We start from the raw sequence: 115343 nt of genomic DNA on the forward strand, positions 1-115343 counted from the left end.
ATATTTGAGAGGAGCTGACCCTAGTACGAGAGGACCGGGTTGGACGAACCGATGGTGTTCCAGTTGTCGCGCCAGCGGCATAGCTGGGTAGCCAAGTTCGGAAGGGATAACCGCTGAAAGCATCTAAGCGGGAAGCCCCCCTCAAGATGAGATATCCCTCTCAGTGGAGACACTGAGACTGAAGGCCCCTCGTAGACGACGAGGTTGATAGGTCGGGTGTGTAAGCGCAGCAATGCGTTGAGCTTACCGATACTAATCGGCCGAGCGGCTTGACCATAAGCTAATCTAAAACATTTCTTTTCACGTATGCAATTGTTGACAATACGTAAAGATTTTGAACTGAAAACAATGTTTCGGTGGCTATAGCAGAGAGGAAACACCCGTTCCCATCCCGAACACGGAAGTTAAGCTCTCTTGCGCCGATGGTACTGCACGGGGGACCGTGTGGGAGAGTAGGTCGCTGCCGAGACAATGCAATGACCCCCTTAAGTTTTGAGGGGGTTTTTTATTTTTGGAATATTCTGATTTCTGTGGTATATCTTTCGTAGCTTACTCTTACGAATTCAGCCATAATAAACAATGAATTCTGAAGGAGAAAGTTCATGTCTGGCCATTCCAAATGGAGTACAATAAAGAGAAAAAAAGGGACCCTTGACGCGAAAAGGGGAAAGATTTTTACAAAATTGATAAGAGAGATAACTCTCGCTGCTCGATTAGGTGGGGGTGATCCTGATGGTAATCCGAGATTACGTCAGGCTATAATGGCGGCCAAAGATGAAAATATGCCTAAGGAAAACATAGAAAGGGCAATAAAAAAGGCACTAGGAGAGGATGGAAGCAATATTAGTGCACTGGAAGAGATTACCTATGAAGGTTACGGTCCAGGAGGCGTGGCAATTTTAGTTGAAGTTATGACGGATAATAGGAATCGGACAGCTGCAGAGATCAGACACATATTTTCCAAGTACGGGGGTAATCTGGGTGAAACTGGTTGTGTGTCTTGGATGTTTGAAAAAAAGGGCACTATTCTCATTGATAAAAAAGAAATTTCTGAGGATGAGATTATGGAAATAGCCCTTGAGGCTGGAGCTGATGATGTTAAAGAAGGGGAAAACGAGTATGAGGTCATAACTTCTCCAGGTGCTTTTGAAACAGTAAGAAAAGTTATTGAAGATCGAAGAATAAAAATTCTTTCAGCGCGAATTGGCATGGTACCGCTTAACACGGTGAAGCTGACCGGGGAGAAAGCGATACAGATGTTAAAGATGATGGAAAAGTTCGAAGACAACGACGATGTTCAAAACGTTTATGCGAATTTTGATATCCCTGATGAGATAATTGAGAAAATGAGCTGATGGTTGTATTGGGAGTGGATCCGGGAAGTGTGGTGACAGGTTACGGCGTCATACGCAGCGAATCGAGCGATCTGATACCTGTCAGTTATGGTGAGTTCGTGGTTGGAAAAGGTGAAACTTTATCCTTTTTTTTGATGCGTTTATTTGAAAATTTGAAGAAGATTATAAACGAAACATGTCCCGATGTGATGGCTATCGAACAGATTTTTTTGGGGAAAAATGTAAAAAGTCTTATCAAGCAAGGGCATGTCCGAGGTGTAATCATTCTTGCAGGATCATCGTACGGTTTACCTGTGTATGAGTACAGTTCCTTGGAGGTGAAGAAAGCTGTAACTGGATATGGTCGGGCAGGGAAGAGTCAGGTACAAAGAATGGTTCAGAGGATACTCGGGATCACGGAAATCCCTGGAGAAGATGCAGCAGATGCGCTGGCTGTTGCCTTGTGTCATGTACAGCTGCAGGGCTTTTTAACGCGGATCAATATGGGTCAAATGAAAACTACATACGGAATGCCACGCAGGTTATAAAGGTGATTGCTCATATATGTGGGACATTAGTTCAAAAAAACCTTTCTCAAATTGTCGTTGATGTTCATGGTGTTGGATACTTAGTGCACATTTCTCTTAACACATATTATGAACTACCCAATGTTGGCGAAAAAGTAACTCTTTATATTCACACTTACCTCCGGGATCATACAATTACTCTTTACGGTTTTTTGAGAAACGAGGAGTGTGTTATTTTTCAACAGATGATTTCTGTTTCCGGCATTGGCCCGCGTTTGGCGATGAATATACTGTCGGGTATGCCTTCCGTGGGTGAATTGATAAAAGCTATTTGTGACCGAGATGTGAAGCGTTTGACTGCAATTCCAGGGGTTGGCCGTAAGATGGGAGAACGTTTGGTCCTTGAACTTAAAGAGAGGGTTGATAAATTATCGGAGTATTTAGCTGATGTGGGTGTTTATAGAGGAACGGACTATGAAAAGATTAAGGAAGACGTACTTTCCGCACTAATAAATTTAGGGTACAAAAAAAATCAAGCAAAGCTGGCTATTGAAGAAACTTTGGTGGAGCTAGACGATAAGCCCACGATGGAAGAGCTACTCAGGGGAACGCTTCGTAGATTGGCCAGTTAATTATTTGAAATGTCTACTAGAAGTTCAATAATGTGGAAGTGTGAGGATGAGGAGTTAAGAAACTACGAGAGAACTCTCCGTCCGAAGAGTTTAAAGGAGTTTGTGGGTCAGGAGAAAGTGAAAAATAACCTTTCTATTTTTATAGAGGCGGCAAAGAAGAGGGGGGAAGCCCTTGACCATGTGCTTTTATCAGGACCGCCAGGGTTGGGAAAAACAACCCTAGCATATATAATAGCTAGGGAATTAAATGTGGATATTAAGGTAACTTCGGGACCGGTAATTGAAAGACCCGGTGATCTAGCTGCTATTCTTACCAACCTCCAGGAAAATGACATACTTTTCATAGACGAAATCCATCGTTTGCCCCACATTGTTGAAGAGTTGCTCTATCCTGCGATGGAAGATTTCCATATCGATATTATAATCGGACAGGGCCCATCAGCGCGCTCCATGAAGTTGAAGATACCAAACTTTACTTTGATAGGAGCTACAACAAGGGCAGGACTTTTGACTTCACCTTTGAGGGATCGGTTTGGAATAAGTTTTCGGTTTGATTATTATTCGCCGGAGGAACTGAGTGTGATTCTTAAGAGATCGGCTCAAATACTTTCTGTGCCTATTGATGACGAAGGTGCAATTGAGCTGGCAAAGAGGTCTCGTGGGACGCCGCGGATTGCGAACAGACTCTTACGGAGAGTTCGAGATTATGCTCAGGTTCGGTGTGAGGGAGTAATTAATAGAAATGTGGTTATGGAAGCGCTAGACCTTTTTGAAGTGGATGATCGAGGTTTCGATGCTATGGATAGGTTGATATTACTCACACTCATAGATAAGTTCAACGGGGGGCCAGCAGGTATAGATAGTTTGTCAGCGGTAATTGGTGAGGAAAAGGCAACTCTTGAGGATGTGTATGAACCGTATTTGATTCAGGAGGGTTATCTCCAGAGGACAGCCCGTGGCCGAGTTGCAACTAGGCTTGCTTACGAGCATTTCGGTCGTGACTGGAAAGGAAACAATCAGGGTGGTCTTTAAAGCATAATGCACTCTGAAAAAACTATATTGCTGCACGTATGTTGTGGTCCCTGTACCATATACCCTTTGAAAAAACTTTCCTCGGAAGGCTATGAGGTTATTGGGTTTTTCTTTAATCCCAACATCCATCCCTACTCTGAATATATAAGGAGGAGGGATGCTCTTTTAGCTTTTGCGTATCAAAAAGGGTTAAAGGTTATTCAGGAAGACAGGTATTTGCCGGAATTGTACTTTAGGGGGGTTGCCTTTCGTGAAGACACTCGTTGCTTTTTCTGTTATGAAATGCGTCTTCGAGAAACGGCGCAAAAGGCGAAAGAAATGGGAATAGATTCATTTTCCACAACTATGCTTTACAGCCGATATCAGAAACACGGGAAAATAAAAGAATTAGGGGAAAAAATAGCTCAGGATGTAAAGCTATCTTTTGTATACAGAGATTTTCGGGTTGGTTGGAAAGAAGGTATCGAAGAGTCCAGATCAAAGGGTATGTATAGACAGCATTATTGTGGTTGCATTTATAGTGAACGTGAGCGTTATAAATTTTAAATGTGTCCATTTTGCAACACTGCGTTCGGTTGTATGTAGATAGTGGTTCCCAATCATTTCGAAAACATTGAGAAATTAAAGTATTAGTTTTTTATAGGTTATGGGTATGGTATTTGCTTTTGGTTCGGCAAAATTGGAAGTAGGGAGAAGAGTCTATCACAATGGTAGTTGGGGAACAGAAAACTGTAGGTGACGTGATAAACTGTCGTGGTATTGGTTTGCACACTGGTCGAAAAGTGGGAATGGTTATCAAGCCGGCGATGGTCGATCAGGGTATTGTTTTTGTAAGAAAGGATCTCCCGGATGAACCTTTCATAGTAGCTCGTGTTGATGTTGTGAGAGATACAACTCTGGCTACGACCATAGGTTTAGACGGTGTTACAGTTTCTACAATTGAACATCTAATGTCTGCACTTAATGGAATGGGTATTGATAATGCTATTGTAGAACTGGACTCTTATGAAGTTCCGATAATGGATGGGAGTGCGCTTCCTTTTGTCAATATGTTGAAAGAGGTGGGAGTGAAATTTTTGGGGAAACATAGGAAGGTGCTAGTTGTGAAAGAACCTGTTTCAGTTAGTGACGACAATGGTTCTGCAATGTTTTTGCCATCTAGCGATTTTAAGATAACCTATACTATAGATTTCGACCATCCTCTGATAGGTCGTCAAACCTATACTCTCACTATGTCTGAGTCGAATTATGTTAATGAAATATGTGCTGCGAGGACCTTTGGGTTCCTAAAGGATGTGGAGTACCTGCAAGCTGTTGGCCTTGCCCTCGGAGGATCGTTGAAGAATGCAGTTGTTTTAGATGAACGTCGTGTCATCAATAAAGAGGGTTTGCGGTTCCCCGATGAGTTCGTTCGGCATAAGATACTTGATGCTATTGGGGATTTATCACTTCTGGGTTGTCCGGTAAGGGGTCATTTCATTGCTTACAGATCCGGGCATCGTTTGAATAACATGCTTTTGAAAGAGCTCCTTCGGAGAAGGGAGGCATGGGTTCTCGTTGAGAGAGACAATGTTACGGTTAGAGCAGATTCCCTTCGCATCGAGGGAATTACTGCACGTTTATCAACCTCCTGATTTTCAGATATAAATACAATACCCTTGATTTTTCCCAGCTGTTTCCATACGATTAGTTGTTATGTTTATTCCGGTGGAGGGGAAAAAATCATTTAAGAGACGCAAGGGTATTGTTTCTATTTTTTTTGTCCTTATTTTCTGTCTTATACTCTTCTCTACGTCTGCTGCAGAAAAGGCAAGTATAGTCGATATAGCAGTTACACCCCAGAATGGGGTATTGCTGGTGTTTGCGCGTCTTATGGGTTGTTTTACGTCGGGAATGGAATCAGCTATTATGGCTGGGGTTCCTATAACTTTTACTTTTTATTTTCGGGTTTACAAAGAAAGGTCTTTTTGGTTCGATAATTGTATCGCCCAAACGGAAATCAAATACACTCTTAAGTACGACATTCTTAAGAAAGTTTTTTTCATTTATTCGTCAGTATCCTCTGAAAAAGTGGTTTTCTATGACTTGCAAAGTGCGGAAAAAGCAATGTCTGAGTTTACGGGCCGTATATCTCTTCAAGAGAATGTTGTTTCTGGCAATGATAACTATTATATACTGATGAAGGTAAAATTGGATAATGTTAAACTTCCCTTTCAGCTGGAAAAGATCTTGTTTTTCGTGTCGTTGTGGGACTTTGAGACGCCATGGTACAAGTATTATCTAAGGTTTTGAGGCGATATGAGTGACTACCTTGAACTGAAGGAGAAGAAAAGGCGGCGTCGCGAAAGAATATTAATTCCCGTTGTTTTCGCTGTCATCATAATCTTGACCTTTTTGGAGGTCAAGATTATGCGTCATGAAGTTCTGTTGCCCATTTCAGGTAATGTTTTAATTTTTGGTCTGATTAATATAAATCTTGTACTGATAATTCTTTTGATTTTTTTAATAACGAGGAATGTTGTAAAGCTATTTTTCGAGACGAGAAAGGGTATTCTTGGCTCGAGGCTTAGAACAAAACTTGTTGGCGCTTTTGTTCTACTTTCTTTGGTACCTACCTTTGCTCTCTTCATCGTTTCAATAAATTTTTTGTCGTACAGTGTGGAAAGCTGGTTTAATCTTAAAATAGGAGAAACACTGGATACTACGGTTGAATTAGCACAAAACGCTTATAATCAAACAGCAGATCATGCAAAGTTCTACGCGAGGCAAATAAGTAAAGACATAACCGAGAACCGTCTGTACGACCGAGACAGAGATATTTACCTGAAGACACTGATTTCTCAGAGGTTGGAGCGTTTTAACTTAAGTTATCTTGAAGTTTTTTTTGATAGTACAAGAGCGAAAGTTGTGGCTCAAAACCTCGCTACTGCTCCTATTGGATCAGTCGCAATAACTGCCAAAGAATTGGAAGATGTTTTTTCAGGCAAGGAGATATACACTGTAAATAGTTTTTCCACTGGTGATCTTGTTCTAGCTGTAGTGCCGGTTTATTCAGAACTTGCGGCTGACGAAATAGTAGGTGTGGTGATAGCGGGGCATTTCATACCAAAAGATATCGTTGATAAAATGGCGGCTATTACTAAAACATCTGAAGACTACAGACAAATTTTGCTCCTTAAACGTCCTATAAAGTTTAGTTATACTATAACATTGCTAGTAATTACGTTGCTTATAATTTTCTTGGCTACATGGTTTGGTATTGTGCTTGCGAGGGGTATCACCGAGCCAATACAGAGTCTTGCTGAAGCGACAAAGAGAATAGCTGCTGGTGACCTTGATTACCATATAAGTATCAAATCGGAGGATGAAATAGGCACTTTTGTAAACTCTTTCAACTACATGACAAGGGAGCTTAAAAAGAGCAAAGAATCTCTAGAGATGGCCAATCTTAATCTCGAAAAGAGAAAAGCATACATGGAAGCAGTTTTAAAGCACGTGTCCGCTGGTGTGATTTCTCTAGACAATCTGAATGTAATTTCCACGATTAATAAAGCCGCTGAGAATATGTTGAAAGTTAAGTCTGAGGAAGTTCTATATAGATTTTATGCGGATGTGTTTGGAACACAGATCAAATGCCTGATCGATGATCTTATTCAGGAGTTGAGTGAGAGTAGAGGTGAGGCAGTAGAGAAACAGATCGACATAGCCTCTGAAGATAGATCTATGTCGGTTCGGGCTACCGCCACAAGGATTTTGGATGATGAAGGTAACTCCCTGGGTGTGGTTATTCTTTTGGAAGACTTAACTCAGGTTCAAATAGCAGAGCGTGTTGCGGCATGGAGAGAGGTTGCCCGGAGGATGGCCCACGAAATTAAAAACCCCTTGACACCCATTCAGCTTTCCGCACAGAGGTTACAGAGAAAATACGGTGATTACTTAGGGGCGGAGGGATCTGTGCTTATGGAGTGTACTCAGACTATAATAAATCAGGTGGATGTGCTTAAGAATCTCGTTAACGCTTTCTCCCGTTATGCCCGTATGCCTGTAACGTCATTGTCTTTGAATGATTTGAACGCTGCAGTTTCAGAAGTTGTAGCGCTTTTTCAGGATGCTCACAGGGATATCGTCTTCACCTTATCACGGGATGAGCAGCTGCCCCTTGTAAATATTGATCCGGAGCAGATAAAGAGGGTGATGGTAAATTTATTAGACAATGCTGTTGATGCTATAAAAGGGCCAGGAGGGCGGATCGAAGTTCGGACGATATACGATAAGACGATGCGCAAAGCGATAGTTGAAGTTGCGGACAACGGTTGTGGTGTTCCGCCAAGCTATAAGGTTAAAATATTTGAACCTTACTTCTCTACAAAGAGGTCGGGTTCTGGTTTAGGCTTGGCAATTGTAAGCTCAATAATAGGCGATCATCGGGGACAGATAAGTATCCGAGATAATCATCCCGGAGGTACAGTTGTATCGTTCGAAATACCTGTGCTTTAGGTGGAGATTAAAGAGTAATTATGAGCAAAACAATACTGGTAGTTGATGATGAAGTAGCCATTTGCTCCTCATTGGGGGCTATACTTAGAGATGAGGGGTACGATGTGATTACCGCGACGAGTGGTGAAGAGGCTCTCAAGATAATAGATGAAGAACTACCCGATCTTGTCCTTTTGGATATATGGCTCCCTGGAATGGATGGGATTGAGACTTTGAAGGTCATAAGAGAGGAATACCCATCTATACGTGTGATAATGATGTCAGGTCACGGTACGATAGAGACAGCAGTGAAAGCAACCAAGCTGGGAGCGTTTGATTTTATAGAGAAACCTCTTCACCTGGATAAGGTTATCCTGCTCGTAAAGCACGCCCTGGATATGGTGCATTTGGAAGAGGAGAATGTATTTCTTAAATCAAAAATTTCCCAGGATTATGAAATAATTGGGAACAGTCCGGCTACGATGGAATTGAAAGAAGCTATAAGTATTATAGCACCGACAAATGCATGGGTGCTCATTATGGGCGAGAACGGAACGGGGAAGGAGTTGGTAGCCAGAGCGATTCATCGTATGAGCCGCCGCGCTTCCAAGCCGTTTATTGAGGTAAATTGTGCTGCCATTCCTGAGGAATTGATAGAGAGTGAACTTTTTGGTCATGAGAAAGGTGCTTTTACAGGTGCGACTCAAAAGAAGAGGGGAAAATTTGATTTGGCTCATGAAGGAACGATATTTCTTGACGAAGTTGCCGATATGTCCCTTAAGGCACAGGCAAAGATACTCCGTATTTTGCAAGAGAAGAGGTTTGAAAGGGTGGGTGGAACCAAGATGATTCATGTAGATGTACGGGTTATTGCAGCAACGAACAAAGAGCTTGAAAAGGAGATGGAAAGTGGAAGGTTCCGCCAGGATCTTTACTATAGATTGAATGTTATTCCCCTCCATATTGCACCCCTGAGGGAACGAAAAGAGGATATTCCCCCTCTTGTTCACCATTTTTTGAAAGAGTTTTCGGTTAAAGAAGGTTTGCCGGAAAAGACTATAACGAGTGAGGCCATGGAAATCTTGATGCAGCACTCATGGCCAGGCAACGTAAGGGAATTAAAAAATGTTATCGAGAGATTGGTAATAATGGTCCCCGGAGATGTGATACGGGGGAGAGATATTCCGTTTCTGTCGCGGGGTAACCATTATGAGTCTTTGGAGAATTTCCCTTATAATTACGGTACTCTGAGGGAGGCTAAGAGGGAGTTTGAGAAACAGTTTATACTTAGAAAGCTGAAGGAATTTGATGGTAACATTTCAAAAACGGCGGAAGCAATAGGTGTGGAGCGAAGTAATTTACACAGGAAGATACGAAGTTATGGTATTGAAATAAAGGAAGACTCATATTTTTCTTAATTCGGCAATTGAAATGCTGTTGGAAGGTAGAAAAGGTAATCCTAGAAGTACCGTGATCATTATTGAGATGAAATGGTAGATGATAGCAAATGAAAGAGCCAGATCCTTTTGTATGCCAAAGATGGAGAGTCCGAAAACACAAGCGTAGTGCCAATTTCCCAAATATCCAGGGGCAGTGGGTAGAGAAATCGCGGTTATCAGAATAATCATGACAGTTAGGGCGGCGATGAAAGAAATTTCCAGTCCAACAGCCTTGAGTGTGGAGTAGAGTGCAAGTGTATTAACGAGCCAGAATAACAAGGAAAAAACGAAAGATCCTAAGAGAATTCTAGGCATTACTAGGATTTTTGATCCTTCCACGATGGAAAGTAGAAAGTTCCTTACTCTAGATTGGAAATTCTCTGATTGTGATAATCTATTCACAAGGGATAGTGGGTCATTGTTCAGTTTTAAAGTGAGTATGACCAAGGTGGATACAACAGTTAAAACCAGAATGAATATTACTACACTTGATTGAATTATCGAGTTTGGGAGGGGTATACAGAATAAAACGAAAACGAGGAATAATAGTAATGTGAGAAAGTCCAGGATTCTTTCCACGATTATTGTTCCCAGTGCGGTACCTGTGGGGATGTTACTTTTTTTAGAAATGAGGTATGGGCGAACCAGCTCTCCTAGGCGTGCAGGGATGGCTATTATGAAAAGAAAGCCTACATTTGTGACACTGAAGAGAGTGAAAAAATTTACCTTTTGTAAAGGACTAAGGAGAATACCCCATCGGTACGATCTTATCACTTGCATAATAATCATGAGGCTGGAAGCGAGTAGAAGATACCGAAATTTGATGTTTTGAAAGCCGTTGAGTACTGAGTCAATGGGTATATCCCTGAAAGATAAATAAATGAGGAAAGAACTTATCACCGAGCCTACAATGAACTTCTTCATATTAGATCCTCTTCGGTTTGATGCGTAAAATCATAAACCATTGATGAAATCAATCAAGGCGCTTCTTAAAGCGTATTGTTGCCGCTGTGAGGAAGAATGTGCTCAGAACACCTAAGGCGAGAAACTGAGGCCACAGAATATCCATACCTATTCCCTTTAAGAATACACCTCTTATAATAACCAGTATGTAACGGAAAGGATTTATGTATGTGATCCACTGAACAACAATGGGCATGTTGGCGATGGGGAAGATGAATCCAGATAGCAACAGCGACGGTTGAATGAAAAAAAATGTGGTCATCATGGCCTGTTGTTGTGTTTCAGAAATAGTGGATATAAAAAGACCAATTCCGATGCTGCTCAGAAGGAAAAGGAAAACTCCAAGAAAGAGGGCGAAAATGCTTCCGCGCATGGGTAAGTCAAACCAGTAGATCGCGAATAAAGCAACAAATATCATCTGAAGCAGAGAAATAATTATGTATGGGATCGTCTTACCTATTATAATTTCGTAGGCCTTTATGGGAGTGACTATTAGTTGCTCCATGGTACCCTTTTCCTTTTCTTTTATGATGGCCATGGAAGTGAATAGAAGAGAAATGAGCATGACAACAAATGCTACAATACCTGGGACGAAGAAATTTCTGCTATAAATATTGGGGTTGTACCATGTCCGCAGACGGAAATCGATGTTTGGGAACAAAAGCTCATGGGGGTATATTTCTTTCAAAAACTGCTGGTTTAGTCTCTCGATAATTGCTGTGGCATATGCCACCCGAGTGGCTGCCATGTTGCTTACTGAGCCGTCAACCAGTATCTGTACCTGGGCTGTTTCACCTCGACGTATCTTTTCGCTGAAATTAGGGGGAAACTTGATCACCATGTCTGTCTTGCCTTTCAGGAGTAGTTTTTCGTGTTCTATGGGCCAGTCATTTTCGTGAACAACCTTGAAAATTTTATTTCCCGTAAATGCATCTTTGGTGATTCTGCTCTCCCGACTTTTAGACTGGTCGTGTATCGCCAGTCGAATGTACTTAAGGTCAAAGTTTATCACATAACCAAAAACTATAATTTGAACGATAGGAACCAGGATGAGGATATGTCTGACTCTTTTGTCCCTAAACAACTGGGTAAACTCTTTGCGAATCATCTCCCCTAATCTAGTGAAATTCACTCAAGCCCCTCCTTTCTCAATTGTGCCCATGTAAGAAATCCTAGAAGTGAGGCCATTAATAGAAGCACAATGATGTCTGTCCATATCATTGATAGAGGGAGATCTTTAAGGTAAACGCATTTGAGAACGTCGATGAAATACGTGGCGGGAACCACATATGAAATGGGTTGTATGGGTGCCGGCATGTTTGTTATTGGGAATATGAAGTCGGAGAGAAGCATTGATGGCAGAAAGGTTACAAGTGGGGCTATCTGATTTGCGATTAACTGGGATTTTGCCACAGTCGATATTAGTAAACCTAAACTTATGGCAACCCAAAGGTATAGCATAACGGTTAAAATTGTTACCCAGAAATTGCCCTTCATAACTATACCAAACAGGAGCTGACCCAGAAGAATGGCTATCAAGACGTCAACAAGTGTAATGAAAAAATAAGGAAGAGCTTTGCCAAAAAAGAATTCACCAGCACTTATGGGCAATGTTTTAATGGTTTCCATGGTTCCATTTTCATATTCTCTTGCAATGACAAGTGAGGTAATCATTGCGCCGGCTATCATAATTATAACCCCTATGATGCCAGGGACTATGAGGTTTCGACTTTCGAGATCTTCATTGAACCATATCCGAAATCTGGCTTCCAAAGGCGGTTTTAATAGTTCAATGCCCTGCCAGTTTAAAAATTCCATGAGGAGTTTTTTATTTTGTTTTTCAATAAATGCTGTAATGTAGGCTAGGGCAATGTTAGCAAAGTTTGGATCAGAACCGTCCAGTATAACCTGTATGGGAGCTTTACGGTTAGACTTTATATTTTCACTGAAATCATGAGGAATTGTTATAATTATCGCAACTTTACCAGCATCAAGGTAGTGCGATAATGTTTTATCGTTGTCAAAATGAGCGGTAACGTGAAAATAAGGCGAGGCTTCCAGGTGGCGTATAAAGTCGCGGCTGAGTAATGAACGGTCATAATCTAAAACGGCAATTTCTACGTTTTCCACATCAAGACTTAATGCGTATCCGAAAAGCAGGGTGAGTAGAATCGGGAGAAAAAAGGATAAGTAAAGTCCCCGGAAATCTCTTATGATATGGTAGATTTCTTTCCTGGAAAGGGCGTAAATTTTCCTCAGAAACCCATCAACATTAGACATGTCAAGTATTTGCAGCAATAATGTTTATAAACGCATCGTTCAAATCGGCGTTTTTTCTATGGGGACAAGCCTGTGCTATGATTTCTTCCGGCATACCTGTTGCAACTATACGTCCGGCGTTCATCATTGCAATTCTGTTGCAATTTCTCGCTTCGTCCATGTAATGCGTAGTTAGAAGAACCGTAACACCTTCATCAGTTATTTGCTCGATAAGTTTCCAGAATCGCTTCCTCGTTGCAGGGTCCACTCCTGATGTCGGCTCATCAAGAAATAGTATTGAGGGTTTATGAATTAACGCGCATCCTAGAGCGAGCCGTTGTCTCCACCCCTGAGGGAGTTCACCGGTAATCCTTTTGCGCATATCCCCTACATTTGTCATTTCGATAATCCAGTCTATCCTCTCTCGCCATAGCGTTTTTGGTACGGTGTAGATTCCGAGGTAAAAGCGGAGATTTTCCTCAAGTGTAAGATCTTCATAAAGAGAAAACTTCTGCGACATATAACCTATAGATTTCTTTATCTCCTCCGTTTGAGTGTAAATGTTGAAGCCGGCTACCCATCCCTCTCCCGCAGTCGGCGTGATGATGCCGCAGAGCATCCTGATAGTGGTTGTTTTACCCGAACCGTTCGCTCCTAAAAGTCCAAAAATTTCTCCCTTTTTTACAGAGAAACTGACTCCGTTAACGGCCGTAAAGTTGCCAAAGCGTTTAACAAGGTTGTTCACCACAATGGTTTCATTTTTTTCTTCCCTCTGCTGACCATTTGCCATCTTTTTCACCCAGTTTGATTTTGGGATGTTTTTTATCGGTCATGTGCCTCAATTCTGGCTATCATTGCTGATTCGAGATCAGGGAAGTTATTTTGGAAAGAAGAGGGAGTGTCAAAAGTTAGTATTTTGCCCCTGTGCATTAGCGCGAGGAAATCGCAATAATTGACCTCATCGATGTAAGTTGTAGAAATAATTATGGTAATTCCTCTGTCCCTCATTCTATCCAAGATTCTCCAAAATTCTCTCCGGGAAACAGGGTCTACGCCGCTCGTGGGTTCATCTAGAATGAGAAGCTTGGGTTCGTTGACAAGTACGCATGCCAAAGCGAGCTTCTGTTTCATTCCTCCGGAAAGCTCTCTTGTCAATCTATCGGTAAAGGGTAACAGATTGGAAAATTTAAGATATTTTTCTTTCAATTCTTCTCTTTTGTGTTTTGGAATGCCATATATATCCATAAAGAATTGTAAATTTTCTTGAACGGTGAGATCTAAGTATAGACCGAAACGCTGAGGCATATAGCCTATTAGGTTTTTAACTTTTTTCCTATTTTGGATTGGGTCTAGTCCGAAGATAGTAATCCGGCCAGAAGTGGGTGGGATCACCGTTGCGAGCATTTTGAGCATGGTGGATTTACCTGAACCATCTGAGCCAAACAGACCGGTGATCGTTCCTTCTTTTATTTCAAAACTCACGTTGTCGACGGCAACAATGGATGGGTGAAAGATACAGGACACACTTTCCACTTTAACACACATGGCTATCTTAACCAAGCGTCTGCAGGCATTCCTGTTTTCAGTTCTAGATGGGGATTGGGGATAGAGATCTTCACAAGGTAAACAAGTTTAACTCTTTCCTTTTTTGTCTGAATAATTTTAGGCGTGAATTCTCCCTCTGGAGATACAAATACAACCGTGCCCCTGTATACTTTATCCGGGAATGTATCCACTTTCACATCTACCGGTTGGCCAGGTTTTACCTTACCTATGTTGGTCTCTTCGACGAAGATCTTCAGTTCTACGTTTCGCAAGTCTGCAATTGTAAAGACTTCTCTTGAAGGATTAACTACTTCACCTGGTTCCACGTTACGGCTTGTGATAACTCCATCAAAGGGTGCTTTCAATTTTGCGTAACTTAGCTGAAGCTTGCATTGATCGACCATTGCCTTTGCCTGGTTTATCTGGGCCTTTGTAGCCTCAATCTCCTTTTTAGTTGCGTCGATCTTGCCCAGATTTCCCAGAGCGGTGTGCAAGATTGCTTCAGCTTCCATCCGGCGAGCGCTAGCTGTTTCGGCATGGAGACGCACAGCATCTCTGTCCTTCTCAGAGACAATCTGCTGAACAAACAGGCTTTCGTATCGATTTTTGTTCCGCAAAGCATCTTCTTCTGTTTTCTTTGCTGCTTCTAGTGCGGCAGTAGCCCTTGTGACTTCCGCTGGTAGTGTTGTTGAATAAATGCGAAGGAGCTGTTCCAGATACTGGTATGTTTTGGTTACCCTTTCCAGATTAGCTTTTGACTGATCGCACCACGTCTGTATTTCTGACGTGTCAATTTCTGCAAGGGTTTGATCCTTAGTTACAAACTCTCCCTCTTTTGCATGAACAAAGGTAACACGGCCGCTTATCTGAAATGCGATACGCGATTCTTTTGCTTCGATTGTGCCTGAGTAATAGTTCTCTGACTGCTTGATCTTCCACTGTCCCCAATAAACGAGCAACGCTACAGTAATGAGCAGCCCAATGAAAGAAAAAATTATAAACTTTTTCTTCAACGGTTACCTCTAACTCGCCAGAAGACCTGCAGCTCTAAGAACGTCCATCGTATCATCCACGAATATGAATTCCATATCCCTTTTTGTTTTAGCTGGTATATCTTCAAGATCTTTCTGATTCCATTTAGGAAGGATGACTGTTTTTACGCCTGCCCGGTGGGCGGCGAGAACCTTTTCTTTTATGCCTCCAACGGGAAGAACAAGCCCTCTGAGGGTGATTTCCCCTGTCATGGCAATATTTTTCTTTACGGTTTTATTCGTTAAGAGGGATGTGAGTGCTGTGAGAATGGTAACGCCAGCTGATGGGCCATCTTTCGGTATGGCACCGGATGGCACGTGTATGTGGATGTCCAGTTTATCGAAGAAGTTTTTATCTATACCGAGGGAATCTGCGTTTGATCTTATATAACTGAGTGCGGCGGTTGCCGATTCCTTCATGACATCTCCCAGTTGTCCCGTCATTGTGAGTCCTTTATTACCCGGCATAGCCGTCGCCTCAACGAACAACAATTCGCCACCTGTGGGTGTCCAGGCAAGTCCCATTACTACCCCGGGTTTTGAGGTTCTTATTGCTGTTTCTTGAAAAGTGCGGATTGGCCCGAGATATCGAGGCACATCCTTCTGACGGATAACTGTCTTCCCGGTGTAACCTTCAGCCACCGCACAGGCTACACCCCTGCAGATTGCCGCAATTTCCCGTTCCAGACCCCGCACACCGGCCTCTCTGGTATATCCTGATATTATTAGTTTGATAGCGCCGTTGGTAAAAGATATCCGTTCTTCCGTTAATCCATTTTCTCTTATCTGTCTTGGAATGAGGTATCTTCTTGCGATTTGCAGTTTCTCTTCGCTTGTGTAACTTGCTAGTTCAATGATTTCGAGGCGGTCTCTAAGTGCTGGAGGAATAGTGTCAAGAACGTTGGCTGTGGTAATGAACATTACGTGGGATAGATCAAATGGTAGATCAAGATAATGATCTACGAAAGAGTAGTTTTGGGCAGGATCGAGTACCTCAAGGAGCGCCGATGAGGGATCACCGCGAAAATCGCTCCCAACTTTATCTATCTCATCTAGCATGAAAACAGGGTTGTTACTCTCAGCCCTTCTGATGCCTTGGATGATTCTTCCTGGTAAGGCTCCAATATAAGTACGCCTGTGCCCTCTGATCTCTGCTTCATCCCTAACACCTCCAAGAGCTATTCTCACAAACTTACGGCCTAGTGCACGCGCTATGGATTGTCCGAGGGAGGTTTTCCCCGTTCCTGGCGGACCTACAAAGCACAAGATGGGTCCCTTAGTGTCCGGTTTCAATTTTCTCACCGCAAGGTATTCGATAATTCTTTTTTTCGGTTTTTCAAGGCCGTAGTGATCTTCATCAAGTACAAACCTTGCTTTTTTTATGTCCAGATTGTCTTCAGTATGTTCTCTCCAAGGTAGGGCGATAATCCAATCTAAATACGTGGACGAAACGGTATATTCCGCTGATGATGGATGCATCCTTTCTAGTCGGTTTAACTCCCTTTCAGCCTCTTTCCGCACCTCATCGGGTAGATCTTTCTCGGCAAGTCGTTTTCTGTACTCTTCAATATCTGGCCGTGCTTCCTCCGTTTCACCTAGCTCCTTTCGGATTGCGTTCAGTTGCTGCCTTAGGAAATACTCTCTCTGGCTTTTCTCCATGTCGCTTTTAACCTGGGATTGGATTTTATTGCCCAATTCCAGTATTTCTATCTGATGATTAACCAGACGCGTAACTTCTCGTAGTCTTTCTTTAACGTTCAGTATTTCCAGCACAGCCTGCTTTTCCTCTGTGGTTACATTGATTATAGAGGCAACGAGATCTGCTAAAACTCCCGGTTCCGTAATGTTTTTTGCCATGGCTGCGAATTCTTGAGGCATAAATGGAGTCAATTTGACCACCCGGTCAAAGAGGTTGGTCAGGTTGACCATTAGTGCTTCAACTTCGATATCTTTGATTTCCTGATCTTCCAGAGGTTCTATCCGAGCTTGAAGATAGGGCTGACCTTCGATGAATTCGATTATGCGGTACCTGCAAACTCCTTGCACCAGTAACTGCGCTCGCTTTTCAAATCCTTTTGCCATTTTCAAGATGATACCCACAGTTCCTATGCTGTAAAAGTCTTCAGGTCGGCAATTCATTTCTAGGGGTGGTTTCTTCGCAAGGATCAGTCCGATTAAACGGTCCTTTGCCATAGCTTCGTCAACTAACTGTAGGGATTGGTCACCGAAGACTTCCATAGGCATGAGCATTTTGGGGAAAACTAGAATATTGAACATAGGAAGTATGGGGATTATTTCAGGAATTTGAATCGTTCTTATGTCATCTGATGTTCTAGGGTTAATCATCTCATCCTCACATTTAAGGTTTGGTAATAGGAACTCTCTTTCGGACATCCTCTTCTTTTCTCTTGGGAATGTGAATTTCCAGTAAACCGTTACTGTATACAGCCTCTATGTTTTCAAGGTCGATGGGTTCTGAGAATGTTAATTGTCGCTCAAAGTATCCGTAGGGTATCTCCGCGAGATGGTAACGTATTGTTCCTGGTAGGAAATTGTGGTCACGTTTGCCATAGATTTTCACTTTTCGTTGACTTACCTCGAGGTGGATATCTTCTTTTCGCACGCCCGCGAGGTCGACAAGCATCAAAATCTCGTCAGGGGTTTCGTACATGTCTACGTGGGGACGCCATGTGTTGGTGCCCAAGGAAAAAAGGGAAGTGCTTGATACCAAGATTGTACCCTGGAGAAAATCAACCGTTTCCTCGTTCTCTGTTTGTTGTTCTTTATGAAATTTTATCTTTATGTAGCTCATATGAGTTACTCCCAAAAATTTTGAAATATCTTATCCGAGTATATGATGTTGTCAATCTAAAATATTGCTTGCTCCATTAGTCTGGAAAAAGAATGGTTGACCACTCGTTGTAAATTGGTTTAGTCTGTGAAAAAAGTCATTTTAAAAAGGTGATTGTGTTGTCCTGCCGAGTGTTCCTTGAAGCCTCGTGGCTCACCGATGTAGGATTAGTTAGGCCTATTAACGAAGATAGTTTGTACTGTGATGTTGAGAAGGGAATTTTCATCGTGGCTGATGGTTTGGGTGGACACAGAGCAGGTGAAGTTGCAAGTTCGCTTGCGGTCAAAATAATTGGAGATTTACTCCAGAATAGTGTTCTCGATGGGACAACAATAGTCGATATACAATCCATTTTATCGGATGCTATTCTCCGAGCCCATAAAGAGATCAAGTTGAAAGGTACATCTGATCCCCGGTTGCACGGTATGGGTACTACTATTAGTATTGCTGTTGTGCGGGAAAATGAGGCAATAATCGCCCACTGTGGTGATAGCAGGGTATACCATTATCGCGAGCGTCTTCGAAGAATCACCATTGATCACACAATGGGAACCTACCTTGTTAGGGAAAAAGGAATACCAGAAAATTTTGTCCCTAGTTTCTATTGGAATATTTTGACAAAGTCGCTTGGAGCCGATGATGATCCTTCACCGGACATGAATATCGTAGAGTTGGAGGATAATGATATCTTGCTTCTCTGTACTGACGGTCTGACCGGTATGATATCGGATGATGAAATCGAAAGGGAAATTAAAATATACTCGAGCAACCTCAGATTTTTGGCGGAAAGGTTGGTGTCGGAGGCCAAGATGAGGGGTGGCCATGATAATATCACAGTAATTGTAGTTAGATACATGTTGCGAAGCGGGCGTGATCTTTGGAGGAGGTAGTATTCCATGTGTAAGCCCGAAAATGAAATCTATCTTAAAGAGACGATTGTTCGTTTACGTGAGGCATTGGAGAAAGAACGTCAGTTAAGGGAAGATGCAGAAAATAGATTTGAAAGTATGAAGAATGAAGAAATAAGATATTTGCGGGAGACTATCCAAAAGATACGTGAAGAGATGGAACGCCTTTTATTAGAGAAGGAAAAGGAAAAACAGGAGGCAATGAGTACTGCAATGAATGAAGTTTACCAACTTAGAGGCATGGTTGAGTGCCTGAGACGGGCATTAGAAGAAGAAAAGGCTCGGCACGATTCACAATTGGCCGAAATGATCCGACTCCATAGGGAAGAGATAGGTCAATTGCAGGATACAATAAAAGTACTGCGAGGCATTTTGGAGAACAATGAAAAGAAATAGCCATCAATTAAGTAATTTTGCCAACACTGCAGATACGGCTGTGTTGGTGCGCCTACACGAAGCGGAATTGCTCTTGAGTATATCCAGAACACTGGCTACTTTTGAACAATTGGATGAGATGCTCAATTACCTTCTGAAGGTTACCACGAATGAAATAGGAGCAGACCGGGGAACGATTTTTCTCGAAGATACTGAAACGGGTGAGCTCTATTCCTATATTGCTCAAGGTGACTTAAGGTCTGAAATTCGCATACCTAGGGATTCAGGTATCGCTGGTTATGTTTTTACCTCAGGCAAAGCCGTGATTGTTTCAAATGCTTACAAAGACCCTCGTTTTAACAGAACGGTGGATGAGAAAACAGGTTATAAAACGAAGGATATTCTCTGTGTTCCCATACGAACGATGAAGGGCAAATTGCTTGGTGTTGCTCAGATGCTAAACAAAAAGGATGGTAAGTTTTCCAGAAAGGATATGCAGCTTCTTATGGCTATGACGTCTCAGGCGGCGATCGTGCTGGAAAGTTTCGATGTTATAGTCAGAATGCAAAAGGTTAGAAATCAGGAAATGGCTTTCTACGAGCTTGTATCCAGTATTACCGCGGAAATTGAGCTTGGAAACCTTCTCAAAAAAGTCATGTCTGAAGCCACAAAGATGCTAAATGCAGAACGTTCAACCCTTTTTCTGAACGATGAAAAAAGGGGTGAGTTGTTCTCAAAAATAGGTGAGGGTCTCGGGTCAATAGAGATACGATTTCCCAATAACATGGGTATCGCCGGTGCTGTGTTTACATCCGGTGAAACGATAAATATACCATATGCATACGCCGATTTACGTTTCAATCCAGCTTTTGATAAGCAAACAGGATTTTTTACCAGATCTATTCTGTGTATCCCTGTGGTGAATAAGGCTGGTAAGATAATAGGTGTTACCCAAGTCCTGAATAAAAGGGGTGGGCATTTCACTAAAGATGACGAGGCCCGTTTACGGGCCTTTACCGCTCAAATTGCTATAGCTCTGGAGAATGCTAAACTTTTCAATGATATCCAGAACATGAAAAACTACAGTGATAGTATGCTGGAAAGCATGTCCAATGGTGTTATAACGCTGGATGAGAACAGAAAAATAGTTACATGTAACCAGGCAGCTTTGAGCATGTTTGGTATTACGCCAGCGGACATTCTCAATAAGAGAGCAGATGAATTCTTTTCAGAGAGCAACCAGTGGATAATGGAGAGGGTGAGGTTTGTGGAAGAAACGCGAAAGACGGATTCACAGATAGATGTGGTTTTGCGTACGGAAAAGGCTACGATATCGGCAAACCTTACGATTTGCCCTCTCACAAGTGTAGAGGGTAAGCATCTGGGAACAATGATAGTAATCGATGATATCAGTGCTGAAAAGAGGATGAAAACAACCATGTCCCGATATATGGATCCTATTTTGGCTGGTCAAATACTGGAAAGTTCAGAGGATATTCTTGGTGGTAAAAACATGCTGGCTACCATTCTTTTTTCAGACATCCGTCAGTTCACTGCAATGAGTGAGGCACTAGGTCCACAGGGGACTGTATCACTTCTCAATGAATACTTCACTCTGATGGTAGAGTGTATCCAAAAGGAGGGGGGTATGCTGGATAAGTTCATCGGTGATGCTATTATGGCAGCTTTTGGTGTGCCAATTCCTCACGAAGACGATGAAGATAGGGCGGTGCGAGCGGCTATAGCAATGGTGAAAACCCTTGACGAATGGAACAAAGAGAGGATCAAAAGAGGAGAGAAACCTGTTCAGATAGGTATTGGATTGAATACAGATATAGTTGTTTCTGGAAATATTGGATCACCAAGACGCATGGATTATACCCTAATAGGTGATGGAGTTAATCTGGCCTCCCGATTAGAAGGATTGTGCAAAAAATACTACGCCCGCATCCTCTTGAGTGAGCATACATACAGGAGACTAAAGGGTACGTACAGAATCCGGGAGGTGGACAGGGTTGTGGTAAAGGGGAAAAGTGAAACAGTGGGGGTTTTCGAGGTTCTTGACTATCACACCGAAAACTCGTTTCCAAACATGATGAATGCAATTGCGTACTTTCATGATGGGTTAAAACTATACAGAAAAAAAGCTTGGGATAAGGCAATCGATGCCTTCGCGGAGGCATCTCACCTTGTACCAACAGATCAGCTGAGTCGGGTATACATAGACCGTTGTCTTTACTTCAAACAGCATCCTCCGGGTGAGGATTGGGACGGTATCTGGATTATGGATGATAAGTAACCTCTGCGGTTTGAGGAGTGGGCCTTTCTAGACATGCAGTTAGGAGCTGCAGATTACACCTCAGGTAGCTGCAGCTCCAATAACTTCACTGGAGCCGATGGGCGGATTCGAACCGCCGACCTAGTGATTACGAATCACTTGCTCTGCCGGCTGAGCTACATCGGCATTGCATTTGCATTTATCTCACGTGCTCAACCTTGTCAAGCCTATTATTATCAAACGTACGAAGATGAAGTTCAACCGCATCCCTGACGTTGACATATAGATTCTGCTGTTTTATTATAAAAATGTAAGTAGTATCTTTTCCGTTTTGGTGTTCCGATCTCTTCGGTAACTTTTATTACTGTCCTTTGTTTCAGAAAAGGAGGGGCAGTCAACATAAAGGACAGAAAATAACATTCCCCAAGATTGGAGAGCTGATTTTTAATACCTTTTGAACTGTTTTTGCGGCTATTGTTAATTGCTTTTCTTTGAATTTCCCTGTTTGTGGAGTGCACTATTGCATCGGTTATAATCTCATGAAAGTGATATGTATGAGGGGATTTATCTCTGAAGTTACGGAGGGGGTGATAAATGGTCCGTTGGGAGGATCGCTGATCAAAAAAATTACGGTTTAGATCATTTTTGTGTGGAAGAAATACGGGGTAGCTAAGAACGGGAAAGGAGGAAAATATAATGTATCTAATGATGATATGCACTTGGGATCCAAAGGATGAACGAGAGGTGAGGACTCGTCGGGCCACATGGGAGTGGCCTGAGGAGGTGGAAGTCATATCGGAATTTTATGATTTGCAGGGTTGTCGTACGATCTATGTGATTAAAACAGATGAAAAAGGGTTGATAGCCACGAGGGCGGCGTGGATTGATATTTTGAGATTTGAGATATTCCCTGTATATCCCATAGGAGCCACTAAGGAGGCTTTGATGGGAAAAAAGTAAAAGGAAAGGAGGGCAACTATGGCTGCCTTTGAATTGAACCAGGAAGAAGCACGCCAGCTCCTGGAGGTTTTAGAACGATACTACCCTTCACTGAAAATCGAGCTGGCCAATACTGATGACCGCGAACTACGTCGGGCATTAAAGGCCAGAGAAGTTTTCATGAGGGAAATGATTGTAAGGCTTAGAGAGAAGCTACGCTGAGGGACTCTGTGTGATTAATTATAAGACAGGGCAGAGGTTAATCTCTCTGCCCTTCTTTATTAAGTCTCGTAATTTGGGATAGTGTTCTCAGGTGTAATGTGTTTGGTGGCTCTATTTTGGTTTCGAAAGCGAAATTAGGAGAGAACCTTTCAGGGTTTATGGTCTGAGAGGTCTAACAAAAAATATTCTTTGCCTTGACATTGGTGTAACCTTAACTTAAGAACAGATTGTTTCAAAAATAACGCGCAGAGGTGTACGCCGTTTTAAGATTCATTTCCTTAAAAACGTGGTTGAAGGGAAAACTAGGGCAACTCACGAAGGTTTCACCCACAAAGATAACTGTTCTCATTATAATTATTGCCATCATTGCCTTTTTTATAGATCCACCGTTTATGAGATTTATGGAATTGAAATCCCTTGATTTGCGGCTAGTGTCCCGGGGTAGGCTACCCACAACTGATGTTGTTGTTATCGCAGCTATAGATGAAAAAAGTTTAGGTGAAATAGGACGCTGGCCCTGGTCGCGGAAGGTTATTGCGAAGTTGGTTGAAAAATTGAAGTCTGATGGGGCAAAGGCAATTGCATTTGATATAGTTTTTTCCGAACCGGAAGAGAATCCTTCTATGAAGGTACTACAGGGACTCTCGGAAGAGCTCGGAGGTTTGGATTATGCTCTGAAAGACCGTTTATATAAGGTAATAAAAGCGAAGCGTGATGACCTTAGTCCTGATAAGGTTTTGGCTAAAGCTATCGAGAGGACTGGAAATGTTACTTTGGGGTACTTTTTTTATACCACAGCGAGAGAAGTGGCCCATCTGAAACCCGAGGAGATTGATATGGCAAGGGAGCTCATCAGTAACTCTCGGTATCCCATGGTCCAATCCAAAGGACAGGTTGATGAAAGGAATTTGATCCACGCTTATGCGGCAGTGGCGAACATAAAGGAACTCTCAGAAGTCGCCGTTAACAGTGGCTACTTTAATGCATACCCTGATTCTGATGGTGTTATTAGATGGTCCCCTCTAGTGGTAAAGTTTGGTGATGGTTACTACTATTCCCTGGCAATGGCGGCGTTGTTGCAATTTGCTGGTATGCCTATTGCGGGTGTTCGTCTAGCGGAATTCGGGGTTGAATCCATAATAGTGGAGAATATCTCAATTCCTGTGGATGAATCGGGAAGGATACTCATAAACTACCGTGGACCGGCAAAGACGTTCCCCCATTACTCAATAACGGATATACTTCACAACCGTCTTCCGCCCGATACTTTAAGGGATAAGATTGTCATTGTAGGAGCGACAGCCACCGGTATTTATGATCTCCGGGTGACTCCTTATAGTAGCGTGTATCCCGGGGTGGAAATTCATGCAAACGTCATTGATAACATTCTGGTGGGCGATTTTCTGAAGCGTACCAATTTTACCATTTTTCTAGACATGTGCGCTATTATCGTTTTGGGGATGATTGTAGGCTTAACAATACCACGTTTAAAAGCAGTTTTGAGTGTTATTGTGACTTTGTCTTTTTTGATAACTTTTATCTTTGTGAACACACTTCTCCTCGCTAAGTATCGTATTTGGTTGAACATGGTTTACCCAGTTGCCACAATAATTGTTATTTACACATTCATCACAGTTTATCGTTACGTAACAGAGGAGATGGAAAAGAAAAGAATTCGCAGTGCATTCCAGTATTACCTTACGCCTGCTGTAATTAACGAGATACTCCAAGATCCCTCAAAGTTGAAGCTGGGAGGCGATAAAAAAGAACTTACTGTGATGTTTTCCGATGTGCGCGGATTTACAACTATCTCAGAAAGCCTATCTCCTGAGGATCTAGTCAGTCTTCTGAATGAATACCTTTCGGAAATGACCAGGATTGTCTTCAAATATGACGGTCTACTGGACAAGTATATTGGAGATGCCATAATGGCTGTGTTTGGTGCTCCCATTGACCAGCACGACCATGCTTTAAGAGCTTGTAAAACAGCTCTGGATATGATGGAAAAATTGAAGGCTCTTCAGGATAAGTGGGAGCAAGAGGGAAGACCCCGACTGGATATTGGAATTGGTATTAACTCCGGAGATATGGTGGTAGGTAATATGGGTTCTGATATCCGGTTTGACTACACTGTGATGGGGGATAACGTAAATCTTGCTTCTCGTTTGGAAGGTATCAATAAGGAATATGGAACGCATATCGTGATAAGTGAGTATACGTATGAGAGAGTAAAAGATCATATGTTCTGCCGGGAGCTGGATGCAGTGCGGGTTAAAGGCAAGAAAATGCCTGTAAAGATTTATGAGCTCCTGTGTGAGAGAGAAAATAAGGATGCACATGAAAAGTACGTTAAGGTTTTTGAGGAAGCTTTGGATGCTTACAGGAGTTGCCAGTGGGATCGAGCTATTGCCCTTTTCGAAAAGGTGATTCAGATCAAGGGGGAAGATCCTCCATCGGAAGTTTATATCAAACGCTGTTTAGATTTGAAGGAGAATCCACCGGACCAGCCGTGGGATGGTGTCTATACAATGACGAAGAAATGACAAAAAAGGGGTTTTGCTCTTGCAGAGCACGCAGAGTTACAGAAGTTGGGTAGAAGTAGATCTCGATAATTTTGCAAACAACTGGAAAGAAATAAGAAGGATCGTTGGACCTGAAGTTAAGGTTCTTCAGGTGGTCAAGGCTGATGCGTATGGTCATGGATCGATTGAAATTGCAAAGGTGGCCCTTGAGAATGGAGCATACTGTTTAGGGGTCGCGAATGCCGACGAGGGTGTGCAACTCCGTATTAGTGGAATTAGTGCTCCGATCCTCATCCTCAGTCCTTCTCCTGGGGGAGAGATTCGAGAGATAATTAAGTACAATCTGACGCCGTCAATTTCTGATATTTCATTCGCTAGAGATCTGCAAAAGGCATGTGCGAAAGCGGGGATGTGTATTCCTGTTCATGTGGAAGTTGATACAGGTATGGGGAGGGGGGGTATCCTATATAGTGAGGCTCTTAAGGTTATTAGAGAGATTGCAAGTATGCCGAATTTAACCCTGGAGGGAATATTCACCCATTTATCCTGTAGTGAGATTCGGGCGGAGTACAATGTCTATCAGTGGGAATTGTTCAGGCGTGTTCTCAAAGAGCTCGAGGCAAATAATATTAATGTTCCGATAAAGCATATGTCGAACAGTGGGGCTATTCTAAACTATCCTGAGTTTAATCTAGACATGGTACGACCCGGTTTAATGTCCTATGGAATATATCCTTCCCTGGAGACAAGAGAGCGTGCCCAGCTCCACCCCGTTATGGTTTTTAAAACGCGGATCGTTCTCATAAAGGATTTTCCGAAAGGTTACAGTATTGGTTACAACAGAACATATATAACAGAGAAGCCCTCCCGAATAGCAACGATTCCTGTGGGTTATGGTGATGGATATGGTGTGATTCTTTCAAATGCAGGTGAAGTGCTCATAAGGGGGAAAAGAGCCCCTGTGGTTGGAAGAGTCTCAATGGATATGTGCACAGTTGACGTATCCCACATACCTGGTTGTGCAGTGGGTGACGAGGTAGTCTTGATGGGATCGCAGGGTGATGAAACTATCTCTGCGTACGATATAGCTAACAGGGTAAAAACCATAACCTATGAAATACTGTGCACTCTTGGTAAGAGGGCACCTCGCGTTTTTATACAAAGGGGTAAAACTAATGCAGTGCTTCCCCGGTTAAGGAGGATTTATGTGCCAGATGAAGAGAGATCCGTTGCTAGAATAAACAGTATAATCCGTATGTGTCTCCAGGCTAGAGTACGTAATGAGGAGTTAGGTGACGCCATATACTATGAAATGTTGGAGACGCTATTTGGTAAAGAGGATCGCAGTTTGGAACTGAGAGAAAATTTTCGCTATTATATTAAAGTCTGCGACCTTATTGATGAGGACGACCCCTTAGCGAGAGGGGGTTATCTCCAGTTCACAACGATAATTGAATATCGAAAAGTTTTGAGAAACGAGAGGTTCATCATAGGTTGTGCTTTAAATAGAGAGCAGCTTGCCAGTTTCTTTGAAGATCCCCGTTGTGAGTATCGATGGCTTCTAGATGAACGTGATGTAGGGGTAAACGTAAAGAATAATTTTCGCGTTTCATCCGTAATCGTTGACAATATAGCAGTGCCAATTATTAGGAAATCATGTACCGATCGTGGTTTGGAAATCGAATGTGGAGCGGAGGAGCTGAAGAACAAAATTAATCAACTTGTAAAATTCTCTATTGAAATAGTTGCGTTAAAGTCAAAGAGCGACAATATGTTTTCTGTGTATCTGGTGTACCCGACGAGAGGTTTGGAAATTGTTTTTGATCATGAGGGATCGAGTCTGCGCAATGTACGGGAGGTGAGTTTCTTTGCGGGTAAACGCCCATATCCGGAGGTGACGAAGTTGCCAAATAAATCCATAAGGATATACATACCAGATGATAACTGGATTTTCCCCAACAGTGGTGTGACTTTTGTATGGGAGGTGTAAGGGTATAAGAGAATGAAGAGATTGCGAGTGGGTATAATACTGGGAGGTATGTCTTCAGAAAGAGAGGTTTCGTTGAACAGTGGTAGAAACGTTTTCGACAATATGGATAGGGAGAAGTACGATCCCATTCCTGTATTTATGGATATGAAGGGCAAATTCTGGGTTCTTCCCTGGCAGTTGATTTCTCAGAACACAACGACGGACATTTCAGAGAGATTGGCAAAGGAGGCACGACCTATAGCTTACGAAGATCTCAAAGAAGAAGTGGATTTTGCCTTTTTATGTCTCCATGGAAAGTATGGAGATGACGGATGCATTCAAGGATTGCTTGAACTTCTCGGTATTCCTTATACTGGACCTGGGATTTTAGCTTCCGCATTGGGGATGGACAAACATATTCAGCAAAGTATCCTCAAGTTTTCTGGTGTTGATGTTCCGGAGAGTCTTCTCATTGAGGAACGTGAATGGAGGGAGAATTCCGAAAGAGTTAAAAAGGCACTTTTGGATAAGTTTTCTCTGCCTTTTTTCGTAAAACCGACCAGAGAGGGTTCCAGTGTAGGGGTTTCTGCTGTGCGAAAGGAAGATGACATATCACCCGCACTGGAGGCCGCGTTCAAGTGGGATTCGAGAATCCTGGCAGAAGAATATCTAGACGGAATAGAATTTTCTTGCATTATCCTAGAAGAAGGTGACCAACTAAGGGTTCTCGATGTAACGGAAATTCATCCCCAGAGCGAATTTTACACTTACGACGACAAGTATATGCCGGGTAGGTGTAGGAAGTTCACGCCTCCCAAAAATATACCTAGGGAAGTGACAGAGAGAATAAAGGAAGAAGCAATAAAGGCGTACAGAGCCCTGGGATTTAGATCATATGGCAGAATTGATGGTTTTGTGTTAAAGGATGGGCGCATTTTAATTACGGACCCCAACTCATCATCTGGAATGGCACCTTCTTCCTTTTTCTTTGAGCAGGCAGCTAATGCAGGAATGTTACCTTCTATGATTATTAGTGCGCTTATTGAAAATTCATTGGCTATACACAGAGAGAAAAGGGGTCCTTTATAAGAAAATTTGGAGGATTGAAGATGAAAAAAAGACAAAAAGCTATCATGTGGTTATGTTTGGTTGTATCTTTTTTTGTCGTTCCGTATGCTGACGCGTTTGAAATAGGCGTTCGGGGTTATCTCTGGTTGCCCGATTTGAAAACAGCGGATGTTAAAACCATTCAAAACGGCATAGAAGGATCGTATATGGATGCTAAGGAGCTTTTAGGACTCGGCAAAAAGATGAACTTTGCAGGTGAGATTTACGGCGGGATTGGGAGGCACCATGGTAGCATTATGTACACAACTGCTGGATTTTCGGATAACACTGTTCTCACGGCAGATGTAGTTTTCAATGGGGTGAAATTCAGTAAAAGTACGAATGTGAAGAGTGATTATTCGTATGACATGCTCGATCTTAAATATCAGTACGATATTATCAACATGGAGAATCTACTAGCTGGTTTTTCTTTAGGGCCGATTTTGCAAGGAAAGTTCGTTTCCGGTGAATTGAAATTGAATTCGGCGACAACGGGTGATCAGAGAAGAACTTACAACTCTGTTTTTCCCATGGTGGGTGTTGGTGCTCATATTGGTTTGGTTGCCAATTTGCTGGAGGCAAGGGTTCAGGTCACAGGTGGAGGTTACGGGAGTGATAATTATTCACTTGAGGGGCTCGCAGATGTGTCGGTTTCTCCTTTACCTTTTGTTGATATAAATGTTGGCTATAGAATAGTGAAAATTTTCGTGGACAAGAATGACTTCAAAATGGATCAGTTTTTCAGTGGGCCATACTTGGGATTAACAGTTGGGTTTTAATAAAAGGGTACCTCTTATGGTGGAGAAAGAGAGAAAAAAACTTGTTGTCGGTGTTATTATGGGGGGACTCTCCTCGGAGAAAGAGGTGTCACTAGAAAGTGGCAGGAATATTTACAGCAAAATGGATCGTAGTTTATTTGAGCCTATACCAATTTTTATGGATAGCAAAGCACGGCTCTGGGAGATCCCCCTTAAGCTTTTGATGCGTAACTGCACTAAAGATATCGAGGAAGATTTGGAAACGGAGGCAAAAAGGATTCCCTATGAAGCCCTAAAGGATAGGGTGGACATCGTTTATTTTGGTCTTCACGGTAAATACGGTGAAGATGGGTGCATGCAGGGGCTTTTGGAACTTTTGGGTATTCCATATACTGGGTCAGGTGTGCTGTCATCTGCTATCGGTATGGATAAGTACATGACAAGGAAAATCCTAACCATGAGAGGTATTGATGTACCAAAATCCACGATCGTAGAGAGGAAGAAGTGGGAGAGTAGTGAGAAGGAGATGATTTTGAAACTCATTGAAGAGGAAATTAAGTACCCCTGCGTTGTTAAGCCGACCCGAGAAGGCTGTAGTACAGCAGTGAAAAAAGTTGTGTCATCAGAGGGGATACCCTCGGCTCTTGAAGGAGCTTTTGAGTGGGACAATATTGCATTGGTAGAGGAGTTTATCGAGGGCATAGAGGTGACCTGCGGAGTTTTAGGGCATGATCCACCTATGGCCCTGATTCCCTCTGAGACGATCCCGACTGAAGATATTCTGACCCTGGAAGATAAATTTCTCTACGGTCAAGGGGAAAACAAAACTCCTGCTCGTGTACCTGAGGAAGTTCTGAAGAGGATTCAGGACACCGCCGTGGCAACTTTTCAAGCTCTTGATCTTAAGTGTTACGCGCGAATTGATATGTTTGTTCGCAAAGATGGCCGAGTCGCCGTACTTGAGGCCAACACGTTGCCGGGGATGACTCCGGCGACGGTTTTGTTTCATCAAGCTGCTGCTTTGGGGATCAGTCAAACTGATCTCATCACTAGGGTAATAGAGGCTGCTTTAGATGCTCATGCAAAGAAAAAAGGACCTCTATGAGGTAGTTAGTAAGATCTTTATCGTTTTACAGACAGCGCCATATATGTCTTAAGATTTCATTTGGTTTCCGAGGATTGGAATGAGGTTGTTTGTTTTCTTGTCAAGACCCTTTGTTACTGTGGGAAGCGCGGCGATCGAATGGGTAAACAGTTTAGGTGTGGCGGGTATTTTTCTTGTAATGGCCTTCGTAAAGATTTTCCGTCCTAAACAGTTCAGCAAAATTGTTCACCAGATATATATAATCGGCGCCAGATCTACTATGATTATTATGCTTGTAGGATTGTTCACGGGAATGGTTTTAGGATTGCAATCGTACCATGCCCTTGTAAAGGTTGGAGCTCAAGGGGCTCTCGGTACGTTGGTTGCCCTCTCACTAGTAAGGGAGCTCGGACCGGTTCTTGCCGCTATAATGATCACGGCTAGAGCGGGGTCGGCAATGACTGCAGAAATAGGTATACAGCGTATCTCAGAGCAGATTGATGCTCTTTTAACAATGCGTATAGATCCTCTAGGTTTTTTGGTGAGTCCCAGATTGGCAGCCTCTATAGTATGTTTTCCCATATTAACTGCGGTATTTGATCTAATAGGGATTATGGGTGGTTTCATATCGGGAGTTTTGATTTTGGGGGCAAATGCGGGGACGTATTTTTATCGGGTTCAAACTAGTACGGATCTTAAGGATGTTACGGACGGTTTTATAAAGGCGTTAGTTTTTGCAATAATTGTGGCAACTGTATGTTGTTATCAGGGTTACTATGTGCACCAGAGAAAGGACAGTAAAGGGGCTAAGGCGGTTGGCATTGCTACGACTTCGGCTGTGGTTATATCCTGTGTGCTCATTCTTATCGCTGATTATGTGATTACTTCGCTTCTTCTGAAATAGGGGTTGTTTTTATGGTAACGCCTCTCATTGAATTCAGGGATGTCACGAAGCGGTTTGGCGATAAGGTTGTGCTTGATAGAGTGAATTTAAAAATATACGAGGGAGAAGTGACGACAATTATTGGGCTAAGCGGTGCCGGGAAGAGTGTTCTGCTTAAACACATAATCGGTCTTCTTAAACCTGACGAAGGGATGATACTTTTTCGGGGCAAACCTTTGAACGAAATGGGAAGAAGTGAAGTTATTAATAGTTTTGGAAAAATCAGTTACATGTTTCAGGGTAATGCCCTTTTCGACTCATTGACGGTTTATGAGAACATTGCGTTACCACTTAGGGAAACCACAAAGCTTAGTAAAGCAGAAATTGACAAACGAGTTATGCGAAGGGTGGAACAGATGGAGCTTATGGATGCTGTGTACAAGTATCCATCTGAACTCTCAGGAGGTATGCAGAAGAGAGTAGCCCTCGCCAGGGCTTTGGTAACTGATCCTAATATCGTGTTATTCGACGAGCCCACGACGGGGCAGGATCCAGTAAGAAAGAATGCTATACTGACGATGATCGCTCAGTACCAGAAGAGGTTTGGTTTCACAGCCGTTCTTGTAAGTCACGATATACCGGATGTTTACTTTATATCGAATAGGATTCTCGCCCTGTATGATGGGCAGATCGTATTTCAAGGTACACCAGAGGAGCTCGAGAATTTTGATCACCCATTTTCCGATGAGGTGATTCGTAGCCTTGAAGAATTACAGAAAGAACTTACGGGATTATACAGTCTTCGACAATTCAAAATGCAGTATCTTTCCCAACTGGCAAGTGGTGAGAGAAAAGGTGTTTACTCAATTATAGTATTTGAATTTTCCGGTTTGGATGAGATATCTGAAGTCGCAGATCAAGAAGCTGTACATACATTATTGAACCAGTTTGGAAAACAGATAGGAGGTTTTTTTGGTCCTCTCGCTGGTTTCTCAGCCAGGTATGGAAAGGACACCTATGTTACGGCCCTTCCTTATGCCACGTTCGAGGAGACCAGAATGGCTGTAGAGGATCTAATAACTGAACTTGAAAAAAGAGATATAGGTCCCTTTACTATTGAGCGGATCTCTGACCTAAAAAAGATTGTAGGGGTAGAATTTTTTGTCGGTATAGCCCATGGGGATCCTCTTACTGACTTAACATCGGTGATCCACAGTGCAAGGTCCCAGAGGGAGTTAAAAGCTGTTTTTCGGTGTAATGTGCGGGGGTGCTAAATGCAAAGGTATAGGATAGAGATGATTGTTGGCATCTTTATAGTGTTCGGCATTATTTGTATAGGATATATGACAGTGAAACTTGGAGATGTTTCCTTTATTAGTGACAATTATTATCCGCTGTACGCCAAATTTACCTCTGTTACTGGTTTGAGGGTGGGAAGTCCAGTACGTATGCTAGGTATAGACATAGGCAGAGTGGAAAGCCTCAAAATGGATCAGGAAAATCAGCAGGCCGTTGTGGAGATACGTATTCAGAAGGATATAAAGGTATATGATGATGCTGTGGCATCCATTAAAACTGAAGGACTTATCGGAGATAAATACTTAAGCATTGATCCTGGAGGTTCGGGTAATGTTCTTTTGCCGGGAAGTTATATAACACAAACGCAACCTGCGGTAGATATAGCAGATTTGATAGGCAAATATGCTTTTGGGGAGTTAAGAAAAGATTAAAAGGGGTCTTTTCACATGATGGTTAGAGCTTTTAGCTTTATTTTTTCATTTGTCTTATTATTTTTTTTGCCCTTTTCGGCATATTGCGGAGATCCAATGGATTTCGTGCAAAAGAATGTCAATCGAGCACTTGATGTTGTTCGTGATCCTACGTTGAAGGGGGAAGTTGCAAAAAAGAAGAAGCGCGATAAACTTCATGCCATTTACGAAGACGCTTTTGATAAAGAGGAATTTTCTCGGAGAACGCTGGGAAAGGATTGGAGCAGGTTTAACGAGGATCAACGTAAGCGGTTTGTTGAACTTTATCAGAAACTGTTGGAAAATGTTTACTCTGATAAAATTCTCTCTTATGAATACAAAGATGAGAAAGTGATGTTCGATCGGGAAATCATTCATTCTCCTAATTTTGCAGAAGTGTATACTAGGGTTATAACACCTTCGAAGGTTATTCCCGTCTCCTACCGGTTAATCCAGAAGGGGGGTAGATGGAAGATATATGATGTGACTATCGAGAATGTAAGTCTTATTCAGAATTACAAAACACAGTTTCGCGAGCTTCTCGCGAAGAATACCCCTGACCAATTTCTCAATATACTAGAGGAAAAGGTCAAGGGTAAGTGAGATATATGTTCATATTGAATTGGACTACCCGGCTTGTTTTTTTAACGGTTCTAGTTGTGTCATTTATTTTTTCTGGTGCGTTTTTTATTAAAATTCACCCTTGCGCGTGTGCAGAAGAAAAGGTTTCCCATAATGAACGATCCTTACATCAAGTACCTGAGGAACCTCCCTCCATCGTGAAACAGATAGAGAATGCGAGAGATATAGACACTGAGGAAGAAGAACGTATAGAAATCCCTGATCCATTGGAACCGTTCAACCGTGTGATGTTTACCTTTAACGATAAACTGTATTTCTTTGTCCTTAAGCCCATTGCCCAAGGTTATAGTAAGGTTTTGCCGGAGAAAGTGCGTGTCTGTGTGAAAAATTTCTTTTCTAATATTTTGTTTCCTGTGCGTTTAGTCAATTGTTTTTTACAAGGAAATGCCGAAGGTGTTGCAGCGGAACTGGCGAGATTTACTGCAAATACAGTATTTGGGTTGGGGGGGGTTATTGACTTTGCCTCTAGGGAAGACATAAATATACCCAAGTGCGATGAGGATTTTGGTCAAACATTAGGATCCTATGGTCTGGGACCTGGTTTTTATATAAACTGGCCCTTCTTAGGTCCTTCGAGCCCCCGAGATACTGTAGGGTGGATTGGTGATTCTCTCCTTTATCCTTTTCAGTACGTAAAACCGTGGTATGTGTCGATAACGACAAAGGTATACGACAAGGTAAACGACACCTCACTTAGAATTGGTGATTATGAAGCTCTCAAAGAGGCAGCTGTGGATCCTTATGTAGCTGTTCGAGATGCTTACGCCCAGTACCGGTACCAAAAAATAAAGGAGAAAATCATAAAGAACCAAATGCAAATAAGGGAAGGTTATGCTCCTTGACAGAAGCGGGGATGTGTTTTTATTTTTTACTGAGAGAACGCGGAAGAGTTTTGGTAAGTGCGGCGTTACTTTAATTTTGAAGAAATGAGAATAGTCGGACAGTCATTCTATAAAGCAGAGCGGATTGTGTGCGATTTTTACCGTTTAAAACACCACGAGATGAAAACGCTCCAGTACGATGTGTGTACTTTAGCTTTCTTAAAGAAGGATGAGTTTAAGGAAGATGTATTTGCCCATCTTTGCAGATACGAGTATGTTAATGGATATTTCTACCGCATATGTATTCACGATCATAGGATACTTGATGCTGTGGCTCGAGGTCATTCATTTATAAAATTTGCTCCTCTTATGCTCTACATTGCTGCGCATGAGCTGGTGCATATAGTACGTTTTTACCGAGGTGAGGCGAATTTCGATGTGCCCTTTGAGGAGAGAAAAAGAGAAGAGCAAATAGTTCATAGGATAACTGGCGATCTACTTTGTCCATATGTGGACTCAGAGATGAGATTGATTTTGGATTGTTTCAGCGAAAACTACGCTCTCATCTAAGTTTCGACACAAAAACGAATGGAGGTGAGGTGATGCCAATCTACGAGTACCGCTGCAAAAAGTGTGGTAGAGAATTCGAACTTTTTCAGAAGATCACCGATGTAACCGTTCCTTCATGTAAATTTTGTCAAGGTCCTGTTGAGAAACTTATTTCCCTTTCATCATTCCATCTTAAGGGTACAGGGTGGTACGTAACGGACTATGGTGGAAAGAAGACCTCTGGAAGCGAAGGTAAACCGGGTCAGTTGCAATCGGAGAGTGGATCCGAAAAAGCGGCGGATACTAATAAAGATGATTAAGACCGTTACTTTTGATTATTTATCTTTTTGCGGCGAAGTCGGTTAGCGAGGAATTGTTCGACCTCCTCCTGTCCGAGTTCCTTAGTTAGGATGTCTCTTAGATTCTCGAGGGGAATTTCTACGCGGGCGGCGCTCCGATGGCCGCCCGCATTTCCGAATTTACCAAAAGCTTCGCTGGCAATGGTTCCACAGTTGTGCCGATAACCGTCTCCTCTGAAAATGATTATCATCCTGTCTTTAATTATTCCGGCAACTACAACGTAATAAATATTTATTATTCTAAGATAAAAGTCCGCCACTTGTACACAGACATCAGGACTTTCGACCCTGCCAAGGAAGCAGATAATCCTGTCTCGGTAGCGTCGACGGTGGAAAAACGCGTATTCAAAATAACGTAAGTATCTTTCCGGAATCTGATTTAACTCAATTCGCCTTATTAACTGTCTGTTGGCGCGGTTGAAACATAAATAGTAGGCGCTTATATCCTGGAAAGTCGCTTCTCTGTCGAAGTTGTTAGTATCGGACTTTATACCGTAAAAAAGAGCTGTATATAGTGTTCTAGATATCCTAATTTTGGACGCTAGAAGGTATTCGAGTAAGATCGTGGAAAGGGCACCGTATTCTGTTCTCACATCGGCAAGTTCAGCATGCCATACGGAATTAACGGGGTGGTGATCGATTACAATCTGAGGCTGTACCCCCGCTAGTAGATTGCCGAAGAAGGTTGGTTGTGCATCCACGATGGCGACTAGTCGATACTCCTTGATATTTACTTTACTGAGGGGCAAAATATTAATTTTCATGGCTTTGATGAACTCTAAATTTTGCTGTCTACGGATCGGCTCTGTGGAAACGAGAACGGATTTTGAAAGTCCTACTGTTTTTTTGAACAATTCTTGTATCGCCATGGCTGAGGCTATGGCATCTGGGTCTGGGCTTCCATACATGAGCACGGCAAGTGAGTCGTTAGTTCTGGCCATGGACTTTAGTTTGAAAACGTTAAAAATAGTTTCTTCCTTCCGGGTTAACAGAGCTTCTATGGTTTTCACTGATTGCTAAACCTCTTTTTTGGAATATATTTAGATATACCATCAAGTTGAGGATCTCCTAAGCGTCTTCCCTTGGGCAGGACGATTTGTTTCAGGGATACAGATGCATGAAGTGTGTTTTGTATTTAGGTTAACGATGTTGGGTGTATGCTTTTTCATTTGCTTTCAATCAAGTTTGGTAGGAATTTTAAAAGAATCTTTTTCTTTGTCAAGATTATGTGAAAATAATTTGGTTCATTTTTGTTGTGCCTTGACAATAGCTGTAGCCATGTCCTAAATAAGACACCATGATAAGATACTATAGTACCAATCGGAATATATCAGGGCTCTCTGGGATTAAGCCCTTCTCTAAACTTGTGAGTTTTCGAGAAGCTTTATTGATGGGCCAGGCTCCAGATGAAGGTCTTTTTATGCCTGATAGTATCCCAAACCTCGATCTAAGAGAGGTTATGAGGCTCAAAGGTAAACCTTATACTGAGGCCGCTTTAGCAGTACTCTATGCTTTTTTGGAAGATGAGATCTCACGAGATGTTCTTCGGGATGCTGTGGAGGATGCTTACAATTTTCCAGTGCCTCTGGAAAAAGTTTCCGAAAAGGTATTCATAATGAGGCTTGATCAGGGACCAACAGCTTCTTTTAAGGATTTTGCGGCCCGGATGATGGCTCGGCTAATGAGCATTTTTAGGGGAGGCGAGGAAAGACTTCGCGTGCTTGTTGCGACATCTGGAGATACTGGTAGTGCGGTAGGGGAGGCATATAAGGGTGTTCCTGGGATTGATGTAATGATACTTTATCCGCAAAAGGAAGTAAGTCTCAGGCAGAAGAGGCAGCTTGACGGCATAGGTGGTAATGTTCGCGCTGTTGCTGTTGATGGTAAATTTGACGATTGTCAGAATCTGGTAAAAGAAGCTTTTGGTGATCCTTCTTTAACCTTTCTAAATCTAACTTCGGCAAATTCGATTAATGTTGGCAGGATTCTGCCGCAGATTATTTATTATGTTTATGCCTATGCCCAGCTTGCCTCTGAGGGCGAAGAGATTATCTTTTCTGTCCCTTCTGGTAATTTTGGTAATGCTTTAGGATGTGAGTTGGCACGAAGGATGGGAGTTCCTATTAGAAAGTTGATTATGCCCACCAATGAAAATGATGAGTTCCCTCGTTATTTGAAAACGGGTGTTTATGAGAAAGTGTCACCCTCAAAATCTTGTATATCATCAGCGATGAATGTGGGACATCCGAGCAATCTGGCCCGTTTTTTTGATCTCTACGGAGGGACGATAGATCGCAACGGCAGGGTCTACCGCTACCCCAATCGTGATGAAATGAGGAAGTACATTTATTCGGTGAGCGTATCGGACGAAGAAACCAAGAGAACCATAATTGAGGTTTTTAATAAATATGGAGTTCTTCTGGAACCCCATGGGGCGGTGGGTTGGAGAGGACTAGAATTCTACTTAGAAGATACCGGTGATGATGCTTTGGCTGTTGTTTTGGAAACAGCCCATCCTGCAAAGTTTCCAGAAGTAATACGCGAACTTTTGGGGTTTGATCCAGAGATGCCACCCAGCTTGAAAGGTATAGATGAGAGACAGGGGGAGTGTTTTCATATACCCGCCGATTACAGGGCCTTTAAGGATTTTCTCCTCACATTTGGGGTTTCGGGAGGATGCTTAAGCACATAAGGGATTACTGCGTCATCACGTAGCGCTGCTCTTCTTTTGGTACATACCACTTGATGAAGTTGTGCATAATACCTTGTGGAGCTGGTTCCACACCACGGAAGCGTTTGTGGACAATCGGTAATGCGTCAGGTATGAAAAGGAAAAGATAAGGTTGTTCTTCCGCGAGGATCTCCTGGATGCGATTGTAATAGAGTTTTCTCTTTTTCTGGTCAAAAGTGCTGCGCCCTTTCTCTATAAGTTCATCCACCTCTCTGTTTCGAAAGGAAATGAAATTAAGTTCGTATGGTCCGGTTTTACTTGAGTGCCACACATCAAAAAGATCAGGGTCAGGTGGTATTGTCCAGCCCAGTATGACGGCGTCGAATTTTCTCTTCCCAATAAAGTCGTTCACCAATGCGGCCCACTCAAGAACTCTTATCTTTACTGCAATGCCCACCTCACCAAGGCGTTTCTGAATTATTTCTGCACATTTGATTCGGACCTCGTTTCCCTGGTTTGTTATTATTTCAAACTCAAAAGGCTTCCCATTTTTATCCAGAATACCGTCACCGTTTGTATCAACCCAACCTGCTTTTGCTAAGAGTTCTCTTGCTTTTGTTGGATCGTAAGGGTATCGTTTTACATCTGGATTGTATGCCCACATATCTGGTTTGTAAGGACCAGTTGCTTCGTGGCCCAAACCTAACAGAACTCCTTGAATTATCTCTTCTTTGTTTATAGCGTGAGCTATGGCCTGTCTAACAGTTCTGTCTTTGAAGAGAGGATTTTGAAGGTTATAGCCTAGGTATACGTATGAAGAAGACAGATATCGGTACTTGTTGAAATTTTTTCTAAAAAGATTGTTTTCGGTTTGTCTGCGATACTGGAGTGGAGTGAGGCCCATTTGGTCTATGCCATTTGCCCTCAGTTCAAGGAACATCGTTGCAGAATCGGGAATCACCCTCATTACGTATCCATCTATATACGGTCTACCCTCAAAGTAGTCTTTGTTTGAGGAAAGAACTATTTTCTGTCCTCCAACCCACTGCTTGAAGCAGTACGGTCCTGTTCCAATGGGATGTCTTGCCAGGGGGGATGTTGTTATATCTTTACCTTCTAGAAGATGTTTGGGTAAGATGGAAATGTTCCAGCTCATAAGGGCAGGTGCGAAGGGTTTTTCATAAGTCACACGGAATGTGTAGTCGTCTAACGCTTCAGCCCTCTTAACTTTTTGGAAATCACCTGCGTATGGAGTGGGTGTGGATGGATCTGTCAAAAGCTTGTATGTGAAAAGTGCGTCCTGGGCTGTTAAAGGATACCCATCGTGCCATCTTACGTTTTTTCTTAGGTGGAATGTTATCGTTAATCCATTCTTTGATATATTCCAGGATTCAGCTAGATCCCCTACAATATTGAGATTTTTGTCGTATTTGACAAGGCCGTTGTAAATGAGACCAGCGATTTGATGAGATGTGCTATCGGATGCCAGTATGGGGATAAGATTAGTAGCGTCTCCGAGTGAACCAACTACGATTAAATCACCGTATGCTGGTGAAAATTCAGTGACAATTTTTTCATTTTGGGTTTTTTCTGGAGCACCACATGAAATGGTGATTGAAAAAATAAGTAGCATAATGAAAAAGATGTGTTTTTTGTATGTTGATATTTCTGTGTTCACGCTTTGAAGAAACTTATTGCCGAAAGTCATATGGGGTTCTTTGCTTTTTTCCGGTTAAGAGATTTTTAATGTGTTTCTATATTAGATTAATCCTAATCTCAAAAGGTTTTTGATTTGACAATGCCTTTATTTTTTTATATAAGTTAGCACCAGTAAGAATTAGACTATGCGTTATTTTACGATTTCCATAATGATTTGCGGGTGCATAATTAGGCCACAAAATAGGGGGCCTGATGAGGCGCGATAGTGTTCTTTTTTAGAATATAAAGATCCGCCGTCAGGCCCTTCCTGGCGGCGGATCTTTTTAGGAGGTATGCCTATGTCATTCGATGTGATAGTCTATGACACAACACTACGAGATGGGACGCAGGGTGAATCCATCAGTTTTACTGCGGAAGAAAAACTGAGAATTGCGTGTTTTTTGGATGAACTTGGATTCCATTACATTGAAGGGGGTTGGCCAGGATCGAACCCAAAAGATGCCCGATTCTTCGAAATGGCAAAAACCGTCCATTTTAAGAACGCAAAATTAACAGCATTTGGAAGTACAAGAAGATCCGATTTGAGCGTGCATGATTGCCCCAATATAAGAGCTTTACTAGCTGCGGAAACTCCTACGGTTACCATTTTTGGAAAAACGTGGGATCTTCATGTAACAGAGGTCCTTAATGTTTCTTTAGACGAGAATATAAGGATGATTCGAGAAACGGTAACTTTTCTCAAGGACAGGGGAAAGGAAGTCATCTATGATGCAGAGCATTTTTTTGATGGGTTTAAAGAAAATCCTTCTTATGCTGAGAAAACTATCATAACCGCTTTGGAAGCTGGTGCGGATATGATTGTGCTGTGCGATACCAATGGTGGAAGTCTTCCCTATGAAGTGGAGGACATTGTGAGAAAGGTAAAAGAAATTGTTCCGTGCAAAAAACTTGGAATACACGCCCATAATGATGGAGGTCTGGCTGTTGCGAATACGTTAACTGCGGTACTTTGCGGCGCAAGTATGGTTCAGGGGACGGTTAATGGGTACGGAGAAAGGTGTGGTAATGCGGATATCATTTCAGTAATTGCTAATTTGCAGTTGAAAATGGGAAAACGATGTCTTTCAGATGATGCACTGTCGAAACTCACGAAATTGTCAAATTTCGTGAGTGACATTGCGAATGTACCACCACTGAACTCACGGCCTTTTGTGGGTAAGAGTGCTTTTGCGCATAAAGGTGGAGTTCATGTGAGTGCTATAATAAAGAACAGACGGGCATATGAACACATTGACCCCCGTTTGGTGGGTAACATGCAAAGGGTTATTGTTTCTGATCTTTCTGGTAAGAGCAACATTGAGTACAAAGCAAAGGAATTGGGTATTGATTTAGGATCCAATAGTGATTTGAGTAGAAAAATTGTGGAGGAAATTAAAAAGTTGGAAGACGAAGGTTTTTCTTTCGATGCTGCTGATGGTTCTCTTTCCTTGCTCGTTAAAAAACTGGCTGGTCAATTTAGAGAGCCTTTTACGTTGGAACGTTTCAGCGTGATTTCTTCAAAAACAGCCAACCACCCATCGCATGCTCAGGCTGTGATTAAAATTTCTGTTGGTGATGAGGAAGAATTAACCGCGGCGGAGGGGAATGGGCCAATAAATGCCCTGGACAATGCTTTGAGGAAAGCTCTTTTAAAATTCTATCCAAGACTGAAAGAGATGCATCTGACAGATTTTAAGGTTCGCATCGTTGAAGGGAGCGAGGGGACAGCTGCAAAGGTACAAGTATCTATTGAGTCACAGGATGGTGAAGAAACCTGGAGCACCATAGGGGTTTCTGAAAACATTATAGAGGCAAGTTGGTTTGCCTTGGTGGATAGTATACATTACAAATTGGAAAAAGATGAGCGGAAAAAGGTTTGAGTAGTTTCGCTTTGTTGTAAAATCGAATAATTTCTGGTACTGGTGATTCATGATAATTGCTATAAACAGTCAAAACCCACAGTTGCGTCTCATCAGAAAGGTTGTGGAATGCCTGAAGGCAGGGGGAATAATTATATATCCCACCGACACAGTATACGGACTAGGTTGTGATTTATTAAATAAGCGGGGTATAGAAAGAATATACGAAATCAAGAGAAAAAGTAAAAAGCAACCTCTGAGTTTTGTTTGTGCTGACCTTAAGCATCTGAGCCAGTATGCTATAGTTTCTGATTTTGCCTACAGGGTTATGCGCCGATATTTACCAGGTCCGTACACTTTTATTTTGCCCGCCTCTCGGTTGGTTCCCAAGATTATTTTACCAAAGAGACAAACTACGGGAATTCGGGTTCCTGATCATCAGATATGCCTTGCAATTGTTCGTGAATTGGGACGTCCGATAATCAGTACGAGTGTAAAAAATGAAGAAGGGGAGTTAATGAATGATCCGATATTGGTTCATGACAGATTCAAACACCATGTAGACTTGGTCATTGATGGCGGGATAATTCCAGCTCAACCATCAACGGTAATTAGCCTTATCGATGATACAGTAGAAGTGGTTAGGATTGGAAAGGGTGATGTGAGGTCGTTTTTGTAAAATGTGTGAGGGAATAATCTGGCTATGAAAAAAGTAATGCTGATAAACGCTGTGCATCCAGAGCAGAAAAGAATGGCTATTGTTGAGAATGGAAGGCTTGTAGAATACAATGTTCAGATGTCTGTTCGAGAAAATATAACGGGTAACATTTACAAAGGTATTGTTATGAAAGTTGAAAAAGGGCTGCACGCAGCTTTTGTTAACTATGGTGGAAGGAAAGATGGTTTTTTGCCCCTCAAGGATGTTAGTCCAGAGTATTTTCGTGTTGTTGGTGAAGGTTCTGAAGATGGGAGACGTTACCATACTCTGCTCAGACCAGGACAGGAAGTGTTAGTTCAGGTTTTAAGAGACGTTGGTGAGAAAAAAGGGGCTCTTCTTACAACGTATATTTCTCTTCCCGGAAGATATCTAGTTTTACTTCCAAACAAATCAAGTGCTGGGATTTCCCGTAAGATCGAAGGAGAGGAAGATCGACGCAGATTGAGAGAAATAATGAGCCAAATTAATTTGGAAGAGGGGATGGGGTTTATTGTACGAACGGCGGGAATCAGCCGCACAAAACAGGAATTGCTTAGAGATTACCAACACCTGTATCGTTTATGGAAGCAAATACAGAAATTGGCTAGGGAATTACCCGCTCCAGCTCTTATATATCAGGAAAGTGATTTTGGCATCAGATCTTTACGTGATTACTATACAAGTGACATCGAGGCAATCTGGGTTGATGATATTGAAACTTTTCGTAAGATGAGAGAGTATTTGAGGATTGTTTCACCCCGTAACCAGAATATAATCAAGCTGTATGTGGAGAAGATTCCTATTTTCGATAAATACGAGATTGAGGAACAGGTTAATCAGATCTACCAGGAAAGGGTGAATCTAAGATCTGGGGGTTACATAGTTATAAAGCCGACGGAGGCAATGACAACTATAGACGTAAATTCTGGAAAGGCGTCCAACAAGAAAAATATTGAGGAGACAGCTTTTCGAACAAATTTGGAGGCAGCAGAGGAGATAGCAAGACAGCTTCGGCTTCGCGATATAGGTGGTTTGATTGCTATAGACTTTATTGATATGAAAGATAGGTATCACCGGCAAGAAGTGGAAAGGGCATTTAAAAGGGCCATTAGTTTGGACAGGGCCAGAATACAGATGTTAAAGATCTCTAAATTTGGGATACTAGAGTTGTCCCGTCAGAGAAGGCATTCAAATATTCAGGAGATATGTTTTGTTTCTTGTCCTCACTGCAAAGGAACTGGGTTACGCCCCACGGTGGAATATTTAGCTCTCGGGGTTTTCAGGAAAATTGAGTCAAAAGCCGTAACCGGTGAATATACTGCTCTTAAAGTTTCCCTTCCACTTGCCATTGCGGATTATCTTTTGAATAATAAGCGGAGCGAATTGCTTGGGCTTGAAGCTGAATATGGAATGTCAATTCGAATCTCTGGAAACCTGGATTTATCCTGGGATGAGGTGCGTATAGAATGCATAGAAAGAGATGGGTTGATGCTCAATGATGGTGATTTAAGCGACATGGGTTTAGCTGGAGTTCAAAGTGACTTTGATTTGTGGAACACAGAAACAGAGTGTGGGCGATTGGCGGATGCGTTTGAGGTAACACACGAAAGTAAGCATAACAAGAAACATCCACGGAGGATGGAAAGGGGATCTACCTTACATAGTGATACAAATTCCGCTTACCAAGTTGTGTGTTCTTTCCCTGGACAGGATGACTTCGTGCCGGAGGACATGGATTATTATGTCTCCCAAGACAATGCGAAATCAGAATGTAAAGAGTTACCCCACGAATCAGAATGTGGAGATCTACCCACCACAGAGTCTGTAGTTACAGCATCTAAAAGTCCGGATAGGAAAGGGCGGAAGAGAAGGACTTTAGATAAGTGGGAAGGATCTCCTACAAAAGTGTAATCCCAACTTTTTATGTTCCTAGAGTACGAGATCTAAGTGTTGCTGCTTCCACTGCAGCCATCAGCGCTGCCCGAATTCCTTTCTCTTCCATTGCTCTGATACCAGCAATGGTGGTTCCACCTGGGGAGGTGACCATATCTTTCAGCTGACCTGTGTGGTAGTTTCCTTTTAATACCATGCGAGCTGCACCGAGTAGTGTTTGCGCCGCGAGTTTAACGGCGACATCTCTGGGAAGTCCCATCTGGACGCCTCCATCGGACAGGGCTTCGACGATAATAAAGCAATAAGCAGGTCCACTACCACTCAATCCGGTTACTGCATCCATTAGTTCCTCTTTTACAAGCACTGTTTCCCCGACTGCATCGAAAATGTAACGTGCAATGGCAAGATCGTCTGCGGTGGCATTTTCACCTGCAGATAGTGCTGTCATTCCTTCACCTACCACGAGAGGTGTATTGGGCATTGTCCTTATTATGCGCGTTTTTTTTCCCAGTTTTGATTCAATGAATCCAATCTTGATCCCAGCAGCAATGGAGATGATGAGCTTCGTTTCGTCAACGACGTCCGAGATTTCATCAAGAACTTCACCCATATTTTGGGGTTTTACCGCTAAAATGGAGATGGACGTTTCCCTGACCCCCTGACGATTATCCTTCGTTGTTCTTACACCAAATTTACTCTCTAATTCTGAAAGACGTACCTCGTCAATGTCTGTTACGTAGATGTTTGTAGCTGAAATGACGTTTTTGGAGAGCAATCCTTCAATTAGGGCACTGCCCATCTTTCCACCGCCAATAACACAAATTTTTTTGTCTGATAACATAGGTTTCACCTCCCAGTTTTTTTAATTAATTCATCAAGTGTAAGCAAGGTGTCAATGATAATTTTTGTGATTGGAGATTGCGAGATTTCCCTCAAATATGTTAGGACAGATACAAATTTCGGAGGGTCAACAAATGATAGAAAAGAGGAATGTAAAGGGAATTGAGCTTGCGTGCTGGAGAAACAGAGATGAGTGGAAAGAAGGAGATAATTTTGTGGTGTTTATTCACGGATCTGGAGGCAATCACACAAATTGGTATTACCAGTATACAGCTTTCGGCTCGCAGGTAAACGTCGCGGTTCTTGAGCTCCCAGGCCATGGAAGTTCTCAGGGCAGTGGTGAGTCAACTGTAGAGGCCTACGTTGATTGGGTTAGAGCTGCTCTGGAAACCTTTGAGATTAAGAAACCTGTACTTGTAGGGCACTCTCTCGGAGCGGCGATTGCATTGACCTATGCCATAAAGTACGGCGGAGATCTGGTGGGCATTGTGCCTGTGGGTGGTGGTGTGAAGATGCCCGTCAACCCTGAGATTCTCGAGGGATTGCTCAAGGATCCAAGACCTATTTTTGAATTTGTTGCAAAGATCTCCGTGTCTAAAAAGAATCGCGAGCGTTTTTTTGAATCTCTACTCAACGATTTCTTAAAGGTACCACCCATGATTTTTCGTGGAGATCTCATCGCGTGTAATAGGCTCGATATATCGGAAGCTGTAAAAAAGATAAATGTGGCGTCGCTAATAGTGTGTGGAGCTGAGGACAAGATGACGTCTCCTAAGCTATCTGAAGAACTAAAGGCTTCCATTCCAGGTAGCAGACTTGTTATTATAGAGGATGCTGGTCATTTTGTTATGATGGAACAAGCGCAAAAGTTCAACGAAGTTTTAGGTCAATTCATTGAGGAGCTTACCCAATGATTGCTATGAAAAACCTTCTTCTCGCTTTTTCGAAAGTACTCGATATAGTATTCACCCTTTTTATGTGGATCATAATTTTTAGGGCGGTTATATCTTGGGTGAATCCTGATCCATATAATCCATTTGTTCAATTCCTCTACAGGACTACGGAACCTGTCCTTGGCCCAATAAGGCGGGTTATGCCCTTTAGAGGGACAGGCATAGATCTATCACCTCTTGTTGCCATTTTACTCATTTATTTCTTGCAGACCTTTCTGGTGAGAACGTTAACACAGCTTGCTTTAGATGGCATGTAGGATGAAAACAAAAAAATTAGAAAAGAGTGTAACATTTAATGTAAAGGTTGTTCCTCGCTCCTCGCAAACGGAAATAGTAGGTTTCTTCGATGGTGAATTGAAAGTAAAAGTAAAGTCTCCTCCCGTTGATGGACGTGCAAATGGTGAAGTTATTTCTCTCATTGCTTCAAGTTTAGGTGTCAAGACTGAAGATGTCACAATTATAAAGGGAGAATCCGCCTCTAGAAAGGTCATCCGTGTTAAAGGTGTGGAAGGTGAAGGTCTTATAAATATTTTCAAGCATAAATTTCACCGGAAATATCAATCCTAGTTACAGTTGGTTAATTGACGATGAATGAAGTTCCCGTAAACAGGGAGAACGCTCAAATAGCTCGGGCTGCGGGAGTTGTAAGCGCCATCACAATGTTTAGTCGGATCCTTGGTTTTCTCCGGGACATGGTGGTTGCTTGTTTCTTTGGAGCGGGTTGGAAAACAGATGCTTTCTTTGTAGCTTTTAGAATACCGAATCTTTTACGCCGTCTTTTAGCGGAGGGTTCATTAACAGTTTCTTTTGTTCCCGTGTTTACGGAATATTTGAGAAATAGATCAACACGAGCGGCACTAGAACTGGCAGAAGTTGCATTCACCCTCCTTTCCATCATCCTTTTGATTGTGACTTTTCTGGGTGTTGTTTTTGCGCCCCAAATAGTGATCCTCATGGCGCCTGGATTCATGAACGTGTCCTCACAGTTCGAGCTGGCGGTCTCACTGACACGTTTTATGTTTCCTTACATCTTTTTCATATCACTTGTCGCACTATGTATGGGTGTACTGAATTCTTTTCGTCATTTTGCGGCTCCTGCTTTTTCCCCGGTTATCCTCAACGTTTCTATGATCTTGTGTGCCCTTTTTCTACGTGATTTTTTTGCCGAGCCCATCTTTGCACTTGCTATTGGTGTCATTATTGGAGGTTTCTTGCAACTTGCCATTCAGATTCCATTTCTCCTATTGAAAGGTGTAAACGTAAGACCAAATTTTACCTTCAATCATCCAGGTATTAAAAAGATTGGAAAGATGATGCTTCCTGCTGTGTTTGGAGCTGCTATCTATCAGATAAATGTTTTTGTCGGTACGATACTTGCCTCCCTGTTGCCAAAAGGTAGTGTGTCTTACCTTTATTATGCCGATAGAGTTGTGGAACTGCCCCTAGGAGTTTTCGCCATAGCTGTGGGGACTGCTGTGTTGCCTAGTTTTTCTACTCAGGTAGCACGGGGAAGCATTGAAGAAATGAAAATGACCATCTCTTTTTCGTTGAGATTGATAATGTATATAGCTATCCCTGCAACTGTGGCCATGATTTTACTCCGGGAACCAATTATTAGTGCTCTTTTTGAACGTGGAGCTTTCGATAGAATATCAACAACAAGAACGGCAGAAGCACTTTTGTTCTATTCACTTGGTCTCTGGGCGTTTTCTTCAATCAGGGTAATTACATCGGCTTTTTATTCTTTACAAGATGCGAAGACTCCAATGAATGCGGCGATCATTGCTCTTGTGATAAACATTCTCTTCAGTGTTGTTTTGATGTATCCCATGAAGCATGGGGGGCTTGCACTTGCGACGTCCATTGCATCTGCGGTAAACGTGGTAATTCTAGGAGTTAAACTGAGGGTAAAAATAGGCAGCTATCTTGATAATGCGTTCTGGTTCTCTATTTTGAAAATAGTACTTTCTTCTTCAGTAATGGGTGTTTCGCTTGTTCTTTTTGATTATCTGATACCCTGGAAGGGATGTTTATCGGTGTATCAGAAGATCTTTTACCTTTTTGGCTGTACCTTTTTGGGCTTGTTTGTTTTCATTGGTTCATCTTTGATTTTGAAGTGCCAAGAGATATCCATGATGATTGATTCACTTAAAACAAGAACTAAGACGATATAGTAGAAGTTGACTTCCAGAAATTATGATGATACGCAATCTATTAAGAATTCCAAGCGGGGAGATTAAATCATGCTGGACATGAAGTTTATCCGCCAAAATGTAGATTTTGTCCGTAGAAAGATGCTGGAGAGAGGGCTCGATATTGATCTTAATCCTTTTCTTACATTGGACAAGAGGAGGAGGGATATACTTCTTGAAGTTGAGCAGTTGCGAAATGAGAGAAATACGGTTTCCCGGGAGATAGGTGAAAAGAAAAAAAGAGGAGAATTTGTTGATGAGTTAATTGAGAGAATGAGTGCCGTTTCTGGGAGGATCCAGGAGCTTGATGAAGAATTGGAGAAGGTGGAAAGTGAATTGCAGGCCATTTTGATGATGATACCTAACATCCCTCATGAATCGGTGGTGTACGGTATCAATTCGGAAGATAATCCTGTTGTTCGTCATTGGGGTGAATTACCGTCTTTTAATTTTAACCCAAGACCTCATTGGGATATTGGGGAAGACCTGGGAATATTAGATTTCGCTCGGGGTGCAAAATTAGCGGGGGCAAGGTTTACTGTTTACAGGGGTTTGGGGGCTTCACTGGAAAGAGCGCTAATAAATTTTATGCTCGATCTTCACATATACCAGCACGGTTATACAGAAGTCTTGACACCATTCATGGTCAACAGGGATTGTATGATTGGAACTGGTCAGCTTCCTAAATTTGAGGAAGATCTGTTTCACCTCGAGAAAGTGGATTATTTTTTGATACCTACTGCGGAAGTTCCTGTTACCAATCTTCACAGAAACGAGATATTGAATGAAAAGGATTTACCCATTTACTATGTGTCTTATTCCCCGTGCTTTCGGGCAGAGGCGGGGTCTTACGGAAAGGATACAAGGGGTCTGATCAGACAGCATCAGTTTAACAAGGTGGAGCTAGTCAAATTTACAAAGCCAGAAGATTCATACGACGAGTTGGAAAAACTCACTGACAATGCCGAGGAGGTTTTGAGGCTTTTAAAACTTCCCTATCGAACCGTGTCGCTTTGTACAGGAGATCTGGGATTTTCAGCAGCTAAAACATACGATATAGAGGTATGGCTGCCAAGTCAAAACGCTTACAGAGAGATTTCCTCATGCAGCAATTTTGAAGATTTCCAGGCGAGGAGAGCGTCTATTCGCTTCCGGAGGGAGGGGACAAAAAAAGTGGAATTTGTCCACACGCTGAATGGTTCGGGTTTGGCAGTTGGCAGAACCGTGGCTGCCATTCTCGAGAACTATCAACAAGCCGATGGCAGTGTAGTAATTCCAGATGTTTTGAGGTCGTATATGAAGGGGGTTGACAGGATAACACCGATGGGTTAAAAGTTATTGTTGGAGGGATGGCCGAGTGGTCCAAGGCGGCGGTCTTGAAAACCGTTGACCGAAAGGTCCGCGGGTTCGAATCCTGCTCCCTCCGCCAGAGATGAAAAATTAAGGAGAGATGGCTGAGAGGCCGAAAGCGATCGCCTGCTAAGCGATTGTACGCCCTAAAAGGTGTACCGCGGGTTCGAATCCCGCTCTCTCCGCCATGGAATATTAGGCGCCCGTAGCTCAGCTGGATAGAGTATCAGACTACGAATCTGAGGGTCGCACGTTCAAATCGTGCCGGGCGCATCAGTATAAAGCGGGTTGGATGTGAGATCCAACCCTGACATAATAGTTGGCATGTCGAGGCCTCATAGTACAGAGAAAAACATAGAGCAGGAGATTGCTTCACTCCTAGATATAAAATACGAAGCTCTCTTTCTGCAGCATCTGATCTTAGATGGACCAGTTGAGAGATATCCCCAAATTGAGGCCGCATTTGATCAGTTGGTCGATAGATTTTACGAGGAAAATAGATCTCTAATTACCCCGGCACAGTATGAAGCTGCCAAGAACTCAATAGAGTATTTCATATTCTATGTAGATCAACTAATTGCGTTTTACAAAGAATCAGGTTTGTGAATGTATCCAAAACTTAGGTCTCTTTTATTTTGTGTTTTTTCAGTTTCTAGCTCCGCCTCTCTATCGAAAGAACCGGTTCGATATTGCCGGTCACTGTCGAAATACACAGGATAGTGTTTTTTAAACATCATTATAATTTTTTCATATGGCACATCAGTGTAGGGGCCATGATCAAAAATGTATTCCATGTGTCTCCGTCCTTCCTTGTCAAAAGGATGAAAGATTGCGTCTTCTTCACCGTTAAAGTCTAATGGTTTAACCTTAAACTTTTCGCATAGGGAAAGATTGAACGTTGGTGTGACCTTAATCCACCGGTTGTTTATGTAAAATTCCGAATATCCATGGAAATAAAAAACATCCGTCTTCATAAGACGACGTAGCCTCTCCGTTGTTAGATGGTTTCTTACATCAGCAAAGCGAAGTCTGGTGGGTATGCCCTGTGATCGCGCCGCTGCAGTTAACACAATTGCCTTGGCAACGCAGTATCCATAACCTTTTCCGATAATTGTACTTGCTCTGAAAGCTTCCTTCGAAAATTCGATTCTATAAGGATCATATATTATCTTGTCTCGCACTGCATAGAAGAGTTTTACTGCTTTTTCCTTAATGGACATGGAATTTTCAACTGCATTTCTAGCGAAAGAAGTTACTATTGGGGAATCACTGTCAATGAAGTACGTTGGTTTTAGATAGTCATCAAAGTCGACACTGTTTGGTATTTCAGACATGCCCCCTCCTTATTTAAATTTCGAGGTAGCGTTCAACCTTTTATACAATTTTACTGTTATAAACAAGTTGATTTTTGATCTCTTTGCGAATACGATGTTTCTATGGAAATGAGAGTATCACGTTTGGTGGTTTTGATAACGGTTGTTCTTCTTTTGTTGTATGCTTTTCCCGCTGTGTCCGAAAACTTTCCAAAACCCCGGGGTGCGGTAAATGACTTTGCAGGAATTATACCTGCAGATGTCGAAGCGAAGATGGAGCTTCTAGCCAGGGAGGTGTGGTACAAAACGGGAACGGCCATTGTAGTAGCTACTGTGCCCACGATCGGAGATGAGGAGATCAATGATTATGTAAATAAACTTTATTCAACCTGGGGCATTGGTAAAAAAGGAGAGGATAAAGGGATATTGATTTTTGTAACGTTAAAAGAGAGAAAGTTACGCATAGAGACAGGTTACGGCGTGGAGGGGATCCTGCCGGATGGTATGGTAGGAGAAATTAGGGACAAATATATGATCCCGTATTTAAGGAAAGGGGATTACGGTACTGGTCTTTGGAATGGTATGGTTGCAATCGCAGATATAGTCGTAAAGGCATCAGGTAAAAGTCTGTCTGGCGATTATAGACACGCACCCCAAAACAGAGGTGTTAATAAGAAAATATCGGAGCGAGGGTGGAATCCCTGGACAACGCTATTAGTTTTGTTTATTCTGTATATCATTTTCGGGACTCGCAGCGGGCGCCGCGTCCTGCCGTGGTTGATTATAGCAAGTTTGGGAAGTGGGCGTCATTATCAAGGTGGGTTCGACAGTGGTTTTGAAGGATTCAGTGGAGGGTTTGGTGGTTTTGGTGGGGGTATGAGTGGTGGCGGAGGAGCAGGAGGGGATTTCTGATGGGGATATTCAAACGTTACCCGGATAAACCAGAGGACATTTTTGAGGATTTAGTAGGAGATTACAAGAAAGTTTTTCGAGAAAATCTAGAAGGTATATATCTTTTTGGTAGCGGTGCCCGGGGAGATTACTTTCCCGGTAAGTCAGATCTGAACTTTCTAATTTTAGTGAAGGAAAATGCGCTTGCGGATCTAGAAAAAACTTTTGATGTTGTGAAGAAATGGAAAAAACGACGCGTTTCTGTGCCATATATTCTTACTAAGGGATTTATAGAGAAGTCTCTTGATACCTATCCCATAGAGTTTCTTGAGATGAAGCTTCATCATGTCTGCGTTTATGGTGATGACGCGCTTGAGGCATTAAAAATTGAACCTTATCACGTTCGCCTTCAGCTGGAAAGAGAACTGCGGGGGAAAATAGTGCTCTTGAGAAGGGGCTTTTTAGAAGTGGAGGGTGCAGAGAGGGGATTGATCCATCTATTTAAGATTTCTGTGCCGGCTTTTTTAACCTATTTTGTTTCACTTCTCTACTTGAAGAACATTAGCGTACCGAAAGAAAGGGAAAAACTTATAGCAAAAGTCGAGGAGCATTTCAGGTTAAGGGGTGATGTTTTTTCTAAATGCCTGAGGATTAAGGACGGAAATTACAAGCTAGAAAAGCAGAGCTTACTTGCTCTTTTTAACGATTATGTAAGAGAGATCGAAAGATTCATCTCAATTGTCGATGAGATCCGTGTTTAATTTCATAGGAGGTTTCAGATACCCATGGGAAGGAGAATACTGTTAGGATTATTAGCGACCGTTTTGATTTTGGGGATTGCACTTTTTGTGTATGCCAGAGGTGTGTACAACAATTTTGTCGCACTTGATGAGGCTGTTAAGAGTTCGTGGGCACAGGTGGAAAATCAGCTTCAGAGACGTTATGACCTTATTCCCAATCTGGTGGAAACGGTAAAAGGTTACGCAAAGCATGAGAGGGAGGTTCTTATAGAGGTAACTAATGCCCGTGCACGTGTGGGAAGTGCAAGGACCGTAGAGGAGAAGATCCAAGCAAATAACGAACTTTCATCCGCACTGAGTCGTTTGCTCGTTGTGGTAGAACGTTATCCTGATCTTAAAGCGAACGCCAATTTTATTCGTTTGCAGGATGAGCTTGCTGGCACGGAAAATAGAATCGCTGTGGAAAGGAGAAGGTACAACGAGGCAGTGCGTAATTATAACGTTGCGATACGTAGTTTTCCCGCTAACGTTTTGGCTGGTATTTTTGGTTTTGAAAAAGCAGCTTTTTTCGAAGCACCAGCCGCAGCGAAAGGTGCCCCACAGGTAAAGTTTTAACTGTGGTCTGGATTTAGAGTTGGGAGTATCGTCTGTTTTAAGGTATATGCTCAAATTTTAGTTTTTTCTGATTACCGGTTTGTGGTAGGGTAACAAAAAAAAGGGGGGGGTATTCAATGAGGCGATTTAAAATCATGTTGAGTGTTTTTTTGGTGGTTTTATTGACGTTTCCTGTTCATTTATTTGCTCAAGTGAAATCGGCATCGGGGTATGTGAGTATGGTTCAGGGGGACGTTTCCTTGGAAAGGGACGGAAAGATCATCAAGCCAACCGTTAGGCTCCCTCTACAGGTGGGGGATGTGATAGCAACTAAAAAAGGAGCAAAAATACAATTGACCCTAAATGATGACAGCGTGATTACTATTAATGAAAATACAAGGTTTGAGATTCGCCAGTTTATCATAGAGGGTAACAAGAGAACGGGGAGGTTTGGTCTAGCTGTGGGTAGTTTAGTTTCCGATGTGAAGAAGTACATAGGCGGCGATAATGTATTTGAAATCCACGGTCCGCAGGCTGTAGCAGGTGTTCGAGGTACGGTATTTGTGGTTACTGTGGTAATCGGGGCCAATGGTATCCCAACAATGACAGTCTCCGTGGTTTCTGGTTTAGTGTCCGTGGCCAGTGCAGCAGGTAGCGTGATTATAGGTGCTGGTCAAATGGCTACAGTTGTGGGTGCTGGTATGCCTAGTGTTTCGGCTGCAGCAGTTACTGGTGCAGCTGCTGTGACTACCCCGGTTGAAACAGCAGCTACTGGTGCAGCTGCTGCTGCAACTCCAGCGGAAGCGGCTGCTGCGGGAGCTGGGGTGACGGCAGGCACGGCCACTGTAGGTGGGGTAGGTGTCGGAACAATTGCAGTGGGTACTGTAGCAGCTGCCGCCGTGATTGCGGGAGTTGCCGAGGCGACAAGCGGAGGGACTTCAACTGCCCATCATTAAAATTTAATCGAGGTAGCTGTGATGAACCCCGGTACTGATTGAGGTATCGGGGTTTGTTTTTTAGAAATCTACATTGAAACGATTACTTGACCCCAAAGTTTGATAATGTTAGTTTCAGACTGCTACGATGGAGGTTTTTAACAATGGCAGTTACTGTAAAAAAGTTAGGTGAGGCCACGGTAGTATCCCCGATTGGAAGGTTGGATACAATTTCTGCACCCGATTTTGGTAGGATTCTTGATCAGGTTATTGCAGGTGGAGAAAAGAGGATAATTGTGGATTTTAAAAATGTGGAATACATAAGTAGCGCAGGTCTTCAGAGCATTCTTGCAGCTGCAAAGAAGTTAGAAACTTCAGGTGGTCAGTTGGATCTTGCTTCGTTGAAAGGGTCTGTTTTGGAGGTTTTTGAAATTTCAGGATTTACCTCTATCTTCAAAATCTACGACTCTGTTGATGTTGCTTTGAAAGATGTTTAACGGGTTGCTATCATGAAATACTTGATGGTTAATTATCCTGCTTCTATGGATTGTCTTGAAAATTTGATGAATGTCATATCATCGTGGTTAGTGGAAAACGGAATTAACCAAGATGGGGTATACAGGGTACAACTTGCTGTTGAGGAAGCAGTTGTCAACGTAATTAGGCATGCATATAAAGAAAGTAAAGGAGAAGTTGAGTTAAGGGCAAAACTCGAGGATGATGACCGTGTTATTATAGAAATCATTGATATGGGAGTCCCCTTTGACGTCTGTTCACTACCTGATCCCGACTTGAGTTGTAAAAAGATATCTGAGAGAAAAACAGGAGGGTTGGGTGTCCTCTTGATGAGAAGAATGGCCGAGAGCTTGAGTTATAGAAGAAAGGGCAATAAGAATATACTAACGTTGACCCTCAATCTTCGGAAGAAGTGTAATTTTCGCTCTGATGATATTTTTGCGGAAGTATGAAGAGAGATGATATTTTCCAGAAGGTCAGAGTTGAACGATATCTTAGAGCATCAGTGCTCAACGATGTTGTAGAGTTAGAAAAGAGGGTATGGAAAAAAGAGGGCTACCGTGAGGTTAATGCCCCCATGCTCTACTTTGAACTTGCGTATCTCACCAATGGATTAGTGCTCACCGCCTTTGACGAGGGTATTTACTCGCCGGAAGAGAGAAAGGCTATGGCTGCGGAAGATCCATGGTATGAAGGTGATAAACCAATTGGCTTTTTAGCGGCGTTTGCGGACTTCGACGAAAATGGTCCTTTCTGGTATGGTGCGAGGATGGGCGTTGATGAGCGTTATCAGGATAAAAATGTAGGAGAGATTATACTTCATCATTTTTACGACTGTGCAGTTGAAAGGAAGATACCTAGGGTGCGTTGGACTTATGATCCCTTGCAGTCGAAAAATGGATACATCTATCTGAGAAGAATGGGAGCTCTTGTGAGGGAAATAGGATTTGACTATTACAGTGCTGTGTTTACTAATGATCATTTCAATAGGGGTATCTCCACAGACCGTTTCGTTGTGGAATGGTACATTAACTCAAGGCGAGTCCGATCGCGTATGGTAGATGGAATTGTACCCCAATTCGATTACTCGCTTCTTGTTCCGGAACGAGTAGTTAATGAGATTATAATCGATGATAAGGGCCTTGAACTTCATGGTGGAAAATTCATCTTCAATTTGGAGAAAACACCAATTTTTGTTGAAATCCCCTTTGCACAAGAAAAATTGCTAAAATACAATAGGGAGCAGGCTCAGAGTATCCGTAACAAGTGTCGAGCACTTTTTATGCACTACCTTGCACGGTGTTATATTGTGACTGATTTTGTCCTATTGAAGGATGAAAGTGGGAGGAGGAGAGCATTCTACCGTCTTGACAGTGACAAGGCATGGGAGGACCTCATTTCTTGAAGTTTCCCGTGATAAAAATTCAGACTAAATTATTCCTAGTTTTTCTTGGTGTTTCTCTACTACCCCTCATAATTTTTGGTTATATCACCCAAAGAGAAATCAACGTAATAAGTGGTTATGCCGTTAAAGCCAGTAAATCGTTGGGCTACAGCGCAGCTAATGATAGTGTAGCAGCATTGGAAAATCTGGGCGTGGAAATTGTACGCCAAAAAGCGCGAGATGTGGCTCTTCAATGTAAAATTTTTTTAGATTACCACCCCAACATGACAATTTTTGATCTTCAAAAAAATTACGTATTCAATAAGATCGCTGTTCAGCCCGTAGGAAATACGGGCTATACAATTGTATATGAGAAGAGAACGGGGATTATGCGCTTTCACCCCAACAGGAGACTCCGAAACTTTGATATGCATAAGTGGAAGGATCTGTTGCCCGAATTCTGGACACTTTTTGAGAAGAGTTTGAGTGGTAATCCAGGTGGTGGGTACTACAACTGGAAGGATGCAGATGGTGTAATTAGGAGAAAATACATGTATATGACACCGATAGAGGGCACACCTTTTATGGTTGCAGCCACCACTTACATAGATGAATTTTCAATACCTGCTCAAGAAACGCGTGCTCGAATAGCAAAAGCGACAAGTGACATCAGCGATGAGGTGAATAAAACGGTAAACACTATAAAAACGAATTTTACAGTGCTTTTCTTTATAATGGTTCTCACCGTTTTCTACACTTCTTTATTTCTCTCTCGCATGATTACAAATCCCATCCTCTCTCTTATAAAAGGTTCCAAAGCGATCGGTCAGGGAGATATGAATTACAGGGTCTTTGTGCGAACTGGTGACGAACTCGAAGAACTGGCCAATTCATTCAATAAAATGGCCTCTGACCTTAGGCAGTATCTGGATTATATCAGAACTACAACTGCGGAAAGAGAAAAACTCCAAAAGGAGTTAGAAATTGCTCGGAATCTTCAGCAGAGACTGTTGCCCCATTATGCTCCCTCAATCAGAGGGTTGGAAATTGCAGCTCACAACATCCCTGCTCAGGAAGTTGGAGGGGATTTTTACGACTTTATACCTGTTGATATCAACAGTTGGGGTTTTGTAATAGCAGATGTTTCAGGTAAGGGTATGCCCGCGGCTATATTTATGGGGTTATCCCGAACGATAATCAGGGCCAGTACCACTGGGTGCCGATCTTTGGCTGCAGCTATTAAACAGGCTAACGAACTGATATGCCGGGATTCGACATCAGGTATGTTCGTAACACTTTTTTATGCGGTTTACGATGAGGACAACCGTCGTCTAAGATACGTTAATGCTGGTCATATACCACCTTTCCTCCTTCGTTCTTCGTCAGGTGAAATAGTTACTCTGAACGCGCGTGGCATAGCCCTTGGGGTTATACATGGCATTGACCTTCAAGAGGAAGAAATTTATTTGGAAAAGGGAGATGTGATAGTCTGCTTTACAGATGGGGTTACAGACGCAATAAACGAACAGAATGAACCTTTTGGTTCTCAGAGGTTAGTTGAAATTGTTGAGGCGAACATAAATGCTGATGCAAATACCATTGTTAAGGTTATCGAGAGTGCAGTGCTAGAGTTTGTGGGTCACCACCGGCAATTTGACGATATAACTTTGATGGTGATAAAAGCGGTTTAATCAGAGACAAAAAAGGAGATTTTTTCTTAGCACACGCCCGGGAAGATTGCCTGTGTGTTCTCCTTCATAAATTACGGGGATGCCATTTACTATAACATAAGGAATACCTTCCGGATAGCAATGAGGGTTCGTCCACGTTGCCCTATCGATTACTCGATCAGGATCAAAGATCACGATGTCGGCAAAGTACCCTTCCTTTAAGCATCCTCTCCCGTAAAGGCCAAATTTTCTCGCAGTGATGGAAGTCATTTTTTCAACTGCTTGCTCTAGGGTTAGTACCTTTTCCTCTCTTACATACTTTCCAAGAATGCGTGGAAAAGTGCCGTAAGAGCGGGGATGGGGTTTATCTTTGCCCAAAACGCCGTAGGGAGCCCTCGCCCAACCATCCGAACCGACAACCACAAGGGGATGCCGGATGATCCTTCTGAAATTGTCTTCGTTTAGGGAGAAATTGATCATCCATACCTGGTTTTCCTCATCAATGAGTAAATCCCTTACGAAGATGAAAGGTTCTTTATTTGATTCTTTTGCAGCTTGGGCTATGCTCTTCCCCACTAGATGTCTATTCCTTTTGCTTGCCACTGAAGAAATTATCACGTTTTCCCATGAACCTATCTTATCTTCTCCAGCTTTAAAAAATGATCGTAAGAGTCCCTCGTAGGCTGGATCTTTAAGGTGGGCTAAAAACTCTTGAACTGAACCTTGCTGAACTGATGGAGGCATCAGTGTGCTAAGGAGTGTTGATGTAGCAGTGTAAGGGTACCTGTCGGCGAGAACCTCCATACCTGAGGATTTTTCTTCGGAAATTCGTGATAAAACCCAGTGAATCTTAGACCAGTTTCGCGGATATGCCAATTTTAAATGGGAAATCTGAAGACTGACCATGCTTTCCCGGGCTATCTCAAAGGTTTCTTCGATGGCTTCGGTTAAGAAGTCTGATTCATTTCGTATATGGCTGCTGTAAACACCACCGAAGGCAGACACTTCTCTGCAGAGTTCAATAAGTTCTTGTTTGTCGGCGAAACAACCGGGTACATATATGAGACCTGAGGATAAGCCAAAAGCACCTTTATCCAAGCATTCCCTTAGGATTGACTTCATCTCCGACATTTCATCTTTGCTTGGAGGTCTTGCATAATTACCCATAACGCAAGATCTCAGGGTGCTGTGGCCTAGGAGAGTGGCGTAGTTTAAAGAAATACCCCTGAATTCCAGCAAGTCGAAAAATTCTTCCATTGTGCGCCAGGTAATTGTAACACCATATAGGTTGTCGCAATAGTGATGTTTTTCCTCAAAATTTCTGAACGAGAGGGGAAACAATGTAAATCCACAGTTACCCGCGATTTCTGTTGTAACCCCCTGGCGTATTTTGCTTTCGGCTCGAGGATTCACAATCAGTTCCACATCCGTATGACTGTGTGGGTCTATAAAGCCAGGTGCCACTACCATGTGACTAGCATCTATGACTAACTCCGCTTTGTACTCAGGGATATCCTTTTCAATTAGAACTATGCGATCGTGTTCGATGGCTATGTCTTTCGTTTGACCCTGGTTGCCAAGACCATCTATGACCAGACCGTTTTTGATAATTATTTGGTAATCTCGCTTCATAAATTAACCGTACCACACTGAAATTTCCTAGGCAAGATTTTAAGGGAAGCTATCCATGAATAATCCTTGAAATGCTCTGTGAATACGGATATCTATAAGTTTTGAAGTTTGTGAAAGGCGTGTGAGCTTTTAAAAAGATATGTTTTTTCTTATACTTGTGACTTTTTTTATCGTGTATAGCATTATGCACGTGTACTTTTATATCAATTTATCAAGAGTTTTTTCTCTGGAATTAAAAGTGAAATTTGCACTCCTACTTTTTTTATTTACAATGGTTGTATCCCCGTTATTACTCACTAAAGCAGGGCCCCTCTTTTCTGAAACTATATCAGTGCTTTTGTTATATATATGTTATGTTTGGATGGGATTCATCTTCTTGTATGTGTGTATGAATTTACCTTTAGAATTTTATCGAAGCCTCAGCAAATTAAAACGATGGAATTCTTTATGTAGAATGGAGATTTGCTCAAAAAGAAATACCTTTTTTATGACATTATTTTTTTCTCTTGTACTAACATTTTACGGATACATTGAGGCACGGAATCCTGTCATTGAGAGATTTGAGATAAGGGATTCAAAGGTAATGCATAATTTTTTCCGTATTGTACAAATTTCTGATCTTCACGCTGGCGTGATGACCGATAAAAAGAGATTAGAAAAAGTTTTTAATATGATAAGAGATAACAAACCGGATATTTTGGTAACAACGGGGGATTTTATAGACAGATACAGTAGTAAACTTGATGAATTCTGCAGCATGCTTGCTTCCTTCAATCCGCCGTACGGTAAGTACGCCGTTTTGGGCAATCATGAACTGTATGCTGGTATCGATGAATCAATTCGTTTTCTAAACGCATGTGGTTTTGAAGTACTTAGGGGATACGGTCGCGCCGTGAGTGATTGGTTTTATATTGCCGGTGTGGATGACAGAAGCATCGTGGAAGCAGGTTTGGCTACTGGTAAGACAGAAGATGAGCTTTTGATTGAAATTCCACCCAATAGTTATGCGGTTTTACTCAAACATAGACCTATTCCTGCTCCGTGTGGATCACGAAGCTTTAGTTTACAAATTTCAGGTCATACCCATGCTGGACAGATTTTTCCCTTCAATTTTGTTACGTCTCTCTTTTTTCCTCTGCATGCGGGAAATTATGAAGTTCAATGTGGGATGTTTCTTCACGTGAGCAGAGGTACAGGTACATGGGGACCACCTATAAGGTTATTTTCGACTCCTGAAATTTCAATTATTGACCTTTTACCGGAAGGAAATGATGCTTCAAAATAGATCTTTAAAGGAAGTGGTTATGTACACAGACGGTGCTTGCCTGGGTAATCCTGGTCGTGGTGGTTATGGTGTTGTGCTATTGTATGGTAAGTTTCGGAAGGAAATATCAGGTGGTTACCGCCTTACCACAAACAACAGGATGGAATTAATGGCTGTAATATCTGGACTAATGCAACTCAAAGAACCCTGCCGTGTCACGGTATATGTGGATTCCCAGTACGTTGTAAACGCGGTGAACAAAGGATGGGTCAAAAATTGGAAAAAAAATGGATGGAAGAGAAGTGGAAACAAAAAGGTGGCAAATGTGGACCTCTGGGAAAAACTCTTAAAACTATGTGAGAGGCATGAAGTTTCATTTGTGTGGTTAAAGGGACACGATGGAGATCCCCATAATGAGCGTTGTGATGAGCTGTCCAGAGAGGCAGCAATGAAAAACAACCTTCCAGAGGACCCGGGTTTTCTCGGGAATGTTGACTGAATCTTTGTTTGTGTTCGTTAGTTTGCTTCGCCTAGCCCCAGGAGGGAAACCACATAGTCGGCGATTGCGAGACTTGCAGTCAAACCAGGAGATTCAATACCGATAAGGTTAACGAATCCAGGAAGTCCTTTTTCTGTTTCCTCAGATATCAGGAAATCACGTATAGGGTCCCCCGGCCCCTGGAGTTTGGGTCGTATTCCACACATCTCCGGCTGGAGTGAATCCTCTCTGACATTCGGCAGGTAAGTGCTGATAGCTTTGTAGAAATCACTCCGTCGATTCTCATCTACGGAGTAGTCAATTGATTCTACGTATTGTACGTCCGGTCCAAAGCGAACACGTCCGTTTAGATCTACTGTGGCGTGAACGCCGAGACCTGCGTTAAGTTCGTGGGGTAGCGGGTAGATAAGATGGCTAATCTTTGGCGAAGGCGCTGCGGTGAAATAATTTCCTTTGCAGTACTTCAGTTTGTATTTGAGTACGTCAATATCCAATCCGGCGAGCATGGCTATCCTGTCAGAGTGAAGACCTGCGCTGTTTATTACAATGGGCGATTTGACTAGAAATTCATTGTTGTTCACTGACAGAACAAAACTGTTCCCCATTAAATCAACGTTTGTAACCTCTGAACGACATGCCAAAATGGCTCCTTCTTCTTCTGCGGACGCAAGTAACGAAAGCATGAATTTGTGAGAATCCACAATTCCGGTATCGGGTGAAAAAAGGGCAGCCACTGCTCTAACGTATGGTTCCATTAACGAAAGTTCCTTTCCTCCCACGTAGTAAATCTCACTTACACCATTTTCTTGAGCTTGTTTTTTGAGAATGTCCAATTTCTCTAATTCGTGAGAGTTTGTGGCTACGACCAGCTTACCCACCCGTCGGTGGGGTATCCTGTATTTTTGACACCATTCGTATAAAAGTTTCTTGCCTTTTACACAGAGTTTCGTCTTTAAAAAGTCAGAGGGGTAATAGAGACCTGCATGGATCACCTCGCTGTTGCGTGAGCTGGTCTCCATCCCTATTCGGGAATTTTTTTCAAGAATTACTATACGCTTTAATCTCCGGGCCAACCTCTGAGCAATGGCAAGACCAACGACACCTGCCCCTATGATAGCGGCGTTAAATTCGATCATGCTTCCTTAAAATGGGTCATAGGAGGTTTTCCTATCGCGTATACATTGAAGCCCAGACTGTGACAATATTCGTGGTCCAATATGTTTCGCCCATCAAAGATAAATGCCGGTTTACACATGTTTTCATAAATCCTTTTGAAGTCTAGGGTTCTGTATATATCCCATTCTGTCATTATAGCAATGGCATGTGCATCTTTTGCGGCTACATACGGATCCTCGGTAAATTCAACATGGCTTTTTTCTCCTAAGAGGTCCCTCTTCGCGTTTTCTAAAGCATAGGGGTCTGTTATAACCAATTGTGCTTGTTCCTCAATAAGTCTCCTAGCTATATACAATGCGGGACTTTCCCTTGTATCAGCTGTATTTGCTTTAAATGAAAAACCGAAGAGACAGATTCTTTTTCCTGCTATAGAATTAAACATAGCATTAAGCATGTTCGCTACAAATCTTTTCTGCTGAAATTCATTTATCCGGACAATACCTTCCCAGTAATCGGCCACCTCGTCCAAACCGTAGTATCTGCATAAGTAAACGAGATTGAGGATGTCCTTCTTAAAGCATGAGCCGCCGAACCCAACACTTGCGTTTAAGAATTTGTTCCCAATGCGGCTATCCATTCCTACCGCTTTTGCAACCATAGTTATATCTGCATCTGTTTTCTCGCAGATAGCCGAAACAGCATTAATAGATGATACCCTTTGAGCTAGAAAGGCGTTTGACACAAGTTTGGAGAGCTCACTACTCCAGGTGTCCATTGTAAGTATTTTTTCCTCAGGCACCCAGTGCCTGTATATTTCAACTATGGTGTTCTTCGCTTTCTCTCCACTCTCTGTTTTACGGTAACCGATGAGCACCCTATCAGGAAATTCCAAATCTCTTATCGCTGATCCTTCAGAGAGGAATTCAGGATTGGAAATGACGTCAAAGTGGATATTTCTATGATGGGAGTTCAAGATGCGTTCCATAGCAAGTGCTGTCTTTACAGGTACTGTGCTTTTTTCTACAACAATTTTCGACGTTGATGAATTTTCAAGTATCTCCCTAGCTGTTTTTTCCCAGAACTGGAGATCTGCTGCCATGCCAGCCCCTACACCATAAGTTTTTGTTGGTGTGTTTACACTTACGAATATAATGTCGTTATCCCTTATGGCCTGGGCTATATCTTTAGAAAAGAAGAGATTTCTGTTCCTTGTTTCTCTTATCAGATCTTCTAAACCCGGTTCGTATATAGGTAGTCTGTCGGAGTTCCAAGCTGCTATTTTTTGAGCATCGATATCAACCACGGTAACCCTGTATTCTGGGCATTTCTTGGCTATCACGGCCATTGTTGGACCACCTACGTGCCCAGCACCAATGCAAAGTATAGTCCTTTTCCACATGGATTTATACCCCTAAAACTTTTCTAAAATATTCTATTGTCAGTTTTAGACCTTCCTCAATGGGGATACGTGGTTCCCAGGTAAGTACATTTTTAGCTTTTGTGATATCTGGTTTTCTTTGTATGGGGTCGTCTGGAGGCAAGGGATGAAACTCGATCCGTGATCGGCTACCGGTTAGTTTGATTATAAGTTCTGCTAATTCCAAAATGGTAAATTCTCTGGGATTGCCCAGATTAATTGGCCCTGTTATCGCATCAGGTGTGTTCATCAAACGAACTAAGCCTTCGATCATGTCAGACACAAAGCAAAAGGATCTTGTTTGGTCTCCTTTGCCATATACGGTAAGGTTTTTACCCATTAGCGCCTGAACGATAAAATTGCTGACTACACGTCCATCGTTAAGTGCCATTCTCGGTCCGTATGTGTTGAAAATTCTTGCGATTTTTATTTTCACACCATTCTGACGCCAATAGTCCATCATCAAACATTCTGCTGCTCTTTTGCCTTCGTCGTAGCAACTTCTATTGCCTATTGGGTTGACTCGCCCCCAATATTCTTCGGGCTGTGGATGTACTTCGGGATCACCGTAAACTTCGGAGGTGGATGCAAGCAGAATCTTTGCTCGTACCCGTTTTGCTATGCCAAGGGTATTTATAGTGCCCATAACATTAGTCTTTATGGTTTTTATGGGGTTGTACTGATAGTGTATTGGGGATGCGGGGCACGCAAGATTGTAGATTTCGTCGACTTCAAGGTATATGGGGTGAACAATATCGTGCCGAATGAACTCAAAGCGAGGATGATGAAGTAGGTGTCTGATATTGTCTTTGCTACCTGTGAACAAATTATCGAGACAAAGGACTTCATGGCCTTCCGAAATGAGTTTATCGCACAGGTGTGAACCGAGAAACCCAGCTCCGCCTGTTATCAGAATTCTTTTCATTTTTGTGTTGTAGAAAGATTACATTTTGCTAAAAAGTTAGTGCATAATAGTGGAATGTTGAAAGGTTTGTCAAGCATCACAGATGGAAAAGAAGGTAGAAAAAAATAAAGAGGGTAAGCTCTACATTGTGGCTACGCCCATTGGAAATCTGGAGGATATAACTTTAAGGGCAATTAGAATTTTGAAAGAGGTTGACCTTGTTACTGCTGAAGATACGAGAAGAACCAAGATACTTTTTAATAGGTACGAAATTAGAACGCCTCTTATGAGTCTCCACTCCTACAATGAATATAGAATGGTTCCCCTAATTATCGAGAAACTTCTAAATGGCATGTCAGTAGCTTACTGTTGTGATGCTGGTACCCCTGGTATATCTGATCCTGGTTATCTTTTGATAAAGAAGGCGATCGAGAAAAATTTGCGGGTAGTTCCAGTTCCAGGGCCGTCGGCGATTATTACTGCAGTCTCAGTTTCAGGTTTGCCCATGTCGTCGTTCGCCTTTCTTGGCTTTTTACCCCAAAAGTCTAATAAACGGCGGGAGATATTGCAAAAATTCGTTGATGAACAGAGAACCTTAGTCTTTTTTGAATCCCCACGCAGGCTTAAAGTATGTCTGGAAGATATTAAAAAAATTTTGGGTAATAGGAGGGTGGTTATCTGCTTGGAATTGACGAAGATCCACGAGCGGTTTATCCGCGGATATTTGGAGGATGTGCTTTTAGAGGTGGGCGATTATCCCTTAAAAGGTGAAGTAACAGTGGTTGTTGAAGGGGCAAGTGAGAGGGAAAAAGTGTTTGATCCACAATTGGTGAAGAAAAAATTGGATGAATTGAGGAGCAGTACCACGCTTTCCCTTCGCGATTGTATTAAAAAAGTTGCAGAAGAATTGGGTATATCAAAAAAGGAGGTCTACAGGGTTGCTTTGATGAAGGATTTACCTTGAAATAAATTGGTTTCTTGTGGTAGGTGCATATTACACGTTTTTAGGGTCATGATGGGTATGGATGGGCCAAAAGCAGGAGATAAGATTTACGATTTGACAGAAATCATAGAGGAGGCACTTTCTGACAAGGAATTGGAGAGTAAAAAGACACGTATCGCAATTGTTAATTCCACGCTACAAGAGGAGATAGCACGCCGTGTGGAGGAAGTAACGGAAAGAATAGCCCGTGAGATGATCCCAGACATTGTTGAGCGCGTAATTCGGGAAGAAATCGAAAAACTTAAGCGATGAACCTTAATAAGTTCCGCTTTATTGTTCTCTTATTTGTTCTTCTCTTTGTCGGATGTTCCTTTAAGATTCATCATTATCTGGTCCCCGATTACGAGAAGAAACAAATCCGTTTGATAGCTGTTTTGCCGGTGGAGGCAGATTCATGTGATCCTGAACTGGCGGATTTATTGAGGAGAATGATTATAGACGCTCTGTACTTCAAAGGTTATCCAAAAATATCTATTCAAAGTACCGATGAAAAAGTGATTGCATCGAAGCCTGAAGATTTAAATCAGAGACAACTATTAGAACCACATATTGGTGTTGATGCGATTTTGCGAGCGAAACTCGTGGAGCTCTCCACAAAATTTAACTTCATTTTTGCAACAGTGAACATAAGAGTTGATCTCGAATTGTTCAGTACGCGAACAGGTGAATTGTTGTGGGGAACTTCTCTAAAGGAATCGGAGATAGTAATGGATGTTACACCTAGTAGACTTCGTTTAAAAACAGCCCAGTTTTATGAACTGTCGATCCAGACGATAGTTGAAAGGGCTATGAAAACTTTTCCTGAAGCATTTGGTATGGAGGAGGCGTAAATGTTCGAGGTTAGTAGAGCGGCCATTGCTGTTGTGTGTGTTTTTTTCTTGATGGTCACTAATGTACAGGCGGTGCCAACATCTACTCTTAGAATTAGTGGTGAGGCCCGTATTGGGTATCTCGATGGAGAAGTGAAAATTTTGCCTAAAGGAAGTGACTCATGGAGGGATTTAGAAAAAAGGGATCTGCTTAGAGATGGTGATGAGGTAAAACTCGGTAAGAATGCAAGACTTGAAATTGTTCTTGTGGACAATTCAAAAATCCGTTTTGCTGAAGGTACACGATTTAAATTGATTCAAGTCCCTAAAGAAGCGAGCGAGAATACGAGGGTGCACCTTTTAGTAGGTCGAACATGGGTAAATGTTCGTACTGCAGTTGGTGTAAAGAAAAAATTTGAAGTGGCTTGTGACAATGCTGTGGCTGGTATTCGTGGTACCGTATATAGGATGAATGTCCATGAAGACAAATCGGCGCTTATACGGGTTTACGAGGGAGAAGTCGCGGTTTGGGGAGCTTTTAGCCCTTTAGATGTTGATCGAACGGAAGAAATTTTTGGAAAAAAACCTACGCCTGTTGAAGGTCCAAAAAGAGTTCCGGGGCCTACTAGGATAACAATGGAAGAATGGACAGTGCTACTCAAAGCTATGCAGGAGGTATCTGTAAGTAGCGATGGAAAACCAGGAAAACCCCGCATTTTTACTGATCAGGAAGACCGGGACGATTGGGTAGAATGGAACAGGATGAGAGACCGAGAAAACAGGTGATGTTTAGAGATAAGTTAGTTCTGCTTTTGATAATGAATTTTTTGAGTGGCTGATGTGAATCTACCCAACTTGTTTACATTACTGCGTATTATATTTGTTCCAATTATTGTGATATTTCTGATTCAAGAATCCTATTGGAGTGCTTTTGTGTTTTTTGTTTTATCAGGTATTACGGATGGTTTGGACGGTTTTTTTGCCCGGATTCTGAATCAAAGAACCATAATTGGGGCGTATCTGGACCCAATCGCAGATAAGGCACTTGTCATGAGTTGTTTCATTACGCTCTCTGTAAAACATCTGATACCTGGATGGTTAAGTGTCATTGTGGTTAGTAGAGATTGTATTATCTTGGTGGGTATTTGCTTGCTTGCCCTGATGTCAGTGCCGCTTGAGATAAAACCTTCTTACATAAGCAAAGTAACAACTCTCGTTCAGTTGGCCACTATACTTTGGGTTCTCCTGGAGTTGAGCACGGGACACGGTGTTGTGCAAAAGGATGTAGCTCATATTTTATATGGGGTAACTGCTCTGCTGACTACAATCTCGGGACTTGATTATATTCGGAAAGGTATAAAGCTTGTAAACAGTAAAGAATAGAGCAAAGGTGAATCTTTTTGACTTGACAGAAGGAGATTTTGCTGTTAAAGGCTTTTAAAAGGTTATGCAGGCACGTAGCTCAGGGGGAGAGCGCCATCCTGACGCGGTGGATGTCCAGGGTTCAAATCCCTGCGTGCCTACCATTTTGAAGAAAAGGGCATCTGGAGTGGGGATGCCCTTATTTAATGATAGAAAGAGGTAATCACGTGTCGAAAATTAAAGTACGTTGGTCTGATGGTATGGAATGTACCTATGATGAGGGTATAACGATCAGTGATGCGATTACGAAGTGGAAACCGGAAATTATCAAGAATACTGTTGCTGCTAAATTGAATGGCTTTGCCGTAGATTTGTCCACGCCTATTAGTGAAGATGTGACGGTTGAGCCAATTGATATTCACTCGAGGGAAGGTTTGTTGATTTTACGTCATAGTACTTCCCATATTATGGCCCAAGCTGTCCAGGATCTTTTTTCCGGTGTCAAAGTGGCGATAGGGCCTGCCATTGAAGATGGTTTTTATTACGACTTTGATTACGAAAAGTCGTTTACCCCTGATGATTTGGAAAGAATCGAAGGCAGAATGAAAGAGATAATTGCAGCGGATCATCCTTTTGTAAGAAAGTTGCTTAGTAGGGATGAAGCCGTTTCCCTCTTTAAAGAGAGAGGTGAAGTGTATAAAGTCGAACTAATAAATGATCTCCCTGAAGAGGTTAAAATTGTAAGTCTGTATGCGCAGAATGGATTTATTGACCTTTGCCGGGGTCCCCATATTCCATCGACAGGTATGGTGAAGGCGTTTAAACTTCTTAATGTGGCGGGTGCATACTGGCGTGGAGATGAGAGGAACCGGATGTTACAGAGGATATACGGTACTGCTTTTGCCACTGAAGATGAGTTGCAGGATTACTTAAGGAGTTTGGAGGAAGCGAAAAAACGTGACCACCGTAGGTTGGGTCGAGAACTTGATCTTTTCCAGATGAACGAGGAAATAGGGCCGGGGCTCATTATATTTCACCCTAAAGGAATGATGCTACGTTATATTATTGAGGAGTGGGAACGTAAGGAACATATAAAAAGAGGTTATCAAATGGTCATGGGTCCGCAGATACTCAAGGAGGATCTGTGGAAACGTTCCGGGCATTTTGACCATTACCGGGAGAACATGTATTTCACGCAGGTAGAAGGGCAGGGGTACGGTCTTAAACCTATGAACTGTCTCGCCCATATGCTCATTTACAAGTCTAAGATCCGCAGTTATAGGGACCTACCGATCAGATATTTTGAATTGGGTACTGTACACAGACATGAAAAAACGGGTGTGCTTCATGGCCTAATGAGAGCGCGCCAATTTACCCAGGATGATGCTCACATTTTGTGTACACCAGAGCAGTTAAACGATGAGATCAAAGGTATTGCTGATTTTGTGGCTTACGCTATGAAGATTTTCGGATTTGAATATGATGTAGAACTTTCCACAAGGCCAGAGAACTCAATAGGGTCTGATAGGGACTGGGAGCTGGCTACTTCAGCTCTGGAGAATGCCCTTATCGATCTGAAATTGCCATACGAGATTAACAAAGGTGAAGGGGCGTTTTATGGACCTAAGATTGATTTTAAGTTGAAAGACGCTTTAAAGCGAAAATGGCAATGCGCTACGATTCAGTGTGATTTTACCTTACCTGAACGTTTTGATCTGTGGTACGTAGGACCTGATGGAGAAAAGCATCGTCCCGTTATGCTCCATAGAGTTATTCTGGGAGCTATAGAACGGTTTATGGGTGTATTGATTGAACATTACGGTGGTGCTTTTCCCGTTTGGTTATCTCCTGTTCAGGCTGTTATTCTCACCGTAACAGAAAGGCATATACCGTACGCGGAAGAGGTGTATAGACGGTTGACTGATGCGTCCGTACGTGTGGAAAAGTCTTTTGGCAACGAAAAGTTAGGGTACAAAGTTAGAGAAGCCCAGTTACAGAAGATCCCTTATATGCTTGTGATTGGGGACCGCGAGGTAAATGATAGAAAAGTGACGCCGCGGTATCGTGATGGAACAAATTTGGGTCCCATGGACGTGGAGAATTTCGTAGCTCTTGTGAACGAAAAGAACCGTTTATACCAATGATATAAAAAGGAATTTTTAGGGAGGGTTACTATACAGTTCAAAAATTTAAGAGTTAACGAGGAAATAACTGCCCCCGTAGTTCGTCTAATAGCTGAAGAAGGAAAACAGTTAGGTATTTTCTCCATTAGAGAGGCGTTGGAGAGAGCGGCCGAAGCAGGACTTGATTTGGTGGAGGTAGCGCCAACGGCTAATCCACCAGTATGCCGTATAATGGATTATGGGAAATACAGGTACCAGCAGAGCAAGAAATTACAGGATGCTAAAAAGAGTCAGGCTATAATACAGGTTAAGGAGATACGATTGCGTCCAAAAACGGAGGCCCACGATCTCAAGGTTAAGATTAGGCATATTAGGAGGTTTCTAGAGCAAAAAGATAAGGTTAAGGTGACAATGATGTTCCGAGGGCGGGAGATAGTTTTTGCTGACATGGCTTTGAAAACAATGGAGGAAATTGTGGATGCTTTAAAAGACGTTTGTGTTGTGGACCAGCAGCCCAAACTGGATGGTCGAAATATGGTAATGGTACTTTCACCAAAGAGGTAAGGAGATAGAACATGCCGAAACTAAAATCAAACAGAGGAGTATTGAAGAGATTTTCCGTTACAGGTTCAGGTAAGATTAAGAGGAGGAAAGCATTTGCCAATCATCTTCTTTCGTCTAAATCCATGAAGAGAAAGAGGAGGTTGCGAAAGCCTGCTATAGTGGACATAACGAACGCTAACGCTATTAAAAGACTAATGCCATACAGTATCTAAGGAGTGACAACTATGCCACGGATGAAAAGAGCGGTAACTGCGAAGAAGAAGAGAAGAAAAATTCTGAAAATGGCCAAAGGTTATTATGGGGCTCGTAGCCGGCTGATAAGAACAGCAACTGAAGCTGTAAATAGGGCGTTGAAGTACGCTTATCGTGATCGCAGGACGCGTAAAAGGGAGTTTCGTAAACTCTGGATTGCAAGAATTAACGCGGCTGTCAGAAATCATGGTCTTTCTTACAGTAAGTTTATTGATGCTCTAAAGAAGGCCAATGTAAACCTAGATAGAAAGGTTCTCGCTGACATTGCTGTAAATGATCCTTCTGGGTTCAAACACATAGTCCACTTCGTGACAGGAACTTGATAGATGCTAGAAAGCCTAGAAAATATTTTGCAAGAGGCAGTGAGGGAAATAGAGGCCTCATCCACTGAGGAGTCATTGCGTGGCCTGAAAGTAAAGTATTTGGGAAGAAAGGGTATTCTTACGAACATTTTACGAAACATTGGGAAGATACCTGAAGAAGAGAGGGCTAAATTTGGGCAGAGGGTAAATGAGATAAAAGAAATTTTAACAGAAAGAATCGAAGTAGCACTGAAAGAAGTTGTTTCCATCGCTCTTGAGAAACGGTTGAAAGATGAAAAATTGGATGTAACCCTGCCAGGAAGAAGTGCATCATGTGGGCATGTTCATCCCATTACTCATATTCGTATGGAAATCTGTGATATCTTTGGTAGGCTGGGGTACAGTATAATTGAAGGCCCGGAGGTTGAAACTGATTACTACAATTTTGAGGCTCTAAATATACCGAAAGATCATCCTGCGAGGGATATGCAGGGGACATTCTACATAGATGAAGATGTGGTTTTGAGGACGCATACATCGCCTGTTCAAATACGGGCAATGGAGAACATGAAACCTCCGTTCAAGATTCTCTCACCTGGAAGGGTCTACCGACCTGATTCCGATGTTTCACATACCCCGATGTTTCATCAGATTGAAGGTCTTGCAGTCGATGAGGGAATCACCTTTGCAGATTTAAAGGGGACTTTAACGTATTTTTTGCGCCAGTTATTTGGGAGTGATGTCACGCTCCGGTTTCGTCCCAGTTTTTTTCCGTTTACAGAACCCAGCGCCGAAGTAGATATACAATGTGTAGTATGCCAGGGTATGGGGTGTCGTGTTTGTGGTCAGAGTGGTTGGTTGGAAATTTTAGGGTCCGGGATGGTTGATCCAGTGGTTTTTGATAACGTAGGATACGATTCTGAAAGATGGACAGGTTTTGCTTTTGGGCTAGGAGTTGAACGCATAGCAATGTTGAAGTTCGGCATTTCGGATATACGACAATTTTTCGAGAACGATTGGCGTTTTTTGGAACAGTTTTAAATGAAGGTAAGTCTAAACTGGATCAGGGATTTTGTTGATATTGACATGGATGTCGGCGACCTTGCCAACAGGTTAACAATGGCAGGGTTGGAAGTAGAGGGGATTGAAAGTTTTGGCGTTGAATTCAGAAATGTGATTGTAGCCCGTATCGAGGAGGCAAAGCCACATCCATCTGCAGACAAGTTAAAGTTGTGCACTGTCAATACAGGAAAAGAGTTCCTTCCTATTGTATGTGGGGCATCGAACGTTCGAAAGGGTGTGTATGTGGCTCTCGCAAAGGTAGGAGCAACACTACCGGGAGGTTACACTATAAAAAGTGTTAGAATCAGAGGTGAAATATCTGAAGGGATGCTCTGTTCTGAAGCGGAATTGGGGATCAGTGAGGATCATTCAGGTGTCATGATACTGCCTGAAAACCTTCCTCTGGGGATGAACCTTGTTTCGGCTCTTAATCTAGAGGATGTTGTTTTTGAAGTGGCCGTGACTCCAAACCGGGGTGATTGTCTTTCGATTCTCGGGATCGCTCGAGAAATTGCTGCTATTACGGGCAAAAGTGTTAGGTATCCTAGTTTTACAGTTCAAGAAGACGAGGAAGATATACATGACATAACCTCGGTTACAATTGAGGATCCAGATCTCTGCCCGCGTTATACTGCTCGTATCATTAGAAATATAACCGTGGGGCCTTCTCCACTTTGGATGAGGAGAAGACTTCAGGCTGTTGGATTGAGGGCTATAAACAATGCGGTAGATGTAACAAACTACGTGATGATGGAACTTGGACAGCCACTGCACGCTTTTGACTTTCGTTTTTTAGAGGAAGGAAGAATCGTAGTTCGGCAAGCACAGGAAGGTGAAAGGTTCTATTCTCTTGACGGCAAGGAGCGCATTCTCAGACGTGGTGTTCTTATGATATGTGATGGAGTGAAGCCAGTGGCTATCGCTGGTATAATGGGGGGGTTAAATTCAGAAGTAAAAGATGACACAACTACGATACTTTTAGAGAGTGCTTATTTCTCGCCGGCCTCAATCAGACGTTCCTCAAGATGGCTCGGTATGAATACCGATGCATCTTTTCGTTTTGAAAGGGGAATCGATCCTGAAGGGGTTATTAAGGCCCTTAACAGGGCAGCATCTCTTATTGCAGCACTCGGTGGTGGAGTCGTCTGCAGGGGTGTGATTGACAACTACCCCAAGAAGATAGTCACCGGGGTGCCAATTTATCTGCGGTGGGAAAGATTAAATAGTGTTCTTGGTACGAGGATTTCAAGGGAGGAAATTGAAAGAATTTTAGTAGGTTTGGAGATGAAAGTCTCCCATGGTGGGGATGATAAGATTGTAGTTATTCCCCCATCATTCAGAATGGACGTATGCCGTGAAATTGATCTGATCGAGGAAGTTGCCCGTATATATGGTTACGAGAAGGTACCTGTTACACTTCCACCCACTAGAAATGAACCGGGTGGCATATCAGATAAGGAACAACTTGAGAGAGAAATTCGGGCTATTCTCAGAGGCTGTGGCTTTTCAGAAATAATAACTTACAGTTTCGTACCAGATAATTTTGCTACATATTTGAATCTTTCAGGCGGACCCCTAGTGGAAAAGACGCTAAGGATTAAAAATCCACTTTCAGAAGAACAGTCTGTGATGCGGACGACAATGGCCTATAGTCTTATGGAAACAGTTGTGAGAAACGTCCGCCAGGGACAGAATGATCTAAAATTCTTCGAGTTCGGAAAGATCTATCTGAGTCGTGAGGGAGAAACGTTGCCCGAAGAACAGTGGACTCTCGGCCTTGTGGGGACAGGATACCGTTATGGGGAAAGCTGGTATTATTCTAATTTATTCTTTGATTTCTATGATTTAAAAGGAATAGTTGAGAAAATACTTGAAGGATTACATATAGGTCGGGTTGATTTTGAATCTTCAAAAGATATCGGGTACCTTCATCCTGGTAGAGCGTGTTTTGTGAGGTTGGGTGAGACGATTCTTGGATGTATTGGGGAGGTTCACCCCGAAGTTCAGATGAAATTTGATATTCAAAATCGTGTTATTGTGGCAGAACTTAATCTTGAAGCGCTTCTGAGTTTGTGGAAGGATAGACGTATATTTTATCGCGAACTTTCAAAATTTCCTGTCAGTGTTAGGGATGCTGCGTTCCTAGTAGACAAGGATGTTGAGGCTAAGAAGCTTATTGAAGTGGCCAGAAGTCAAGGGGAGGAAGTTCTTGAAAATGTGATGATATTTGATGTATATGAGAGTGAAAAAATAGGAAAAGACAAGAAAAGCATAGGGCTAAGGTTTGTTTTCAGGTCTAAGGATCGGACGCTTACAGACTCTGAGGTTAACGCTGTGTATTATAAGCTTATCAGGGCAATAGAGGAAGCAGTTCCAGCTAAGCTGCGAAGTGTATAAAGTCGTTACTTGGGAGGAGTGCATGACGAAGATAGATATTGTTCACGATATTTATGAGAAGATGGGGATATCAAAGAAAGATGCGGCTCGCATTTTGGATTCACTTTTCGAACTTATGAAGAGTAAGCTTGCCCGCGGTGAAAAGATAAAAATATCTGGTTTTGGTAGCTTTGTCGTTAAGGAGAAAAGATCACGAAAGGGGAGGAACCCGCAGACAGGGGCTGAAATAATTATTTCAGCGAGAAGGGTATTGACCTTCAAATCAAGTCAAGTTCTCAGGAAAGCCATAAACAGTTGAAAAAAGCCTCCTCACTAAATTGGGGGAGGGGTTATGGAAAACAATAATATTCCCGATAAGGAGTTCTTCCGAATCGGGGAAGTGAGTAGGATAGTTGGGGTCCAGCCTCACGTAATCCGATATTGGGAATCAGAGTTCAAATTAGTAAAACCTGTAAGAACCTCTTCGGATCAGCGTCTATTCAGACGAAAGGACGTAGAAACACTTCTTATGATAAAGGACCTTCTCTATAAGGAGCATTTCACCATAAAAGGTGCAAAAAAAGAGCTTATAAAAAGAATAAAAGAAAAAGAAAATCGCGCCAACCTTCTTATACGCATCAAAAATGAGCTTCTGATAATAAGGGAAATGCTCTCTTGAGCCTATTTTCTTCTTGATCGAGCAGCCCTTTTTGCAGCCTTAAGTGGATTTATCTTTTGTGTAACTTCACGGTATTCCCGCTTTATATGGGTCGCCATAGGGCAGAGACCAAGCACCCATTTGCTTCCTGGATCTGCATAGATACTACAATAGGTTCCACTTTCGAAGGGTTTTGCTCTTTCGCAGCCTTCACACTTGTCTATAATGGGAAGGCAACTGCCACCTGTAAAAGTACAACCTCTTTTACTCATGAAAATGCATTCCACACCACTTTTGATGGTCTGGCATATCATATTTACGGTCTAACCTCCGTTAGATTGGAATTATCGTTTAAGCATATATCTTTTTGTGTGTATAGTCAATTAAAATTCTATAATTGTAGTATGAGTTAAATTGACTTACTATTGATATCATGATAGTAGCTATTTTTACCTTCGTTCATAAGGCAAATTAGTGTCGTGCAGTCCAAACATCTAGTTGATATTTTCTTTAGATCCATGCTTATAAATTCTTCATTGAATTTTAAGAGAATGCAGAATATAGGTTTTGCCTATTCTTTACTTCCCATTCTCGGTTATAAGAAATTTAGCCCTGTGTTGAGACTGCAATTTTTGAAGAGACATCTTTCATATTTCAGTACTAACCCTCAGATAGTTGCGCCTATTATCGGAGTTATAAGCAGACTGGAGGAGGGGAATGATGCCGAAGAGAGTGGGGATTACATTGTGAAGATAAAAAAAAGTATGGCTGGTCCCTTTGCAGCAATTGGTGATGTATTTCTTGGGAAAGGGATGTGTCTTCTCGCATCCATTGCTGCTGTAATGGCTTCTCTCTCTCAGTTATTATCGGCTCCGCTAGTATTTATCGTTTTTTATGTTCCTCCACAGCTCTGGCTTAGGATTAAAGGTTTCATTGAGGGTTACCGTCAGGGGTTAAACATAATATCATTTTTTAATGCTCTTCGATTGGTATCTAAAGCTGGTCTACTACAGTTTGTGACTGTTGGTTTAATAGGAGTGACTTCCGTATTTTGGGCGGTAAACTCCTTGCATTACCTTTTTTGTCCTATTAATTTACTGGAAAGAGGAGTTTTCACGTGGGTTTTGGTAGTTCTGTGTTATCTACTTATTGAACGCGGTGTTTCTTTGGTTGCCATCGTGTATGTTTTTTGTTTACTGGCTTGTTTAATAATGTATGCTGTACATTGAAAAGACATTTGCTGTTAAGAACCGCTTTGGAATTCATGCGAGAGCAGCCGCAAAAATTGCGCAAACTGCGGAAAAATTCCGTTCCAGGATAATTGTAGAGTATGATGGAAAAGAGGTAAATGGTAAAAGCTTGCTTGATATTTTAACCCTTGCTTGTCCCTTTGGAGGTTATATGACGATAAAAATTCATGGCCCTGATGCAGAGGATGCCATGTCCGCGATTGCGAAAGTTTTTGAAGAACGTTTTGGAGAGGACTAGATTGGATTAATGGAAACGGTAATTATTAAAGGTGTTGGTGTATCCCCGGGTATAGTTATCGGAAAAGCTTATGTATACGACCGTTTAGATGCGCAAATTTCTCTTTACAGTTTGAACGGTTCGGAAAAGCGCGTATACGAGGAGGTTAGACGTTTAAAAAAGGCGATAAAGGATTCGGAATTGCAACTAAAGGAACTTAAGAAAAAGTTCTCAGCGTCCGAGGGTTTAAAGCCACTTTATATAATCGATGTTCATCTGATGCTGTTAAGGGATCGTTCTTTTATCGATGCTATTGTTAACTTTATACGTGAAATGGGTGTTAACGCAGAATGGGCTGTAAGGTTAGCCCTTGATAAATACCGAGAAATCTTTGACCGGATCGATGATGAGTACATAAAAGAGAGATTCAATGACGTCCGTTATGTAGGGCAGATGATACTAAGGAATCTAGCAGGGAAGGGCCGATCGGTTAAATCTCAGACAGGAGAAAATATAATCGTGATAGCAACGGATCTTTCACCTGCTGATACGGCTCAGATGATGATCGATAGGGTTCTGGGTTTTGCCACTGATATGGGTAGTAGAACGTCTCATACAGCAATTGTTGCTCGTTCTCTTGAAATACCTGCTGTCGTGGGTCTTGAAAAAGTGACTCGTTTGGTGAAAACGAACGATACAGTTATTTTGGATGGTTCGGCTGGTGTGTTAATTATAAATCCTGATCCTGAAGTTCTCAGACGTTACGAGGAAAAAAGCAGGTTATATAAGGAATCTCAGAAGGAATTTCTAAAGGATGCGAAACTTCCGGCAATAACCAAAGATGGATTCAGAATTGCTATCGGAGGGAATATAGAGTTTATAGAAGAGATACCTACGGCAATTTCTTACGGTGCTGAAGGAATTGGATTGTACCGAACGGAATTCATATATATTAACCGTGAAACTCTCCCCACAGAGGAAGAACATTTCTCCAGTTATTCTCGTGTTGTAAGTGCAGAAGGAATTTCATGGGCTACAATACGCACGTTTGATTTAGGGGGTGACAAGTTTTATTCCGATCCGAAACTGGCAAAAGAAATGAACCCACAAATGGGGCTCAGAGCAATTCGTTTCTGTTTGAAAGAGGTTGACCTGTTTAAAGTTCAAATTAGAGCTATTCTTCGAGCGAGCTCGCTGGGTAAAACAAGGATACTTTTTCCTATGATATCAAGTCTTGAGGAAATAAGGCAAGCCAAAGTGATTCTTGAAGAAGAGTATAATAATTTAGTTCGGGAAGGTTTTAAACTGGGAAAGGATTTTGAAGTAGGTGTAATGATAGAAGTTCCATCGGCTGTGGTTATTGCTGATGCTCTGGCAAAAGAGGCGGATTTTTTCAGTATTGGGACAAATGACCTCATCCAGTACACTCTTGCAATTGATAGGATTAATGAGAGGGTAAGTTACCTTTACGAGCCCCTCCATCCTGCTGTTATACGTCTCATCAAAAATGTCATTGACGTTGCGCATGATGCAGGCATCAAGGTTGCCATGTGTGGAGAAATGGCCGGTGATCCTCTATACGTGATGGTACTGCTCGGGCTTGGCCTTGATGAACTCAGTATGAACCCTCTTGCTATTCCTAAAATTAAGTCAATGGTGCGGAAAACGACACTTGAGGAATCGCGCAGGCTTCTCAAAGATATACTTCCCATGTCATCTGCAAAAGAGATAAGACAACAAGTGGAAAAAACTATGCAAGAGTATTTTCCAGATGAATTCCATGTTGTCGATTAAATGTTATGTTTTTCTTTTTTTCACGCATTAAAGAATGGCTGAAAACATCTAAGGAGAATGAACCTGGTAATCTTTACGAAAAACCAGGTTTACTGTTCAGGACATTTGAAAAATTGTTGACCAATATTCCTTTCGATGAAGAATCAGCCTCTTCAATTTCGAAGCTTGGCGAAGGTGGAGTAGTTGTATACGCATTGAGAGAACCCAGCCAGTTAAACACAATGATCCTTTACGGTATATGTTTGAAAAAGGGTTTACCCTGCCCCAGTTATGTTCCTTCTGTTAATCTCTCTCTTTGGCAACCTTTTGAAAAATCTTTGGGTTTTCTTTTATGGCATCTGTACAGACTTTTGAGGGGAAGAAAAGAACAAAACTATTCTGAGAGTGTTGCGAATAGAGTCTATCGCGGGGAAAATTTGATCATACATGTGGGTGAGTCAGAGTTAATTGAGGATGAGAAAGCTAATATGTCAATTGCCGGTATTCTAAGCGCTCAAGCAAAAACAGGTGTTTCGGTTTTCATAGTGCCTATTGTGATTGTTTATGGTCGAAGAAAGAAGATGGAAGAGGAAAGCATATTGAATATTCTTTTCGGACAGACTGAAAATACTGGGATAATTAGGAGGTTGGTAACTTTCCTGAGGTATTCCGGTCAGGTTGTTATTATACCTGCGGATCCTATTGATCTTAGATCCTTTTGCATGTCTCATGGACATCTAACCGAAGATCAACTTATCAAAGAATTGCGGAGCGAGATAATTTTCCGCATTGATGAAGAACGGGAAAGTGTTTTGGGACCTACACTCAAAAAGCGGAACGAGATTATAGAGATGGTTTTGAAGGATCCTCAGCTCCAGCGGGAAATGGAGGATGTTGCTCAGTCGGGAAGCAAAAGGAGTCTCCTCTCAGTTAAGAAAGAAGCTAGAAAGTATCTAGAAGAAATTGTTGCGGATTATAATGGTGTGTACATCGAGCTGTGGTATAGGGTTCTCAAATGGTTATGGAATAATATATACGATGGTTTGGTTGTGGATTCAGAGGGTTTGGTAAGAGTCAGAAATATAGCTAAAAAAATGCCTTTCGTGGTTGTTCCCTGTCATCGCAGTCACATAGATTATCTTCTACTTTCGTATGTATTTTACGAATACAATATACAGCTTCCCTTCATTGCGGCGGGGATAAATATGAAATTTGGACCTTTTGGTCATATATTCCGCCAATCTGGAGCCTTTTTTATTCGTCGGACATTCAGGGGAAACAGACTTTACGCCGCTGTGTTCGCCACCTACCTGAAGATTCTTGTAAAGGAGGGTTTGCCTTTTGAATTCTTCATAGAGGGTGGAAGGAGCAGAACGGGTAAAATGGTTATGCCGAAGTATGGTTTGCTTTCAATGATCATATCTGCTTTTCAGGAAAAGGTGACGGATGATCTCGCGATAATACCTGTGTACATCGGCTATGATCGTGTCATAGAGGAGAAATCGTATTTACAGGAGCTAGGGGGTCTTCAGAAGAGAAGTGAAAATACATTCGATATTTTAAAAAGTACGCGTATATTGCGCAAGCGGTTCGGCAGTGTTTACGTTAACATTGGTGAACCTATTTTTTTGAAATCTTACCTGGCCAACCTCGATAAGTCTGTGGCCGAGATGACCACCGAGGAGAGACGCAGGCTTTATCGGAAGATAGGTTATGAAATAGCCTATTCGATTAACCGAGTTTCAGTGGTAACGCCTATTTCCATGGTTTCGGCGGCCCTTTTAAGTCACGATCGTAGGGGTATTAGCCATAATGAATTGATGGAAATCGTAAATGAGTTTTACGAGTACTTGCTGTACCAGAGGGCAAACCTTGCTGCTACCTTTGCTCACCGTGAAAAAGCCATTAATCGGGCGTTGGACATGTTTCTAAGTGAGGGTATTATATCTCGTCTCGTCTATGAGGGAGAAGAAGACGAAGAGCTGAAAGAAATCGTCTATTCTATTGATGACAATAAGAGGATGCACATAGAATACTATAAAAACAACATACTTCACTTTTTTCTGCCGCTGAGTTTTGTTGCCACCTCAGTGGTTCATCACCCAGAAGATGTAATAGATGTTAGTAAAATTATACAGGATTATCAGTTTTTCAAGGTTCTGTTTTGGCGGGAGTTTATATTTGATGACCGACGGGATACGGTTGATGAAGTCAAAGAGGCTTTATCCTTTCTGAATAGCCGGGGGATGTTGACTTTGCAGTCCATAAGGAATGGGGTTCGGTTGGAGGTCAAAGGGCGTGGCCGGATTCACCTTAGGTTTTTCGCGGGATTGATAGCTAACTATTTTGAATCTTACTGGATTGTCGTTAGAGGATGTGGATATTTAAGAAAAAGTCCCCGATCTGAAAGGGATTGGTTAAGGTATCTCCATAAATTAGGTTCACTTATGTTCCGTAAAGGTGAGATAAAGCGTGCTGAAGCTCTTTCTCAGGCAAATTTTATAAACGCGATGGCTTTCCTGCAGATGCAGGGAATAATTACTGTCCAGGATGATCCAGACAAGAGAGATAAAGATGCTCGTGTCTATGCTTTGCAATCCACGTCAAGAGAATTGGAGCAGTTAAGAAGCCGCATTTTCCACTTTATGTAAGTCTGTTTTGAACTAGTAACGGTTCATATGGGCGAAGGAGGAATAAGGGAGAAGGGTACTAAACTATACCACCACCTAAAAAAGTGGCTGGAAAGGGGTATAATGGATTATGATATGGTGGAGGAGGGAGATCGTCTTCTGGTGGGCGTTTCTGGTGGTGCCGACAGTATGACCTTGATTGATCTGCTCCTAACTCCTATGGTTTTTGTTCCAAAATTTGAGGTTGTTGTCGCTCATATCGATATGGGATTTGAGAATCAGGGTATTGCAGGAGAAGTTATTAAAGATTTTTTGAGTGGAAGATGTGAGGTTATCATAGAAAAAACAGACATAGGACCTTATGTGCACAGTGAGAAGAACAGAAAGAAACCATGTTTTCTATGTTCACGACTACGGCGCAGGCGTTTGTTCGAAATAGCGGTGGCAAATGGATGTAGAAAAGTGGTACTTGCTCATCACAGAGATGATATTATTGAAACACTTCTAATTAACCTTTTTTTTGGAAGGGAAATTAGTACGATGATGCCTGTTCAGTCCATTTTCAAAGGTGAACTTTTCATCATCAGACCTTTGGTCTACATTACTGAAGAGTTAATCAAAAAGTACGCTAAGGAGAAAAACCTTCCTGTTTGCAAAAATCTGTGTCCATCGGTGGGTAAAACGAAGCGCAGTTATGTGAAGGAACTTTTAAATCGGATGGAAATTGACTATCCACTCCTGCGTCACAATATCTGGACAGCACTACATCATGTTAAGATGGGCTATATTTCCTTGAATTCAAATAGGAGTTGAGAATGGCGAAGAAAGAACAGGAGAAGGTAATAGCTACCAATAAGAAGGCGAGGCTGGAGTATCATATCGATGAAACGTATGAAGCGGGCATAGTGCTCCTTGGAACTGAGGTTAAGGCCATACGGGAAGGACGTGTAAATCTAAAGGACAGCTACGCTGCTATAAAGAATGGTGAGGTATTTCTGTATGATATGCACATAAGTCCCTATACCTATGGGAACATATACAACCATGATCCATTGAGGACGAGGAAACTATTGCTTCATAAACATGAGATAAGGAGACTATACGGAAAAACAAAAGAGAAAGGTTTTACCTTGATTCCCCTTAAGCTTTATTTTAAAAATAAAAAGATTAAGGTGGAGTTAGGTGTGGCCCGGGGTAAGAAGCTCTATGATAGAAGAGAAGAAATAAGAAGGAAGGATGAAAAAAGACTCTTAGAGAGGGAAATGCATTTCCGTAAATTCTGAGCTCTTTGTTGAAAGACTTGACATAATAGCATTCAAGGGATAAACTAAAAACAAATAGGGGGCGAAAAGGGTTCGACGGGGATAGTTGAAACTGCAGCTGCGTATCGAGGTTCCTACCGGCCTCGTTAAAAAGGTAGGGTAAAATAGTCGCAAACGACTACGAATACGCTTTAGCCGCATAAGACGGCTAACGTTCTCCTGATCTCGCCTGCCGGATCAGTGAGGGCGTCAGAAAGGTAGGATAGTCTTGGTTCTAGTCCTGGGGAACCAAGGCGAAATAAACCGGGATAGCCAAGGATATTCCCTGCCTCCTAGGGAATACTGAGGCGAAATGAAAAATAGGAGGCTACGTACGTAGAACCTGCAGTGGAAGATTTCCGGACGGGGGTTCGATTCCCCCCGCCTCCACCAAGAAGGAGGATTTCACTTTTTTTAAAACTATACCGATTTTATTGTACAGTTCTAAACTGAGCTCTCCAAGGGTCACGACATCATTGATATCTTCTGGTGTGGGCATGTCAATCCCGTGGTTGTAAGGATAATCGGGTGCATTTCCTTTTGTCCAAAATGGTAAACCTTAAAATGTAGCCTGTTCTTCTTTCCTACTTTCCTAAATTAAGGACAGTTTTTTCAAGAGGAATCTTTTTGTCTGCCGCTTTCATTCCTCTTTTGACAATCATGAGCAAGTTTGAACAGCAGGGTACCTCCATAAAAGCAACTGTCACGCTTTTGACCTCGGCGGTAAGGAAGATATCTGTAAACTTTTGCACATACTCCATGACATTGTCGAATTTCGGGCAACCCATCATGACCACCCTGTTCTTGATTAAGTCACGGTGTAAGGATGGATGCACAACTGCCGTACAGTCGGTGAGGACAAGCAGATGGGCACCTTTGAGAAAGGGAGCTGAGGCAGGGATCAATTTAATCTTAATAGGCCAATGGGAAAGAGCCGATTTTTCAAGCATACTGTAAAATTTTTCCGGCCCATTAACTGATTTGCAGACAAGGGATTTGTCAAAGGATCGAATATGTGCTGAAGGGCAGTCGCAGGACATCGTTGCATCTTTCTTCTGGTCCAGGTGCTTTTTGACCACTTCTTCATTGAAGGGATACGCATACCGCTCAACAATTCGTAACGCACCTGTAGAACACTCACCTACGCAGGCACCCAGACCATCGCAGAAAAATTCCGAAATGATTTTGGCCTTGCCATCAATGATTTGGAGTGCACCTTCTGAACAGCTTGTAACGCAATTTCCGCACCCGTTGCAGAGATCCTCATTAATTTCAATAATTTTGCGAATAATTTTATCCATAACTCACCTCATAAATAACTTTAAAGGCTAATTGATGTAGTCGCTACACGAAATTCACGTTCCCTTCATCATCGCCTCGACATCCGTTTGAACATCCCCGATTGTTTTTATGTCGAATTTTTCCACCAAAACTTTGGTGATGTTAGGAGTCAAAAATCCAGGCAGAGTCGGACCTAGCCGCATACCCTTTACGCCCAGAGAAAGGAGGGCAAGCAGAACGGCTACCGCTTTTTGCTCGTACCAGGCGATGTTAAAAGAAATGGGTAATTCATTAATGTCTTTAAGATTTAAAAGCTCCTTGAGCTTGAGCGCGATCACAACCAAAGAGTAAGAATCATTACATTGGCCAGCATCGAGCACACGAGGGATACCGCCAATATCGCCCAATGACAGTTTGTTATAACGGTATTTGGCACATCCAGCCGTCAAAATCACGGTATCTTTAGGTAGGTATTGGGCCACTTCTGTATAATAGTTGCGTGTCCTGTGTCGACCATCGCAACCGGCCATGACGATAAATCGTTTTATTGTCCCTGACTTCACTGCCTCCACTATCTTGTCCGCGAGTGCCAAAATCTGGTTATGGGCAAAACCACCGACAATCGTGCCTTTCTCAACCTCTTTAGGGGGAGGGCAAGCTTTAGCCAAAGCAATTACTTGGGAGAAGTCTTTCGCACCACTCTTAGGCCTATCCGGGATATGGACAGCTCCTGGATAACTGACGTTTCCTGTTGTGAAAAGCCGGTTTAGATAGGTGTTTTCTTTTTTCACAGGTATGAGGCAATTCGTTGTTAAAATAATTGGCCCGTTGAAATGTTCAAAGTCCTCGTTCTGATGCCACCATGAAGAACCATAATTGCCGACAAGATGGGAGTGTTTTTTAAAAGCGGGGTAGTAGTGAGCTGGCAACATCTCACCATGCGTATACACATCCACGCCGGTACCTTTTGTTTGTTCAAGCAAATCTTCCAAATCTTTCAGGTCATGACCGGAAATCAAAATTCCTGGGTTGTTCCTCACGCCTATATTAACATGCGTGATTTCTGGATGGCCGTAGGTTTCAGTATTTGCCTTATCAAGAAGCGCAATCGTTTTTACCGCTGTCTCGCCTGCCTTTATGATAAACTCCACAAGTTCATCTGCTGAAAGGTCGCGTGTAGTGGCTACCAATGCCTGAAAGACGAAACGATAAATATCGTCGCTTTCATACCCCAACACTGCGGCGTGATCAGCATACGCACCGATTCCTTTAAGTCCAAAAACAAGAAGCGATCTCAGCGACCGAATATCCTCGTCTGGGGAGATGTTGATGCGTACTTCATCTGCGGTCGCTTTTGTAAAAATGTCTTCTTTGTTTCTCGGCGTCCACACAGCGCAGTCGGGCAAATGTCCTAAAACGAGCGAAGCGGCGCCGGCTCTTACCCTGTCACGTACCTTTAACGCTTCCTCTATCTTTAGTAGGATAGCCTCGTCATCCCATGCGACGTTTGTGATGGTGACGAAAAGGGACTTACAGACGAAACGCCCCGTTGTTCTCTCCACCTTTGGTAGTTTTTCAGCGTACACCGAAATCCCCTTACAGAGGTAAACGAGTAAATCCTGAAGGTTTGCAGTTGATTCCTGTTTGCCGCAAAATCCTCTGACGGTACAGCCCTGGTTTTTTATGGTTTCCTGACACTGATTACAAAACATAGTAAACCTCCTTATTTTTTTTAAGATTATATATTAAAAAACTTTGGCGCATCCTTGACTTATGTTAAGAGAAGATCATCTTTTATGGAAAAGATTCACATCATAAGAAAAACAAGGGACATTTTAGCTAAAAGCCAGCTTTTCGGGGGTTTGCCTCTTGAGCACATCGCGGAATTAGAGAAAATTGCAATCAGGAAACAATACAAGAAAGGTGAAATTATTTTTCACGACGACGACGAGGGCACAGGATTCTACCTGATTGCCGAGGGACGTGTCAGCGTGTACAAGCTTTCCGCCGATGGCAAGGAAAAGATTTTGCACATTTTAGAAGAAGGGGACACACTCGGTGTTGTGCCGGTGTTTTCTGGCAGATCCTTTCCTGCCAATGCAAGTGCAATCACGAAGAGTTGTCTCTTGTTTTTCAATCGAACCGACTTCGTCCGCCTTATCTCGAACAAACCGAGTCTGGTCATGAATATGCTCGCTCTGTTTGCAGCGCGCCTGCGTGAATTCACCCTCCAGGTCGAAAACCTTGCACTAAAGGAAATTCCTGGCAGACTTGCCTCCTACCTTCTTTACCTTGCACAAGAACAGGGCAATGGGAATCTCGTTCAATTGAATATTTCCAAAACCCAACTCGCCAATCTGTTGGGTACCGGTCCGGAATCTCTCTCCCGTGTTCTGGGTAATTTAAAAAAGAGAAAGCTTATCGCGGAAAAAGGAAACATCATTCAGCTTCTGGATTTAGATGCTCTTCGGGAACTGGCCGAGGGGGGAAAGATTTATCGGTGAATTGTTTAGCTACAATCCAAAGATACAGAGAAAAGGGAATGCCACAATCACCGGGGGTGACCACATCTCACGGACCGTAATAAAAATAAAACTTTGATTTCAGCAGAAATAAACCAAACAAAAAAAGTACTTCCTTCAGAAATCCGTTTTGACATGTTGGCCCAGCCGTTGTAGCGTATTATTTCGAACTGCGTAAACTATATGGGGAAGAAATATGCTAACGCGAATAAAAGATGGTCTCTATATGATTAAATTGCCTATGCCTTTCCGTGAGGGATATGTAAACGTTTTTGTTTATCAGCACAAACATGGGATTGTCCTGTTTGATTCAGGTGTTGATTCGGATGAGTGTTTTGCTGAGCTAGAAGACGGTTTAGGTGAAATAGGAGCATCCATAGAAGATGTTAGGGAAATATACCTGAGTCATTTTCACGTGGACCATAGCGGTCTGGCTGGTCGTATTAAAGCTCTCTCAGGTGCAAAGGTTTTCATTTCCCAGGAGGATGCATTAAGACTGAAAAGGTTTTATTTCACTAGCGATGGAGAGAGACTCATCGACCGGTTTTACATGCAACATGGCGTTTCTGGAGGTCTTGTTGAAAGTATTAAGAGGATGCTCAATTTTTTGAGAAAGAAGATTTGCGTATTTGAAGTGGATGTTTACCTATTGCCGAACAACATACATGTTATTGGAGAAGAAGAGTTAGAAATATTACCTGCACCTGGTCACACGCGGGGGCAGGTCTGCTTTTTCTTCAAAAGGTTGGGTATACTTCTTTCATGTGATCACATTTTGCCTGACATAACCCCCAATCTTAGCCCTGATATCGCTCATCCTGAGTTTCGACCATTGCACAGCTTTGTAAATTCCCTCACGGCTATGAGAGATCTTCCTGTATCGATGATTTACCCATCTCATGGCGAACCTTTTTCTTCTTTAAATCGACGCATTGATGAAATAATAGTCCACCACAGGGAAAGAAGGGAGATAATCCTTAACACATTAAATTCGGGCCCCAAAACAGCATACCAGATATCTCTCGATGTGTTTGGAGAAGATTTATCCGAGTTTGACCGTTTCCTTGCGGTTAATGAAATTATAACCCACGTGATGGAATTAGAATTTGAAGGTAAAATTCTTAAGGAATCGAGGAACGGGGTTTATTTTTTCGTAAAAGAAGGTAAGTAGTTATAAAATTCGCCTGATGAGAGCCACTGTTTCAATATGGGCAGTCTGAGGAAACATATCTAGAGGTCTTATTGTTTCCAAAGTATAGCCGTGTGAGACCAAAAATCGACAGTCTCTCGCCTGCGTAGCTGGGTTGCACGACACATATACAATTCTCCTCGGTGATATGTCTACAATGGTTTGTAAAATGTCCTTGCGACATCCAGGGCGGGGAGGATCGAGCACAATTACATCAGGTACTTCGTTTGTACCGTTAAACAATGCCTTTAGTATTTCACCCACATCTCCTTTTATGGAGAAAGCGTTGTTAAGATTTGAGCGGGAAAAATTGAATCCCGCACAGTTGGACGCCTTTTCATCAACTTCGATGGAGTAAACTTTTCCAGAAATAGGAGCCAAAAAAAGGGCAAATAATCCAGACCCCCCGTACGCGTCTACCACTAGTTCATTACCCTTAAGGTCACAGAATTCAATAACCGAAGTTACAAGCTTATCGACGAGAAAGAGATTCGCTTGAAAAAATCCCGTGTGGGGCACTACGATCTCTTTGCCCCCAACCCATCTTGTTATGACATCATCCACGTTATCATTGTGAGACCATACGGCAATCTTTTGAAAGGGTCTGTTCACTTTTACAGTATCTGTTTTTTTTCGTATTCTTTTCAACGTGTCATTGATTGTTTCGTGGGCTATGAGGCAGCTTTCAATTTCCACAACCTCATGGCTACTAGGTTTTAGCAATCCTATGTGTACTTCCTTGGAATTTGAACGTAAAAAAAATTCCATCTTCCCTCTCCAGTGGAATGGTTTAGGGGATGGCAAAAATTCTTCAACCGGTGGTGAATTGAACCTCCCAATTCTTCTAAATACCTCAACTACCTGTTCTTTTTTAATTTCTATCTGTTTCTCGTATGGGATGTGTTGGTAGCAACATCCGCCACATACGGTGAAATAGGGGCAGGGAGGTAAAACACGAATGGGTGAAGGGTTAGTTATGTTGGCTATCTCTGCCCGTATATAATGTTTTTTAACTTCGGTGACCTTTGCTGTAAGTTCATCCTCTGGTGCAGTGAAAGGCACGAATGTTACTATGTTTTCCCATCTTCCTACACCTTCGCCACCGTAAGCGATTCTTTCTATTTTTAAGTTTAGAAGGTCTTCCAGTGATGGCATCGACTTTTCCTCGCTTTTCCGGGGACATTCAGTCCTCGTAAAGGTCTGTCTAGGATGCATTTTAAACCCGTTTGTGTTAATGTAACAACACTTTTTGGTAGGAGGATTTCTAAAGTATGAGGGTTAGAGTATCGGCAGTTTTTGAGCAGGCTGGGGAAATACTGTGTATGAGGTATATATACGGCGGGAAAGATGTGTACGCTCTTCCTGGCGGTGGGGTGGACCGGGATGTGCCTTTCAGAGAAGCTATAGTGGCGGAATGGAAGAACGAATTGGGTGTCAAGCTTAAGGTGGGTAATGTCATTCTTTTAGGTGAAGCTCCTGCCTCAAAGAGATATCCCCAGACACTCCATGTTATTTTTGAGGCGTTGGAGGTTCATGGGACTCCTAAGGTAAGGTCAGAGCACACGAGTTCTTTGGATGTAAAATGGTTGCCTGTAAAGGATTTAGACAAATATCCCCTGTATCCCGATGTAGGGAAATATTTGAAGCGTTTACTTATGGACACACCCAGGATCACCATTCCCTTCATAGACAACTGTATGGAGAGAGGGTTCTGGTGAGATGGAGCCGGTTTTAGAGAAGTTCGCGAAATTAAAACAGTGGTTATCTGACCTCGGAGAGGTTGCCATAGCCTTCTCAGGAGGTGTGGATAGCTTTTTTTTGCTCACCGCCTCAAAGGAGAGTGCTTTGAGTAGAGTTGTTGCGGTGACAATGGTCACTCCTTTCTTTCCCAAGAGAGAAAGGATGGAAACAGTAAAATTGACCAAAATGCTCGATGTTGAGCACGTAATTTTGGAAAAGAAATCCTTTATGGATTCGGTAATTTTAAAGAACCCTGAGAATCGTTGCTATCTCTGCAAAAAGGAGCTATTTGGAGAACTTAAGGATTTCGTAAGAAGAGACTTGGGGATAGAACACGTAGCGGAGGGCACCAATTACGATGATATTTACGGTGAAAGACCTGGGATGAAAGCAATCAGGGAGCTTGGTATTTTGTCTCCTTTACTTGAGTTGAAATTTCAAAAAGAGGAGATACGTCGTGTTCTTTTTCTCTTAGGAATGCCTAATTACGAGAAGCAGCCCTATTCGTGTCTGGCTACGCGTATCCCTTACGGCGAACAGATAACGAGTGAATTGCTAACCAGGATAGAGAAAGCTGAGGATTATTTATTCGGAAAAGGTTTTTCCCAGGTTCGGGTAAGGATTCACGGTGATTTAGCTCGGATTGAGGTTTCGCCGGAGGAGCGAGCCATTTTCTTTGATGTAGTTTTTATGGATGAAGTTTCCAGGTATCTTAAAGGTTTGGGGTTTAAACACGTTGCCCTCGATCTTGAGGGTTACGGGAGAAAGTAAGGCTTTGGAGCCATGAGAGAGGAACTTGTTAAAATTCTAAATGACGTAAAGGATGGCAAACTAGATGTGCACGAGGCGTTGGATAAATTGAGGTTGTTGCCTTACGATGACCTGTTTTTTGCGAAGGTGGATCATCATCGGGCATTGAGGAAGGGTGTTCCTGAGGTTATATACTGTCCGGGGAAAACGGATGATCAGCTTTTAAAAATATCTCGAAGTATATGGGAAAGCGGGACATCGGTCATCGGTACCAGATGTACTCCCGCTCAGTTTGATGTTCTTGCAAGGGAGTTTAAAGAGGCGAAGTATTACGAAGAAGCCCGTATTTTTTTCATTCCGAGAGGAAATGTAGCCAAAAGCAGAAGTAAAGTCACTGTTATTACGGCTGGCACATCTGATATCCCCGTTGCTGAGGAAGCGGCAATTGCATCGGAATGCATGGGGTTGAGTGTGCAAAGAATCTACGACGTAGGTGTTGCAGGTATCCATAGACTCTTCCCATACATTGAGCAAATGAATAGTTCTGCAGTGATCATCGTTGTTGCTGGAATGGAGGGGGCTTTACCAGGGATTGTAGCAGGGTTTACAGACAAACCCGTGATTGCTGTGCCAACTAGTGTGGGGTACGGTGCCCAAATTGGAGGATTTTCAGCATTGCTAACCATGCTGAATTGCTGTGCCGGAGGCGTGGCCGTCGTAAACATAGACAATGGGTTTGGTGCTGCTTATTTTGCCTACACAATAATCAATCAGATTGATAGAGGTTAACTATGAATTATGGCGGCGCGAGTATTCTATACTTTGACTGTTTTTCTGGTATCAGCGGTGACATGGCAGTGGCAGCTCTTCTCGACATGGGTATCGATATAGAGGATTTCAAGAAGCAGCTTAAAGGTTTAAATCTATTAGACTTTGACATAGAGATAAAGAAAACAAAAAGGGGTGGAATTAGATGTTCGCAATTCATTGTTCATGTGGACGAAAAAAAGAATCAATCTAGGTCTTTAGGAGAGATCAAAAACATTATAGAGACGTCTAACTTCGATGAAAACGTCAAGGGATTGAGTTTGAGGATATTTGACAATCTTGCGGAAGCTGAATCTTCCATCCACGGCGTAAGTTTAGAGGACTCTCACTTTCATGAACTAGGAAGTGTTGATTCTATCGTAGATATCGTCTCTTTTTCTATCTGTTTTACCATGATAAAACCTAGTTATGTGTGGTCATCACCTGTAAATCTCGGTAGCGGTACCGTTTCGTGTGCCCATGGGATCTTGCCTGTTCCATCACCCGCTGTGATTCGATTAGCGAAAGGAGCAATTCCCGTATATTCATCTGATCTTTCTTGCCATGAACTTGCGACACCTACTGGTATGGCTATTCTGAAAACGGTGTGCCACAAGTACGGACCTATACCAGAATTGTTTATTGAACGTTTTGGGCATGGGGCAGGTAAGGGTGATTACGAGATCCCCAACTTTCTAAGGGTTTTATACGGGAAAGCCAAAGAAGTTGACAATGTTATCATTATAGAGACAAACATAGACGATATGAACCCTGAATTTTACGGTTTCATATATGATAAACTTTTCCAGGCAGGTGCTTTGGATGTCTACATTACACCTATATATATGAAGAAGCAGAGGCCGGCCCAGAAGCTCTCTGTTATCTGTCACTCAAAAGACGAGCATGAGATTTCCCGCTTATTGTTTGTGGAGACTTCCACTCTAGGTTTGAGGAAATGGGCGTGCCAGCGAAATTTACTGGATCGAAAGATTGTTACTGTTAGAACGTCTGGAGGCGAAGTGGCCGTAAAAATTGCCTATGATAAAGGGACACCGATAAAGTTCAGTCCTGAATATGAGGACTGCCGAAGAGTTGCTCTATTAACGGGGCGCCCCCTGAGGGACATTTACGAAGAGGTTATCGATTTGGCAAAGAAAATATCTAGTAAAAATTAAAGCTCTACTTGCCAATACAAAAGTTTGCAAAGATTTTATCAAGGATAGTGTCATCTACAGATTTTCCCGTAATTTCCTCAAGGGCGTTGAGTGCATCCCAGAGGTCAGCCGCTACTAGTTCAAGTGACGCGTTCCAGATTATGTTGCTTGTCGCTTGGGAAAGAAAGAAAACTGCTTTGTCGATTGCCAATTTATGCCGCATGGAGGTTATTAACAAGTTTTCGCCCTCTGAAGCTTGGTCGATTTCGGAAGTAAAGAGTTTGTGGATTGTCTTTTTTAGATCCTCTATTCCTGTTCCATATTTTGCAGATATATAAAGTGGAGTTTTTCCACCGGTAAGATTGCGAATTGTGTCCTCCGAGATAACTATGGGAAGATCCACTTTGTTTATCGCCGGGATGTAAGATTTGCTACCCAACCTTTGTATGATTCTTATGTCCTCATCCGTTACGGGTGTTGAACCATCGAAGAGTAAAATAACGACATCGGCTGTGGAAACTTTCTCCCAAACCAGTTCAATACCCTCCTTTTCAACTATATCATCAGTGTTTCTTATCCCAGCAGTGTCCGTTAGTTTTACAGGCAGACCTCCGATCTCGATTGTTTCTGCAATGAAATCCCTCGTGGTTCCAGGAATAGGTGTCACAATGGCCCGTTTCTCACCGAGTAAGTTGTTGAGAAGACTTGATTTTCCCACATTTGTCCTTCCAACGATAACTACCGAAACCCCTTGTCGATACATGCGCCCCTGTTTGTAGGAGGCACTGATTCTGTTCAATTTGCCCACAATGTCCTGTAGTTTTTCAACGAATTCCTCTTTTGGGAGAGGGGGTATTTCTTCATCTTCACTGAAATCCAGTACGGCTTCAGTATGGGCTAGCAAATTGCTCAATTCTTCCACAAAAGTTTTTATCTTTTTTCCAACCTCACCACGGAGTTGTGTGAGAGCTAGATTAGCGGCCATTTTGGTTTCGGCGGTGATTAAATCGCATACGGCTTCCGCCTGCGAAAGATCCATACGACCGTTCAAGAAAGCTCTGCGTGTAAACTCACCCGGTTGTGCAAGCCGTGCTCCCGCTTTTAAAACAGCTTCCAACACACGTTGAGGTATAACCCATCCCCCGTGACTGTGTATTTCAAAGACATCTTCTCCTGTGTACGAATGGGGTTTCCTCATGAGCACAGCTAGTACTTCGTCAATAATTTCGTTTGTTTCTTGATCTACCACAAAACCCATGTGCAGGGTGTGGCTCCGCAGCTTAGTGAGGTTTCTGTGAGCACGAAAAACTGTATTCGCAATTTTTTCCGCCTCTGGTCCGCTTACACGTATAACGGCTATTCCTCCAACCCCTTGCGGTGTTGCCAGTGCGGCTATTGTGTCCTCTTTCACTTTTCCTCTTTTTTCTTCCTTGTTGTGTCTGTTTTCTTTTTCCTTACTCTTTTCCTAACAGGAAAAATCGTTATTTTTCGGTTTTCCCCTTCGCCTTCGCTTTTTGTTATCACGTGGGGATCATTACGCAGAGTCAGGTGAATGATCTGCCGTTCATGAGCTGTGAGATTCTCCAGAGTGACTGCTTTTCTGGTTTTCTTTACTTTTTTTCCAATACGTTGCGCTAGAGAAATCAGTTTCTCCTCTCTTTTTTTTCTGTATGATTCCGCATCAACTATGATTTTTTTGTTACCATTAGCTGATCGGTTTATGGCTTTGTTTAGAATGTACTCCAGGGCATCCAGATTTCTGCCCCTTTTCCCAATTATTAGGCCTTCACCATCACCCATAATTGTAAGGCGAATAGTATCCTCTTTTTCCTCAACAGATACAGGCCACGATAGTTGCATACGTTCCAAAATTCCTTCTAGTAGTTCCTTTGCTTTTGTAGAGAGGTTTTGATTATGCTCCGTGGTGGATTGGAGTGCACCACTCTCCGGTATTTGGGAGATTTCACTTGCCTCAATGCCCACTTTGCCAATTTCATCTATTTCAAGTTCCACGTCATTTATGTCTATATGCAGGAGAGAGGCCCTTATCTTAGCTTTCTTTGATCCCAGACCAAGAAACCCTGGTGTTCCTTCAGAAAGAATTTCAATTTGCAGTTTTTCTCTAGGCATTTGAAACAACTCACACGCCTTTTCTATGGCTTCATCGATTGTTTTGGCTTCTATCTCTATTACCTCTCTCATTTGATTCTGTCCCTCACTTGAAACGCTTGTTTATGTAGTACTGTTGTCCAATACTCAGTATGTTGTTGAAGAGCCAATATATAACTAGTCCGGATGGGAAGTTGAGGAATAAGAATGTAAATATGACAGGCATCCATAACATTATCTTCTGCTGTGTTGGGTCGCCTCCCGTGGGTGTCATTTTCTGCTGCCACCACATAGTCGCTCCCATTATAACTGGTGTTATGTAATAGGGATCTTTATCTGAAAGATCCTTGATCCACAAGATAAAAGGAGAGTGACGCAGCTCAATGGCATACAGAAGGGTTTTGTATAGACCAAAAAAAACTGGTATCTGGATAAGGATAGGTAGGCAACCGCCCATGGGATTTATTTTGTGTGCCCTGTAGAGGGCCATTGTCTCCTGGGATAAGCGCTGCCGGTCGTTTTTGTACCTCTCTTGAAGTTCTTTCAGCTTAGGCTGAATTTTCTGCATTTCCTTCATAGATTCATAGCTCTTAGTTCCGAGAGGCCAGAAGATGATTTTTATAATGACGGTTAAAATGATAATTGCTACCCCGTAATTGTGAACGTAACCGTAAAGGAATTTCAATGTGATGAGCAACGGCATAGCCAGCCACTTTAACCAGGAACCAAAGTCTATGGCTTCTTCGAGCTGTACCCCCTGGGCTTTCAATATGGAGTAGTCCTTGGGTCCGATGTATAAATTGTAAGGCACCGAAATGGCCTGACCGGGTGGTACTATGTTCTTGGGAGTAATAAGGGAAACATAAATAAGATTGTTGGAGTTTTTATGAAAAACTGCATTTGCTAAAGTGGGGTTACTGGGTATCATAGCGGCTATAAAATACTTGCTCTCAAATCCACACCAGTTTATTCCTGGTCCGTGAATCTTGGTCTCTTCAAGCTTTTTTATTTCCTGTCTTTCGACATTTTTTATAGAATGTACAATGGGGCCTTGGTGGGCATAGTCCTCTTTTTTCCCCTCTGGATCCGCAAATTGAATCCACGTTAATCCCACATCCTGCGTGAGAGGAGTGGATGACAGATTGGTTACTCGGACTTCAAGATCTATGTTGTATTGGCCAGGACGAAAGGTGAATAATTTCTCCACTTTAATAACACCTGGAATTTCTTTATAGAAGGAAAGTGTTCTTTCTTGGTCAAAAACTTTTATTTCGGAATCTACCCCTGTTTCAAAGGGGGTGTTTAGAGGAATGTCTATCCCGGAGTTGGGTAAAGATACTTGCAACGGTAAGGGCATACCCGATCTGACCTGAACCATTTCTACAAGGTCGGAATTTTCTGCCAGCGATTTTCTGTATTTTTTAAGCTGTAAAGACTTTAGCGCTCCGCCGTATGTTGTGAACACAGCTCTGTACAGGGGGGTATCCACCAGGATTTCTCGTTCCGAAATCTCTGGTTTTGAATATCTTAGGGAAGCTTGTGGCGATTCCTTTTTAACAGCGGTATCGGGGACAGCGGGTGTCCCTTTGATTACATTCTCTGCAGCATTTTTAGGCTGGGAGGTGACCTGCTTTTTGGCCGTCGTTTTTAGAAAGTATATTTGGTATACGGTGATGACTATCAAAGATAGTACAATGGCTAGTATTGTTCTTTTATCCATTCAATTCGTTCTTCCTCCGTCATTTGTTTTTTTCAGCGAACAGGATCGAATCCACCGGGGTGATAGGGGTGGCATTTCAAAATCCTCTTTATGGCCAGTAGCCCACCCTTCCAGGTCCCGTATCGGTGGATTGCCTCCAATGCATAATCTGAGCATGAGGGTATAAAACGACAGCTGGGGGGTATAAGGGGTGAAATAAAGTTCTGGTACAGGCGAATACCTGAGATAAAGAACCTCTTAGTGTTGAGAGTCTTTCTGCAATAAAGATTTAAGTTCATCATAGACATCACGGTACGTTAAATTGGGTACCGTTGGCTTCACTTTTATAACTATATCTCTTCCCGCGAGGATGTCCTTTTTATTCAACCGGAAAAACTCGCGAATAAGTCGTTTTATCCTGTTCCTTCTGACTGCTTTACCAACTTTTTTGCTTGTTATGATTCCCAATCGTCTCAAACCCATCTGATTATCACATACGTACCACAAAAAATGTGTTGATGATCCCCTTATACCCTCCTTAAGAACCCTCAAAAAATCCTTTCTTTTCTTTATCCTTTCTTCCTTTCGAAAAGTGAACTCATTCATCCTGTAGGGGTTGTTTACCCTCCCTACGATTAGACAGTCAGGCGTTTTCTACCTTTTGCACGCCTCCTGCTCAAAACCCTTCTTCCCCCTTTGGTGGACATTCGCACCAAAAACCCATGTGTTCTTTTTCTTTTTAGATTGCTAACTGGCTTAATCGTTTTCTTCATTTTTCATTCATCCGTCTGCAGAGATTTTTGTTCAAAAAGTAGCAGCAACTATTAGCAATAGCCCCCTCTTTTTGTCAAGAACGAATAAAGTAGAACCCAAAGACGTTGTATAATGTTTAAAAAACTGGCAAAATAATCCCATGTTTAAGCTTAAAACTGACCTCAAACCTCAGGGAGATCAACCCAAGGCTATATCTTTGTTAGTAGAGGGTATAAAAAAGGGGTTACCCCATCAGGTTTTGTTGGGGGTAACCGGTTCAGGAAAAACGTTCACCATTGCCCATGTCATTGCGGCGGTGCAGAGACCTGCCTTAATTATAGCACATAACAAAACCCTTGCGGCGCAACTTTACGGTGAGTTCAAAATGCTCTTCCCGGAGAATGCGGTTGAGTATTTCGTGAGTTACTACGATTACTACCAACCCGAGGCGTACATCCCTGCAACGGATACGTATATAGAGAAGGATTCATCTATAAACGACGATATAGACAAACTTCGGCATTCTACCACAAGGTCCCTCTTTGAAAGACGGGATGTTATTGTGGTGGCAAGCGTGTCCTGCATTTATGGAATTGGGGCACCTGAGGACTATTCAGGTATGCATATAGATCTCAAAGAAGGGATGGAAATAACCCGTGATGAATTGCTTCGTCATTTGGTGGGTATTCTTTACGAAAGGAACGATGTTGATTTTCACCGTGGTACATTTCGTGTCCGTGGCGATGTGGTTGATATTTACCCTCCATATGAAGAGGACCGGGCAGTCCGTATAGAGTTCTTTGGAGATGTGATTGATGCCATTACACTCATCGATCCTCTTCGGGGGAAAAAAATCGGAAGGCTTGAGGAGATTTCAATATATCCGGGGAGTCATTACGTAACGCCCGAAGATAACCTTAAAAGAGCTGTATCTTCCATACGAGAGGAGTTGCGTCAGCGGCTTCAGGAGCTGAGAGCTATGGGGAAGCTTTTAGAAGCTCAACGTTTGGAACAAAGAACACTTTTCGATCTCGAAATGCTAGAAGAAATGGGCTACTGCAAGGGCATTGAGAATTACTCCAGACATCTTACGGGTCGTCGTTCTGGAGAACCACCACCTACGCTGCTCGATTATTTGCCAAAGGATGCCCTGATAATAATCGATGAAAGCCACGTTACGATTCCGCAGCTTATGGGTATGTATCGGGGGGATAGATCGAGAAAAGAAACTTTGGTTGAATACGGTTTTCGTTTGCCTTCGGCTTTGGATAATCGTCCTCTTAAGTTCGAAGAGTTTGAAGCCTATCCTCAACAACGCCTCTATGTGTCTGCGACACCTGCAGAATACGAGCTAGGAAAAGCGAATGGAGCTGTTGTTGAACAGATTATAAGACCAACAGGACTAATGGACCCTGAGATAATAGTTAGGAATGCAAAAGGACAGGTGGATGATCTATTGGGTGAGATTAGAAAGCGTACGGAAAAGGGTGAGCGTGTGCTTGTTACTACACTTACGAAGCGAATGGCGGAGAAGCTGACCCAGTACTACGTTGATCTTGGAATCAAAGCTCGTTACCTCCATGCGGACGTAGGCACACTTGAGCGAGTTCAAATAATCCGTGATCTAAGAATAGGTAGGTTTGATGTTCTGATCGGCGTAAACTTACTCAGAGAAGGGTTGGATATTCCCGAGGTATCGTTAGTGGCTGTGCTGGATGCTGATCGTGAGGGATTTCTCCGATCCGAGCGTGCCTTGATGCAGGTAAGTGGAAGGGCTGCTCGAAATGTAAATGGGACGGTTATAATGTATGCAGATGAAGTAACGCTCTCAATGCAGGCGTGTATCAATGAGGTTAAAAGGCGGAGGCGTTTGCAGGCAGATTATAATAGGAAACACGGCATAACTCCTGAATCTATAAAAAAGGAAATAAATTCCGTGTTAACTTCGATTTTTGAGGCAGATTATGTTACAGTTCCTACGGTTCGTGAGGCAGCACAGGAGTATTCTTCAGTTGATGAATTACCGTGTGTAATAAGAAAACTCAAGGAGGAAATGAGGGAGGCTTCGAGAAAACTGGAATTTGAGCGTGCTGCTGCTCTTAGGGACCGAATTAGGGAGCTTACAAAAATACTTGTGGAGTTCGGTGAAGAGGTAGAAGTAATTTGATGAAGTCCGTTAATAAAGGTCATGCAGTGATCGAAAGGTTAATCGTAGCTGTTCCCAATAGCCCCGGCGTGTATATAATGAAGGATGGTGACGGTAACTATATATACGTTGGTAAAGGGAAAGATTTGAAAGCTCGTCTGAGGTCTTACCTAGGAAATGACGACCGTTTTATGATTCCTTATCTTCTTTCCAAAGTTCAGGATGTGGAAATAATTGTGACCGAAACGGAAAAAGAGGCTCTCATATTGGAGAACAATCTAATAAAGGAATACCGTCCTCGATATAACATCTATTTTCGTGACGATAAATCCTATTTTCATATCCGTGTAGACCTTAGAGAGACCTACCCGCGGTTCACCCTTTACCGGCGTCCAAAACAGGATGGTGCCCTGTACTTTGGTCCGTATCCTTCAGGGGCGTCAGCCCGGGAAACACTTGATATCCTTCAATCTGCTTTTCATTTTCGCACTTGTTCAGATAAAGTTCTAAAAAGAAATCGACCATGCATAGAGTTTCAAATAGGGAGATGTATGGCCCCCTGTGTGGGTTGCGTGGATGAAGGAAATTATCGGAAGGCTGTATTGGATGCTATTGCTCTTCTCGAAGGCCGCGAAAAGAAATTACTGGTGGAGCTTGAGAGAAAAATGATGGCTTTTGCAGAGAAGGAAATGTTCGAGGAAGCAGCGATTATCAGAGATAAACTTCTAGCTCTCAACCGTGTTATCGAAAAGCAGAAAATAACCTCCAACGTTTACCGGAACCAGGATGTTTATGGTCTGTATTACGAAGAAGGTGCAGCGCAGATATGTATTCTTAGGGTTAAAGAAGGTAAAATTATTGGCCAGGAATCACCCCCGCTAATTAGGCCGGTAATCCATCCTTCGGAGGTTCTTTCAGCGGTTATTCAACAACGTTACGATAGAAGTACGTTTATACCAGATGAAATTATCCTGCCTGAGGACATAGAACAGAGGACCCTATTATCTGATTGGTTGAGTGAAAAGAAGGGGAAAAGGGTCAATATAAAGGTGCCCAAGAAAGGGAAAAATAAGAATCTTGTGGAGATGGCCAGGAGAAACGCCGAAAATCTGTTTAAACTCCATCTCACAAGTGAAGAAAATCCAGCGGATATATTAAAACTAATGGCAAGAGTCCTGAAATTGAAAGAAGTACCTCAGCGCATTGAGTGTTTTGACATATCCAATATGGGTGGTCGGTATGCTGTTGGGTCTCGGGTCCTATTCCGAGATGGCATGCTAGACAAGTCTTTGTACAGGCGTTACCGGATAAGGCTCCCTTCAGGTTTTGATGATTACGCCATGATGTCTGAGGTACTGAAACGGCGTTTTGCGGAAGACGAGACACCTCCGGATTTAGTTATCGTTGATGGAGGAAAAGGACACCTTTCCGTTACCCGTATGGTTCTTGACGAGATGGGACATTTTCAAGTGGAGGCTGTTGCAATTACGAAGGGTGAGTCTAGACGCAGAAGAAAGCGAGATAGAAATGCGGAGACGACGGTTGGTGCCGATCTTTTATACGTTCATCGTCGTAAAGAACCGATAATTTTAAAGAAATATCCTCAACTCAACCGTTTTTTACAGCGTATAAGAAACGAAGCACATAGATTTGCCATTAATTATCACAGACGTTTGCGCGACAAAGAGGGTCTGGAGTCGTCTCTCGTTAAAATTCCAGGGATTGGCCATAAGCGGAGCAGAGAAATCCTCAGGGCTTTTTGTGGTTTGGAAGAACTCAAGACGGCCACCTCAGAGGAACTTCAGCGGATATCCGGCGTAGGAAAAAAGACAGCCCAGATAATTCTTGATTATCTGAATAAAAAAGGTGCGGAGTGAACTTTTCAACATTATTTGTCATTGCCTTCAGCTTGGGAATGGATGCATTTTCAGTTGCCTTTGGGGTAGGAGCTATAAAAAACAAGGAACTGTTAATGTCCACTTTACGGATCTCTGTTTCTTTTGGAATGTTTCAGTTTGCGATGCCTATTCTGGGATGGTCTGGAGGGAAACTCATCACCGATCTAATAGGAGGATTTGATCACTGGATTGCCTTTGGTCTTTTGACTTACGTGGGATTCAGAATGATAAGAGAAGGTATGGCATCAAATGAGGATGAGAAGTGGATGTATAATGATCCAACTAAAGGTTTTACCTTGTTTCTCCTTTCGATTGCCACGAGCATTGATGCTTTTGCAGTGGGTTTGAGCTTTGCTTTTTTGAAGGTTGAGATACTTTATTCCAGCATAGTTATAGGTGTTATGTGTTCGATCATGACTGCTTCGGGGATGCTCATAGGTTCAAGATTGGGCAATATTATGGGTAAAAGAGCGGCAATTGTAGGAGGGGTTGTTCTCGTTTTGGTTGGTTTGAAGATTCTGATGGAACATTTTTAAAAGTGTTAGAATTTCCCCGTTTTCCCAGCAACCACCATGTTGTCACGATGAATGATCTCATCGTAATCTTTGTGCCCTAGGACTTGTTCTATCTTAGAAGTCTGGAGACCCATTATTTTGCGGCATTCGTCCGCTGTATAATTCACTAATCCTTTCGCAATTATCCTTCCCTCCCTGTCGACACACAGCACTGGATCTCCTACCCGGAAATCACCTTCTACGCCCACAACGCCGGAAGGCAGAAGGCTTTTCCCTTCCTCAACGATCGCTTTTTTCGCTCCTTCATCCACGTATATCTTTCCTCTGGATCGCAGAGTGTACGCTATCCAGTACTTACGACTGTTTAAAGGTTTTTCTTCTGGAAGGAAAAGGGTTCCCCTCTCCTTACCGGCGAAGAGTTCTCTCAGGATTCCCGGTTCCTTTCCCGGTGCTATAACGTAGGGTATACCGAATGCTGTGACTTTCTTTGCGGCTATGATTTTGCTTTTCATCCCACCTGTTCCTACATCTGAGACCTCTGGAGTAGCGGCTTCTTCAATGTCCTCTGAAATTTCTTTAACGAGATGAATGATTCTTGCTTTTTTCGAATGGGCTGGATTACGATCGTATAACCCTTCTGTATTCGTAAGATTTATCAAAATGTGTGCCTCAACAATATTAGCTATCATCGCTGCCAGTTGATCATTGTCACCAAATTTTATTTCATCCGTTGCCACTGGATCGTTTTCATTTATAATGGGCACCACACCCCAATCGAGGAGTGTAAAGAGAGTATTTCTAATATTTAAGAAACGGCGGCGGTCCATTAAGTCCCCCATCGTGAGAAGTATCTGAGCTACGTACACTCCGTGTTTGCTAAAGGCGTTAGAATACACCCGCATAAGTCTACTCTGCCCAATGGCTGCAGCAGCTTGCTTTTGGGGCATGCTCTTTAACACGCCCACAATCCCCATGCGGTGTTTACCTGAGGCTATGGCACCCGAGGTAACGATGACTATCTGGCAACCCCTTTTCCGCAGAGCCACCATATCGTCCACAAGATGTTCTATGATATCCAGGTCTAAACCATTCGCACCTGTTAACACCGCGCTTCCTATTTTGACGAGGACCCTTTTTACGTTTGCGAATATGTCCTTCCTTGAAGGAATGTTGTTACTCATATCTTCTCCTCTGTGACTTTAATTCCTTAAATTTGGAAAGTATCTCTCTCAATACCAGGTCCACACCTTCTCCGGTGATCGCAGAGAAAGGGAAGACTCTAATACCTTCTTTACCAAAAAAATCAATTACAGCCGGAAGCTTATCTTTCGTTTCCGGAATATCTATCTTACCAATACCTACTACTTGCGGTTTTTTCGCTAGGTTCTCATCATATAGGGAAAGTTCTTTGTTCAGAATTTTATAATTATTCCATGCAGCTTCCTTCGTTATTTGAGATATGTCGATTATGTGGAACAGAATACTTGTTCTTTCTATGTGACGAAGGAACCTAACTCCCATTCCCACTCCGTTATGTGCTCCCTCGAGGATACCTGGTATATCTGCGAATACAAGATCATCTTCGTCATTGAAAGAAACTACCCCTAAATGAGGGGCAAGTGTCGTAAAGGGATAGTCGGCGATTTTAGGCCTAGCTGCTGAGATTCTGGAAAGGAAAGTGGATTTACCAACGTTAGGCAAACCCACGATACCAACGTCAGCTATTAATTTTAACTCTAAGATGAGATCCTTTTCCTCACCAGGTAACCCTGGCTGCGCATAACGGGGAGCCTTGTCTACTGGAGTTGCGAATCGGGCATTTCCCTTGCCACCTAAACCACCTTTAGCCACTATTACAGTTTGGCCATCTTCGGTTAGGTCGGCAATAATCTCACCCGTTGACGCATCTCTGACTATCGTTCCTAAAGGAACGTTTATGACCAGGTCTTCGCCATTGGCCCCAGTTCGCTTGTTTCCCTCACCGTGACCTCCATTTTTGGCAGTGAAATGTTGACGGTATTTGAAGTCCAGAAGTGTATGTTTCGCAGAAGTAGCCCGTATAATAACATCGCCTCCTTTTCCTCCATCGCCACCATCTGGACCTCCCCGGGGAATGTATTTTTCCCGCCTGAAACTCACACATCCGCGGCCACCGTTTCCAGCTTTTACTTTTATTTTAGCTTCGTCAATGAACCTCATAAAAAAAGGCACTTACACAGCTTTAAGTGCCTTCCCTTTCCTCACAGACCCTCTAGAACCCTGCAGATTGGTGTAAGTGAAGAAAATAATGCAACGTATTTTCTTTTTTTTGAGTTAAATCTTCTTAACTTCTACAGCTGATTCCCCCCTCTGATCTTTCTTCACGGAAAACTCCACCCGATCACCTTCCTTCAAAGTACGAAAACCCTCAGCAATAATTGCGGTGTGGTGCACAAAAAGATCTTTTCCAGATTTCCGAGTGATAAAACCGTAACCTTTTTTGTCATTGAACCATTTAACAATACCCTGTTCTCTTTCTGCCATAAAAGCCAGAGCCTCCTTAAAAATTTGGGTAAACTTACGCTTCAGCGTAAACACTAACCTTTTTTCTATTTTTATCCAATCTCTCGTACTTTACAATGCCGTCTATTAGTGCATAGAGTGTAAAGTCTTTACCCATACCCACGTTACGGCCTGGATGTATCTTAGTTCCCAACTGACGTACCAGGATGGCTCCGGCTTTTATCCTCTGTCCACCAAAAACCTTAACCCCCCGGCGCTGGGCATTACTGTCTCTTCCGTTTCTTGAACTTCCCTGGCCTTTCTTATGTGCCATTGTTAGTTACCTCCCGGTTTAAGAAAGTCGGATTTCCCTGATTCTCAACTGCGTCAACCTCTGGCGATGTCCTGTTTTTTTTCGGTACCCCTTACGCCGCTTCATCTTAAACACATAAATTTTGGGACCTTTTATCTGGGCCACGATTTCACTGATCACTTGGGCACCACGGACGTTAGGTGTACCTATAAGATACTCAGAACCGCTTTTGACCATGTAGATCCGGTCAAATATTACTGTATCTCCTTTTCCTCCCTCTATTTTCTCAACAGTTATAATGTCGCCTTCTGAAACCCTATACTGTTTTCCACCTGTTTCAATTACCGCGTAAGACATATCTCCATACCTGAAAAATTTTGAATCAATAGTCTAAAGTAATTATCACCCATTTGTCAATAAGAATTGTGATAAAAAAGTTTCCTCCTTAATAATTTTTGTCATTTTTGCTAAATTTAGTGGAATGTTAAGAACCTGGATCAACACATCAATGGGTCTTACTCCCCCTTCAGGGGTTAAGGCGAGCCGCATATAAACTACTTCTCTTTCTCTATCGATTAACAGTGACTCTACTAAAGGTCGAATGTTCCGCATTTTTTTACTTTCACATTTATCTGTATAACCATGTATAATTTCAAAAATTTGTGCGCCCATAAATTCTGAGACTCTGCGCTCCATATCTTCCCATTGTTCGGCTGGTATTCCCTTTGGTAGCCAACACGAATACTGAAAACCCTTTACAATCGTTGCTGTTTTTGGGGATTTTTCTGGAACTTCCACCATTTCTACAACACTCAAACCTGCAGGCAATGCGGTGTTGATTTTAACTAGCAATTCGGGAAGGGAAATTTCGGGGGGGGAAATGCGGATATCAGCGTATTCACCGCTGCTCTGCATGCCTACGGATGTGGCTGTCGCAAAAGAGATCCGTGGATGGGGGTGGAATCCTTCTGAAAACTGAAAAATTATGCCTGCCCTGCAGAAGGCTCTACAGAGGGCTTGTGATACATCGATGTGAGAAAGAAAGCGTGCCAGACCTTCTTTTGTATATTTTATACGGAAATTCTTTATTTTTCTCGAGATTCGTTTAGGTTCATCTGTTTCCTCTTCTTCCTCTTTTTCTTTAGCCCTAGTGTTATATACCCTGAGGGATGCGCAAACCCCACATGATGTACAATCACTGAAGCGACAGTCGGGTGTCTGTTTGCCCTGATGTGCCATTTGAAGTTCGTCCAAGAGAAACTGTTTCGTAAGACCTGTGTCTATAAATTCCCAAGGAAGGTCAGTATCAATTCGTCTGGGGCCCAAGTAGGATTCCGGTTTGATACCTGCTAGTTCAATTGCTTTTTCCCATAGTGGGAAATTAAGTTGATCACCCCAGGCGTCGAACCGGCATCCTAGGTTGTACGCTTTCTCCACAAGATCGCATAGTTTTTCATCGCCTCTGGAAAAGATACCTTCCAGAAAGCTCATCTCTGGCGAATGCCATTTCACTTTGAACCGTTTAGATCTAAGATATCTCTTCAGAAGATTCAATTTTTCTTTAGACTCATTAAGGGATAGTTGCCGCTCCCACTGAAATGGAGTATGGGGTTTGGGTACAAAGGTGGATATATTCACAGTGATTTCACCTTTTTTACCTATTCGCTGGGTTGCTTTAAAGGCTATGTCTGCTATTCCTTCAATGTCACTCGAGTTTTCTCCTGGCAAACCAATCATGAAATAGAGCTTTACGGATTGCCATCCCGCATCAAAAACTCTTTCGAGTGTTTCCATCAATTCTTCCTCGGTATTACCTTTGTTGATGATCCTCCTTAAACGGTCTGATCCGGCCTCAGGGGCAAGGGTGAAGCTCGTTTTCCTAACCTTCTTTATGCTTTCAACCATGTTTCTTGTCAATGTTTCCACTCTCAGTGAAGGCAATGCGAGAGCAATTCTCCTCTCGTAAAAAAGATCCACCAGCATTGTTAAGAGCTCCTCTATCCTACTGTAATCTCCCGAGCTGAGTGAAAGCAATGATAGCTCGTTGTACCCAGTGGCCATAATTACCTGTTCTGCCATGTTTATGAGAACGGATAGATTTCTTTCCCTTATGGGCCGCCACACCATACCTGCCTGACAGAAACGACAGCCTCTGGTGCACCCGCGGGCGATTTCGAGAACGGCCCTATCGTGGATTGTTCTAATTATGGGTACAACCGGTGAGCTAGGCTCGGCATACACATTCAAATCAGCAATGACCCTCTTTTTGATCAGTTGAGCTCCCTTGTGAATGGAAGGGACGTATACTCCCTCTAGTTCGGAAAGGGCTTTTAGAATGGCCGATCTAGAGAATCTCCTATCCTTTGCTTCTATTACTGTTTTTGCAATTTCCAGTATCACTTCTTCCCCTTCACCTATAACAAATGCATCCACAAAAGAGGACATAGGCATGGGATTGAAAGCACATGGTCCACCGGCAATCACTATGGGGTGCCCGTTGCGCCTATCTTCTGATCTTATGGGAATACCTCCGAGATCAAGCATGGTGAGCACGTTTGTAAAGGAGAGCTCGTATTGGAGGGAAAATCCAATGACATCAAAGGAACTGAGGCTGGTTCCCGATTCAAGTGTATAAAGTGGTACACCCATTTTCCGGAGGTAGCGCTCCATATCAGGCCAAGGTGCGAAGACCCGTTCTGCAATGACGTCGGGTTGGTTATTGAGTAGGGCGTAAAGTATCTGAAGCCCCAAGTGTGACATTCCCACTTCATATACGTCAGGAAAAGCGAGTGCAACACGGAGCCGAATGTGCTTTGAATCTTTTTTTTTCGCATTTACTTCCCCACCGATATAGCGTCCTGGTTTATCGACAAAAGGAAGAATTTCGTTAAGGCTACACTTCATTCTTCTTCCTCTTTGGGTGTGACGTATTTGTACCAGTTTTTCTCAATGTCTCTGTACTGTGCTCTTGCGAAACGCTGTGGGAAGTCCTCTCTTGATAGGTATTGAAGGGTATCTCTTTTGAAGGATTCCAGAAGTTCCTCAAAGACTCTATCTTTGTCTTCGACCTTTACGAATGTGCGTTCTTTACGGTACTCATATAAACCCGTCTGCCCTAAAGTTTTGACGGTCTTTTCGTAATGCTCTTTCTGTAAAAAATACGAGGGCTGGAAAGGTACCTCTATCTGAGCCGCAAGTTCCACCCTATACGTGTCTTCTGCTATTTTTCTGGTGCGATCCCAAATTTCAAGGATAAGCCCGTTAGGAAGAGGAATCCTTTCGTGAAGTTTCATTTAATTACACCCTCCCATTTGTTTTACGTGCCTTTATCATCTTTGGTCTTGACCTGCAATGTCATTCCATCTATAGTCGAGAACCTATTTAAAGCGAAAAAGTTCTTTTTGTCAAAAGGTGAGAGGCGATGGAATCGGCTGATAATGCCAATGCTATACTTCTCCTCTCTTGTCCGGATCGGAAGGGTTTAGTGTACAATATTTCCAATTTCATATACCGGCATAACGGTAATATTGTGCACGCAGCACAACACACCACGGCAAGCAAGATATTTTTCATGCGTGTTGAGTGGGAGTTGAAAGATTTTGCAATACCTCGGGAGGAGATAGGACTAGTCTTTCGCCACGTGGCGAAACAATTAGATATGAGATGGGAACTTCATTTTACAGATGAGGTACAAAAATTAGCAATTTTCGTATCTCGTCATCCTCATTGTCTGTACGACCTTTTGCTCAGACATAGAATGGGAGAGTTTCGTGCTGAGATTCCTGTGGTGATTAGTAATCATCCAGATCTTGAGTCTGTGGTAACTCAATTCGGTTTGAAGTTTTTCTATTTCCCCAAAACTCCGGATAACAAAAGGGAACAGGAAGAAAAAGAGCTAAAGATTCTGCAGGACATGGGAATAGACTTGATCGTTTTGGCCCGTTACATGCAAATCTTTACAAAGGATTTTGTTTCTCGGTACCCAAATAAAATGATAAATATACACCACTCGTTCCTACCGGCTTTTGTGGGCCCCAAACCATACCACCAGGCGTATGAAAGGGGGGTTAAAGTTATCGGGGCTACGAGCCACTATGTGACGGAAAATCTAGACGACGGACCTATTATTGCTCAGGACGTGATAAGGATTAGTCATCGTGATTCTGTGGAAGATATAATGCTGAAAGGAAAGGATCTTGAAAGGATTGTTTTGGCCCGGGCCGTTCGTCTGCACCTGGAACATCGCATCCTTACCTATGGATCAAAGACAATTGTCTTTGAATGAGTTCTTCTAAAATGGAACAAAGTTCATACATTCATCTCTGCCAGCCTGGAAAAGACAAATCCTGTGCAGCTTGTTGTGGTCTTTACAACTATGTGGATAGTTCTCGGGAAGCTTTAACAGAGAGGCTAAAAAATAGAACGAAAATTTTTTCGTCGATAAGGGAGCCTGATCTTGAAGAATTGGCAAAGTTTTCAGCATGCTTACGGTCTTTTGAGGATCAGAGAAGACGGTACGAGGTTATTTACTGTTGCGAGTTTCTTGGGTTTCTGGACGAAGAGATGAAGAGGGTTGGGTGTCTCATTCATCCCTTCCAGAACAAAGGTAAGGATTTGAGAGAAATTTCTTTCTATGGCCGTGAGCTATGTGCAGGTCACTTCTGCCCGAGTTTCCATTATCTGTCCCCATTGGAAAAAAAGGTGGTCGTTGATGTTCTCGACGATTGGTATGTGTACGGTCTTGTCGTTACGGATATAGATTTTGTGAAGGAATTTTTCCGACATCTGAGTGATGCTATCGGAGAAACCCCGAAGGAAGAGGCTTTTCAAGACGACGAGCTGAAGAAGTTAGTTAAAGATTATTTGGAGCTTAAGATAAATTGGCCATTTAGAAGTGAAGATGCGAAGCGATTCGGGCAGTTTTACTTCGATGGTTCACAGTATATGATCAAATTTATAGATTACAAGTCATTGGGATTGGAAAGATCCCGTTTTGACAGGATGTTTCTCTCTCTGTCTTCTGATTTTAGAAGTGCGGAAGATGTCCTTAGGGCTGAAGAAATTATTTCCCATTATATTATCTCTTTTGCTACAACTTACGTAAAGAAGTTTTGAGTTTGATTGACGATGTTTAGAATTTCTGTTGACATAAAATGCATGCTGATTTTTAAAAAGGCATAAGAGTTTTAAGAAAAGGAGGGTTTGATAATGGAGAAGACGCAGAAGGAAATCCTCTACTCACGGGAGGATATAAAAAAACGTGTTGAGGAACTTGCCAGACAGATTAATGCGGATTATAAGGGGAAAGATCCGGTCATCATAGGTATTCTGAAAGGTGCCTTTGTATTCATGGCGGATCTGATTCGTCATCTGGAAATTCCCTGTACAGTGGACTTTATTAGGCTTGCGAGCTATGGCTCAGGATCCATCTCTTCGGGAGAAATAAAGGTTACAAAGGACATAGAGACGGATATAAAGGGTAAAGATGTGCTTGTAGTAGAGGATATCATTGATACGGGTTTAACTCTCCGGTATTTGGTTGATCTTCTCAGAGAAAGGGGACCATCTTCGCTTAAAGTATGTGCCCTTATAGACAAACGTCTCCGTAGACGAGTGGAATTCGAGGCGGATTACGTCGGTTTCACCATGGATGATGGTTTTGTTGTCGGTTATGGTCTCGACTATAATGAACAAGACCGTAGCCTGCCAGATGTCTATATAGTAAAAAATGTGTAGTTACAACCCTAAGTAGGATTTAGTGATGGTAATCGAGTGTGCAAAATGTAAGACGAAGTACCGATTTGATGAAACTCAAGTGGAAGAAAACATTGGTTTCTGGGTTAGGTGTACGCGCTGTGGTGAAGTTTTTTTCCAATTGAGGGATGGTATACCGAACTTTCAAAGAGAAACGATACATCACGAGGAAGAGGGTGGTCTCCAGGGTGATCTGTCTGATATTGAGAATGAGGCCGAAAGGAAGAGAAAAAAGCGCAAAATGTTTTGGCTGGGAATATCAGCTTCTATACTGATAACTTTTTTGGCAATGGGAACTGCGCTGTTTATGTTTTCCACTGAAGTGGAAAATTTAATGCGAGGGATATTACAACCAACTGCTTTTTTGTTTGAACCTCGCACGTCACCGAAGGAGTCTTCTGGTCCATCGCAGATAAGGATTGTAGATTTACAACAGAGGTTTGTGTCCAATGTTTGGATGGGCAACGTGCGGGTTATTGAGGGTATGGCGAGGAATGAGGGTACAACTTCCCTTACGAAGATAAAGGTAAAAGCTGAACTATTTGATGCTGGAGGGGTACGAGTTATGGAGGGTTTCGCCTACTGCGGAAACCTACTCACAGACAAGGAGCTTGGAACTTTAACAGCTGAAGAGATAAACAGAAAGCTATCCAATCCTGCTGGTTCTGATTTTCCCAGTACGAGTGTCGCTCCTCGCTCTGCGATACCTTTTATGATAGTCATATTTGGTGAACCACAAGGAGTAACAACTGCTTATGTTTCGGCTATTGAAGCGGAACGGTTACTGCAGTAATAGACGAACTACCGTTTTCGGCTGTCGTAAATTTTAATGATCCTGTCGGTGATATCAATTGCTTCGTTAGCTGTTACGATAGCACTTCTCTCAAATATTGCTGTAAACTTTTCATTACGTGCAAAGTCCCTTACGATGGTGACAATCTCTTCGAGGAGTTTTCTACTCAACTCCATGTCCCGTCTCCGTAATTCTTCGTCTACATCTTGTTTTAAATAGGTCAATTCCCGTTGGGCCTGCTTGAGTGCTTTTATTTTTTCGTTGCGCTGTGCTTCCTCTTTTCGGGGGTCCAACTTGTTTATTTCTTCTTCGAGATTTTTAATAGCTTTTTCTTTGTTCATCACCTGCGTTCTCTTTTCTTCCAGTTCCTTTTCGAAAGTCGCTCTCGCAGCTTTGGCAGCTTTTGAATCCCTGAGAATTCGTTGTATATCCACAATGCCTATCTTTACGGGACCGATGCTGCTTTGGTCTTTCTGAGCAGCTTTAGCCATGGATAACGGTAGGAGCAGAAAAATGAAAAACAGAGCTAAACTTAACTTCCTCATTGTACACCTCACGTAGTGTCAAAATTTCTCCAAAATGATAGAACTTGACATGGTGGAAAGTTATAGTGTAACGTAGTTCTCAAAATCCATTTGTTTTTTTTCAATGTTCAAATTTAAAAAGGTTAAATCCAACATTAATTCCTCTATCATCATTGCTTTCCAAAGTAAAGAAAGGAATGCCCCATGAAGAAAATCCCCTTTTGTGTTGTGGTATTTACCATCCTGGTATCTTTAACTTTTGTTTTTGTTCCAGCTATGCGCTCTTATGGTCAGGAACAAAGTCCTAGTCTCCGGGAGGGAATCGAACAGTACAGGGAAGGCAGCTACGAAGAAGCGATTGAAATACTTGAGAAAGTCCGTTCGAAAGACCCCACGTCTTCGACGGCAGCGTTCTTTCTGGGACTAGCTTATAAACAAGCTCAGGATTATGCGAAGGCTCTAGTCAATTTTCAGGATGCGGCACAGCTGAAGCCGCGCATAAAAGAGGCTTTTGTAGAGATTATAGACTCCCTGTACCAGCTGAACAGGATAGATGAAGCGAAGAGATGGATACAGATTGCCGAACAAGAAGGTGTGTACCCAGCTCGCGTAGCTTTTCTCAAGGGGCTTGTATTCGCCAAAGAAAACAAAAATCAAGAGGCGATCGAAGCTTTTGAAAAGGCAAAACAGCAAGATCCCTCTCTCAGTCAATCCTGCGATTTTCAAATCGCCATGCTCTACATGAGGGAGAGGAAGCTAGATAAGGCTAAGGAGAGATTGCAGACTGTAATAACCCGTGATCCCCTTTCTGATCTTGCAACCTTTGCGAGGCAATACAAGGATATTGTGGAAAAAAGGATGTATCTCGAGAGACCGCTTCGCTTAACTCTTGGTGTTTTTGGGGGTTACGATACCAATATAGTTACCAAGCCTACAAACGATGTTGTGGCCGGAGACATCACTGATGAAAGGGGACGGGTACTTCAGAGTTATCTCCGCATCGACTACATTCCTGTGCTCAAGGATCCTTGGATTTTAAATGCCTCGTATTCAGCAACATTAAATGTCAATCAGAAACACACCCATTCCCATGATTTCTTCGCTCAGACGTTCTCCCTTTCTCCGGGGATAAATTTCGGTCGTTTTGCTACTAACCTGAATGTTAGTTTCACGAACGTTCTTCTGCGAACGGATCCCGATACTTCGCCTCCACCGGATTCGAACCCCGGTTACAAACGATATTTGGATGATTTTTCAATAGGCCCGATTTTCCGTGTTCTTATCAGAGAGAACCACATTTTGGAAATACACGGGGGTTACGATAAAAAGGAATTCTACAATCAGAAAAAAACGTCATCTCGCACGGACCGCTTCTGGGAAAACAACAGGGATGCCGTGGGTCCAAAAGCTTATTTAAGTTGGATTTGGCTCTTTACTGAGAATGCTTTTCTTAACGTTCGTTACGATTACTCGAAAGATCACGCTGATGGTATGTACTGGGATAACGAGGGACATAGGGTAACGGCAAATCTCATTTTTCCCCTTTTATCCAGGGAGAAGCTGGCACGTTTTGGTCCTTTGAGCATGCAGGTAACAGCGAGTTACCTCTATCAGAGGTATACATATGAGCAACCCTTTCAGGATAACGATGGTTCCTCTAAGTCGGCAAACAGAAAAGACAAAAGTTTCACAGGAAGTATAGGAATCAATTGGGAATTTTACCGTAACACCAGTTTTATTCTTCAGTACACTGGAACAAATTGTAATTCGAATATTCCGGCTAACGATTATCATCGTAATTTGTACACTGCGGGAGTGGAATTAAGATTTTAAAATTATCAAGAAATTAGGAGTTAAAACCCCATGATCAACAAGAAGAGATTTAAAATTGTTGGCCTTATGGTCATATGTTTACTGTTTACCGCAGTTTCATCTTTTGCCCAGACTGTAGGAAGAATCACCTATATCGAGGGCAATGTGGATATTACAAAGCCCGGCAAAGCAGCGGTTCCTGTAAGGCTGGGGGATGGGGTTGATATAGGAGATATCATTCGAACTAAGTTAAAATCAAAGTGCGAGGTTACATTCACTGACGGAAATGTTCTTCGTCTTGCCGAAAATACCCGTATTCGCGTTACAGAATACACGATGGGGAAAGATGGAACCTTGAATCTTTTCCGGGGAAAAATCCACAGTATTGTGAGTGCCACAGGTGTTGTTAAGGGTTCTCGATATGAGGTACATACACCTACGGCAATAGCTGGTGTGAGGGGTACGAACTTTTTCACCTATTTCCAGGCAGGTGTCACAGGTGTCATTTTTAAGGAAGGTCAGGGTTATGGATACAGCTTAAACAGACCTGAAGAGGTGGTAACGATCAAGGCCGGTCAGACTATGATTGTTGTTGATCCGAGTCAGCCGCCTGTATTGAGGGCTGCGACACCTCAAGAAATAGAGAAACATACTCAAGATACAGCCCCTGCTGAAAAGAAAAAAGAGGAAGCTAAGAAAGAGGAAAAAAAAGAGGAAGCACCCTCTGTGAAGAGGGAACAAGCGAAGGAAGAACCTAAAAAAGAGGAAGCGCCGCCGACCACTGCTGAACTAACGCCAGCACCTGCACCGGAAACGCCGGCGACGGAAACTAAGACAGTCACCGCGGTTCAAAAAACAACGCCTCCTCCTACTCAGCCCCTCGTGCCGGTAAAACAGGATACAACCCCCCCTGAAATTACTATCGTGTCAACCCAAGCAGAGCCAACCACTGGTTACAGGTTGTCGAATGTGGATGTTTCCCTCTCCAGTAACGAGGATGCGACGTACTATTACCGTATAGATGGGAGTGATTGGACTGAAACACCTAAAAACTTCACTCTTTCCAATCTGTCAGAGGGTGATCACACTCTGGAAGTCAGAGGTAAGGACGCAGCGGGTAACACGTCTTCTCCGAAGACACGCTCTTTTCACCTGAGCCGTTACGATTTGAGTGGTATGTTTGTTATGAGTGGAAGTAATGTGCAGAACGGTGATGCTACGGGAAAGGTAGCAGGGGTTTCGAACGATAACTGGGGTGGTTGGGGAATAAAAATGGGTGGTTATGGTAACTATCCTACAGATTCTTGGAAAATACAAGCGGGTGGGCAGAGTTATGAGACAACCGCTACGAATGAAGATGGTTACTGGATAGAAACAGTGGATGGGACTACAGATTACAATACCAAAAAACTTAAAGGCACCTCTGACTTTACTTATCTTTCCAAGGATAGACGGGGTTATGGAACAGGAAAGACAGAGGGTTTCTACGAAGAAGCTGGATCCGTTTACCGTTACCAGCTAAATGATTCAGGTAAAGGCAAATATACGGAGATCCCTCTGGTCTTCAGCGGTCTTGTTGACGCAAAGTATCATTACTTCGATGATGAGTCTTCAGAGGTGACCCCGGATGGAGGAAGTAAAAGCATTGTGGGTTCCACTGCGTCACCCTTTGAAAGCGCCACGGAAACTAATGTTTCCGGCAATGATGTCGATCTGTATGTAATGGGTAAATCAGATTCTTACCATCCGGCTACGTGGTGGGGTCGTGTATCGGGGAGTTATGTCGGGAGCACGAAGCTACCTGATGGTTTTGTAGCGAGCAGAACATACGAGGACTTTATGGAGGGGATGCTGCTAAGTCTCTATGTAGACGGTTCAGGGAAGGCGGGCATACTTGAAGGTAAATTCGAAGGTTCTAACTACACAGGCATTTCTATGTTCAAGTCCACAACAGGATCTATAAAGGCCACGTTGAAGGATACAGGATATACGAGCCAGACGACGGAAAAGAACTATATTGAAGGAACCTACTATGGTGATTTTTTACCAAACGCTTATTATATACAAGATGTGGCGCAGGGTTATCTAGGTGCTTACACTGTACGATTGATAAAGGATTCTAAACCAGCTGCGTGGGGAATCTTCAACATGGAGCTTGGAGGTAAGTTCACGAAAGATCCTACGAATAATTGGCGTTTAGAAGCGGGTGGGACCAGTTGGTTAGGAAACGAGGATACAGAATACTGGGTTTCTAGGATCAACGGCAGTCAGTGGTCGTATGACGAGACGAAGGGTTACCGGATAGTGGGTGAATTTTCCGGCGGTCGTTATATAACCGAAAAGTCGCTCGGGGTTATAAAGGGGAAACTCCTTGGGAGTTACGAGATTGGCGATGGTTTTGGAAGCTGGGTGGCTGTTGGAATGGGAACCTTCGAGCGAACCCACGATTTAACAAAAGCACCCAACTTCAGCAGTGTTCTGGAGGAAGGAAATCTTGCCGCTGTGGTTCCTGGAGATTTTTATGTGGGGATGTACAAGAAGCACTACTCACCGGAGGGTATGCCATACGAACACCACACCCTGGAATACGAATATGGGTACTTTAAAGATGGACAGGGTAACACTAAGAAAGGTTTCCGTTCAGAATATAAAGAAACACTGAAAAATGGTGAAGAAGTCGAGGAAGAATGGCATTACTATCACAATCAAACATATGTAAAATGGAATTATGACGCCGAACGTTTTGTGGAAAAGGGAGATGCTCCGAGTAATCTGGACTTGTCCACAGAACCACCAACCTCTAATAATTTCCCTGGTGGTGAAGAGGCTGGATACTATAGTGTTCACAAACAATCATTCCCCACCAATAGTGTTCAACAGGTGGCGAAACTCGACGGTGTTATGGGTGGATTAGGGAACCTCTGGACAGCGAGTAAAGATCAGAAAAAAGGCAACGATGTGAACATTGCCATAATTGGGGAATACAGCTCTGATATAGGTTTACCTGTTATTTACGGTTCTATTATTCAAAGCAAAAGATATTTGGAGGGAGGTATCAGCTACACCACGCCCGATGGTGGGGCGTATTACGGATGGCTTGGAGGAGTCGTGGATGCTCATTCAGCGGACAATATGGAAGG

Annotated in this window: 114 protein-coding genes, 5 tRNA genes, 2 rRNA genes and 1 other RNA gene (1 of these 122 running past the window's edge); 87 read left to right on the forward strand and 35 right to left on the reverse strand. The window is 42.6% G+C overall.

The window, feature by feature from the left end; genetic code table 11:
* The 11 genes from N2317_04635 to N2317_04685 form a co-directional block, all read left to right on the forward strand.
* Window positions 1-277 (forward strand): 23S ribosomal RNA (locus tag N2317_04635); the annotation flags it as partial.
* A 75-nt stretch (window positions 278-352) separates the two neighbouring features.
* Window positions 353-469, forward strand: a 5S ribosomal RNA gene (rrf, locus tag N2317_04640).
* Window positions 470-602: 133 nt separating this feature from the next.
* On the forward strand, window positions 603-1355 hold the full coding sequence (locus N2317_04645) for a YebC/PmpR family DNA-binding transcriptional regulator (protein MCX7816782.1): 753 nt from the start codon (window positions 603-605) through the stop codon (window positions 1353-1355).
* Window positions 1355-1882: a crossover junction endodeoxyribonuclease RuvC gene (gene ruvC / locus N2317_04650; protein ID MCX7816783.1), complete on the forward strand. Its 528-nt coding sequence runs from the start codon at window positions 1355-1357 to the stop codon at window positions 1880-1882. Before N2317_04645 ends, ruvC begins: the two co-directional genes overlap by 1 nt.
* A 2-nt stretch (window positions 1883-1884) precedes the next feature.
* A complete protein-coding gene (ruvA, locus tag N2317_04655) occupies window positions 1885-2493 on the forward strand; it encodes a Holliday junction branch migration protein RuvA (GenBank protein MCX7816784.1) in 609 nt (202 codons plus the stop codon).
* A gap of 30 nt (window positions 2494-2523) precedes the next feature.
* Window positions 2524-3525 carry a Holliday junction branch migration DNA helicase RuvB gene (gene ruvB / locus N2317_04660; protein MCX7816785.1) on the forward strand — a complete coding sequence of 334 codons (1002 nt, stop codon included), beginning with the start codon at window positions 2524-2526 and terminating at the stop codon, window positions 3523-3525.
* Between the two features lie 6 nt (window positions 3526-3531).
* Window positions 3532-4071, forward strand: a complete 540-nt coding sequence (locus N2317_04665) for an epoxyqueuosine reductase QueH (GenBank protein ID MCX7816786.1) — start codon at window positions 3532-3534, stop codon at window positions 4069-4071.
* A gap of 161 nt (window positions 4072-4232) precedes the next feature.
* Entirely contained in the window at window positions 4233-5159 is a 927-nt protein-coding gene (lpxC, locus tag N2317_04670) for a UDP-3-O-acyl-N-acetylglucosamine deacetylase (GenBank protein ID MCX7816787.1), read from the forward strand.
* A gap of 61 nt (window positions 5160-5220) precedes the next feature.
* Complete coding sequence (locus N2317_04675; GenBank protein ID MCX7816788.1) at window positions 5221-5817, forward strand: DUF4390 domain-containing protein; 597 nt, start codon at window positions 5221-5223, stop codon at window positions 5815-5817.
* Window positions 5818-5823: 6 nt separating this feature from the next.
* On the forward strand, window positions 5824-8022 hold the full coding sequence (locus N2317_04680; protein MCX7816789.1) for an ATP-binding protein: 2199 nt from the start codon (window positions 5824-5826) through the stop codon (window positions 8020-8022).
* A 20-nt stretch (window positions 8023-8042) separates the two neighbouring features.
* On the forward strand, window positions 8043-9419 hold the full coding sequence (locus N2317_04685; GenBank protein ID MCX7816790.1) for a sigma-54 dependent transcriptional regulator: 1377 nt from the start codon (window positions 8043-8045) through the stop codon (window positions 9417-9419).
* Here the strand turns inward: N2317_04685 and N2317_04690 are convergent.
* The 8 genes from N2317_04690 to N2317_04725 are packed head-to-tail and all read right to left on the reverse strand — an operon-like array spanning window position 9405 to window position 18050.
* Window positions 9405-10364 carry a flippase-like domain-containing protein gene (locus tag N2317_04690; protein ID MCX7816791.1) on the reverse strand — a complete coding sequence of 320 codons (960 nt, stop codon included), beginning with the start codon at window positions 10362-10364 and terminating at the stop codon, window positions 9405-9407. The two genes, N2317_04685 and N2317_04690, sit on opposite strands and share 15 nt — an antisense overlap.
* 49 nt (window positions 10365-10413) lie before the next feature.
* Window positions 10414-11535, reverse strand: coding sequence for an ABC transporter permease (locus N2317_04695; GenBank protein MCX7816792.1), 1122 nt, complete (start codon window positions 11533-11535; stop codon window positions 10414-10416).
* Window positions 11532-12683, reverse strand: coding sequence for an ABC transporter permease (locus N2317_04700; protein MCX7816793.1), 1152 nt, complete (start codon window positions 12681-12683; stop codon window positions 11532-11534). Before N2317_04700 ends, N2317_04695 begins: the two co-directional genes overlap by 4 nt.
* Window position 12684: 1 nt before the next feature.
* Window positions 12685-13452: an ABC transporter ATP-binding protein gene (locus N2317_04705; GenBank protein MCX7816794.1), complete on the reverse strand. Its 768-nt coding sequence runs from the start codon at window positions 13450-13452 to the stop codon at window positions 12685-12687.
* 32 nt (window positions 13453-13484) lie between these two features.
* Window positions 13485-14222: an ABC transporter ATP-binding protein gene (locus tag N2317_04710; protein MCX7816795.1), complete on the reverse strand. Its 738-nt coding sequence runs from the start codon at window positions 14220-14222 to the stop codon at window positions 13485-13487.
* On the reverse strand, window positions 14210-15220 hold the full coding sequence (locus N2317_04715; GenBank protein MCX7816796.1) for an HlyD family efflux transporter periplasmic adaptor subunit: 1011 nt from the start codon (window positions 15218-15220) through the stop codon (window positions 14210-14212). The genes N2317_04710 and N2317_04715 overlap by 13 nt, the downstream gene beginning before the upstream one ends.
* A 9-nt stretch (window positions 15221-15229) precedes the next feature.
* A complete protein-coding gene (lon, locus tag N2317_04720; GenBank protein ID MCX7816797.1) occupies window positions 15230-17584 on the reverse strand; it encodes an endopeptidase La in 2355 nt (784 codons plus the stop codon).
* Between the two features lie 13 nt (window positions 17585-17597).
* On the reverse strand, window positions 17598-18050 hold the full coding sequence (locus N2317_04725; GenBank protein ID MCX7816798.1) for an Hsp20/alpha crystallin family protein: 453 nt from the start codon (window positions 18048-18050) through the stop codon (window positions 17598-17600).
* A gap of 158 nt (window positions 18051-18208) precedes the next feature.
* Between N2317_04725 and N2317_04730 the strand changes: the two genes are divergently transcribed.
* Genes N2317_04730 through N2317_04740 form a run of 3 tightly spaced genes read left to right on the forward strand, consistent with a single transcriptional unit; the run spans window position 18209 to window position 21671 of the window.
* Entirely contained in the window at window positions 18209-18979 is a 771-nt protein-coding gene (locus N2317_04730; protein ID MCX7816799.1) for a protein phosphatase 2C domain-containing protein, read from the forward strand.
* Between the two features lie 6 nt (window positions 18980-18985).
* Entirely contained in the window at window positions 18986-19393 is a 408-nt protein-coding gene (locus tag N2317_04735) for a hypothetical protein (GenBank protein ID MCX7816800.1), read from the forward strand.
* Window positions 19380-21671, forward strand: a complete 2292-nt coding sequence (locus tag N2317_04740; GenBank protein ID MCX7816801.1) for a GAF domain-containing protein — start codon at window positions 19380-19382, stop codon at window positions 21669-21671. The genes N2317_04735 and N2317_04740 overlap by 14 nt, the downstream gene beginning before the upstream one ends.
* Before the next feature lie 89 nt (window positions 21672-21760).
* On the opposite strand, the gene N2317_04745 is transcribed toward N2317_04740, so the two are convergent.
* Window positions 21761-21836 (reverse strand) — tRNA-Thr (locus tag N2317_04745).
* 510 nt (window positions 21837-22346) lie between these two features.
* On the opposite strand from N2317_04745, the gene N2317_04750 reads away from it, so the two are divergent.
* The 14 genes from N2317_04750 (at window position 22347) to N2317_04815 (ending at window position 35214) form a co-directional block, all read left to right on the forward strand.
* A complete protein-coding gene (locus N2317_04750; GenBank protein ID MCX7816802.1) occupies window positions 22347-22610 on the forward strand; it encodes a hypothetical protein in 264 nt (87 codons plus the stop codon).
* Window positions 22611-22628: 18 nt separating this feature from the next.
* A complete protein-coding gene (locus N2317_04755) occupies window positions 22629-22811 on the forward strand; it encodes a hypothetical protein (protein ID MCX7816803.1) in 183 nt (60 codons plus the stop codon).
* 251 nt (window positions 22812-23062) lie between these two features.
* A complete protein-coding gene (locus tag N2317_04760) occupies window positions 23063-25354 on the forward strand; it encodes an adenylate/guanylate cyclase domain-containing protein (protein MCX7816804.1) in 2292 nt (763 codons plus the stop codon).
* Between the two features lie 19 nt (window positions 25355-25373).
* A complete protein-coding gene (gene alr / locus N2317_04765; GenBank protein MCX7816805.1) occupies window positions 25374-27323 on the forward strand; it encodes an alanine racemase in 1950 nt (649 codons plus the stop codon).
* 12 nt (window positions 27324-27335) lie between these two features.
* Window positions 27336-28391 carry a D-alanine--D-alanine ligase gene (locus tag N2317_04770; protein MCX7816806.1) on the forward strand — a complete coding sequence of 352 codons (1056 nt, stop codon included), beginning with the start codon at window positions 27336-27338 and terminating at the stop codon, window positions 28389-28391.
* 20 nt (window positions 28392-28411) lie between these two features.
* Window positions 28412-29188, forward strand: a complete 777-nt coding sequence (locus N2317_04775; protein MCX7816807.1) for a hypothetical protein — start codon at window positions 28412-28414, stop codon at window positions 29186-29188.
* A gap of 16 nt (window positions 29189-29204) precedes the next feature.
* The gene (locus N2317_04780) at window positions 29205-30272 is read left to right on the forward strand and encodes a D-alanine--D-alanine ligase (protein ID MCX7816808.1); all 1068 of its coding nucleotides are present in this window, start codon (window positions 29205-29207) and stop codon (window positions 30270-30272) included.
* 79 nt (window positions 30273-30351) lie between these two features.
* Window positions 30352-31155: an ABC transporter permease gene (locus N2317_04785; protein ID MCX7816809.1), complete on the forward strand. Its 804-nt coding sequence runs from the start codon at window positions 30352-30354 to the stop codon at window positions 31153-31155.
* Window positions 31156-31166: 11 nt separating this feature from the next.
* The gene (locus N2317_04790) at window positions 31167-32408 is read left to right on the forward strand and encodes an ATP-binding cassette domain-containing protein (GenBank protein ID MCX7816810.1); all 1242 of its coding nucleotides are present in this window, start codon (window positions 31167-31169) and stop codon (window positions 32406-32408) included.
* On the forward strand, window positions 32409-32864 hold the full coding sequence (gene mlaD / locus N2317_04795; protein ID MCX7816811.1) for an outer membrane lipid asymmetry maintenance protein MlaD: 456 nt from the start codon (window positions 32409-32411) through the stop codon (window positions 32862-32864). It begins immediately after the preceding gene.
* A gap of 96 nt (window positions 32865-32960) precedes the next feature.
* Complete coding sequence (locus N2317_04800; protein ID MCX7816812.1) at window positions 32961-33485, forward strand: ABC transporter substrate-binding protein; 525 nt, start codon at window positions 32961-32963, stop codon at window positions 33483-33485.
* A 176-nt stretch (window positions 33486-33661) separates the two neighbouring features.
* Window positions 33662-34366 carry a VacJ family lipoprotein gene (locus tag N2317_04805; protein MCX7816813.1) on the forward strand — a complete coding sequence of 235 codons (705 nt, stop codon included), beginning with the start codon at window positions 33662-33664 and terminating at the stop codon, window positions 34364-34366.
* A 57-nt stretch (window positions 34367-34423) separates the two neighbouring features.
* Window positions 34424-34915 carry a hypothetical protein gene (locus N2317_04810; protein ID MCX7816814.1) on the forward strand — a complete coding sequence of 164 codons (492 nt, stop codon included), beginning with the start codon at window positions 34424-34426 and terminating at the stop codon, window positions 34913-34915.
* Between the two features lie 32 nt (window positions 34916-34947).
* On the forward strand, window positions 34948-35214 hold the full coding sequence (locus N2317_04815) for a zinc ribbon domain-containing protein (protein ID MCX7816815.1): 267 nt from the start codon (window positions 34948-34950) through the stop codon (window positions 35212-35214).
* A gap of 5 nt (window positions 35215-35219) precedes the next feature.
* Here N2317_04815 and N2317_04820 read toward each other — a convergent pair whose 3' ends face one another.
* Entirely contained in the window at window positions 35220-36263 is a 1044-nt protein-coding gene (locus N2317_04820; GenBank protein MCX7816816.1) for a hypothetical protein, read from the reverse strand.
* 287 nt (window positions 36264-36550) lie between these two features.
* Between N2317_04820 and thrC the strand changes: the two genes are divergently transcribed.
* Complete coding sequence (gene thrC / locus N2317_04825) at window positions 36551-37945, forward strand: threonine synthase (GenBank protein ID MCX7816817.1); 1395 nt, start codon at window positions 36551-36553, stop codon at window positions 37943-37945.
* 4 nt (window positions 37946-37949) lie between these two features.
* On the opposite strand, the gene N2317_04830 is transcribed toward thrC, so the two are convergent.
* Complete coding sequence (locus N2317_04830; GenBank protein MCX7816818.1) at window positions 37950-39602, reverse strand: peptide-binding protein; 1653 nt, start codon at window positions 39600-39602, stop codon at window positions 37950-37952.
* A 319-nt stretch (window positions 39603-39921) separates the two neighbouring features.
* Here N2317_04830 and cimA point away from each other — a divergent pair, with 319 nt between their 5' ends.
* The 3 genes from cimA to N2317_04845 are packed head-to-tail and all read left to right on the forward strand — an operon-like array spanning window position 39922 to window position 44089.
* On the forward strand, window positions 39922-41502 hold the full coding sequence (cimA, locus tag N2317_04835; protein ID MCX7816819.1) for a citramalate synthase: 1581 nt from the start codon (window positions 39922-39924) through the stop codon (window positions 41500-41502).
* 49 nt (window positions 41503-41551) lie between these two features.
* Window positions 41552-42160, forward strand: coding sequence for an L-threonylcarbamoyladenylate synthase (locus N2317_04840; protein MCX7816820.1), 609 nt, complete (start codon window positions 41552-41554; stop codon window positions 42158-42160).
* A 24-nt stretch (window positions 42161-42184) separates the two neighbouring features.
* A complete protein-coding gene (locus N2317_04845) occupies window positions 42185-44089 on the forward strand; it encodes an Rne/Rng family ribonuclease (protein MCX7816821.1) in 1905 nt (634 codons plus the stop codon).
* 10 nt (window positions 44090-44099) lie between these two features.
* Here N2317_04845 and proC read toward each other — a convergent pair whose 3' ends face one another.
* Window positions 44100-44912 carry a pyrroline-5-carboxylate reductase gene (proC, locus tag N2317_04850; protein ID MCX7816822.1) on the reverse strand — a complete coding sequence of 271 codons (813 nt, stop codon included), beginning with the start codon at window positions 44910-44912 and terminating at the stop codon, window positions 44100-44102.
* A gap of 133 nt (window positions 44913-45045) precedes the next feature.
* Here proC and N2317_04855 point away from each other — a divergent pair, with 133 nt between their 5' ends.
* The 9 genes from N2317_04855 (at window position 45046) to N2317_04895 (ending at window position 50012) form a co-directional block, all read left to right on the forward strand.
* On the forward strand, window positions 45046-45825 hold the full coding sequence (locus tag N2317_04855; protein ID MCX7816823.1) for an alpha/beta hydrolase: 780 nt from the start codon (window positions 45046-45048) through the stop codon (window positions 45823-45825).
* Window positions 45822-46121, forward strand: a complete 300-nt coding sequence (locus N2317_04860; GenBank protein MCX7816824.1) for a YggT family protein — start codon at window positions 45822-45824, stop codon at window positions 46119-46121. The genes N2317_04855 and N2317_04860 overlap by 4 nt, the downstream gene beginning before the upstream one ends.
* A 1-nt stretch (window position 46122) precedes the next feature.
* A complete protein-coding gene (locus N2317_04865; protein MCX7816825.1) occupies window positions 46123-46431 on the forward strand; it encodes a DUF167 domain-containing protein in 309 nt (102 codons plus the stop codon).
* Between the two features lie 20 nt (window positions 46432-46451).
* Window positions 46452-48038 carry a murein biosynthesis integral membrane protein MurJ gene (gene murJ, locus N2317_04870; GenBank protein MCX7816826.1) on the forward strand — a complete coding sequence of 529 codons (1587 nt, stop codon included), beginning with the start codon at window positions 46452-46454 and terminating at the stop codon, window positions 48036-48038.
* Between the two features lie 69 nt (window positions 48039-48107).
* Complete coding sequence (gene serS, locus N2317_04875; protein MCX7816827.1) at window positions 48108-49388, forward strand: serine--tRNA ligase; 1281 nt, start codon at window positions 48108-48110, stop codon at window positions 49386-49388.
* Between the two features lie 11 nt (window positions 49389-49399).
* Window positions 49400-49485: transfer RNA gene (locus N2317_04880), tRNA-Ser, on the forward strand.
* Window positions 49486-49500: 15 nt separating this feature from the next.
* Window positions 49501-49594: transfer RNA gene (locus N2317_04885), tRNA-Ser, on the forward strand.
* 11 nt (window positions 49595-49605) lie between these two features.
* A tRNA-Arg gene (locus N2317_04890) sits at window positions 49606-49679 on the forward strand.
* A gap of 21 nt (window positions 49680-49700) precedes the next feature.
* Window positions 49701-50012 (forward strand): hypothetical protein, encoded by a 312-nt coding sequence (locus tag N2317_04895; GenBank protein ID MCX7816828.1) that lies wholly within the window; start codon window positions 49701-49703, stop codon window positions 50010-50012.
* On the opposite strand, the gene N2317_04900 is transcribed toward N2317_04895, so the two are convergent.
* Window positions 49991-50740 (reverse strand): transglutaminase-like domain-containing protein, encoded by a 750-nt coding sequence (locus N2317_04900; GenBank protein ID MCX7816829.1) that lies wholly within the window; start codon window positions 50738-50740, stop codon window positions 49991-49993. The two genes, N2317_04895 and N2317_04900, sit on opposite strands and share 22 nt — an antisense overlap.
* Window positions 50741-50842: 102 nt before the next feature.
* On the opposite strand from N2317_04900, the gene N2317_04905 reads away from it, so the two are divergent.
* The 8 genes from N2317_04905 to N2317_04940 all read left to right on the forward strand — a co-directional run bounded on the left by N2317_04905 (window position 50843) and on the right by N2317_04940 (window position 57470).
* Window positions 50843-51631 (forward strand): TPM domain-containing protein, encoded by a 789-nt coding sequence (locus tag N2317_04905; protein MCX7816830.1) that lies wholly within the window; start codon window positions 50843-50845, stop codon window positions 51629-51631.
* Window positions 51631-52371: a nucleotidyltransferase domain-containing protein gene (locus tag N2317_04910; GenBank protein MCX7816831.1), complete on the forward strand. Its 741-nt coding sequence runs from the start codon at window positions 51631-51633 to the stop codon at window positions 52369-52371. The genes N2317_04905 and N2317_04910 overlap by 1 nt, the downstream gene beginning before the upstream one ends.
* A 24-nt stretch (window positions 52372-52395) precedes the next feature.
* The gene (locus N2317_04915) at window positions 52396-52965 is read left to right on the forward strand and encodes a LemA family protein (GenBank protein ID MCX7816832.1); all 570 of its coding nucleotides are present in this window, start codon (window positions 52396-52398) and stop codon (window positions 52963-52965) included.
* 116 nt (window positions 52966-53081) lie between these two features.
* Window positions 53082-53900 carry a FecR family protein gene (locus tag N2317_04920; protein ID MCX7816833.1) on the forward strand — a complete coding sequence of 273 codons (819 nt, stop codon included), beginning with the start codon at window positions 53082-53084 and terminating at the stop codon, window positions 53898-53900.
* A gap of 143 nt (window positions 53901-54043) precedes the next feature.
* Window positions 54044-54376, forward strand: coding sequence for an STAS domain-containing protein (locus N2317_04925; GenBank protein MCX7816834.1), 333 nt, complete (start codon window positions 54044-54046; stop codon window positions 54374-54376).
* A gap of 12 nt (window positions 54377-54388) precedes the next feature.
* Window positions 54389-54847 carry an ATP-binding protein gene (locus N2317_04930; GenBank protein ID MCX7816835.1) on the forward strand — a complete coding sequence of 153 codons (459 nt, stop codon included), beginning with the start codon at window positions 54389-54391 and terminating at the stop codon, window positions 54845-54847.
* The gene (locus N2317_04935; protein MCX7816836.1) at window positions 54844-55800 is read left to right on the forward strand and encodes a GNAT family N-acetyltransferase; all 957 of its coding nucleotides are present in this window, start codon (window positions 54844-54846) and stop codon (window positions 55798-55800) included. Before N2317_04930 ends, N2317_04935 begins: the two co-directional genes overlap by 4 nt.
* Entirely contained in the window at window positions 55797-57470 is a 1674-nt protein-coding gene (locus N2317_04940; protein ID MCX7816837.1) for a SpoIIE family protein phosphatase, read from the forward strand. The genes N2317_04935 and N2317_04940 overlap by 4 nt, the downstream gene beginning before the upstream one ends.
* Here the strand turns inward: N2317_04940 and N2317_04945 are convergent, their stop codons facing one another.
* Entirely contained in the window at window positions 57471-59081 is a 1611-nt protein-coding gene (locus tag N2317_04945) for a D-aminoacylase (protein ID MCX7816838.1), read from the reverse strand.
* A 487-nt stretch (window positions 59082-59568) separates the two neighbouring features.
* On the opposite strand from N2317_04945, the gene N2317_04950 reads away from it, so the two are divergent.
* Together N2317_04950 and rnhA are read left to right on the forward strand one after the other, a co-directional pair.
* Entirely contained in the window at window positions 59569-60366 is a 798-nt protein-coding gene (locus tag N2317_04950; protein MCX7816839.1) for a metallophosphoesterase, read from the forward strand.
* The gene (rnhA, locus tag N2317_04955; protein MCX7816840.1) at window positions 60353-60844 is read left to right on the forward strand and encodes a ribonuclease HI; all 492 of its coding nucleotides are present in this window, start codon (window positions 60353-60355) and stop codon (window positions 60842-60844) included. The genes N2317_04950 and rnhA overlap by 14 nt, the downstream gene beginning before the upstream one ends.
* Before the next feature lie 17 nt (window positions 60845-60861).
* Here rnhA and N2317_04960 read toward each other — a convergent pair whose 3' ends face one another.
* Genes N2317_04960 through N2317_04970 form a run of 3 tightly spaced genes read right to left on the reverse strand, consistent with a single transcriptional unit; the run spans window position 60862 to window position 64302 of the window.
* On the reverse strand, window positions 60862-61980 hold the full coding sequence (locus tag N2317_04960) for an NAD(P)/FAD-dependent oxidoreductase (GenBank protein MCX7816841.1): 1119 nt from the start codon (window positions 61978-61980) through the stop codon (window positions 60862-60864).
* The gene (locus N2317_04965; GenBank protein ID MCX7816842.1) at window positions 61977-63359 is read right to left on the reverse strand and encodes a nucleotide sugar dehydrogenase; all 1383 of its coding nucleotides are present in this window, start codon (window positions 63357-63359) and stop codon (window positions 61977-61979) included. The genes N2317_04960 and N2317_04965 overlap by 4 nt, the downstream gene beginning before the upstream one ends.
* Window positions 63360-63363: 4 nt before the next feature.
* On the reverse strand, window positions 63364-64302 hold the full coding sequence (locus tag N2317_04970; protein ID MCX7816843.1) for an SDR family oxidoreductase: 939 nt from the start codon (window positions 64300-64302) through the stop codon (window positions 63364-63366).
* An 82-nt stretch (window positions 64303-64384) separates the two neighbouring features.
* Between N2317_04970 and rsmI the strand changes: the two genes are divergently transcribed.
* The 14 genes from rsmI to N2317_05040 all read left to right on the forward strand — a co-directional run bounded on the left by rsmI (window position 64385) and on the right by N2317_05040 (window position 74813).
* Entirely contained in the window at window positions 64385-65245 is an 861-nt protein-coding gene (gene rsmI, locus N2317_04975) for a 16S rRNA (cytidine(1402)-2'-O)-methyltransferase (protein MCX7816844.1), read from the forward strand.
* Window positions 65246-65302: 57 nt separating this feature from the next.
* Window positions 65303-65536: a hypothetical protein gene (locus N2317_04980; GenBank protein ID MCX7816845.1), complete on the forward strand. Its 234-nt coding sequence runs from the start codon at window positions 65303-65305 to the stop codon at window positions 65534-65536.
* Complete coding sequence (locus tag N2317_04985; GenBank protein MCX7816846.1) at window positions 65533-66114, forward strand: hypothetical protein; 582 nt, start codon at window positions 65533-65535, stop codon at window positions 66112-66114. Before N2317_04980 ends, N2317_04985 begins: the two co-directional genes overlap by 4 nt.
* Window positions 66115-66879, forward strand: coding sequence for a FecR family protein (locus N2317_04990; protein MCX7816847.1), 765 nt, complete (start codon window positions 66115-66117; stop codon window positions 66877-66879).
* A gap of 54 nt (window positions 66880-66933) precedes the next feature.
* A complete protein-coding gene (locus N2317_04995) occupies window positions 66934-67476 on the forward strand; it encodes a CDP-alcohol phosphatidyltransferase family protein (GenBank protein ID MCX7816848.1) in 543 nt (180 codons plus the stop codon).
* Window positions 67477-67544: 68 nt separating this feature from the next.
* Window positions 67545-67619: transfer RNA gene (locus N2317_05000), tRNA-Val, on the forward strand.
* 63 nt (window positions 67620-67682) lie between these two features.
* Entirely contained in the window at window positions 67683-69599 is a 1917-nt protein-coding gene (gene thrS / locus N2317_05005; protein MCX7816849.1) for a threonine--tRNA ligase, read from the forward strand.
* A gap of 30 nt (window positions 69600-69629) precedes the next feature.
* Entirely contained in the window at window positions 69630-70142 is a 513-nt protein-coding gene (gene infC / locus N2317_05010; protein ID MCX7816850.1) for a translation initiation factor IF-3, read from the forward strand.
* Window positions 70143-70153: 11 nt separating this feature from the next.
* The gene (gene rpmI / locus N2317_05015) at window positions 70154-70354 is read left to right on the forward strand and encodes a 50S ribosomal protein L35 (protein ID MCX7816851.1); all 201 of its coding nucleotides are present in this window, start codon (window positions 70154-70156) and stop codon (window positions 70352-70354) included.
* A gap of 12 nt (window positions 70355-70366) precedes the next feature.
* A complete protein-coding gene (gene rplT / locus N2317_05020) occupies window positions 70367-70717 on the forward strand; it encodes a 50S ribosomal protein L20 (GenBank protein MCX7816852.1) in 351 nt (116 codons plus the stop codon).
* A gap of 3 nt (window positions 70718-70720) precedes the next feature.
* Window positions 70721-71737 (forward strand): phenylalanine--tRNA ligase subunit alpha, encoded by a 1017-nt coding sequence (pheS, locus tag N2317_05025; protein ID MCX7816853.1) that lies wholly within the window; start codon window positions 70721-70723, stop codon window positions 71735-71737.
* On the forward strand, window positions 71738-74155 hold the full coding sequence (pheT, locus tag N2317_05030; protein ID MCX7816854.1) for a phenylalanine--tRNA ligase subunit beta: 2418 nt from the start codon (window positions 71738-71740) through the stop codon (window positions 74153-74155).
* A 22-nt stretch (window positions 74156-74177) separates the two neighbouring features.
* Window positions 74178-74453, forward strand: a complete 276-nt coding sequence (locus tag N2317_05035; protein MCX7816855.1) for an integration host factor subunit alpha — start codon at window positions 74178-74180, stop codon at window positions 74451-74453.
* Window positions 74454-74486: 33 nt separating this feature from the next.
* Window positions 74487-74813, forward strand: coding sequence for a MerR family transcriptional regulator (locus N2317_05040; protein ID MCX7816856.1), 327 nt, complete (start codon window positions 74487-74489; stop codon window positions 74811-74813).
* Between the two features lie 2 nt (window positions 74814-74815).
* On the opposite strand, the gene N2317_05045 is transcribed toward N2317_05040, so the two are convergent.
* The gene (locus N2317_05045; protein MCX7816857.1) at window positions 74816-75064 is read right to left on the reverse strand and encodes a PxxKW family cysteine-rich protein; all 249 of its coding nucleotides are present in this window, start codon (window positions 75062-75064) and stop codon (window positions 74816-74818) included.
* Between the two features lie 207 nt (window positions 75065-75271).
* Between N2317_05045 and N2317_05050 the strand changes: the two genes are divergently transcribed.
* The 7 genes from N2317_05050 to ssrA all read left to right on the forward strand — a co-directional run bounded on the left by N2317_05050 (window position 75272) and on the right by ssrA (window position 82356).
* Window positions 75272-76021 carry a PTS system mannose/fructose/sorbose family transporter subunit IID gene (locus N2317_05050; protein ID MCX7816858.1) on the forward strand — a complete coding sequence of 250 codons (750 nt, stop codon included), beginning with the start codon at window positions 75272-75274 and terminating at the stop codon, window positions 76019-76021.
* Window positions 76008-76280, forward strand: coding sequence for an HPr family phosphocarrier protein (locus N2317_05055; GenBank protein ID MCX7816859.1), 273 nt, complete (start codon window positions 76008-76010; stop codon window positions 76278-76280). The genes N2317_05050 and N2317_05055 overlap by 14 nt, the downstream gene beginning before the upstream one ends.
* A 9-nt stretch (window positions 76281-76289) precedes the next feature.
* A complete protein-coding gene (ptsP, locus tag N2317_05060; protein ID MCX7816860.1) occupies window positions 76290-78053 on the forward strand; it encodes a phosphoenolpyruvate--protein phosphotransferase in 1764 nt (587 codons plus the stop codon).
* A 5-nt stretch (window positions 78054-78058) separates the two neighbouring features.
* A complete protein-coding gene (locus N2317_05065; protein ID MCX7816861.1) occupies window positions 78059-80683 on the forward strand; it encodes a 1-acyl-sn-glycerol-3-phosphate acyltransferase in 2625 nt (874 codons plus the stop codon).
* A 27-nt stretch (window positions 80684-80710) separates the two neighbouring features.
* The gene (locus tag N2317_05070; GenBank protein ID MCX7816862.1) at window positions 80711-81475 is read left to right on the forward strand and encodes a tRNA 2-thiocytidine(32) synthetase TtcA; all 765 of its coding nucleotides are present in this window, start codon (window positions 80711-80713) and stop codon (window positions 81473-81475) included.
* Window positions 81476-81477: 2 nt separating this feature from the next.
* Window positions 81478-81945, forward strand: a complete 468-nt coding sequence (gene smpB / locus N2317_05075) for an SsrA-binding protein SmpB (protein ID MCX7816863.1) — start codon at window positions 81478-81480, stop codon at window positions 81943-81945.
* A gap of 57 nt (window positions 81946-82002) precedes the next feature.
* Window positions 82003-82356: a transfer-messenger RNA gene (ssrA, locus tag N2317_05080) on the forward strand.
* Window positions 82357-82547: 191 nt separating this feature from the next.
* Here ssrA and N2317_05085 read toward each other — a convergent pair.
* Window positions 82548-83264 (reverse strand): 4Fe-4S binding protein, encoded by a 717-nt coding sequence (locus N2317_05085; GenBank protein ID MCX7816864.1) that lies wholly within the window; start codon window positions 83262-83264, stop codon window positions 82548-82550.
* A gap of 54 nt (window positions 83265-83318) precedes the next feature.
* Complete coding sequence (gene hcp / locus N2317_05090) at window positions 83319-84956, reverse strand: hydroxylamine reductase (protein ID MCX7816865.1); 1638 nt, start codon at window positions 84954-84956, stop codon at window positions 83319-83321.
* An 84-nt stretch (window positions 84957-85040) separates the two neighbouring features.
* On the opposite strand from hcp, the gene N2317_05095 reads away from it, so the two are divergent.
* Entirely contained in the window at window positions 85041-85748 is a 708-nt protein-coding gene (locus N2317_05095; protein ID MCX7816866.1) for a Crp/Fnr family transcriptional regulator, read from the forward strand.
* 214 nt (window positions 85749-85962) lie between these two features.
* Window positions 85963-86937 carry an MBL fold metallo-hydrolase gene (locus tag N2317_05100; GenBank protein MCX7816867.1) on the forward strand — a complete coding sequence of 325 codons (975 nt, stop codon included), beginning with the start codon at window positions 85963-85965 and terminating at the stop codon, window positions 86935-86937.
* On the opposite strand, the gene N2317_05105 is transcribed toward N2317_05100, so the two are convergent.
* Window positions 86938-88170: a class I SAM-dependent RNA methyltransferase gene (locus tag N2317_05105; protein MCX7816868.1), complete on the reverse strand. Its 1233-nt coding sequence runs from the start codon at window positions 88168-88170 to the stop codon at window positions 86938-86940.
* Between the two features lie 56 nt (window positions 88171-88226).
* On the opposite strand from N2317_05105, the gene N2317_05110 reads away from it, so the two are divergent.
* From N2317_05110 to larC, 4 genes are read left to right on the forward strand one after another with little or no spacing between them, the layout of a single operon-like run.
* Window positions 88227-88673: an NUDIX domain-containing protein gene (locus N2317_05110; protein MCX7816869.1), complete on the forward strand. Its 447-nt coding sequence runs from the start codon at window positions 88227-88229 to the stop codon at window positions 88671-88673.
* A 1-nt stretch (window position 88674) separates the two neighbouring features.
* Window positions 88675-89466, forward strand: coding sequence for an ATP-dependent sacrificial sulfur transferase LarE (gene larE, locus N2317_05115; protein ID MCX7816870.1), 792 nt, complete (start codon window positions 88675-88677; stop codon window positions 89464-89466).
* A 12-nt stretch (window positions 89467-89478) separates the two neighbouring features.
* Window positions 89479-90234, forward strand: coding sequence for a nickel pincer cofactor biosynthesis protein LarB (gene larB / locus N2317_05120; GenBank protein MCX7816871.1), 756 nt, complete (start codon window positions 89479-89481; stop codon window positions 90232-90234).
* Between the two features lie 2 nt (window positions 90235-90236).
* Complete coding sequence (larC, locus tag N2317_05125) at window positions 90237-91427, forward strand: nickel pincer cofactor biosynthesis protein LarC (GenBank protein MCX7816872.1); 1191 nt, start codon at window positions 90237-90239, stop codon at window positions 91425-91427.
* A 4-nt stretch (window positions 91428-91431) separates the two neighbouring features.
* On the opposite strand, the gene mnmE is transcribed toward larC, so the two are convergent.
* Genes mnmE through rpmH form a run of 6 tightly spaced genes read right to left on the reverse strand, consistent with a single transcriptional unit; the run spans window position 91432 to window position 95987 of the window.
* Window positions 91432-92817 (reverse strand): tRNA uridine-5-carboxymethylaminomethyl(34) synthesis GTPase MnmE, encoded by a 1386-nt coding sequence (gene mnmE / locus N2317_05130; protein ID MCX7816873.1) that lies wholly within the window; start codon window positions 92815-92817, stop codon window positions 91432-91434.
* Window positions 92814-93608, reverse strand: coding sequence for a Jag N-terminal domain-containing protein (locus N2317_05135; protein ID MCX7816874.1), 795 nt, complete (start codon window positions 93606-93608; stop codon window positions 92814-92816). The genes mnmE and N2317_05135 overlap by 4 nt, the downstream gene beginning before the upstream one ends.
* A 13-nt stretch (window positions 93609-93621) precedes the next feature.
* Complete coding sequence (yidC, locus tag N2317_05140) at window positions 93622-95235, reverse strand: membrane protein insertase YidC (GenBank protein MCX7816875.1); 1614 nt, start codon at window positions 95233-95235, stop codon at window positions 93622-93624.
* A gap of 32 nt (window positions 95236-95267) precedes the next feature.
* Entirely contained in the window at window positions 95268-95513 is a 246-nt protein-coding gene (gene yidD, locus N2317_05145; GenBank protein ID MCX7816876.1) for a membrane protein insertion efficiency factor YidD, read from the reverse strand.
* Window positions 95473-95820 carry a ribonuclease P protein component gene (gene rnpA, locus N2317_05150; protein ID MCX7816877.1) on the reverse strand — a complete coding sequence of 116 codons (348 nt, stop codon included), beginning with the start codon at window positions 95818-95820 and terminating at the stop codon, window positions 95473-95475. Before rnpA ends, yidD begins: the two co-directional genes overlap by 41 nt.
* 29 nt (window positions 95821-95849) lie before the next feature.
* Complete coding sequence (gene rpmH, locus N2317_05155) at window positions 95850-95987, reverse strand: 50S ribosomal protein L34 (GenBank protein MCX7816878.1); 138 nt, start codon at window positions 95985-95987, stop codon at window positions 95850-95852.
* A 140-nt stretch (window positions 95988-96127) separates the two neighbouring features.
* On the opposite strand from rpmH, the gene uvrB reads away from it, so the two are divergent.
* Genes uvrB through N2317_05170 form a run of 3 tightly spaced genes read left to right on the forward strand, consistent with a single transcriptional unit; the run spans window position 96128 to window position 100547 of the window.
* Window positions 96128-98134 carry an excinuclease ABC subunit UvrB gene (gene uvrB / locus N2317_05160; protein ID MCX7816879.1) on the forward strand — a complete coding sequence of 669 codons (2007 nt, stop codon included), beginning with the start codon at window positions 96128-96130 and terminating at the stop codon, window positions 98132-98134.
* Window positions 98134-99990 carry an excinuclease ABC subunit UvrC gene (gene uvrC, locus N2317_05165; GenBank protein MCX7816880.1) on the forward strand — a complete coding sequence of 619 codons (1857 nt, stop codon included), beginning with the start codon at window positions 98134-98136 and terminating at the stop codon, window positions 99988-99990. Before uvrB ends, uvrC begins: the two co-directional genes overlap by 1 nt.
* Window positions 99987-100547 (forward strand): manganese efflux pump MntP family protein, encoded by a 561-nt coding sequence (locus N2317_05170; GenBank protein MCX7816881.1) that lies wholly within the window; start codon window positions 99987-99989, stop codon window positions 100545-100547. Before uvrC ends, N2317_05170 begins: the two co-directional genes overlap by 4 nt.
* 5 nt (window positions 100548-100552) lie before the next feature.
* Here the strand turns inward: N2317_05170 and proB are convergent, their stop codons facing one another.
* The 7 genes from proB to N2317_05205 all read right to left on the reverse strand — a co-directional run bounded on the left by proB (window position 100553) and on the right by N2317_05205 (window position 106613).
* The gene (gene proB, locus N2317_05175; protein ID MCX7816882.1) at window positions 100553-101707 is read right to left on the reverse strand and encodes a glutamate 5-kinase; all 1155 of its coding nucleotides are present in this window, start codon (window positions 101705-101707) and stop codon (window positions 100553-100555) included.
* Complete coding sequence (gene obgE / locus N2317_05180) at window positions 101700-102725, reverse strand: GTPase ObgE (protein MCX7816883.1); 1026 nt, start codon at window positions 102723-102725, stop codon at window positions 101700-101702. The genes proB and obgE overlap by 8 nt, the downstream gene beginning before the upstream one ends.
* 114 nt (window positions 102726-102839) lie before the next feature.
* Window positions 102840-103049 carry a cold shock domain-containing protein gene (locus N2317_05185; GenBank protein MCX7816884.1) on the reverse strand — a complete coding sequence of 70 codons (210 nt, stop codon included), beginning with the start codon at window positions 103047-103049 and terminating at the stop codon, window positions 102840-102842.
* A 34-nt stretch (window positions 103050-103083) separates the two neighbouring features.
* Entirely contained in the window at window positions 103084-103341 is a 258-nt protein-coding gene (rpmA, locus tag N2317_05190; GenBank protein MCX7816885.1) for a 50S ribosomal protein L27, read from the reverse strand.
* Window positions 103342-103359: 18 nt separating this feature from the next.
* Entirely contained in the window at window positions 103360-103677 is a 318-nt protein-coding gene (gene rplU / locus N2317_05195; protein MCX7816886.1) for a 50S ribosomal protein L21, read from the reverse strand.
* A gap of 45 nt (window positions 103678-103722) precedes the next feature.
* Window positions 103723-106224 carry a TIGR03960 family B12-binding radical SAM protein gene (locus tag N2317_05200; GenBank protein ID MCX7816887.1) on the reverse strand — a complete coding sequence of 834 codons (2502 nt, stop codon included), beginning with the start codon at window positions 106222-106224 and terminating at the stop codon, window positions 103723-103725.
* Window positions 106221-106613 carry a hypothetical protein gene (locus N2317_05205; GenBank protein ID MCX7816888.1) on the reverse strand — a complete coding sequence of 131 codons (393 nt, stop codon included), beginning with the start codon at window positions 106611-106613 and terminating at the stop codon, window positions 106221-106223. Before N2317_05205 ends, N2317_05200 begins: the two co-directional genes overlap by 4 nt.
* A gap of 128 nt (window positions 106614-106741) precedes the next feature.
* Here N2317_05205 and purU point away from each other — a divergent pair, with 128 nt between their 5' ends.
* From purU to N2317_05225, 4 genes are all read left to right on the forward strand, one after another.
* Entirely contained in the window at window positions 106742-107605 is an 864-nt protein-coding gene (gene purU / locus N2317_05210; protein ID MCX7816889.1) for a formyltetrahydrofolate deformylase, read from the forward strand.
* 11 nt (window positions 107606-107616) lie between these two features.
* Window positions 107617-108435: a hypothetical protein gene (locus tag N2317_05215; protein ID MCX7816890.1), complete on the forward strand. Its 819-nt coding sequence runs from the start codon at window positions 107617-107619 to the stop codon at window positions 108433-108435.
* A 93-nt stretch (window positions 108436-108528) separates the two neighbouring features.
* Window positions 108529-109056, forward strand: coding sequence for a hypoxanthine phosphoribosyltransferase (gene hpt / locus N2317_05220; protein MCX7816891.1), 528 nt, complete (start codon window positions 108529-108531; stop codon window positions 109054-109056).
* A 25-nt stretch (window positions 109057-109081) separates the two neighbouring features.
* The gene (locus N2317_05225; protein ID MCX7816892.1) at window positions 109082-109867 is read left to right on the forward strand and encodes a zinc-ribbon domain-containing protein; all 786 of its coding nucleotides are present in this window, start codon (window positions 109082-109084) and stop codon (window positions 109865-109867) included.
* 8 nt (window positions 109868-109875) lie between these two features.
* On the opposite strand, the gene N2317_05230 is transcribed toward N2317_05225, so the two are convergent.
* Window positions 109876-110412 carry an OmpH family outer membrane protein gene (locus N2317_05230; protein ID MCX7816893.1) on the reverse strand — a complete coding sequence of 179 codons (537 nt, stop codon included), beginning with the start codon at window positions 110410-110412 and terminating at the stop codon, window positions 109876-109878.
* A 183-nt stretch (window positions 110413-110595) separates the two neighbouring features.
* Between N2317_05230 and N2317_05235 the strand changes: the two genes are divergently transcribed.
* Window positions 110596-112224, forward strand: a complete 1629-nt coding sequence (locus N2317_05235) for a tetratricopeptide repeat protein (protein ID MCX7816894.1) — start codon at window positions 110596-110598, stop codon at window positions 112222-112224.
* Between the two features lie 30 nt (window positions 112225-112254).
* A protein-coding gene (locus tag N2317_05240; protein ID MCX7816895.1) for a FecR domain-containing protein crosses the window boundary here: on the forward strand, window positions 112255-115343 show its 5' portion. The gene runs 2416 nt beyond the window's last position; 3089 of the gene's 5505 nt are visible here — the first part of the coding sequence; its start codon is at window positions 112255-112257; its stop codon lies off the right edge, out of view.

The sequence above is a fragment of the Syntrophales bacterium genome, from assembly GCA_026417625.1.
Taxonomy (GTDB): Bacteria; Desulfobacterota; Syntrophia; order Syntrophales; family UBA8958; genus JAOACW01.

Bases quoted from the DNA above. Each gene is read 5' to 3' on its own strand.
- N2317_04780 (MCX7816808.1), top strand. From the start codon at position 29,205: ATGGTGGAGAAAGAGAGAAAAAAACTTGTTGTCGGTGTTATTATGGGG.
- N2317_04900 (MCX7816829.1), bottom strand. From the start codon at position 50,740: ATGTCTGAAATACCAAACAGTGTCGACTTTGATGACTATCTAAAACCA.
- ruvC (MCX7816783.1), top strand. From the start codon at position 1,355: ATGGTTGTATTGGGAGTGGATCCGGGAAGTGTGGTGACAGGTTACGGC.
- N2317_04785 (MCX7816809.1), top strand. From the start codon at position 30,352: ATGAGGTTGTTTGTTTTCTTGTCAAGACCCTTTGTTACTGTGGGAAGC.
- N2317_05230 (MCX7816893.1), bottom strand. From the start codon at position 110,412: ATGAGGAAGTTAAGTTTAGCTCTGTTTTTCATTTTTCTGCTCCTACCG.
- obgE (MCX7816883.1), bottom strand. From the start codon at position 102,725: ATGAGGTTCATTGACGAAGCTAAAATAAAAGTAAAAGCTGGAAACGGT.
- N2317_04665 (MCX7816786.1), top strand. From the start codon at position 3,532: ATGCACTCTGAAAAAACTATATTGCTGCACGTATGTTGTGGTCCCTGT.
- N2317_04700 (MCX7816793.1), bottom strand. From the start codon at position 12,683: ATGTCTAATGTTGATGGGTTTCTGAGGAAAATTTACGCCCTTTCCAGG.
- rnhA (MCX7816840.1), top strand. From the start codon at position 60,353: ATGCTTCAAAATAGATCTTTAAAGGAAGTGGTTATGTACACAGACGGT.
- N2317_04845 (MCX7816821.1), top strand. From the start codon at position 42,185: ATGAAAAAAGTAATGCTGATAAACGCTGTGCATCCAGAGCAGAAAAGA.
- N2317_04750 (MCX7816802.1), top strand. From the start codon at position 22,347: ATGTATCTAATGATGATATGCACTTGGGATCCAAAGGATGAACGAGAG.
- N2317_04645 (MCX7816782.1), top strand. From the start codon at position 603: ATGTCTGGCCATTCCAAATGGAGTACAATAAAGAGAAAAAAAGGGACC.
- rplU (MCX7816886.1), bottom strand. From the start codon at position 103,677: ATGTCTTACGCGGTAATTGAAACAGGTGGAAAACAGTATAGGGTTTCA.
- N2317_04935 (MCX7816836.1), top strand. From the start codon at position 54,844: ATGAAGAGAGATGATATTTTCCAGAAGGTCAGAGTTGAACGATATCTT.
- cimA (MCX7816819.1), top strand. From the start codon at position 39,922: ATGTCATTCGATGTGATAGTCTATGACACAACACTACGAGATGGGACG.
- N2317_04740 (MCX7816801.1), top strand. From the start codon at position 19,380: ATGAAAAGAAATAGCCATCAATTAAGTAATTTTGCCAACACTGCAGAT.
- N2317_04990 (MCX7816847.1), top strand. From the start codon at position 66,115: ATGTTCGAGGTTAGTAGAGCGGCCATTGCTGTTGTGTGTGTTTTTTTC.
- N2317_04905 (MCX7816830.1), top strand. From the start codon at position 50,843: ATGGAAATGAGAGTATCACGTTTGGTGGTTTTGATAACGGTTGTTCTT.
- N2317_04985 (MCX7816846.1), top strand. From the start codon at position 65,533: ATGAACCTTAATAAGTTCCGCTTTATTGTTCTCTTATTTGTTCTTCTC.
- rplT (MCX7816852.1), top strand. From the start codon at position 70,367: ATGCCACGGATGAAAAGAGCGGTAACTGCGAAGAAGAAGAGAAGAAAA.
- lon (MCX7816797.1), bottom strand. From the start codon at position 17,584: ATGATTAACCCTAGAACATCAGATGACATAAGAACGATTCAAATTCCT.
- proB (MCX7816882.1), bottom strand. From the start codon at position 101,707: ATGAGTAACAACATTCCTTCAAGGAAGGACATATTCGCAAACGTAAAA.
- rpmA (MCX7816885.1), bottom strand. From the start codon at position 103,341: ATGGCACATAAGAAAGGCCAGGGAAGTTCAAGAAACGGAAGAGACAGT.
- mlaD (MCX7816811.1), top strand. From the start codon at position 32,409: ATGCAAAGGTATAGGATAGAGATGATTGTTGGCATCTTTATAGTGTTC.
- N2317_05070 (MCX7816862.1), top strand. From the start codon at position 80,711: ATGGGCGAAGGAGGAATAAGGGAGAAGGGTACTAAACTATACCACCAC.
- N2317_04970 (MCX7816843.1), bottom strand. From the start codon at position 64,302: ATGAAAAGAATTCTGATAACAGGCGGAGCTGGGTTTCTCGGTTCACAC.
- N2317_05110 (MCX7816869.1), top strand. From the start codon at position 88,227: ATGAGGGTTAGAGTATCGGCAGTTTTTGAGCAGGCTGGGGAAATACTG.
- N2317_04920 (MCX7816833.1), top strand. From the start codon at position 53,082: ATGAGGCGATTTAAAATCATGTTGAGTGTTTTTTTGGTGGTTTTATTG.
- yidC (MCX7816875.1), bottom strand. From the start codon at position 95,235: ATGGATAAAAGAACAATACTAGCCATTGTACTATCTTTGATAGTCATC.
- N2317_05205 (MCX7816888.1), bottom strand. From the start codon at position 106,613: ATGAAACTTCACGAAAGGATTCCTCTTCCTAACGGGCTTATCCTTGAA.
- uvrC (MCX7816880.1), top strand. From the start codon at position 98,134: ATGAAGTCCGTTAATAAAGGTCATGCAGTGATCGAAAGGTTAATCGTA.
- ptsP (MCX7816860.1), top strand. From the start codon at position 76,290: ATGGAAACGGTAATTATTAAAGGTGTTGGTGTATCCCCGGGTATAGTT.
- N2317_04925 (MCX7816834.1), top strand. From the start codon at position 54,044: ATGGCAGTTACTGTAAAAAAGTTAGGTGAGGCCACGGTAGTATCCCCG.
- N2317_05095 (MCX7816866.1), top strand. From the start codon at position 85,041: ATGGAAAAGATTCACATCATAAGAAAAACAAGGGACATTTTAGCTAAA.
- N2317_05105 (MCX7816868.1), bottom strand. From the start codon at position 88,170: ATGCATCCTAGACAGACCTTTACGAGGACTGAATGTCCCCGGAAAAGC.
- ruvB (MCX7816785.1), top strand. From the start codon at position 2,524: ATGTGGAAGTGTGAGGATGAGGAGTTAAGAAACTACGAGAGAACTCTC.
- N2317_05215 (MCX7816890.1), top strand. From the start codon at position 107,617: ATGGAACAAAGTTCATACATTCATCTCTGCCAGCCTGGAAAAGACAAA.
- N2317_05085 (MCX7816864.1), bottom strand. From the start codon at position 83,264: ATGGATAAAATTATTCGCAAAATTATTGAAATTAATGAGGATCTCTGC.
- N2317_04705 (MCX7816794.1), bottom strand. From the start codon at position 13,452: ATGGCAAATGGTCAGCAGAGGGAAGAAAAAAATGAAACCATTGTGGTG.
- pheS (MCX7816853.1), top strand. From the start codon at position 70,721: ATGCTAGAAAGCCTAGAAAATATTTTGCAAGAGGCAGTGAGGGAAATA.
- N2317_04950 (MCX7816839.1), top strand. From the start codon at position 59,569: ATGACATTATTTTTTTCTCTTGTACTAACATTTTACGGATACATTGAG.
- N2317_04725 (MCX7816798.1), bottom strand. From the start codon at position 18,050: ATGAGCTACATAAAGATAAAATTTCATAAAGAACAACAAACAGAGAAC.
- rpmH (MCX7816878.1), bottom strand. From the start codon at position 95,987: ATGAAGAAAACGATTAAGCCAGTTAGCAATCTAAAAAGAAAAAGAACA.
- pheT (MCX7816854.1), top strand. From the start codon at position 71,738: ATGAAGGTAAGTCTAAACTGGATCAGGGATTTTGTTGATATTGACATG.
- N2317_05055 (MCX7816859.1), top strand. From the start codon at position 76,008: ATGCTGTACATTGAAAAGACATTTGCTGTTAAGAACCGCTTTGGAATT.
- N2317_04965 (MCX7816842.1), bottom strand. From the start codon at position 63,359: ATGTGGAAAAGGACTATACTTTGCATTGGTGCTGGGCACGTAGGTGGT.
- N2317_05225 (MCX7816892.1), top strand. From the start codon at position 109,082: ATGGTAATCGAGTGTGCAAAATGTAAGACGAAGTACCGATTTGATGAA.
- N2317_04915 (MCX7816832.1), top strand. From the start codon at position 52,396: ATGGGAAGGAGAATACTGTTAGGATTATTAGCGACCGTTTTGATTTTG.
- N2317_05035 (MCX7816855.1), top strand. From the start codon at position 74,178: ATGACGAAGATAGATATTGTTCACGATATTTATGAGAAGATGGGGATA.
- N2317_04735 (MCX7816800.1), top strand. From the start codon at position 18,986: ATGTGTAAGCCCGAAAATGAAATCTATCTTAAAGAGACGATTGTTCGT.
- N2317_05100 (MCX7816867.1), top strand. From the start codon at position 85,963: ATGCTAACGCGAATAAAAGATGGTCTCTATATGATTAAATTGCCTATG.
- uvrB (MCX7816879.1), top strand. From the start codon at position 96,128: ATGTTTAAGCTTAAAACTGACCTCAAACCTCAGGGAGATCAACCCAAG.
- N2317_04755 (MCX7816803.1), top strand. From the start codon at position 22,629: ATGGCTGCCTTTGAATTGAACCAGGAAGAAGCACGCCAGCTCCTGGAG.
- N2317_04685 (MCX7816790.1), top strand. From the start codon at position 8,043: ATGAGCAAAACAATACTGGTAGTTGATGATGAAGTAGCCATTTGCTCC.
- thrC (MCX7816817.1), top strand. From the start codon at position 36,551: ATGATAAGATACTATAGTACCAATCGGAATATATCAGGGCTCTCTGGG.
- N2317_04860 (MCX7816824.1), top strand. From the start codon at position 45,822: ATGATTGCTATGAAAAACCTTCTTCTCGCTTTTTCGAAAGTACTCGAT.
- N2317_04910 (MCX7816831.1), top strand. From the start codon at position 51,631: ATGGGGATATTCAAACGTTACCCGGATAAACCAGAGGACATTTTTGAG.
- N2317_05065 (MCX7816861.1), top strand. From the start codon at position 78,059: ATGTTTTTCTTTTTTTCACGCATTAAAGAATGGCTGAAAACATCTAAG.
- lpxC (MCX7816787.1), top strand. From the start codon at position 4,233: ATGGTAGTTGGGGAACAGAAAACTGTAGGTGACGTGATAAACTGTCGT.
- rnpA (MCX7816877.1), bottom strand. From the start codon at position 95,820: ATGAATGAGTTCACTTTTCGAAAGGAAGAAAGGATAAAGAAAAGAAAG.
- N2317_04815 (MCX7816815.1), top strand. From the start codon at position 34,948: ATGCCAATCTACGAGTACCGCTGCAAAAAGTGTGGTAGAGAATTCGAA.
- N2317_05235 (MCX7816894.1), top strand. From the start codon at position 110,596: ATGAAGAAAATCCCCTTTTGTGTTGTGGTATTTACCATCCTGGTATCT.
- N2317_04800 (MCX7816812.1), top strand. From the start codon at position 32,961: ATGGATTTCGTGCAAAAGAATGTCAATCGAGCACTTGATGTTGTTCGT.
- N2317_04945 (MCX7816838.1), bottom strand. From the start codon at position 59,081: ATGAAGCGAGATTACCAAATAATTATCAAAAACGGTCTGGTCATAGAT.
- N2317_04960 (MCX7816841.1), bottom strand. From the start codon at position 61,980: ATGATCGAATTTAACGCCGCTATCATAGGGGCAGGTGTCGTTGGTCTT.
- proC (MCX7816822.1), bottom strand. From the start codon at position 44,912: ATGTTATCAGACAAAAAAATTTGTGTTATTGGCGGTGGAAAGATGGGC.
- yidD (MCX7816876.1), bottom strand. From the start codon at position 95,513: ATGAACTTAAATCTTTATTGCAGAAAGACTCTCAACACTAAGAGGTTC.
- smpB (MCX7816863.1), top strand. From the start codon at position 81,478: ATGGCGAAGAAAGAACAGGAGAAGGTAATAGCTACCAATAAGAAGGCG.
- murJ (MCX7816826.1), top strand. From the start codon at position 46,452: ATGAATGAAGTTCCCGTAAACAGGGAGAACGCTCAAATAGCTCGGGCT.
- N2317_04690 (MCX7816791.1), bottom strand. From the start codon at position 10,364: ATGAAGAAGTTCATTGTAGGCTCGGTGATAAGTTCTTTCCTCATTTAT.
- larC (MCX7816872.1), top strand. From the start codon at position 90,237: ATGAATTATGGCGGCGCGAGTATTCTATACTTTGACTGTTTTTCTGGT.
- larB (MCX7816871.1), top strand. From the start codon at position 89,479: ATGAGAGAGGAACTTGTTAAAATTCTAAATGACGTAAAGGATGGCAAA.
- rsmI (MCX7816844.1), top strand. From the start codon at position 64,385: ATGGAAAAGAAGGTAGAAAAAAATAAAGAGGGTAAGCTCTACATTGTG.
- larE (MCX7816870.1), top strand. From the start codon at position 88,675: ATGGAGCCGGTTTTAGAGAAGTTCGCGAAATTAAAACAGTGGTTATCT.
- N2317_05200 (MCX7816887.1), bottom strand. From the start codon at position 106,224: ATGAAGTGTAGCCTTAACGAAATTCTTCCTTTTGTCGATAAACCAGGA.
- N2317_04855 (MCX7816823.1), top strand. From the start codon at position 45,046: ATGATAGAAAAGAGGAATGTAAAGGGAATTGAGCTTGCGTGCTGGAGA.
- N2317_05185 (MCX7816884.1), bottom strand. From the start codon at position 103,049: ATGGCAGAAAGAGAACAGGGTATTGTTAAATGGTTCAATGACAAAAAA.
- N2317_04865 (MCX7816825.1), top strand. From the start codon at position 46,123: ATGAAAACAAAAAAATTAGAAAAGAGTGTAACATTTAATGTAAAGGTT.
- N2317_04680 (MCX7816789.1), top strand. From the start codon at position 5,824: ATGAGTGACTACCTTGAACTGAAGGAGAAGAAAAGGCGGCGTCGCGAA.
- N2317_04775 (MCX7816807.1), top strand. From the start codon at position 28,412: ATGAAAAAAAGACAAAAAGCTATCATGTGGTTATGTTTGGTTGTATCT.
- N2317_04675 (MCX7816788.1), top strand. From the start codon at position 5,221: ATGTTTATTCCGGTGGAGGGGAAAAAATCATTTAAGAGACGCAAGGGT.
- N2317_05045 (MCX7816857.1), bottom strand. From the start codon at position 75,064: ATGAGTAAAAGAGGTTGTACTTTTACAGGTGGCAGTTGCCTTCCCATT.
- hpt (MCX7816891.1), top strand. From the start codon at position 108,529: ATGGAGAAGACGCAGAAGGAAATCCTCTACTCACGGGAGGATATAAAA.
- N2317_04840 (MCX7816820.1), top strand. From the start codon at position 41,552: ATGATAATTGCTATAAACAGTCAAAACCCACAGTTGCGTCTCATCAGA.
- N2317_04980 (MCX7816845.1), top strand. From the start codon at position 65,303: ATGGATGGGCCAAAAGCAGGAGATAAGATTTACGATTTGACAGAAATC.
- N2317_05040 (MCX7816856.1), top strand. From the start codon at position 74,487: ATGGAAAACAATAATATTCCCGATAAGGAGTTCTTCCGAATCGGGGAA.
- rpmI (MCX7816851.1), top strand. From the start codon at position 70,154: ATGCCGAAACTAAAATCAAACAGAGGAGTATTGAAGAGATTTTCCGTT.
- N2317_05135 (MCX7816874.1), bottom strand. From the start codon at position 93,608: ATGAGAGAGGTAATAGAGATAGAAGCCAAAACAATCGATGAAGCCATA.
- N2317_04790 (MCX7816810.1), top strand. From the start codon at position 31,167: ATGGTAACGCCTCTCATTGAATTCAGGGATGTCACGAAGCGGTTTGGC.
- N2317_04770 (MCX7816806.1), top strand. From the start codon at position 27,336: ATGAAGAGATTGCGAGTGGGTATAATACTGGGAGGTATGTCTTCAGAA.
- purU (MCX7816889.1), top strand. From the start codon at position 106,742: ATGGAATCGGCTGATAATGCCAATGCTATACTTCTCCTCTCTTGTCCG.
- hcp (MCX7816865.1), bottom strand. From the start codon at position 84,956: ATGTTTTGTAATCAGTGTCAGGAAACCATAAAAAACCAGGGCTGTACC.
- N2317_04930 (MCX7816835.1), top strand. From the start codon at position 54,389: ATGAAATACTTGATGGTTAATTATCCTGCTTCTATGGATTGTCTTGAA.
- serS (MCX7816827.1), top strand. From the start codon at position 48,108: ATGCTGGACATGAAGTTTATCCGCCAAAATGTAGATTTTGTCCGTAGA.